Genomic DNA, 109289 nt, shown 5'->3' with positions numbered 1-109289 from the left:
CCTCCGGCGGCGCGCTCACCAGCAACCCGATGTTCTCCGCCGGAGGCATCCGGGTCGGCGAGGCCGCCTCGCGGATCTGGTCCGGCGAGGTGTCCAAGGCGGTCGCGCACGCGACGTCAGGGCCGGCCCTGCAACAGAACCTGCTCTGCGTCCTGGACGCGACGACCGAAGGAGCGAGCAACTGATGGGCAAGCAGCCAGCGGCCGTGGTCGGGGTCGGCCAGACCCACCACCGCGCCAAGCGCGAGGACGTCTCGATGGCCGGCCTGTGCCGCGAGGCCATCGACCGGGCCCTGCTCGACGCGAACATGACGCTCGACGACATCGACGCGATCGTCGTCGGCAAGGCGCCCGACCTGTTCGAGGGCGTGATGATGCCCGAGCTGTTCCTGGCCGAGGCTCTCGGTGCCGCCGGCAAGCCGCTGCTGCGGGTGCACACGGCGGGATCGGTCGGCGGGTCGACCGCGATCGTGGCCTCCTCGCTCGTGCAGGCCGGCGTGCACAAGCGGGTGCTCACCGTCGCCTACGAGAAGCAGTCGGAGTCGAACGCGATGTGGGCACTCTCGGTGCCGCTGCCGTTCAACATGCCGGTGCACGCCGGCGCCGGCGGCTACTTCGCTCCCCACGTGCGCTCCTACATCCGCCGTTCGGAGGCGCCCAACCACATCGGCGCGATCGTCGCCGCCAAGGACCGGCAGAACGCGCTCAAGAACCCCTACGCCCACCTGCGCAACCCCGACACCACCGTCGAGTCCGTGCTGGCGTCGCAGATGCTGTGGGACCCGATCCGCTACGACGAGACCTGCCCGTCCTCCGACGGCGCGTGTGCTCTGGTGATCGTCTCGGAGGACGTGGCCGCCGCCTCGCCCAACCCGGCGTGGATCCACGGGACCGTGATGCGCTCCGAGGCGACCACCGCCGCGGAGCGCGACCAGGTCAACCCGCAGGCGTCCCGCGACGCCGCGGCCGCGCTCTGGAAGCAGGCCGGCATCACCAACCCGATCGAGGAGATCGACGCGGCCGAGATCTACGTGCCGTTCTCGTGGTTCGAGCCGATGTGGCTGGAGTCCCTGGGCTTCGCCGAGGCGAACGGCGGCGGCTGGCGGCTCACCGAGTCGGGCGCGACCGCGATGGACGGCAAGCTCCCGGTCAACTGCTCGGGTGGGGTGCTCTCCTCCAACCCGATCGGCGCCTCCGGCATGCTGCGCTTCGGCGAGGCCGCCCTGCAGGTGCGCGGCGCTGCCGGCGAACACCAGGTCGACGGCGCCCGCCGCGCGTTGGGGCATGCCTACGGGGGTGGCTCACAGTTCTTCGCGATGTGGGTCGTGGGGTCGGAGAAGCCCACGAACTGAGGCTCGAGAGCGGTCCGGCGTAGGCTCGGGGTGACTGACCGCGGCGGCGTCTCCACCTCGGAGCGCCGAGCCGGTCGAGAGGCGCACGTCATGCCGACGCCGAACACTCCCATGTCCACCTCGACCGGACTACGGCTCCGCATGGCGCAGCGCCCCGGCCGCGACAGCCTCGACGGAGCTTGGTGGCCGCACAGCCGCGACCTCGTGGCCGAGCTCCCGGTGCTGGTCGCGGGCTTCCCGCCGGCGCTCGGCCGGATCCAGCGCGCGGTGTATTCGCCGCCCGACTGGGAGCCGACCGCTCGCCGAGTGCCGGTCCTGCACGGCTTCGTCAAGGTCGGCTCGTTCCCGCGCGACGACACCCACCTGATCCTGCTCAAGACCTCCGACCGCGTCACGCTGCGCGTGCTCGTCGTCCCGCCCGACCTCTCGGCGGAGCAGGGCGAGGAGGCGCTGCTCGCGGCGTCCACGTCGAGGAACGCCCACACCGCGACCAGCCTGCTTCGGACGGTCACCGACCAGCCCGCCACGGACCCCGAGGAGCACTGGACGAGCGATACCTGAGTCCGGCCGAGTTCGCCCGCCGCGAACACTCGTGACGCGGCGACCCTGCGGGCCTATCGTCGGGCCATGGGTGACGTCGTCGCATTCCCGGTCCCGCCGCAACGCTCCCCCGAGCCCGAGCCCGAGCCCGAGCCGCTGTGGCGCGAGGTCGTGGGGCACGAGCTGCGCGAGGAGCGTCGTACGGCTGGCCGCACGCTCGCCGACGTGGCCGGACGCGCGGGCGTGTCGACGCAGTACCTCTCCGAGGTCGAGCGCGGCCGCAAGGAGCCGAGCTCCGAGGTGCTCGGCGCCGTCGCCGGTGCGCTGGGGCTGCGCCTGGTCGACCTGACCTCGCGGGTCAGCCGCCGGCTCACCAGCGGCTCCATCACCGGGCCGGTCTGCCTGGCCGCGTGACCGGGGTCAGTAGCCGGGAAAGACCTTCCGCAGGTCGTCCAGGGTCACGTTGCCGGTGACCTGCGTCCCCTCGGGCGTGTACTCGGGTCGGAGCCGGCCGGTGAGCAAGCGCGCCACGGCCTCCTGCGGGCCCTCGAACGTGGCGGTCGGGTCGGTCACCTCGCCCGCCACGACCACCTGGTCGGTCACCTCGAGCCCACCACCGGGGATCGCCACCCGAGTCGGCTCGGCGAGCTGGTCGGGCTTCGCGGAGAAGCCGAGCAGGAACGCCAGCGGACCGGCGTACAGCTCGACGAGGAGCCGTGCAGACTCGGGGTCGAGCCCGGCGTTCGGGTCGAGGCCCACCCGCACGTCCCAGGCGTGGGCTGCGACCTCGTTGAGCCGCATGCCGAGCGCGACCACCAGCGGTACGGGCTCGGGCAGGAACCCCAGGTCGACGGTCAACGTGGACCGCTGCTCGGGCGTCAGCGACTCGAGCAGCTCGAGCAGACGGCCGTCGTGCTCGACGAATCCGGCGGCCTGGTCGACCGGGCTCGCGGCGTCCCATCGCGCCCAGATCGCCTGGTTGTCCTCGTCACGCACCGGCACCCCTGCGGCGCGACCGAACGGCGTGTGGAAGATCTCCGCCCCGCTGCCGAGGTGCGACAGCACCTGGGCGATCGTCCACTCCGAGGCGCCGCTCGGGCCACTCAGCTGGTCGTCGGTGAGGTTCGGCAGCAGCGCCACGAGCGTGTCGTGGTTGGTGCGCAGGGACGAGATGACGCGGTCGGCCGGTTCGCTCATGACCTGCCGAACCGGCCGACCGGTCACTTTGTTCCCCCGGTCACATCACCATCACATCTTGCGGCTGGCGAGCACGGCGTCGGCGAGCCCGTAGGCCACCGCCTGCTCCGCGGAGAGAATCAGGTCGCGGTCGGTGTCCTCGCGGAGCCGTTCGACGCTCTGGCCGGTGTGCCGGGACAAGATCTCCTCCATCTCGGCGCGCAGCCGGACGATCTCCTTGGCCTGCAGGGCGAGGTCGGGCAGCGTGCCCTGCCCGCCCCCCGAGGGCTGGTGCAGGACGACCCGGGCCCTGGGGAGCACGGTCCGGCTCCCGGGCGCACCGCTGGCGAGGAGCACCGCGGCCGAGGAGGCGGCCTGACCCACGCACGTCGTACCGACCGGCGAGCGGATGAACTGCATGGTGTCGTAGATCGCGAGCATCGCGGTCACCGAGCCGCCGGGCGAGTTGAGGTAGAGACTGATCGACTGGTCGGGACTCTCGGACTCCAGGTGGAGCAGCTGGGCGATCACGACGTTCGCGACGCCGTCGTCGATCTCGGTGCCGATGTAGACGATGCGGTCGGTGAGCAGCCGGCTGTAGATGTCGACCGCGCGCTCGCCGCGGACGGTCTTCTCGACGACGCTGGGGATGGTGTAGGTGCTCATCGGCCTCACCGGAGCCCGAAGGACGGCGTCGGCCGAGCGGGTGTCACGGCTCGTACGTCGCTGAGCACCTGGTCCACGAAGCCGTAGTCGCGTGCCTCCTCGGCGGTGAACCAGCGGTCGCGCAGCGAGTCGCGCTCGATCACCTCGACGGTCTGGCCGGTGTGCTCGGCGATCAGGCCGATCATCACGTTCTTGGTGTGCTCGAGGTTCTCGGCCTGGATCTCGATGTCGATCGCCGTCCCGCCGATCCCGGCCGAGCCCTGGTGCATGAGGACCCGCGAGTGCGGGAGTGCATAGCGCTTGCCGGGCGTGCCGGCGGAGAGCAGGAACTGGCCCATGCTCGCGGCCAGCCCCATCGCCAGCGTGCTGACGTCGTTGGGGATCAGCCGCATGGTGTCGTAGATCGCGAGGCCGGCACTGACCGAGCCACCGGGTGAGTTGATGTAGAGCGCGATGTCGCGCTGCGGGTCCTCGGCCGAGAGGAGCAGCAGCTCGGCGCAGAGCTTGTTGGCGATGTCGTCATCGACCTGCTGGCCGAGCACGATGATCCGCTGGTGCAGCAACCGGTCGGCCGCGGACAGGCCGGCGAGGGAAGGTGTCTGGGTCATGTCACCGAGCCTGCGACGTACGCCGTGCAGATCCCAGCCGTTCTGCTCCGGGCGGATCTGCCCTGAGCGGATGGGACCGTCCGGGGCGGCGCTGGATAGGGTCCACTCCATGATCGAGCTCCGCACCCCTGCCCAGATCGAGCAGATGCGCCCGGCCGGCCGGTTCGTGGCCGACGTGCTCACCGCGCTCGCCGAGCGCGCCGATGTCGGCGTCAACCTCCTGGAGCTCGATGCGCTGGCGCACCAGATGATCCGGGAGCGTGGCGCGGAGTCCTGCTACATCGACTACCACCCGTCGTTCGGCGCCTCACCGTTCGGCAAGGTGCTGTGCACCTCGGTCAACGACGCCGTGCTGCACGGTCTTCCCCACGACTACCGCCTGCAAGACGGCGACCTGCTCAGCGTCGACTTCGCGGCCAACGTCGACGGCTGGGTCGCGGACTCGGCGCTCAGCGTCGTCGTCGGCACGCCGCGGCCCGAGGACCTCGAGCTGATCGACGTCGCCACCCGCGCCCTCGAGGCCGCGATCGCCGCAGCCCGGCCCGGCAACCGCCTCGGTGACATCTCCGCGGCGATCGGCGACGTCGCCCGGGCCGCCGGTCTGGGGATCAACCTGCAGTTCGGCGGGCACGGGGTCGGCCGCACCATGCACGGCGAGCCGCACGTCGCCAACGACGGACGCGCCGGACGCGGGCTCAAGCTGCGACCGGGCCTGGTGCTCGCCCTGGAGCCGTGGTTCCTGCACACCACCGACGAGATCTACACCGATGCCGACGGCTGGACACTGCGCAGCAAGGACGGGTCCCGCGGCGCCCACATGGAGCACACGGTGGCGATCACCGAGGACGGCCCGCTCGTGCTGACCGAGCGGTACGCCTGATCAGGCGTACCGGACCTGCAGGTCCTTGATGCCGTTGACCCACGAGTGCCGCAGCCGCGCAGGCTCGGCGAGCTTGGTGATGTCGGGCGCGTAGTCCGCGAGCGCGTCGAAGATCACCCGGATCTCCTGACGGGCGAGGTTGGCCCCCAGGCAGTAGTGGGCGCCGTGCCCGCCGAACCCGAGCTGCGGGTTGGGGTCGCGCAGGACGTTGAAGGTGTAGGGGTCCTCGAAGACGTCCTCGTCGAAGTTGGCGCTGGCGTAGAACAGCGCGGCCCGCTGGCCCTTCGTGAACTGCACCCCGCCGACCTCGACGTCGTTGAGCGCGGTGCGCTGGAAGACGCTGACCGGCGTCGCCCAGCGGACGACCTCGTCGACCATGGTCGCCGGGCGGTCACGCTTCCAGATCTCCCACTGCTCGGGGTTGTCCAGGAAGGCGTTCATGCCGTGCGAGATCGCGTTGCGCGTGGTCTCGTTGCCGGCGACGGCCAGCAGGATCACGAAGTAGCCGAACTCGTCGTCGTTCAGGCCTCGCTCGCCCTTGTGGGCGTTGATCAGCTTGGTGATCAGGTCGTCGCGCGGGTTGGCCTGCCGGTCCGCGGCGAGCATCATCGCGTAGCCGAGGATCTCGGCCGCGGCGACGTCGTTGTTGCCGGCATAGTCGGGGTCCTCGCCCGCGAGCATCTGGTTGGACCACTCGAAGAGCTTGTGCCGGTCCTCCTGCGGCACCCCGATCAGGTCGGCGATGGCCTGGAGCGGCAGCTCGGCGGCGATCTCCTCGACGAAGTTGCCCGTGCCCCGGCCGACCGCGTCCTTGACGATCGAGGCAGCCCGCTGGGTCATCTGGTCCTCGAGCTCGGCGATGGAGCGCGGGGTGAAGCCACGGGAGATGATCGCCCGGGTGGCGGTGTGCTCGGGCGGGTCCTGGTTGATCAGGATCACGCGCTGGAGCTCGATCTGCTCACGCATCATCTCGCCGGGGAACCGGATGATCGCGCCGTTCTCGTACGTCGACCAGTTCTTGCTGTCCTTGGAGATGGCCGACACGTCCGCGTGCCGGGTGACCGCGTAGTAGCCGGTCCCGGACTCCTCGGCGAAGCCGCTGCGGTGCTCGGCCTCCTGCTCGACCCACACGATCGGCGAGAGCTGGCGGGCGGCACGGAACTGCTCGTGCGGGATCGCCGCCTGGTTCACGTCGGGGTCGGTGAAGTCGAAACCCTCGGGGAGGACGTCGGATGCGGTCACAGGAGCTCCCTTGGCAATGTCTGACTGGAACACGTTCTAGTGACAGAGACTACATACCGAAGGTAGGTCAGGGAAGGCCCCCGGACCGAGGCCGCGGTCGACCCAGGCTTGTCGCGAACGAGAACGTGTTCTAGTTTGCTCCCATGGGCACCCCCGTGATCATCGACGCCGTCCGCACCCCCCTCGGCAAGCGCAAGGGCTGGCTGGCCGGTGTGCACCCCGCCGTTCTCCTGGGGTTCGCGCAGTCCCAGGTGCTCGCGCGCGCCGGGATCGACTCCGAGCTCGTCGAGCAGGTGGTCGGCGGCTGCGTCACCCAGGCCGGTGAGCAGTCCAACGACATGGTCCGCCGGGCCTGGCTGCACGCGGGGCTCTCCCGCCACACGGGCGCGACCGCGATCGACGCCCAGTGCGGGTCGGGCCAGCAGTCCGCACACCTGGTCCACGACATGATCGCGGCCGGCACCATCGAGGTCGGCATCGCGTGTGGCGTGGAGTCCATGTCCCGGATCCCGCTCGGCGGCAACGTGCCGCCGGGGCTCGGTGACCCGCGGCCCGACGACTGGACGATCGACCTGCCCAACCAGTTCGAGGCGGCCGACCGGATCGCCCGCAACCGCGGCCTGACCCGCGCCGACCTCGACGCGTTCGGGCTGGCGTCGCAGCAGAAGGCGCGCGTCGCCGTCGACGAGGGACGGTTCAAGCGGGAGATCGCGGCGTACGACGCCCCCGTGCTCGGCGAGGACGGGGCACCGACGGGCGAGACCCGGCTGGTCGACACCGACCAGGGCCTGCGCGAGACCACGCTCGAGGGCCTCGGCGGACTCAAGTCCGTGCTCCCCGACGGGCTGCACACGGCCGGCACGTCCTCGCAGATCTCCGACGGCGCCTCCGCCGTGCTGATCATGGACTCCGATCGCGCCGCCGCGCTCGGCCTCACCCCGCGCGCCCGCATCGTCACGCACTGCCTGGTCGGCTCCGACCCCTACTACCACCTCGACGGCCCCATCGACGCCACGCAGCGGGTGCTCGACCGCACCGGCATGGCCATCTCCGACTTCGACCTCTTCGAGGTCAACGAGGCGTTCGCCTCCGTCGTGCTCTCCTGGGCGGGTCAGCACCGCGTCGACCTGGAGAAGGTCAACGTGAATGGTGGCGCGATCGCACTCGGCCACCCGGTCGGATCGACGGGCACGCGCCTGATCACCACGGCGCTCCACGAGCTCGAGCGCCGCGACGGCACCACCGCCCTGATCTCCATGTGCGCCGGTGGCGCCATGGCCACCGGGACGGTCATCGAGCGAATCTGATGCTGGGAGGCGGTCGCAGGGCCTAGTTTGTCGGCCGTGACCCGGATCACCCTGCCGCGCGCTCGGCGTACCGCCGCCGCGCTCGTCGCGTCCGCCCTCGTCCTCACGCTCGCCCCGCACGACGCGGCGGGAGCTGTCCGGCCCGGCCGCGCGAGCGATCCGATCGTCGTCGACGCGGGTGGGGCGCGGGTGGTCATCGACCGGAGCCCGTTCCGGCTCACGATCACCGACGGCGCCGGACACGCCGTCCTGCGCGAGGTCGCGCACCCGGCCGAGGACACCCTGGCCGAGCCGTTGACCGCGGACCCGATCGGCACCGGCGCCGACAACCAGCAGACCGCGACGCTCTACTCGCCGCTGTCGTTCCTCGTGGGCACCGAGACGCTGGTCCAGCAGCCCTCGGCCGAGTGGGTCGCCAACCTCCAGTCCGGCCAGCGCCAGGGCACCTGGTACTCCGCCCAGCAGGTCGAGGAGGTCCAGCAGGCCGGCGACGAGGTCACGTTGACCCTGTCGACCAACGACCCGACCGGTCGCAAGCTCCTGGTCGTGATCGGCCCCCAGGGCTCCGCGGCGGTCCGCGTCCAGGTGCACGCCGAACCAGCCGACGGCGTCGCGATGCTCGGCGACTCGTTCGAGGCCGGCCTCAAGGACGGATTCTTCGGCTTCGGCGGCCGCCACGACCGGCTCGACCAGCGCGGCCGCGTGCTCTCGAGCTTCGTCAACCAGGAGAACCTGGCAGCGGACCCGGCCGACACCACCGCGACGGACATGTACCCGAACGGTTCGGCAGCGGCGTACTACCCGCAGGCGATGTTCTGGACGACGCACTACGGCTTCCTGCTCGCCCAGCCCGAGCTCGCGCGGTTCAAGATGGCCGCGGACCGCGACGACGCGTGGAACGTCGCCGCGTCCACGTCGCACCTCGACTACGTCGTCGCACCCGGCGGGCCCCGGCGCACCGTCGGTGCCCTGACGGCGCTGACGGGGCGCCACCGGCTGCCACCGCGCTGGGCGTTCGGTCCCATGTTCGACCGGCTGGTGAAGAACCAGGCCGAGACGTACGCCGACTACGAGGCGAGGCTCACCGAGGACGTCGCGGCCATCGACGAGCACGACCTGCCGGTCTCGGCGTACCGCATCGAGGGCTGGGGCTTCCCCGGCGGCAACCACGGCCTGGCCCTGCACACCTGGGTGCACGCCCGTCCGCAGGCAGCGATGATCCGCAAGCTCCGAGCCCGCGGCATCCATCCGCTCGCCTATGTGCGCCCCTGGCTCGAGCCCGACTCGGCGCCGGTCCAGGCCGGGTACGCCGTGCGGACCGCGGCCGGTGACCCCTACTACGTGATCGGCTCGGGCAACCGGCGCTTCGGACTCGTGGACTTCACCAACCCCGACGCCGTGGCGTGGTGGCAGCGGCAGATCAAGCAGGTCCTCGACCTCGGCTTCGACGGGTTCATGCAGGACTATGGCGAGCAGGTCATGTTCGACATGCACTTCGCCGACGGGTCCACCGGATACGACCGGCACAACGACTACCTCACGCTCTACGCGAAGGCGACCGCTCAGGCCCTCACGCACTACGAGCAGGAGCACCCCTCGCGCAAGCCGTGGTTCTTCACCCGCGCCGGCTATTCCGGACTGCCGGGAGCGGCGGCGTACGAGTACGCGAACTTCCCCGGCGACGAGACGACCGGGTGGGACCGGGCCTCCGGGCTCGCCTCGCTCACCACCGACATGCTGAGCCGAGCCGTCGGGGGCGCCTACGGGTTCGCGACCGACATCGGCGGCTACTTCGACTACACGACGCCGCCGACCACCAAGGAGCTGTTCCTCCGGTGGGCGGAGTGGGCCGCCCTGAGCCCGGTCTTCCGGTTGCACGGCAGCGGGCTCTCCGGCACCCACACCCCCTGGTCGTACGACGCAGAGACGGTGCGCATCTACCGCCAGCTGTCCCGGCTGCACCTGTTGGCCGCACCGCTGCTGAGGCGGCTCTGGCGGCAGGCGGACCACACCGGCGTACCGCCGACGCGGCCGCTGTGGCTGGCAGATCCCGACGACCGCGCGGGCTGGCACCAGGACCAGGAGTGGCTGCTCGGCGGCAACCTGCTGGTCGCGCCCGTGGTGGAGCAGGGGGCCACGTCGCGGGCGGTCTACCTGCCGAGCGGTTGCTGGCGGTTGCACGGCCGCGGCGACCGCTACAGCGGCGGGCGGAGCGTCACGGCGCGCGCCGGGCTCGGCTCCCTGCCGTGGTTCAGCCGGTGCGGGACCACGCCGCTGGGTTGATCCGGGCGGACTGCTCCCCCGCTGCTACGCGCCGTACACCGGCTCGGGTGCCGGGGCGGCGGCGAGGAGGTCCCGCAGCGCGGGACCGACCTCGGCCGCCTCCCACCGGCGGCCGAGGTCGTTCGCGGGGCCGTGTGCCCAGCCGGTCTCGACGGTGATCCTCGAGCCGTCGATCTCGATCACCCGCCCGGTCACGTCGCCGGCCTCGGCAGAGGCAAGCCAGGCCACGATCGGCGAGTTGTCCTCGGGCAGCGCCATCGCGGAGGTGTCGAACGCACCCTCGGTCATCCGGGTGCGAGCGACCGGGGCGATCGCGTTGACGGAGACGCCGTAGCGGCCCAGCTCCTGCGCGGCGACCAGCGTGAGCCCGGCGATGCCGGCCTTGGCGGCGGAGTACGTCGCCTGGCCGACCGAGCCCTGCAGCCCGGCGCCCGACGAGGTGTTGATGACGCGCGCGGCCCGCTGACGGCCCTCCTTGGCCTCGGCGCGCCAGTACGCCCCCGCGTGCCGGAGCGGCGCGAAGTGCCCCTTGAGGTGCACCCGGACCACCGCGTCCCACTCCTCCTCGGAGGTGTTGACCAGCATCCGGTCGCGCACGAACCCGGCGTTGTTGACCAGGATGTCGAGCCCGCCGTACGTCGTGATCGCCTGCTGGACCATCGCCGCGGCCTGCTCGAAGTCCGCGACGTCGGCGGTGTTGACCACGGCGTGCCCGCCGGCCGCCTCGATCTCGGCCACGACCTGCTCGGCGGGCGTCTCCCCCGTCCCCTCGCCCGAGAGCGAGACGCCGTAGTCGTTGACGACCACGGCCGCGCCGTGGCGGGCCAGCTCGAGGGCGTGCGCGCGGCCGATGCCGCGTCCCGCCCCGGTGACGATCGCGACGCGACCTTCCAGCAACGACGTCATGAGAGTCCCTTCTGCACGATGAGGAAGGCGGGCGGCTCGCCGCCGCCGTGACAGGCGACGGTCGCCCCGGAGACGTACGACGCGAGGTCGCTCGCCAAGAAGGCCGCGACGTTGCCGACCTCCGTGGGCTCGGCCATCCGGCCGAGCGGGATGGTCCGCTCGATCGCGGCCACCGATGCGTCGTCGCCGTAGTGGTCGGCGGACTGCTCGGTCCGGCACAGGCCGACGTCGATGCCGTTGACCCGCACCCGGGGTGCCCACTCCATGGCCAGCGACGCCGTCAGCGAGTCGAGTCCCGCCTTGGCGGCGGCGTACGCCGCGATCGTGGGTGCCGGCCGGCCGGCCGAGACCGAGGAGATGTTCACGATCACCCCGCCCGAGGCCTGTTGCTGCATCACGGCGTTGGCCGCCTGCGCGCACAGCAGCGGGGCGAGCAGGTTGAGGCCGACGATCTTGTCGTGGAACCGTGGCGAGGCGGTGGCGGCGTCCGCGGCCGGTGCTCCCCCGGCGTTGTTGACCAGGATGTCGAGCCGGTCGAGCGAGCCGACCAGGTCGTGCACCGCCTCGGGGTCGCGGACGTCGCAGACCCGGTGGGTCGTGCCCGCGACCGGCTCGACCTCGGAGCGCGAGCAGGTCACGACGCGCGCGCCCGCGGTGAGGAGCGCCTGGGTGATGCCCAGGCCGATGCCACGGGTCCCGCCCGTGACGAGGGCGACCCGTCCGGACAGGTCGATCGGCAGCGCCATGCTGCTACCCTACCAAGCACTTGCTTGGTTCCGACAAGCTCAACCGACCGTGAGGAATCCATGCCCATCACATCCGAGCTCCGGCCCGACGGCGTGCGGCTGGTGACGATGAACCACCCACCGGTCAACGCCCTCACCGTGCAGGGCTGGTTCGACCTCGCGGCGACGCTCGACGAGGCCGGCGCGGACCCCGACACCAAGGCCGTCGTGCTGCGCGCCGAGGGCCGAGGGTTCAACGCGGGCGTCGACATCAAGGAGATGCAGCACACGACCGGGTTCGACGCGCTGATCGGCGCCAACAAGGGCTGCTTCGCCGCGTTCAAGGCGGTCTACGAGTGCGCGGTGCCGGTGGTCGCGGCCGTCAACGGGTTCTGCCTCGGCGGCGGCGTCGGCCTGGTCGGCAACGCCGACTGCGTGGTTGCCAGCGACGACGCCTACTTCGGCGTGCCGGAGGTCAAGCAGGGCGCGCTGGGCGCCGCGACGCACATGGCGCGGTTGGTGCCGCAGCACATGATGCGCACCCTCTACTTCACCGCCCGCACGATCAAGGCGGCCGACCTGGTGCAGTTCGGCAGCGTCCTCGAGGTGGTCCCTCGCGACCGGCTCGACGACGCGGCACTGCAGGTGGCCGGCGAGATCGCCGCGCACGACACGCGGGTGATCCGGGCCGCCAAGGAGTGCCTCAACAGCATCGACCCGATCGACGTCAACAAGAGCTACCGGTTCGAGCAGGGCTTCACGATGGAGCTCAACCTCGCCGGCGTGAGCGACGAGCTGCGGGACGAGTTCGCCGGGACGGAGAAGAGCAAGCGATGACCAAGGGACCACGCGACAAGCGGATGACGATCGACCAGGTCGTCGCCGAGCTGCGCGACGGCATGACGATCGGCATCGGAGGCTGGGGCCCACGGCGCAAGCCGATGGCGCTGGTGCGCGCGATCCTGCGCAGCGACCTGAAGGACCTCACGATCGTCAGCTGGGGCGGTGCCGACGTCGGACTGCTCGCCCGTGCGGGCAAGATCCGCAAGCTGGTGTTCGCGTTCGTCAGCCTCGACTCGGTGCCGCTGGAGCCCAACTTCCAGAAGGCCCGCCAGGAGGGGACCATCCCCGAGCTCGTCGAGCTCGACGAGGGCATGTTCCAGACGGGACTGCGCGCCGCCGCCCAGCGGCTGCCGTTCCTGCCGATGCGGGCCGGGCTCGGCTCCGACGTCCTCGTGAACCAGCCGTGGATCAAGACGGTCACGAGCCCGTACGGCGGCCCCGACGGTCAGCCCGAGGAGCTCGTCGCCGTACCCGCCCTCCAGCTCGACGTCGCGCTCGTCCACCTCAACAGGGCCGACCAGCACGGCAACGCGACGTACCTGGGGCCCGATCCCTACTTCGACGACCTGTTCGCGATGGCCGCCGAGCGCACCTACCTCAGCTGCGAGCAGATCGTCGACACCGCCGGTCTCACCGTCGAGACCCCGGTCCAGCGCCTGCTGCTCAGCCGGATGATGGTCAGCGGCGTCGTCGAGACCCCCCACGGCGCGCACTTCACGACCTGCACGCCCGACTACGAGCGCGACGAGCGGTTCCAGCGGGCGTACGCCGCGGCCGCGGGCGGGTCGGACGAGGACTGGGCCGCGTTTCGTGCCCGGTTCCTGGAGGGCGACGAGGCGGCGTACCAACAGGCCGTCCGCGCGTTCGGTGAGGAGCAGGCATGAGCGCGACCAGGGCAGACGTGTGCGCGGCGGCGATCGCGGACGCGTTCAAGGACGACGGCGAGATCTTCGCCAGCCCCATGGGGATGCTGCCGATGCTCGGCGTACGCCTCGCCAAGCTGACCAGCAACCCCGACCTGGTGATCTCCGACGGCGAGTCGCTGTTCCTCGCCGGCGTGCCGCCGCTATTCGCCAAGGGCGACGTGGTCGAGGGCTGGATCCCGTTCCGCAAGGTGTTCGACGTCGTGGCCTACGGCAAGCGCCACGTGATGATGGGCGCCACCCAGGTCGACCGGCACGGCAACCAGAACATCTCCGCGATCGGCGACTGGGCGCAGCCCAAGCGGCAGCTGCTCGGCAGCCGTGGAGCCCCGGGCAACACCGTCAACAACCGCACGTCGTACTGGGTGCCCAAGCACTCCCCGCGGGTGTTCGTCGAGCGGGTCGACATCGTGTCGGGCGTCGGGCCGCAGCGCGCGAAGGAGGCCGGCCCGGCCGCCGCGCGGTACAACGACATCCACCGGATCGTCAGCAACCTCGCGGTGCTCGACGTCAACGGTGCCGACGACACCGTGCGGCTGCTGAGCGTCCACCCGGGCGTGAGCGTCGACGAGGTGCGGAGCGCCACCGGGTTCGAGCTCGAGGTGCCGGCCGAGGTCCCGACCACGCGCGAGCCGACGATGGAGGAGCAGATCCTGATCCGCGAGGTGCTCGACCCCAAGGGCCTGCGCTTCAAGGAGGTGCCCGATGGCGACTGAGCAGCTGCTGCGCACGCCGTTCACCGACCTGGTCGGCGTCCGCCACCCCGTCGTGCAGACCGGCATGGGATGGGTGTCCGGTCCGCGACTGGTGAGTGGCACCGCCAACGCCGGCGGCCTCGGCATCCTCGCCAGCGCGACGATGACGATCCAGGAGCTGGAGCGGGCGATCGTCGAGGTGAAGGGCCGCACCGACCAGCCGTTCGGGGTCAACCTCCGCGCGGACGCGGCCGACGCCCCCGACCGGTGCCGCCTGCTGATCGAGCACGGCGTGAAGGTCGCGTCGTTCGCGCTCGCGCCCAAGCCGGAGCTGATCGCCATGCTCAAGGAGCACGGCATCGTCGTGATGCCCTCGATCGGCGCGGCCAAGCACGCGGTCAAGGTCGCCTCGTGGGGCGCCGACGCCGTGATGGTGCAAGGTGGTGAGGGCGGCGGCCACACCGGTCCGGTGCCGACGACCCTGCTGCTGCCGACCGTTCTCGATGCCGTGGACATCCCGGTGGTCGCGGCCGGCGGCTTCTTCGACGGCCGCGGCCTCGCGGCCGCGCTGTCGTACGGCGCCGCCGGGGTCGGCATGGGCACGCGGTTCCTGCTCACCCAGGACAGCGCGGTGCCCGACGCGGTCAAGCGGCTCTACCTCGAGCGCGGCCTCACCGACACCGTCGTCACAGCCAAGGTCGACGGCATGCCGCACCGGATGCTGCGCACCGAGCTGGTCGAGGAGCTCGAGGAGACCAGCTCCGTGCGCCGGATCGGCCCCACGCTGCGCCGAACGCTGGAGTTCAAGCGCACGAGCGGCATGTCCTGGCCCGCGCTGCTCAAGGACGGACGGGAGATGCGCAAGGCCCAGGGCCGCACCCTGGCCCAGATGGCGCTCGCCGCGAACACCCCGATGATGCTGAAGGCCGGCCTCGTCGAGGGTGACACCTCCGCGGGCGTGCTCGCGAGCGGTCAGGTCGTCGGCGTGATCGACGACCTGCCGACCTGTGAGGAGCTCATCGACCGGATCGTCGTCCGCGCCGCGGCCGAGCTGCGCCGGGCTGCGGCGTACGTCGTCTGAGCCCGATCAGCGGCCGGGCACGAGCCCCTTCGGCGGCGCCCACTCCCCGGTGGCGCGCAGCTGCTCGTAGATCGCGTACTCGGGTGCGAAGAACTCGTCGAGGCGCGCCCGCAGGGTGCGGCTGAGCTGGGGCTCGGGGCGGACGTCGGACCGGTTGTCGGTGCGTACGTCGATGCCGCCGCCGACCTTGGCGCCGATCCAGGTCTGCCACACCTCGGGCTGCTCGAGGGCGAAGAGACGGTCGACGCCGAGGTCGAGGTCCTCGCTCATCGCGACGAACCGCGCCGGCCGGCCGCGGAGCGTGCCGGGCCGGGGGTCGTTGTCGACGTACCTGCCGACGAACTCCTCGAAGCTGACGTCGGCGGTCGACTTGGAGGCGTCCTCCTGCAGCAGCGCCGGACGCTGCCGGTAGCGCCACCAGGACTCCAGCCAGGCGGTCGGCTCACGGAACAGGGAGACCAGCTCGTAGTTCTCGCGCTCGTATCCGGCGTTGCGCAGCACCGGCACGATGAGGTTGTGGAAGGACCTGCAGTTCATGTGCTTGAGCCGCGGGTTGCCCCGCAGCAGCAGCTCGGCATGGCCCTGGAGCGAGCGCACCAGCGAGGTCGACGCGCACTTGGGCATCGACAGCAGCACGAAGCCCTGAGCCGGTAGCCCGATCAATCTGCACCCCTGTCGTGGAACGGCGGACCAGGGCAGCCTAACGGGCCGCGCTCGGCTCGGTCCGCGGTGGACACCGGGACGCCGACCCGTCGTGTTCCGCACCCGGGTCTCGGCGCGGGTGCCCTAGCCTTCCCCCGTGAACAGCCTGGGCCGAGCCGTCCTCCTCGCGATGATCCCCCTCAACCTGCTGGTGATCGCCTGGGTCGGGATGGGCCGGGTGGCGTACGGCGTCATCGGGTGGTTCTGGATCATCCTGCTCTTCACCGCCGTCCCGATCGCGCTCGTCGCGCTGCTGGTGACGACGATCCTGGCCTGGACGCAGCCCGGCCAGCCGCGGGCGCTCACTGGGCTCCAGGCCATGGGGCAGCTGGTGACCTGGGTCGGGCTCGTCGTGTTCGGGGCGTTCATGCCTGACTTCGGCGACACCGACGACAGCCAGGTCGCGCTGCTGACGCAGGCCTTCGGCTACTCCGACGACCTGTTCGACCTGAGCTTCCTGATCGCGCTGGTCGGCGGGGTGGTGGCGCTCGTCGGCTACGTCGTGCTGCTGGCCGCGCTGACCTTCGGTCGCCGCCCCAGTCCCATGGCCGCGCCTGCGTGACGGTCGTCTCGGTAAAAGGCGGGAGAATGGCCGCGTGAGCGAACAGCCAGTCAAGAAGCGGCCACGGCACCTGATGGACCCGGACAACCCCCGCCGTGAGGTCCGCAAGCCGAGCGACTCCGGCCCGATGCACCTCGAGCCGGTGCAGAAATGGGTGCTCTCGGCACTCGCGTTCACCACGGTCATCCACATGGCCGGCGGGCTGGTGATCGCCGCCATGTACGTCGACGACTCGCGCACGGACGCCCAGGTGGGCCTCAACGTCCTCGCCGCGGCGTTCGGCATCATCGCGATCGCGGTGGCCCGCGCGATCCACCAGAAGAAGTTCCTCTCCCCCTGGTTGCTGCTCGGGCTCGTGCCCGGGATCGTGGGTCTGTTCATCGTCTTCGGCTGAGCGGCGAGTGGGTGGGCCGCTGCTTTCGGGTCCGCACCTCCACCCGCCAGGTCAGAGGATGCCCTCCGCAGCGGCGGCACGGATCGTCGGCACGGTCGGCCGGAAGCCCGGCGTTCGCGCCAGGGAACCATCCATCCGGCCCGCCCACGGGTGCTCGAGGGGCGCGGCAGACGGCTCGACGGGGTCGCCGGCGAGCTCCGCCATCTCCCAGACGGTCACGGGCGCGTCGTCGGTGAGGTTGATGACCTGGCCGTCGGTGGCCCCTGTCAGTGCGAGTCGCACGATGACAGCGACGTCGCGGTGGTGGGCGACGGAGTACGTGTGGGCGGGGTGCAGCCCGAAGCGCGGGGCGAGCTTCGAGATGGAGGCGAGGTGCCCGTCGCCGTCGCCGTACACGAACGGGAGGCGCAGGACCGACCACGTCAGCCCGCTCTCGCGCAGCAGGCCCTCGGCGGCGAGCTTGCTCGCCGGGTAGGCCAGGGTCGGCGAGCAGTCGTCTGTCTCCCGGCCCGGCCTCGACGCGGCCGCGTCATAGACGTTGCCCGTGCTGGCCATCACGATCCGCGCAGTCGGGGCGTGCTCCGCGACCGCCTCGATGAGGTGACGGGTCCCGTCGAGGTTCGCCCGCCAGATCTCCTCCTCGTCGCCGGTGCGGAAGAGCGCCGCGAGGTGGACGACGGCGTCGACTCCCTGCACGGCCGGAGGCAGCGAAGAGGGGTCGCCGAGGTCGCCGCGTACGACGGTCACGCCCTCGAGCGGCGCCACGTCGCGTCGCACCAGGGCCCTGCAGTCGAAGCCGGCGCTCGCGAGTCGCGGCAGGAGCCGCGAGCCGACCAGCCCGGTGGCGCCCGTCAGGAGGAGAGTGGTCATCTAATCGTCCCGTCTAGTGATGGTCAGCCTTACTGATGATTAGCGTACTCCCTAGGATGGAGCCATGGTTGACGAGCGAGACCTCGGCCCGGCGTTGCGCGAGCGGCTGACCTACCTGCTCAAGTACGCCCTGGTGACCCTGGACGAGCTGCACGAGCAGCACCTGGGGCCGACGGGCATCAATGCGCGCGAGCTGGCCGTGCTTCTCCTGCTCGACGACCGCGAGCCGGAGTCGCAGCAGCAGGCCGCCCAGCGCCTCGGGGTCGACCGCACGACGATGGTCGGACTCGTGGACGGTCTCGAGAGCAAGGACCTGGTGGCACGTCGCCCGGACCCCATGGACCGCCGGCGCAATGTCGTCGAGCTCACCGACAGCGGGCGGAGGACACTCGCCACGGCGAGGCGAGCGAGCGACCGGGCGGAGCAGCAGCTCCTCGCGGACCTGCCGCCAGCCGACGCCACGCGCCTGCGCGAGCTGCTCGGCCGCCTCGCTACCGGCGACTAGCGTCCTAGGCTCAGCGCATGGAGCTCATCGAGGCGGCGTCCCACGAGTTCGAGAGAGCCGTACGTCTCGTCGCGCCCGACTCCTGGGGCCTGCCGACGCCCTCGGACATCTCGGTGCGCGAGCTCGTCGGGCACGTGGTCGTGGGCAACCGGTTCACCGCGATGCTCCTCGCCGGCGTGAGTCGTGACGAGGCGCGCGCCAGGCTCGCCGGCGACCAGCTCGGAGCCGATCCCGTCCTTGCGGTGGTCGAGTCAGCTCACCAACAGCAGGAGGGCTTCGCGACGACGGCGCCGGACCAGGTCCTGGACGGCCCGAAGGGCGACATCGCCGCGGAGGCGTTCCTGCGGTTCCGGCTCATCGACCTGGTCGTCCACGCCTGGGACCTGCTGCGCGCCACCGGGCAGGACGAGACCCTCGACCGGGACGTGGTGGACGGGCTGCTCGCGGCCGTCGAGCCGCACCTGAGCGAGATCCTCGCGTTCGGCGCCTACGGGGCCGGCCCGAGCGGGACGCTGCCGCCTGATGCGGACCCACAGCTGCGCCTGCTCGACATGTTCGGCCGCCGGACCTGACAGGTCAGAGGCGCTCGATGATCGTCACGTTGGCCTGCCCGCCGCCCTCGCACATCGTCTGCAGGCCGTAGCGGCCGCCGGTGCGCTCGAGCTCGTTGAGCAGGGTGGTCATCAGCCGGGTGCCGGTGGCGCCGATCGGGTGACCGAGCGCGATGCCGCCGCCGTTCACGTTGACCCGCTCGTGCGGGGCACCGGTCTCCTTCATCCACGCCAGCACCACCGAGGCGAACGCCTCGTTGCACTCGAACAGGTCGATGTCCTCGATCGCCAGGCCGCTGCGGTCCAGGGCGTGCTTGGTGGCGCGGATCGGGCCGGTGAGCATCCAGACCGGGTCGTCACCGCGCACCGAGAGGTGGTGGATGCGGGCACGCGGCGTCAGGCCGTGGTCGCGTACGGCGGTCTCGGAGGCGATCAGCATCGCCGACGACGCGTCGCAGATCTGCGAGGCGACCGCGGCCGTGATCCGGCCCCCCGGAGCCAACGGCTGCAACCCGGCCATCTTCTCCAGCGAGGTCTCGCGCGGGCACTGGTCGGTGTCGACCACGGACCCGTCGGGCAGGGTGACCGGCTCGATCTCGCCCTTGAACCGCCCCTCGGCGATCGCCGCGCGGGCGCGCTCGTGAGACGCCAGGGCGAACGACTCCATCTCCTCGCGAGAGAGGTCCCACTTCTCCGCGATCATCTCCGCGGAGCGGAACTGGCTGACCTCCTGGTCGCCGTACCGCTCCTGCCAGCCGGGCGACTCCGCGAACGGCGTCGAGAAGCCGTACTGCTGGCCGACCAGCATCGCGGCCGAGATCGGGATCGCGCTCATGTTCTGCACGCCCCCGGCGACCACGAGGTCCTGGGTGCCGGACATGACGCCCTGCGCGGCGAAGTGCACCGCCTGCTGCGAGGAGCCGCACTGCCGGTCGATCGTCACCCCCGGGACGTGGTCGGGCAGGCCGGCGACCAGCCACGCAGTACGCGCCACGTCACCGGCCTGGGAGCCGATCGTGTCGCAGCAGCCGAGGATCACGTCGTCGACGGCGCCCGGGTCGACGCCGGTACGCCGCACCAGGGCGCCGATCGAGTGCGCCGCGAGGTCGGCCGAGTGGACGCCGGCGAGTGCACCCCCGCGCTTGCCGACCGGCGTGCGGACGGCGTCGACGATGTAGGCCTCAGGAGGCATGAGCGATCCCTTCGAGCAGGATGGACAGGTACTGCGACGCGATCTCGGTGTGCGTGCGGCGGCCGCCGGGGCGGTACCAGGACACGGCGACCCAGACGGTGTCGCGGATGAAGCGGTAGGTCAGCTCGAGGTCCAGGTCGTCGCGCAGGACCCCGGCGTCGACGCCGTTCTGCAGCAACGTGACCCACACGTCGCGCGACTGGCGGTTGCGATCCGCGAGGTAGGCGAACCGGTCGAACGTGAGGAGGTGGGCCGCCTCGTTCTGGAAGATCGCGACCTCGTCGCGGTGCTTGTCGATCGCCTCGAACGACACGACGACCGCGCGCTCGAGCTTGGCCCGCGGGTTGAAGTCGCTCGCGAGGATGTCGTCGTACTGACCGAAGAGCTCCTCCTGGAACGTCCGCAGGATCTCGTCGACCATCGACTCCTTGGAGTCGAAGTGGTGGTAGAGGCTGCCCGAGAGGATGCCGGCAGCATCGGCGATGTCGCGGACCGTGGTGTTCTTGAAACCCTTCTCCGCAAAGAGCCCCGCGGCGATCCGCAGCAGCTCCGCACGTCGGGAGTTCGTCACCGGGTTCGCTGCCGGGTCGGTCGTCTGCGCCATGGCCCTATGCTCGCTGGCTGCTCACGGAGACGACCTCCCCGGTCAGGTACGACGAGTAGTCGCTCGCCAGGAACACCATCACGTTCGCGACCTCCCACGGCTCGGCGGCGCGGCCGAACGCCTCGCGCTGCTTGAGCTCCGCGAGCAGCTCGTCGGAGGTGACCTTGGCCAGGAACGGGTGCATGGCCAGGCTCGGCGAGACCGCGTTGACGCGGATGCCGTGCGGCGCGAGGTCGAGGGCCGCGCAGCGGGTCAGCGCCATCACGCCCGCCTTCGCAGCGGCGTAGTGCGCCTGGCCCTCCTGTGCGCGCCAGCCGATCACCGAGGCGTTGTTGACGATCACGCCGGCCCGACCGGCATCGACCATCCGCTGCCCCGCGGCCCGCACGCACCGGAACGTCCCGGTCAGCGTGATGTCGAGGACCCGCGACCACTGCTCGTCGGTCATCTCCAGCACGCTCGCGGTCCCGCCCAGTCCGGCGTTGTTGACCATCACATCCACGCCGCCGAGCTCGTCGGCAGCGTCGAGCAGCGCCTGCACCTGCGCGTCGTCGGTGACGTCGCAGACCAGCTGGCGCACGCGCTCGGCGCCGAACTCCCCCGCCAGCGCCTCCTCCGCCTCGGCGAGCCGGCGCTCGTGGGTGTCGCTGAACACCACGGCCTTCGCGCCCTCCTCGAGCGCGCGGCGTACGACGGCCGCACCGATGCCGGCGCCCGCCGCGGCCGTCACCACGACGACCTTGCCCTTGAGCAGGTCGTGGCCGGGCACGTAGTCGGGAGTGGGTTGCTCGGGACGTGGGGTGGTCATCAGGCTCCCTTGGGTTCGCGGGGCAGACCGAGCACACGCTCGGCGAGGATGTTGCGCTGGACCTCGTCGCTGCCGCCGTAGATCGTGTCGGAGCGGGAGAACAGGAACAGTCGTTGCCAGCGGTCGAGCTCGTACGGCGCGCCCGCGACCAGGCCGGCCGGGCCGGCGACCTCCATCGCGACCTCACCGAGCCGCTTGTGCCAGCCGGCCCAGACGAGCTTGAAGATCGAGGCCGACGCTGCCCCAGAAGTCTGTTGAGCGTCGGCGGCGAGGCCGCGCAGCGCCTGGAAGCGCATCACCTCGAGCTCGACCTTGAGACCGGCGAGCCGGTCGCGGAGCACGGGGTCGTCGATCGCGCCGTTCTGCTTGGCCAGCGCGAGGACGCCGTCGAGCTCGCGGGCGAAGCCGACCACCTGGCCCAGCACCGAGACGCCGCGCTCGAAGCCGAGCAGCGCCATCGCCACCCGCCATCCGCCGCCGGGCTCCCCCACGACGAGGTCGGCCGCGGTCCGGGCGCCGGTGAAGAAGACCTCGTTGAACTCCGACCCGCCGGTCAGCTGCTCGATCGGCCGGATCTCGACGCCGTCCTGGTCCAGCGGCACCAGCAGGAACGACAGCCCGTGGTGACGCGTCGAGCCCGGCTCGGTCCGGCACACGACGAAGGCCCACTGGCTGAGGTGGGCGTTGGACGTCCACACCTTCTGGCCGTCGATCACCCACTGGTCACCGTCGAGGCGGGCCTTGGTCTGCACGTTGGCCAGGTCGGAGCCGGCGTTGGGCTCGGAGTAGCCCTGGGCCCACAGCTCCTCGACGGCCACGATCTTCGGCAGGAACCGCGCCTTCTGCGCGGCGGTCCCGAACGCGATCAGCGTGGGCCCGAGCAGCTCCTCACCGAGATGGTTGACCCGTCCCGGCGCGTCGGCCCGGGCGTACTCCTCGTGGAAGATCACCTGCTGCCCCAGGCTCAGCCCGCGCCCGCCGTACTCCACCGGCCAGCCCAGGCAGGTCCAGCCGTGCTCGGCCAGCAGCCGGTTCCAGGCGACCCGCTCCTCGTGCGCCTCGTGGTCGCGGCCGGCGCCACCGAGCCCCTTCAGGGCAGCCCACTCGCCGGTCAGGTGCTCCTCGAGCCAGCCCCGCACCTCGTCGCGGAAGGCCTGGTCCGCCTCGGAGTAGGTCAGGTTCACGGGTGCTACCCTACCAAGCAATTGCTTGGTTGGTGAGAGAGGTGCCGATGCAGGACACGATCCCGGCGGTGCTCCGGGCTGCCGCAGAGCGGTTCGGTGACCACCCGGCGTATGTCGAAGGCGACCGGACCGTCTCGTACGCCGAGCTGCTCCACCTCGTCGAGCAGACGAGCGCGACCTACGCCGAAGCCGGGGTCGGCCGTGGCGACAGGGTGGTGATCTGGGGCCCCAACAGCATCGACTGGGCAGTGGCCGCCCTGGCCGTCTCGTACGCCGGGGCCGTGCTCGTGCCGGTCAACTCGCGCTACGTCGGGGCCGAGGTCGCCGACGTCGTGGCGCGCACCAACGCAGCGCTCGTCGTCGTCCACGACGGGTTCCTCGGGCGCGACCAGCTCGGTGAGCTCGCGAGCGCAGGGGTCTCCGCAGACGTGGCCACGACGCTGACCGGTCTGATGGAACGCGCCACCAGTGCGGCCCTGGTGGCGCGGGTGCCGCTGGAGCCCGACGACGTGGCCGACATCCTGTTCACCTCCGGCACCACGGGCCGCTCCAAGGGCGCGATGAGCGCGCACCGACAGACGATCGGGGTCGCGCGTGCCTGGGCGGAACTGGGCGGCGTCCGCCAGGACGACCGCTACCTGGTGGTCAACCCGTTCTTCCACTCCTTCGGCTACAAGATCGGCATCGTCGTCGGCCTGCTCACCGGGGCGACGCTCTACCCGCTGGCGACCTTCGACCTCGACGAGACCATGCGGCTGATCGAGTCCGAGCGGATCACGGTCCTGCCGGGCGCGCCCACGATCTACCAGTCGCTGCTGAGCGCCCCGGGCCGGGCCGAGCGGGACCTCTCCTCGTTGCGGCTGGCGGTGACCGGCGCGGCCGTCGTACCGGTCGTGCTCATCGAGCGGATGCGAGACGAGGCTCCATCAGGGCTGGGGATCGACCAGGTCGTCACGGCGTTCGGCATGACCGAGGCCGTCGTGGTGACCATGTGCCGCGAGGACGACTCCGCCGAGACCGTCGCGACCACGTGCGGCCGGGCGATCCCCGGGATGGAGATCCGCACCGACCCCGAGTCCGGCGAGCTGCTGGTCCGTGGCGACTACGTGATGCTCGGTTATCTCGACGACCCCGCGGCCACCGCCGAGGCGATCGACGCCGACGGCTGGCTGCACACCGGTGACATCGGGGTGATCGACGAGCAGGGCAACCTCTCGATCACCGACCGGCTCAAGGACATGTACATCTCCGGTGGCTTCAACGTCTATCCCGCCGAGGTCGAGCAGACGCTGGCGCGGATGGACGGGGTCGCCGACGTGGCCGTGGTGGGCGTGCCCGACGAGCGGATGGGCGAGGTCGGGAAGGCGTACGTCGTCGGCTCGGTCACCCCCGAGGACGTGGTCGCCTTCGCGAAGGAGCGGCTGGCGAACTTCAAGGTCCCGCGGCACGTCGAGGTCGTCGACGGACTGCCCCGCAACCTGTCCGGCAAGGTGCTCAAGACCCAGCTGCGCGACGGTGGTTGAGGTGCGAGCGCAGCGAGCCTCGAAACCATCCGAGAGGAACCACTGACGATGGATCTCACCCTGTCCGAGTCCGAGGTCGCGTTCCGCGACGAGGCGCGGGCGTGGCTGGCGGCGAACGTGCCGGCCGAGCCGCTGCCCTCGATGGACACCGCCGGCGGCTTCCTCGCCCACCAGGAGTGGGAGCGGCGGCTGGCCGACGCCCGGTGGGCCGTCGTCTCCTGGCCCGAGACCTACCACGGCCGCGACGCGTCGCTGGTGGAGTGGGTGGTCTTCGAGGAGGAGTACTACCGGGCGGGCGCACCCGGTCGGGTGTCGCAGAACGGCATCTTCCTGCTCGCGCCGATCATCTTCGACCACGGGACGCCCGAACAGCAGGACCGGTTCCTGCCCTCGATGGCCACCGGCGAGCAGATCTGGGCGCAGTGCTGGTCCGAGCCCGAGGCCGGCTCCGACCTGGCGTCGTTGCGATCCACCGCGCGCCGCGACGACGAGCGCGGGGGCTGGGTGCTGAACGGCCAGAAGACCTGGTCCTCACGGGCCAGCTTCGCCCACTGGGGGTTCGGACTGTTCCGTTCCGACCCCGAGGCGGAGCGGCACCACGGCCTGACGTACTTCCTGTTTCCCCTCGACGCCGACGGGATCACCGTGCGTCCGATCGCGCAGCTCGACGGCGAGGTGGGCTTCGCGGAGGTGTTCTTCGAGGACGTGTTCGTCCCGGACGCCGACGTCCTCGGCGCGCCGGGTGACGGCTGGCGGGTCGCGATGTCGACCGCCGGCAACGAGCGCGGCCTCTCGCTGCGCTCCCCCGGGCGGTTCTGCGCCGCTGCCGACCGACTGGTCGAGCTGTACCGCTCGGCCCCCGACCCGACCCACGCCGACGGTGTCGTCGACGCGTGGGTCAAGGCGCAGGCCTACCGGCTCTACACCTGGGGCACGGTCACCCGGCTCGCCGCCGGCGGTGACATGGGCGCGGCGGGGTCCGTCAACAAGGTGTTCTGGTCCGAGCTCGACATCGCCCTGCACGAGACCGCGCTCGACCTGCTCGGCCCCGAGGCGGAGCTCGAGTCGCGGTGGCTCGACGGCTACACGTTCTCGCTGTCGGGTCCCATCTACGCCGGCACCAACGAGATCCAGCGCAACATCGTGGCCGAGCGCATCCTCGGCCTCCCGCGCGAGCCCAAGGGGGTCGGCAAGTGAGGTTCTTGCTCGACGACGATCAGCGCGACTTCGCGGCCGCGCTCGACTCGCTCCTGTCCGCCGCCGACACCACCGCGGTGGCCCGGGCCTGGGCCGACGGCGTCCACGATCCCGGCCTGAGGCTCTGGTCCCGGCTGGCCGACCTCGGCGTGACATCGCTCGCCACCGACGCGACCCCGGTCGAGGTGGTCGTCGCGTTCGAGGCGCTCGGCCGCTACGCCGTGCCCGGTCCGTGGGTCGAGTCCGCGGCGTACCTCCCCGTGGCGCTCGGCCGCGAGGTCGAGGGCGTCGCCACCGTCGCGCTGCCGCCGGTGGTGCCGTACGCGCTGGACGCCGACGTCGCCGACCAGGTGTACGTCGGCACCGCGCCGGCCGGCTCGGTCGGCGAGCGGGTGGGGTCGGTCGACCGGACCCGCCGCCTCTTCGCCGTGTCGGGCACGGGCGAGGTCCACGGCGACGCCTTCGAGCTTGCCGTCCTCGCCGTCTCGGCGCAGCTGCTCGGGGCGGGCGAGCGGATCCTCGACGACACCGTCGCCTACGCCAAGCAGCGCAGGCAGTTCGGACGCGAGATCGGGTCCTACCAGGCGATCAAGCACGCGCTGGCCGACGTGCGCATCGCCTTGGACTTCGCCCGCCCGCTCGTCTACGGGGCGGCACTGGGCGAGGTGCCGGCGTCGGCGGCGAAGATCGCCTGCGCGGACGCGGCGTACCGCTCCTCACGCGCGGGCCTGCAGGTGCACGGCGCGGTGGGCTACACCCAAGAGCTGGACCTGAGCATCTGGCTGACGAAGGTGCGGGCCCTGGTCACCGCGTGGGGCACGCCGGCCTACCACCGGGCGCGGGTCCTCGACGGGCTGGCCGGCTGATGGACTTCGCGTTCTCCGAGGAACAGCAGGAGCTGGCCTCCACCGTGCGCTCGCTGCTCGCCAAGCGCGCCGACCCGCGGGTGCCGACCTACGACGAGGCGCTGTGGCAGACCCTCTGCGAGCAGATCGGGGTCGCCGCGCTCGGCATTCCCGAGGAGTACGGCGGGGCCGGGTTCTCGCTGTTCGAGTCGCTCGTGGCGCTCGAGGAGGTCGGCCGGTCGCTGGCCCCCTCTCCCCTGTTGTCCTCGCTGGTCACCTCGCAGGCGCTGTTGGCCGGCGCCGACGACGCGGCGAAGGAGCGGCTGCTCCCGCGGATCGCGGCCGGCGAGGTCGCGGCGTTCGCCGACGGCGACGCTCCCATCCTCGACGGCGACCTGGCCACGGTCCTCGTGGTCGCCACCGACGACGGGCTCTTCGAGGCCGACGCGCGGGCGACCGAGCGGACCTGGACCCCCTCGATGGACCAGACGATCCGGTTGGCGGACGTCCACATCGACACCGCGACCGCGACCCGGATCGGCGACGGGCCCGCCGCCCGCGACCGGGCCCGGATCGTCGGCGCGGTCGGCTGTGCCGCCCTGGCCGTCGGCTGTGCCGCCCGGGCCCTCGACATGACGGTGAGCTACTCCAAGGAGCGGGTGCAGTTCGGCCGGCCGATCGGTTCGTTCCAGGCGCTCAAGCACCGGATGGCCGACATGCTGGTGCAGCTGGAGATGGCCCGCTCGGCGTCCTGGGCGGCGTCGTACGCCGTCGCCCACCGCACCGGCGACGCGGAGCAGCTCGCCCACGTCGCCAAGGCCTACTGCGGCGACGCGCTCGCCCACATCGCCGGGGAGACCGTCCAGCTGCACGGCGGCATCGCGATCACCTGGGAGCACGACGCGCACCTGGTGTTCAAGCGCGCGCACGCGCTCGGTCAGCTCTTCGGCACGCCGCGCGCGCACCGGGCGGCGCTGACCCTCTGAGCGAGCCGGCCGTCAGCCCTGGAGCACGGCGCACAGGGTCTGCCGGGCCGAGTCGAGCTCGGCCTCGAGCCGGTCGATCAGCGCCGGATCGGGGGCGTCCTCGGCGGATGCCTCGATCTGTCGGGCCAGGTCGGCGACCCGCACCGCGCCGAGGTTGGCTGCGCTGCCCGCCAGCTTGTGGGCGGCCTGGCGCAGACTCGGACCGTCCCGGCGGTGGGCGGCATCCCGCAGGGCCGTCAGCAGCAGAGGGGTCGAGGTGGTGAACACGTCGGCCACCGTCGCCAGCAGCCCGCGGCCGTCGTTGGGCCCGAGCCCCCGGAGCATCGTCAGCCGGTCGGGGTCCAGGATGCCCGGGTCCACCTGCGGCTGCGGCACGGCGGATTCGTCGGGAGACAGGGCGTCCTGCTCGGCATGCGCGAACTCGTCGAGGACCGCCTCCAGCTCGGCTCCGTCGAGGGGCTTGGCCAAGAAGCCGTCCATGCCGACGGCCTGGCAGCGGGCCCGCTCGTCGGGCGTCGACGCCGCGGTCAACGCGACGATCGGCACCCGGGCGCCGCCGGCCTCGCGCCGACGGATCTCCGCGGTCGCCGCAAAGCCGTCCATCACCGGCATGTGGCAGTCCATGAGCACGAGGTCGTACGTCGTCGCCGCAACCGCCTCGACCGCCTCGACTCCGCTCTGGACCAGGTCGACCCGGTAGCCGAGCTGGGTGAGCACGCCCTCCGCCACCACCTGGCTGAGCCCGTCGTCCTCGACCACCAGCACGCGTCCACGGCCCTCGCCCTCGACAGCCGGTCGCGCCGGGCGGCTCCGCGGCAGGACCGGCTCGGGAACGGCGGGCAGGAGGTCGAGAAGCGTCTCGAGGAGCGCCGGGCTGCGGACCGGCTTGGCCAGCGCCCGGTCGATGCCGGCAGCCCGCAGGGCCCCGGGGCCGAGCTCGGGGCCGGAGCTGAGCAGCACCAGCCGGGTCCCGGCCAGGGCGGGGTCCGCGGACACCTGGCGGGCCAGCGCGACGCCGTCGACGCCGGGCAGTCCCTGGTCGAGCACCACGGCCGCGTAGGGGCTGCCGGCCGCGCGTGCCGCGTGGAGCAGCGGCAGGACCGCCTCGGGCTGTGCCACCACGTCCGGGCGCAGCCCCCACTCGTCGAGCTGTGCCTGGAGGATGCGCCGGTGCCTCGCGCTGTCGTCGACGGCGAGCACCCGGCGACCCTCCAGCCGGCGCAGGTCGGGTCCTGGGCGCACCGGTGCCGCAGCCACCGGCAGCGGGACCTCGACCCAGAACGTGCTGCCGCGGCCCGGCGCGCTCTCGACGCCGATCGACCCGCCCATCGCCTCGGTCAGGCTCTTGCAGATGGACAGGCCGAGCCCCGTCCCGCCGTACTTGCGAGTGGTGGACGCCTCGGCCTGCGTGAACGAGTCGAACAGGGTCCGCTGGGCCTGGGCGTCGATGCCGATCCCGGTGTCGGCGACCTCGAACCGGACTCGAGCATGGCGACCCTCCCATCCCGCGACCCTCGCGGTGATGGCGATCTCGCCTCGCTCGGTGAACTTCATCGCGTTGGATCCCAGGTTGAGCAGGACCTGGCGCAGCCGCGCCTCGTCGCCCACGAGCCGGTCCGGGACGGCTGGGTCGCAGTGCGCCATCAGCTCGACGTCGGAGAGCGAGCCCGGCGACGACAAGATGGCGCCGACCCCCTCGACCAGCTGACGGGGTTCGAAGTCCCGGTGCTCGATCTCCACCATGCCTGCCTCGAGCTTGGAGAAGTCGAGGATGTCGTTGATCACCGCGAGCAACGCCTCGCCCGCGTCGGTCAGCCCTTGGGCGTAGCGCCGCTGGACCGCGTCGAGGTCGGTCGTGAGCAGCAGCCCTCCCAGCCCGATCACGCCGTTGAGCGGGGTGCGGATCTCGTGGCTCATCGTGGCCAGGAACTGCGACTTGAGGCGAGATGCCTCGATGGCCTGGTTGCGGGCGACCTCGAGCTCGGCGGTGCGGTCGCGAACCTTCGCCTCGAGCTCGGCGCGTTGCGCGGCCAGCTCCTCGGCCAGCATCTCGATCCCGACGACGACCGCCTCGAAGTCCTCATCGAGGCCGGTCCGATCACCCCGCGCCTCGTAGTCACCCCTGGCGAGCCGGGTGAGCAGGTCGATCACGGCCTCGATGCCACGGCGTCCGGTGGCCGTCACCCTGCGCTCCTGATCCAGTCGACCGCCTCGAGCTCGGAGGTGAAGATCCGCACCGGTACCGCCCCGCGCTTGAAGCCGAGGAAGAAGTTCGCCAGCATCCGAGTGGCGGGTGAGCCGGCGAGCAGAGCGACCGCCAGGTAGTGCTCGTGGAGGTTGATGAAGAAGTGCCGCGCCGCGCGGTCGATCGAGGCGTCGGGGCGCAGGTCCACCAGCAGCCGGACCTTGCCCCGTCCGAGCTCCTGGACCTCACGGTCGACGCACTCGGCGGTGGCAAGGTCACAGAAGGCCCCGGGCGTCCAGTCGAGTCGCGCGATCTGGTTCTCGGCGTCCCACGAGACGCGATAGATCTCCTCCGACGCGCTCATCCCCGGACCTTCCACACCCATCCCCCCTCGGGTGATTCTAGGCGATGGTGCCGCGCTTGGAGAATCGAACGCTCCACCTCCACGACCCGGCCAGGTGGCAGCATGGGCCCATGCGTACGACGGGCACGGTCCGCAGCTGGGACGGCCTCGAGGGCTGGGGCGTCCTCGACTCACCCGAGACTCCGGGCGGGTGCTGGGCCCACGTCTCGAGCGTGCGGATGGAGGGGTACCGGACCCTGGCGGTCGGCCAGTCGGTGGTCCTCGACTGGGAGGCCGCCGACCAGGACGGTTTCGCCTTCCGCGCCCACGCCGTCTGGCCGGCCGACAGCCCCGAGGCCGCCTCGTACATGAGCGGACTGATGGTCCGATTCGACGCCACCCCACCGCCCGTGCGCGTGTTCACCTCCGGCGACCTGGTCGCCGCCGACCCGACGCCGGGGATGGACCGCGAGCGCGCCTTCGAGCTGCCTCGTCTGTGGGCCGGGCAGGTCGAGACCGCACCCGGCGCCGTGTCGGGCTGGCACCACCACGACCTGAACGAGTCGACGCTGTACGTCGTACGCGGCGTGCTGCGCCTGGAGTCGGAAGGACACGAGGGGTACGTCGATGCCGGCCCGGGCGACTTCGTCCACGTGCCGGCGTTCACCGTGCACCGGGAGAGCAACCCGCTCGACGTACCCTCGCTCGCCGTGATCGTCCGCGCCGGCGGCGGCATCTCGACGGTCAACGTCGACCCACCGGCCTAGCAGCCTCCGAGTGCCCTCGGGAAGGCTTGTGGACGACTCGTGGACGAGACGTTACCGATCGCTCTGGACCTCATGGCCGTGATCGGCTCGAAGCCTCGCCAGTCACAGGAGTTCACTCCTACCGTGGTGGACATGACGACCTTCGCCCTGACCTCGACGGAGTCCGAGGCCCTGCTCGACCCGGCGTCCGAGGCCGGCGCCGACCTGCCCCGGTCGGTCGCGAACCCGCGGCGCACCACCTGGACCGGCTTCGGCAAGCACGAGTCCGACCGGCTGCCTGCCGGCTGAGTCAGCGGCCGTCGGTGGTGCGGTACTCACCGCGGAAGAACAGCAGCGGATCCACGGCCGAGTCGTCGGTCACAAGGTCGACGACCCGGCCGATCACGACGTAGTGGTCGCCCGCCTCGTGGACGGTGTGGATCGTGCAGTCGACCTGGGCCAGCGCTCCCTCGAGCACCGGTGAGCCGGTGGACGGGGAGGGCGTCCACTTCACGTCGGCGAACTTGTCGACGCCACGGCTGGCCATGGTGTTGGAGAGCTCGGCCTGGTCCGCACCCAGGAAGTTCACGCAGAACTTGCCGGACCGCTGGATCAGCGGCCAGGCCCGCGAGGTCTTCGCGGGGATGAACAGCACCAGAGGCGGGTCGAGCGAGACGCTGGAGAACGACTGGCAGGTCATGCCGACGGGCTCGTCGTTGCTCACGCTCGTGACCACGGTGACACCGGAGGCGAAGCGGCCCAGCACGTCGCGGAAGCGCCGCGCGGCCGCCACCGTCTCGGGGTCGTCGTGGACGGCGATGTCCTCGCCGGGACGGAACTCGAAGTCGATGTCCTGGTCTCCCAGCCAGGAGCTGATCAGCTCCGGGCTCGGCCAGGTCTCCCGGGCGTCCGGACTCATGCCCTCCGGGATCTCGCGGCTGGGCACCTGAGGAGTGGGCACCTGGGGAGTCGGCTCCGAGGTCATGAGCCCCAGTTTCTCACCCGGCCACATTCAATGCGCCCCGCCGCCGAAGTCGTGGCCCCAGTAGGACACCGCGGTCGACTCCCGGGCCACCCACCGACCGTCGTCGACGGTGAGACCGTCGGTGCCGAACTCCACGTCGAACCCGCCCGGCGACTTCACGTAGAACGAGATCATCTCGTCGTTCATGTGCCGCCCGAGCGTGGCCGAGAGCGGCGCCTTGTGCTTGCGCACCCGCTCCAGTGCCCTGCCCACGTGGTCGAGCTCGTCGACCTCGAGCATGATGTGGACGCACTTGGCGGGGTTGGGCATCGGCAGGAACGCCAGGGAGTGGTGACGGGGGTTCACGCCCAGGAACCGCAGCCACACCTTCGAGCCGGGCTCCTTGCCGACGAACTCCCCCGGCATGCTCATCGAGTCGCGCAGCCGGAAGCCGAGCACGTCGGTGTAGAACCGCAGCGCCTCGACGTCGTCGAGCACCGGCAGCACGATGTGGCCCATGCCCTGGTCGCCGGTCACGAACGTCGCGGCGTACGGCGTCACCACGGGGCGGGACTCGTAGGTGATGCCGTGGAACAGCTCGAAGACGTTGTCCCACGGGTCGCGGAACCGCACCAGCTCCTGGACCCGGCGCTCGTCGAGCTCCTCGCGCGTCCCCTCCTCGAACTCCACGCCCGCCTTGGCGAGGTGCTCGCGCGCCTCCTGGAGCGCCCGGTGGTCGGCCAGCTCCCAGCCCACGCAGGCCAGCTGGTCGACGTCGGAGGGGAACACCACGAGCCGGGCCGAGACCTGGTCGATGCGCCAGTACTGGTGGTCGGGGTTCGGTCCGCGGCCCGCGGCGAGGCCGAGCACCTTGCCGGCGAACGTCGTCCACTGGTCGAGGTCGGTGCTGGCCACGCGCACGTAGCCCATGGACTTGATGTCGATGGTCACGCGGTGTCCTTCCGAGAACGTTCGACATGGCGCGAGAGGAACGCGGTCGAGACCTCGGCGAACTCCTCGGCCGCCTCGATCTGCGCCCAGTGCCCGCAGTTGGGGAACACGTGCAGCTGGGCCTTGGGGATGAGCTTGAGCGCGGCGAACGCGCCGTCGAGCGGGTTGACGCGGTCCTCACGCCCCCAGGTCAGCAGCGTGTGCTTGCGCAGCCGGTGCGCCTCGCGCCAGAGCATGCCGTCCTCGGCGGTCTCGGGGTTCCAGAACGACATGCCCATCGAGCGCATCGCCTCCTGGGCCCCGGGGGCGGTCGCGTCAGCGAACCGCTCCTCGACCAGCTCGTCGGTCACCAGCGCCTGGTTGACGACCATCGTGGAGATGAACGCGCGCAGCTTCTCGCGCGTCGGGTCCGCACCGAAGTCCATCAGGCGCTGCACGCCTTCGGTCGGGTCGGCGTGGAACAGGTTGAGCGAGAGGCCGCCCGGCCCCATCAGGATCAGCCGGCCGACCCGGTCGGGATAGGTGAGCGCCAGCCGCATCGCCGTACCGCCGCCGAGGCTGTTGCCGAGCAGGTGCACCCGGTCGATGCCGAGCTCGTCGAGGAGCTTGACGACGTAGTCGGCCGAGTGCCGGTAGTAGTTGCCGACCACCGGCGGCTTGTCGGACCCGCCGAAGCCCGGCTGGTCGACGAGCAGGGTGCGGTACGACGCCGCGAACGTCGGCAGCGCGCTCCCGAAGTTCGACCACGCCGAGGCGCCCGGCCCGCCGCCGTGCAGCATGACCAGCGGCAGCCCGGCACCCTCCCCCGCCTCGTAGTAGCTGAGGGTGATGTCCCCGGCCTTCGCGGAGCGGTGGACGTCTTCCTTGGCGAACACTCTCAGTACATCCCCGGGTCGACCTTGTGCCCGAACTCGTGCGCGCCGTACATCTGCAGCGCCCGCTCCGGGTCGTTGGCGGCGTGCACGCGGCCGGCGTGGGCGTCGCGCCAGGCACGCTGCAGGTAGGTGCCGGTCGCGAGCGCCCGGCCGCCGGAGGCCTCGAACAGCGAGTCGATGGCGTCGATCGCGCGCTGGGTGCCGAGGACCTGGTCGCGGCGTACCTTCAATCGCAGCCCGAGCGGGATCTTCTCGCCCTTCGCGACGCAGGCCTGCTCCTCGCGGATGTTGTTGACCAGCAGCGCCCAAGCGGCGTCGATGTCGGAGGACGCCTTGGCGATGCGGACGGCGGCGAACGGGTCGAGCGACGCCTTCTCGCCGAGGTAGGCCGCGCGCACCCGCTTCTGCTGCATCTCCACGTGCTCGGCGTACGCACCCATCGCCATCCCGATGATCGGCGTCGTGATGGTGCCGGTGAAGATCGAGTGGAACGGCAGCTTGTAGAGGTCGGAGGGGTTCTGCTCCTGGCCCGGACCGAAGCAGCGGCCGGTGTCGCCCATCGAGAGCGTGAAGTCCGCAGGGACGAAGACGTCCTCGACCACGATGTCGTTGGAGCCGGTGCCCGAGAGCCCGACGACGTTCCAGACGTCGTTGATCGTGTAGTTCTCGCGCGGCACCAGGAACGTCTTGAAGTCGACGACCTGGCCCTCGTCGTTGAACACGAGTCCGCCCAGCAGCACCCAGCTGCAGTGGTCGCACCCGGAGGAGAAGCTCCACTTGCCCGAGAGCGTGTATCCGCCGTCGGTGACGGTGGCCTTGCCGGTCGGGGCGTACGACGAGCTCACCCGCGTCGTGGTGTCGCTCCCCCAGACCGCCTGCTGGGCCGCGTCGGGGAACAGCGCGATCTGCCACGGGTGCACACCGACCACGCTGGAGACCCAGCCGGTCGAGCCGCAGGCGCCCGCGATGTCACGGACGGCGGTGTAGAAGTCGACGGGATCGGCCTCGTGGCCGTCGAACCGGCGGGGCTGGAGCAGCCGGAAGAACCCGACCTCCTCCAGCTCCTTGATCGACGCCTCGGGGACGACACGAAGACGCTCGGCCTCGTCGGCCCGCTCCCGGATCCCGGGCAGCAGGTCACGGACGCCGTCGAGAACAGCCTGGGACATCGCAGCTCCTGTCGTGGTCGGACAGGAGCAATACTAGAACACGTTCTCGTTTTGGTCGAGACGGGGCGGGCGGTAGCTCGTGAAGGTTGTGTTACGGCCGTGCGGCCGGTGGATCAGGGGCGCGCGAGCCGGAAGGCGGGGTAGGTGAAGTCGGGGACGAAGATCAGCGTGCCCGCGTCGACCAGGTCCCACAGCGTGGCGATCACGTCGCAGCGGTCGGCGTGCTGGTCGGCGACGGCGACGAGGATCTCGGCGGGAGACCAGGCGCCGTTCCCGACCGCGACGATCACGGCTTCGGTGAGAGTGGCGGGGGCGACGAGCGTGGCGAGAGACATGGTGGGTCCTGGTGGACGGTGGGGATCTTTTCTCTGACATCTCCAGCATCGGCCGTCCGGCGCGGAAATGTAGCGGAGGAAGGTCCCGACCTGAGATGCCTTCGGTCCTTTCTGTGCCGAAGGCTGGTGGCCACCCGGATGATGGGCCCATGACGAGCCCGAGCGCCACTACCGCCTCCGGTGTCGACGATGGCAGCCTGCGGTCGTTGCGCGGCTGGAACCTCGGGCTCACGGTGCTGCACCTGGCCCAAGCCGTGGCGGTGCTCGCGCTGGCGACCGACTTCACGGTCACCGTGACCCGGTCGCTGCCCGAGGGCCCGCCGGGCACCCCGGCCGGATCGCCATCGCCGGCGCGAACGTCTCGATGATCCTGTTCGGCTGGCTGCAAGAGTCCGCGAACCCGCCCGGCCGGTCGACGGTGACCATGAGGCCGTTCTGGTTCGGCTGCGTCGCCGGCGCGCCCCCTGGGTGGCGATCGGCTACAACCTGGTGGCAGCCGAGGAGGTCCCGGGGTTCGTGGTCGGCATCTTCGTGTCGCTGTTCTTGTTCTTCAACAGCTTCGCGCTCAACCAGTGGCTGCAGTACCGCCAGGTCGGCCCGTGGCGCAGCTACGCGTTCGGCGAGAAGTCCTACCTGGTGCTCAGCCTGGTGGCGAAGTCGGCGCTCGCCTGGCAGATCTTCGCCGGCTCGCTGGCCTCGTAGCCGGTTCGGCGCTGCCGCTTCAACACCGGGACGTAGGCCTCTGGCCCTTGCGCGTCCGCTCCGCGGAGACTGCTGACGCGGAGGTGGTGCGGCATGGTCGAGCTGGCCGTACGACGCCCGATCGGTGTCGCCGCGCTGGGACTGGCGCTCCTCGTCGCTGGCTGCAGCGACACCGCACCGACCGCTGAGCCCGGTCCGTCCCCGACGGCCACGGTCACCTACGCCCTCGGGCTGACCGAGGACCTCTACCTGCCGGCCGAACCGGGTCGGGCGCCGCTGGTCGTGCTCGTGCCGGGCGGCTCGTGGACCACCGCGGACCCGACCGGCCTGGCCGGGCTCGCGGCCCGGCTCGCCGACGCCGGGATCGTCGCCGCCACCGCCCGGATCCGCGCGGGAGCCGACGGTGTGGTCTACCCGGTCCCCGTGGAAGACGTCGTGTGCGCGGTGGCGACCGCAGCCGCCGAGGCACGCTCGCGCGGGTTCGCCCCGACGCGGGTGGCCGTGCTCGGCCACTCCTCGGGGGCCCACCTGGCGGCCCTCGCCGTCCTCGCCTTCGCCGACTACTCCCCCACCTGCACCGCCCCGGTGGTCGAGCCGGACGCCCTCATCGGCCTCAGCGGCCCCTACGACATCAGCCGCGTGCCGGAACTCGCGACCGCGCTGCTGGGCACCGACCCGGACGACGACCCCGCGACCTGGCACGCGGCCAACCCGGTGCAGCGCGCAACCCTACGTCCCGACGTGCCGGCCCTGCTCCTGCACGGCGAGGACGACGACCTGGTGCCCGTCAGCTTCACCACGCAGTTCGCGGACGCGCTCGAGAGCGCCGGGCACCCGACCACGGTCGAGCTGGTCCCCGGCGTCGACCACCTGGGCATCTTCGCCGCCGACGTGGCAGCCGGACCGATCGCCGCCTGGCTGCGATCGTTCTAGGCTGGCGTGATGTTCGGCATCGGCCTTCCGGAACTCGTGCTCGTCGCGGCGATCATCGTGCTGGTGGTGTGGCTGCTCCGGCGGCGCGAGCGGCGCCGCTGATCTACGCCGTGCCGGCGTCGGCTCGGACCTTCTCCGCTTCCGCTTTCAGCATCAGCGCGATGTCGATGAGCTGGTCCTCCTGGCCGCCGATCAGCTTGCGACGCCCGGCCTCGAGCAGGATCTTCGCGCCCGAGACGCCGTAGCGATCGGCGGCGTTGCCGGCGTGCTTGAGGAAGCTCGAGTAGACACCGGCGTAGCCCATCATCAGCGTCATCCGATCGAGCTGGCACTCCTCGGGCATGGCCGGCTTGATGACGTCCTCCGACGCATCGACGATCTGGAGGAAGTCGACGCCGGTGGTCCAGCCGAGCTTGTCGCACACCCCGATGAACGCCTCCAGCGGCGTGTTGCCCGCGCCCGCGCCGAAGCGGCGCACCGACCCGTCGATCTGGGTCGCGCCCGCACGCGCGGCGATCACGGTGTTCGCGACACCGAGGCCGAGGTTCTCGTGGCCGTGGAAGCCCACGTCGGCCACGTCCCCGATCTCGGCGACCACCGCCGAGACCCGGTCGGCGGTCTGCTCCATGATCAGCGCGCCCGCGGAGTCCACGACGTACACGCACTGGCAGCCGGCGTCGACCATGATCCGCGCCTGCTTGGCGAGCACCTCGGGCGGCTGGGTGTGGCTCATCATCAAGAACCCGACGGTCTCCAGCCCGAGCTCGCGAGCCAGCCCGAAGTGCTGGATCGAGACGTCGGCCTCGGTGCAGTGGGTGGCGATCCGGCAGATCTGGCCGCCGTTGTCCTGCGCGGCCCGGATGTCGTCCTTGGTGCCGACGCCCGGCAGCATCAGGAAGGCGATCTTGGCGCGCTTCGCGGTCTCGGCCGCGATCTTGATCAGCTCCTGCTCCCAGGTCTTGGAGAACCCGTAGTTGAACGACGACCCGCCCAGGCCGTCGCCGTGGGTCACCTCGATCACCGGCACGCCCGAGGCGTCGAGCGCCTCGACGATGTCGTGGCACTCCTGGGCGGTGAACTGGTGCCGCTTGTGGTGCGACCCGTCGCGCAGGCAGGTGTCGGTCAGTCGCAGGTCGAGCTCGCCCCAGGGCTCCGTGCCGTGGGTGCCGGACCAGGTCCGGGTCAGCTCGTTGATGTCGTTCACAGCATGCTCCTGGCGATGTTCTGGCCGACCTGCGTGGCGGCGGCGGTCATGATGTCGAGGTTGCCGGCGTACGGCGGGAGGAAGTCGCCCGCGCCCTCGACCTCGACGAAGATCGCGACCTTCGTCTGGCCCTGCGTGGCGGGCGAGGGGTCGTCGATCTGGGGCTCCTGGAGCAGCCGGTAGCCCGGCACGTACTCCTGGACGGCCTTCTCCATCGCGAACACCGACTGCACGATCGCGTCACGGTCGGCGTCGGGTGGGACCGCGCAGAAGATCGTGTCGCGCATGATCATCGGCGGCTCGGCCGGGTTGAGGATGATGATCGCCTTGCCACGCGCCGCGCCACCGATCGTCTCGACCCCGTTGGCCGTGGTGCGGGTGAACTCGTCGATGTTCGCCCGGGTGCCCGGGCCGGCCGACATGCTGGAGACCGAGGCCACGATCTCCGCGTAGGAGACGGTGGCGGCGCGCGAGACGGCCGCGACCATCGGGATCGTCGCCTGGCCGCCGCAGGTGATCATGTTGACGTTCATCGCGTCCACGTGCGCCTCGCCGTTGACCGGCGGGATCACCGCCGGCCCGACCGCGGCCGGGGTCAGGTCGATCGCCCGGATGCCCGCCTCCTCGTAGCGCGGGGCGTACTCGCGGTGCACGTAAGCCGAGGTCGCCTCGAAGATCAGGTCCGGCAGCTCGTCCTGCTTGAGCAGCCAGTCGACGCCCTCGTGGGTGGACTCCAGCCCCTGCGCGGCGGCCAGCTTGAGGCCCTCCGAGGACGGGTCGACCCCGATCATCCAGCGTGGCTCGATGACCTCTGATCGCAGCAGCTTGTACATCAGGTCGGTGCCGATGTTGCCGGGCCCGACGATCGCGGCGGTCTTCTTTGGCACGGAACTCACTCCTCGAAAGTGACGCTGAGCGGCGCGAAGCCGCTGATGGTCGCGACGACCCGGTCTCCCGGGGCGAACGGCACGAACGGGCCCAGGGCCCCGGACAGGATCAGGTGGCCGGCGCGCAGCGGGTCGCCGAACCGGGCGGCCTGCACGGCCAGCCAGCGCAGCGCCTCGAGCGGGTCGCCCAGGCAGGCGGCACCGTTGCCGGCCGAGCGCTCCTCGCCGTCGATGGTCAGCGACATCACGACGTCGCGCGGCTCCAGGTCGTCCAGCCCACGCCCGTCGGTGCCGACCACGAACAGCCCGCTGGAGGCGTTGTCGGCGACGGTGTCGGTGAACCCGATGGCCCACTTGTCGATGCGCGAGTCGACGATCTCCAGCGCCGGGAGGGCGACGTCGACCGCAGCGCGCACGGCGTCGAGGGTGATCTCCTCCTCGGGCAGGTCCAGGTCGCCGGCCAGGACGAAGGCGACCTCCGCCTCGACCCGCGGCTGCAGGAGCGTGCGCATCGAGATCGGCTCGTCCCCGCCCGTGGGCGAGACGTCCATGTCGTCGAGCAGGTAGCCGAAGTCCGGCTGGTCGACGCCCAGCTGGTCCTGGACGGCCTTGGACGTCGCGCCGATCTTGCGGCCCACCACGCGGGCTCCCCCGGCGATGCGGGCCCGCACGAGACCCTGCTGCACGGCGTACGCCGCCTCCAGGTCGTCGGTGCCGATCAGGTCCCGGACGGGCGCGCACGGGACACGGGTCGCCTGGGCCTGCGAGAGTCGCTCGACGGCGGCCTCGATCGAGGTCGCGCGCGAGTGCTGGCCCGACTGCTGGGAGGTCACGTGACCGATAGTAGAACCTGTTACAGTTTCTGGCCATGACGACCCCCTCCCCGGCCGCTCTGCCGGACAGCGTCGACGTCATCGTGGTCGGCGCCGGCGGCGCCGGCATGACCGCCGCGCTCGCCGCCGCCGCGCGCGGCCTCGACACCGTGCTGATCGAGAAGAGCGCGTACTTCGGCGGGTCGACCGCGCGCAGCGGGGGCGGCGTCTGGATCCCGAACAACTACGCACTCCGGACCGCCGGACAGGGTGACGACCCGGAGCTGTCGCGCCTCTACCTGGACTCGATCGTGGGCGACGTCGTGCCCAAGGTGCGTCGCGACACCTACCTCGCGCGCGGGCCCGAGGTCATGGACTTCATCAAGGAGCGCACGCCGCTGCGGTTCACCTGGGTGCCGCAGTACGCCGACTACCACCCGGAGGCGCCCGGCGGCCGGGCCGCGGGCCGGTCGGCGGAGCCGATCCCGATGGACGCGCGGTTCCTCGGTGAGGAGCTCGAGCGGCTGCACCCGCAGTACACCAAGGCCCCGGCCAACATGATCGTCACCCAGGCGGACTTCCGGAAGATCAGCCTCGGCCTGCGCACGATCCGTGGCCCGCTGACGATGGCCAAGGTGCTCCTCCGGCGCCTCGTGAGCCTGGTGCGCGGCCAGAAGATGTTCGCGATGGGCAACGCGATCGCGATCGGGCTGCGCAAGGGCCTGATGGACGCCGGCGTGCCCGTCCACTACGACACCGAGCTGCGTGACCTGGTGCTCGAGGACGGCCGGGTGGCCGGCGTACGCGTGCTGCGCGACGGCGCCGAGACCGTGATCCGGGCCCGGCGCGGTGTGATCCTCGGCAGCGGCGGGTTCGAGAAGAACCTCGAGATGCGCGAGAAGTACCAGCCGCAGCCGACGTCGGTCGACTGGACGACCGGCTCGCAGTTCAACACCGGCGGCGGCGTGCTCGCCGGCATCGCCGCTGGCGCCCAGACCGACCTGATGGACGACGCGTGGTGGGGCCCGACGATCCCGCTGCCGTCCGGGCCGTGGTTCTGCCTGGCCGAGCGCAACCTGCCGGGCTCGATCATCGTCAACCAGGCCGGCCGACGGTTCATGAACGAGGCGCTGCCGTACGTCGAGGCGGTCCACGAGATCTACGCCGGCGAGGCGACCGGTGTCGGCCACGTGCCGGCCTGGATGGTGATCGACCAGCGCTACCGCAACCGCTACCTGTTCGCCGGGCTCTCGCCGCGGCAGCCGTTCCCCGGGCGCTGGTACAAGAACGGGACGGTCCGGAAGGCCGCCACGCTCGAGGCGCTCGCCGCCGAGATCGGCGTGCCGGCCGACGCACTGGTCGAGACCGTCGAGCGGTTCAACGGCTTCGCCGCGCGCGGCGTCGACGAGGACTTCCACCGTGGGGAGAGCGCCTACGACAAGTACTACTCCGACCCCCGGGTCAAGCCGAACCCCTCGCTGCACGTGATCGACCAGGCGCCGTTCTACGCCGTGAAGATCGTGCCCGGCGACCTCGGCACCAAGGGCGGCCTGGTCACCGACGAGCACGCCCGGGTGCTGCGGCCCGACGGGTCCGCGATCCCCGGTCTGTACGCCGCCGGCAACGTCTCGTCCGCCGTGATGGGCCGCACGTACGCCGGCCCCGGCGCCACCATCGGACCCGCCCTCACGTTCGGCTACCTCGCCGCCGAGGACATCGCGAAGAACGGCGGTTGAGGTGCGTCCGAAGCGAGCCTCGAAACCCCGTTCGTCGTCACAGGAGACCTGACATGCCCATCGACCCGTCCGTCGCGATCGGCGCCGAGCTCGGATCGGTCGAGTTCGACTGGACCGAGAGCGACGTGCTGCTCTACCAGCTCGCGATCGGCGCGACCGACCTGGCGTACACGCTCGAGGGACCGGCGCTACAGGTGCTGCCGTCGTTCGGCGTCGTCGTGCCGACGTTCCACATGACCGACCCGCCGCCGCTCGACCTGCCGGGGTGCGACATCAACCTCGCCCAGGTCGTGCACGGGTCGCAGTCGATCTCCGTGGCCGGGCCTCTCCCCACGTCGGGCTCGGCCACGGTCACCACCCGGATCAGCGAGATCTGGGACAAGGGCAAGGCCGCGGTCATCTGGCAGGAGGGCGTGGCGGTCTCGGCGGCCGGCGAGGAGCTGTGGACCACCCGCTCGTCGATCTTCGTCAAGGGCGAGGGCGGCTGGGGCGGCGACCGCGGCGCGGCCACTCCCGTCACGCTCCCGGAGCGCTCCCCCGACGCGGACACGACGTACGACGTCCTGCCCCAGCAGGCCCTGCTCTACCGCCTGTGCGGTGACCGCAACCCGCTGCACGCCGACCCGGACTTCGCGAAGGCCGCCGGCTTCCCCGCCCCGATCCTGCACGGGCTGTGCTCCTACGGCATCGTGCTGCGCACACTCACCGAGGAGCTGCTCGGCGGCGACGCCACGCAGGTAGCCGGCTTCGGCGTGAAGTTCGCGGGCGTGCTGTTCCCCGGCGAGACCATCCGCGTGCAGGGCTGGCGCGAGGACGACCGCATCGTCGGCTCGGCAGTCGTCGCCGGCGGCGAGCGCGACGGCGCCCCGGTGCTCAGCGACGTCGTGCTGACCACGCGCTGACACAGGCGTGGGGCTCAGCCCACCTGAGCCTCGGTGAGGACCTCGGCGATCGTCGCCGCCGCCAGCCTCGAGTGGTACGGCGAGGTGGTCTCGTAGTAGGTGAGCCCGCTGACCGCCGGCACCAGGGACCAGCCGCGCCCGCGGCGCCACGCGTCCGCGTCGAGGGCGACGGCGTCACGGTAGGCCGCGCGGCTGGCCGGATCGGTGAACCATGCCCAGCACGGCATCAGCTCGACGGCAGGGTCACCGAGGCCGAGCACGCCGAGGTCGATGACGCCGACCGTCCGCCCGTCGCGGACGATCACGTTGCCGGGCTGGATGTCACCGGCGATCCAGACGGGGTCCTGCGCCCAGGGCGGAGCCGCGAGCGCGTCCTCCCAGATCGCCAGCACCGCGCGCTGGTCGAGGCGGTCCCCCGCCTTTGCCGTCCACTCCCGCACCCAGTCGTCACACGCGGCCAGTGGCACGCCGCGTGAGCTGCCGGTCTTCAAGGGTCCGCCCATGACGTCGATGCCGCGAAGCGTGCGGACGAAGGCGCCGAGTGCTGCGGCACAGGCCGACTGATCGACGTTGTCGGCCGTGGGGTTCTCACCCTCGATCCACGGCACGATCGTCCAGGCGAACGGATAGCCGTGTGCCGGCTCCCCGAGGCCGACCGGCACCGGCACGGTCAGCGGCAGGTGCGGCGCGAGCCGCGGCAACCAGGTCCAGTCCGAGTGCGCCTGGTCGGCGGCCCAGTCGATCCTCGGGAGCCGGACGAGCAGGTCCTCGCCGAGCCGGAACAGCTGGTGGTCGGTGCCGATCGGGGGCAGCCGGCGCAGCGGAAGCCCGCGGTACGCCGGGAACTGGTCGTCGACCAGCCGTCGCGCCAGCTCGTCCGGGACGGGGACCTCGTTCTCGTGCATCGCCGCGACCCTAGGTTCCCGCGGACCCGCACCGCACCGGGTTTGTGGCCCACCACGCCGTGGTGTCGCCGCGAGGTGGGCGTCATACGGTCCGGGCGCCCCACAGGCCGAGCGAGCGCCCCAGGGCCAGGAACCCGATGAGGACGAGCGTCGCCTCCACGGCGGCGGCCTGCGCTGCCTCGCCCGCGGTGCCGTGGTCGAGGAGGTCCCAGCCGAACGCCGCGACGGCCGCGATGGCGATGCCGGACGGGAGCAGCGTGGCGGGCCGAGGCAACCACACGTCGCTCCGAGCGCCCTCGCCGCGCGGACGCCGGACCAGGGACCGAGCTCGCAGCAGGTATCCCGTCGCCACCATCGCGACCACCGGCCCCGCGAGCAGCTGCCACGCGGGCGCCTCGCCCGGCACGGCTCCGCCCGCGGCGACCAGGGTGAGCAGGGCGAACCCGAGCGCGAGGCCGTTGCGGCGGCACAGCACGGCGACGCCGGCGGCAGTCGGTGCGTCGTAGCGCGATGCGACGGGCGTGAGGACAGCCAGGACCATGGCCACCGCACAGGTCTGCGCGGCCCCGAAGAAGACCACAGCCCAGATCGGCTGGGCGGAGACACCCGGAGCGGCAGCGTTGATCAGCGCCAGCGTGGAGGCAGCAACGGCGGCGACGCCGACGGCCGTGACGACCGTGGCGTGGACCGCGCGCCGGGCGCCCACCTCGAGGTCGAGGGCGCGCGCCAGCTCCGCCGCGTCGCCGAAGCGGCGCACCGCCTCGTCGTCGCCGCGCTCTGCGCTGCAGTCGACCAGGTGCTCGCGGCACTCGGCCAGGAAGCGCCGTCGGGCTCGTCCTCGCACCCGCAACGTCGACTCGAGCTCCCCGAGGTAACGCTCGACCGCGCTCATGCCAGTCCCCCGATCACCTGGTCGACGGCCGCCGAGAACGCTCGCCACTCCCGAGCCGAGGCACCCGCCTGCCGTCGACCCACCGCCGTGAGCGCGTAGATCCGCCGGCGACGACCCTCCTCGGTGCCCCAGGAGCTCGTCACCAGCCCGAGTCGCTCGAGCCGTTGCAGTGCCGGGTAGAGCGAACCCTCCGGCACCGAGAGCTCGCCGCCGCTGCGCGCGGCGATGCGTTGGCACAGCCCGTAGCCGTGCGCCGGCTCCTCGGCGAGCAGAGCGAGGACCATGCCTTCGAGGTGACCGCGGATGAGGTTGCTGCCCATGCCGACCACCATACCCAGACAATCTAGGCAACGGTAGAACGGATCAGGCCGGCTTGCGGCCGATGACGTACAGGCGCTCCGTGGTCTCGCCCCGACCGGGGTGCGGACCTCGGTGGTACCACTCGACATCGACGAGGCCGGCCCGCTCGACCGCGGCGACGACGTACGCCCGGTCCTGCAGCACGAAGTCGAGGTCGACCTCGGCATCGAACCACTCGTCGACATGCCTGATCTCCGCGCCCGCGTGCAGCGCGAGCACCAGCCACCCGCCCGCGTCCAGCGGCCGGGCCAGCGCACCGACGGCCCCCGGCAGCTCGGAGGCGCCGAGGTGGATCAGCGAGTACCACGCCAGCACCGCCGCCCAGCCCGGTGCGGTCGTGGGTCGGATCAGCCGGCGCAGGTCGCCGACCTCGTAGGTCCCGTCGGGGTAGCGCCGCCGAGCCTCCGCGACCATGCCCGGCGACAGGTCGATGCCGGTCGCGTCGGCGCCCGCGTCGGCGAGGTACGCCGTCACGTGGCCGGGTCCGCAGCCGACCTCGACCACGGGGCCACCGGCTCGGTCATCAACAGCGTGCGCGGCGACCCGGTCCAGCAGCCAGCTCTCGAACGGCAGGTCGGTCAGCTCGTTGAACAAGTGCTCGGAGTACGAGCTCGCGACCGCGTCGTACGCCGCCCGCACCCGAGCATCGCGCGCCTCGGGCCCGTCCGCGAGCACGGCATCCCGGTCGACGACCGGTGCCGCCGCGATCGCCGGCGCGACCGCCGGCTCACCCAGCAGGTGCACCCAGCGCAGGTCGTGCTGACCCGGCTGGCGAGGCAGCTCGCGGACCAGGCCCTCCTCGGCCATCCGCGCGAGGACCTGCTCGACGGCCGCGCGGTCGGCGAAGGGATGGAGCCGCTCCGTGCGGGTCTTGAGCTCTCCGGGCGCCTGCGGACCACGGAGCAGCAGCACGGTGAGCAGCGCGCGCTCGTCCTCGGCGAGGCCGAGCGCCTCATCGAGCGTCTGGTGGTACTTCAGCGTGCGGCGGCCCTTGTCGGACCACACGATGCGCACCAGGCCGCGCTCCTTGAGCCGCTTGGCGGTGTGCTCGACGGTCTGCTCGTCGTAGTCGACGACCGGGTCGCGACTGCTGGACTGGTTGCAGGCGGTGCGCAGGGAGTTGAGCGTCAGCGGGTAGGAGTCGGGCACGGTGCGCTGCTTCTCGAGCAGGCTGCCCAGCACCCGCTGCTCCTCGGCGTCGAGCTCGGGGAGGCCAGGACGATCGGTCACGTGTCAGACGGTACCGATGCCTTCACCAGCGGGAGGAAGACCTCGTCCACGATCTCGACCAGGACGTCGTCGGGCACCGGCCCGAGCCGCATCAGCGCCTCGTGACGGAACAGGTCGAACGCCACGTTGACCACGCGGCGCGGCAGCCCTGCGGGCATCTCGCCGCGGTCGACGGCCTCCTGCATGACCACGTCGAGGACGGTGGGCGCGTCGTCGTCGATCACCAGCCGGCGCAGGTCGTACGGCGTGGTCCCGGTCTCCTGGAAGTAGCCGCCGAGGAAGGCGGTCATCAGGGCGGTCAGCCCGATGCGCTTCTCGTTCGAGAAGCGCATCACCGCCAACGCGTCCTCGCGCAGGCTGCCGGTGTGCGGCGGCCGGGCGGGGTGCCGTCGGCCGACGAACGAGATCGTGGCCTCGACCAGCTCGGGCTTGGTCGCCCACCGCCGGTAGACCACGGTCCGGCTGGTGCCGGCTCGCTGGGCGACGGCGTCGAAGGTCAGCGCGCCGTACCCGTGCTCGGCCAGCTCGGCCCAGGTCGCCTCCAGCAGCGCCGCCTCCAGCTCGGCCCCGCGGCGCCGACGGCCCTTCTCAAGATCCATTTGCGTATCTTATCAATCCGGCCTACCGTGGTGCCACAAGAGACAGTCATGTATCTAATCTGGAAGGTGCCGCGATGGCCCAGGACACCACTTCGCTCGAGGGCGCCCCGCCCGAGACGGCACTCGACCCCGAGCTCAAGCGGATCGCGATCGCGGTGATCTCGGGCGCGATCGCGGTCATCCTCGACACGACGATCGTCAGCGTCGCACTGCACGAGCTCGGGACCTCGCTCCACGCGTCGGTGTCGACGATCCAGTGGGTCAGCACGGCGTACCTCCTCGCGATGTTCGTGAGCATCCCGGCGACCGGGTGGGCACAGAGCCGACTCGGCGGGAAACGGCTGTGGATCCTCTCGCTGGTGACGTTCCTGGCGGGGTCCGTGCTGTGCGCGTGCGCGTGGAACGTCGAGAGCCTGATCGCCTTCCGCGCGCTGCAGGGTCTCGGCGGCGGGGTGATGCTGCCGCTGATGACCACGCTCCTCATGCAGGCGGCCCACGGTCGTAACCTCGGCCGGCTGATGGCCGCGGTCAGCCTGCCTGCCGCGCTCGGCCCGATCCTCGGCCCGGTGGTCGGCGGACTGATCCTCGGCAGCCTGCCGTGGGAGTGGCTGTTCCTGGTCAACGTCCCGCTGTGCCTGGTCGGCCTCGTGCTCGCCGTACGGATGCTGCCCGCCGACGAGCCGGGCCGACGGGTGGTCCGCCTCGACGTCACCGGCCTGCTGCTCGTCAGCCCGGGTGTGATCGGGGTGATCTACGGCCTGACCCAGGTCGGCGGTGAGGGCGGCTTCGGCAGCGCCGACGTACTGGTGCCGCTGCTCGCGGGACTGGCGTTCCTCGCCGCGTTCACCGCCTGGGCGCTCCGCGCCGGCGACCGGGCGCTGATCGACCTGCGACTGCTGCGCCACCGGCCGCTGGCCACCTCGACGCTGCTGCTGTTCCTGACCGGAGCGGTGCTGTACGGCGCGATGCTGCTGCTCCCCCTGTACTGGCAGGTGGTCCGCGGCGAGGACGCGCTCGGCGCGGGTCTGCTGCTGATCCCGCAGGGGGTCGGTGCCCTGGCGTCGCGGAGCCTGGCCGGCCGGCTCACCGACACGATGGGCGGCCGCTGGGTCGCGGTGGCCGGCTTCGCGGTGCTCGCCCTGGCGACCGTGCCGTTCGCGTTCGCCGACGCGACCACGCCGACGTGGTGGCTGATGCTCGCACTGCTGGTGCGCGGCCTCGGCCTCGGGGCGGTCGTCATTCCCCTGATGACACTGGCCTACGACGGACTGGCGCGCGAGGAGATGCCCGACGCGAGCATCGTGACCCGGGTCGCCCAGCAGCTCGGCGGATCCTTCGGGGTCGCGGTCCTCGCCGTCGTGCTCGCCGGGTCGGGCGGCTTCGACGGGGCGTTCTGGTGGTCGATCGGCTTCACCGCGGTGGCGGTGGCGTTGGCCTTCCTGGTGCCGGCCAAGGCCGCCGTGGCCGTCAGCGCGCCTGCGCGAGCGTCGTGACCTGACCGCGCTCGGGGTCCCAGCGGCGCAGCTCGGTGAGTGTCAGCACCACGTCGTCGTGGCCGAGCACGTCGAGGGCCCGCTGGACGTCGGCACGCTCGACCCGCCGCGCCAGCGTGACGTGCGGCAGCCACCCCACGTGCTGGCGCTCGGGCACCTGCACGCGCACGGCCAGCACCCGGCGTACGACGTCGTCGTCGATGTCCACCGCCCGCGCGATCGTGACGCGCTCGCCGCCGAGCAGCAGGAGCCCGGCGGCGCGCGCCCGCACCGGCAGCAGCGAGCCGAGCCGGACCTGGGCCACGTCGAGGGCCGCATCGGGGAGCAGCGGCGCCGAGACGACCGTGAGGTGCGGCGAGTTCGTGCGGCCCGGATGGTCGAGCTGGCTGGGCAGGCCGGCGTCGCGCAGCCGCTGCCAGTCGCTGCGGACGGCCTCGATGCCGTCGTCGTCGGGGACGAGCTCGAGGGCGTGCAGCTTCGGCATGCGGTCCATACTCCCTGCCATGACACAGCAGGGCATGACCCGACCCCGAGCACGCCGCGGTCTCTTCGTCGCGCCCTTCGACGCCCTGGCCGACCCGCGCGTGATCGGCGACCTGGCGGCCAGCGCCGAGGCCGCGGGCTGGGAAGGCTTCTTCCTGTGGGACCACCTCCAGTACGGCGAGCGCGTGCAGGCGATCGCGGACGCGTGGGTGTGCTGCGCGGCGGTCGCGATGCGCACCAGCAGGCTCGTCCTCGGCCCGATGGTGACGCCGTTGGCCCGTCGCCGGCCCCAGGTCCTGGCCCGGCAGGCGGCGAGCCTGGCGGTCCTCTCCGGTGGCCGGTTCGTGCTCGGGCTCGGCCTGGGCGACGACTGGGTCGGCGAGTTCAGCGCGTACGACGACGAGCCCGACCCCCGCGCCCGCGGCCGGATGCTCGACGAGGGGCTGGCAGTGGTGACCGGCCTGCTCGCCGGCGAGCATCTCGACCATGACGGCGAGCACTACGCGGCGCGTGGCGTGCGCTACCTGCCTGCCCCGCGGGTGCCGGTGTGGCTGGGCGGGCGGTTCGGCAACGCCGTACCCGTGCGCAGAGCAGCCCGCCACGACGGGTTCTTCGTGATCGGCCTGAGCGCTCCGGGCGACGTCGCCACCGTCGTCGCGAGCCTCGCTGAGGCCGGCGCGCCGACCGGGGTCGACGTCGTCGTGGACCTCCAGCCCGAGCAGGATCCCGCGCCCTGGATGGACTCCGGCGCGACCTGGGTGCTGACCCGGGTCGGCCCCTTCGACCTCGACCTGGACAGCGTCCGGCGACTCGTCGAGGCAGGTCCCCTGACGGGACCCGGCGAGCGTGACTAGGGTCGAAGCATGGCGAAGTCCAAGAGGCGGCTGAGCGACGCGCAGTACGAGGCGGAGCTGTTCCGCCTGCAGGCCGAGATGGTCAAGGTCCAGGAGTGGGTCCGCACCGAGGGCAAGCGCCTGGTCGTGGTGTTCGAGGGCCGTGACGCGGCCGGCAAGGGCGGCGCGATCAAGCGGATCACGCAGTACCTCAACCCCCGCGTAGCGCGCATCGCCGCCCTCCCCGCGCCGAGCGAGCGGCAGCGCGGGCAGTGGTACTTCCAGCGGTACGTCGAGCACCTGCCGAGCCCCGGGGAGATCGTGCTCTTCGACCGGTCCTGGTACAACCGCGCCGGCGTCGAGCACGTGATGGGCTTCTGCACGCCGGTGGAGCACCGGCGGTTCCTGCACCAGTGCCCGATCTTCGAGCGGCTGCTGGTCGAGGACGGCATCCTGCTGCGCAAGTACTGGTTCTCGGTCAGCGACGAGGAGCAGCACCGCAGGTTCAAGGCCCGCGTCGAGGACCCGATGCGGCGGTGGAAGCTCTCCACGATGGACCTGGAGTCGATCACCCGCTGGGAGGACTACTCCCGCGCGAAGGACGACATGATGGTCCACACCGACATCCCCGAGGCCCCCTGGTACGTCGTCGAGGGCGACGTGAAGAAGGAGGCGCGGCTGAACATGATGGCCCACCTGCTCTCGACGCTGGACTACCGCGAGGTGCCGCTGCCGGAGATCGACGTGCCCGAGCGGCCGGCCTCCACCGGCTACGTCCGGCCGCCGCGCGACCACACGAACTACGTGCCCGACCACGTGGAGGGGCTTCGCTGACCTCGGGCTCGGGGTCCGATCAGGACGACCCGATCCACAGGCTGCTCGCGGATCCGCCTGAGCTGCCCGTGCGGGACGGTCTCGCCGAGATCGTCGCCGCCTTGCGGTCCACCGGGACCGCCGTCGTCCAGGCACCACCGGGGTCCGGCAAGACCACGCTGGTGCCGCCCGCCGTGGCCGGGATGCTCGACGGACGGGTGGTCGTGACCCAGCCCCGCCGGATCGCCGCCCGCGCGGCGGCCCGCCGGCTCGCCCATCTGCTCGACGAGCCGGTCGGTCGGACCGTCGGCTACTCCGTGCGTGGCGACCGCCAGGTCGGCTCCGGCACCCGGGTCGAGTTCGTCACCACCGGCGTCCTGCTGCGTCGCCTCCAGCGCGATGCCGGGCTCCCCGGTGTCGCAGCCGTCGTGCTCGACGAGGTCCACGAGCGCCAGCTCGACTCCGACCTCACCCTCGCGATGCTCCTCGAGGTGCGCGCCCACCTGCGCCCGGACCTCCCGCTCGTCGCGATGTCCGCCACGATCGAGGCCGAGCGCACCGCGGCCGTCCTCGGGGGAACGTCGCCGGCTCCGGTCGTCGCCGTCCCCGCCGCGCTCCACCCGGTCACCGAGATCTGGTGCCCGCTGCCGTCCGGCGTGCGGCGAGCCGACGACCGAGGCCTCACGCCCCGGTTCCTCGACCACGTCGCGGCGTGCGTCCGCCGCGCGCTCGCCGAGCAGGACGGCGATGTTCTGGCGTTCCTGCCGGGGGCCGCTGAGGTCGCGGGCGTCGTTTCCCGGCTGGCCGGCGCGGACGCGGACATCAGGCCCCTGCACGGGCGGCTGCCCCCTCGGGAGCAGGACCTGGCGCTCGCCCCCGGCCCGCGCCGCCGGGTCGTGGTCTCGACCGCCGTGGCAGAGTCGTCGCTGACCGTCCCGGGGGTGCGAGCCGTCGTCGATGCCGGACTGTCGCGCCAGCCCCGCATCGACCACCGTCGCGGCCTGGCCGGCCTGGTCACGGTGTCCGCCAGCCGGGCGGCAGCCGAGCAACGAGCCGGGCGAGCCGGGCGCGAGGCGCCCGGCTCGGTCTACCGCTGCTGGTCTCCGGCCGAGCACGCACACCTGCCTGCCCATCCCACGCCGGAGATCGCGACCGCGGATCTCACGTCGTTCGCGCTCGAGATCGCGACCTGGGGCAGCCCCGATCCTGCGGGGCTCGCGCTCCTGGACCAGCCACCGGAGAGCGCGATGGTCGTGGCACGGGCGACGCTCGTCGGCCTCGGGGCGATCACCGAGGACGGATCGGCCACCGACCGCGGTCGCCGGATCGCTGAGCTCGGCACCGATCCGCGGCTCGCTCGCGCGTTGCTCGACGGGGCCGGCGTCGTCGGTGCGCGGCGTACGGCGGAGATCGTGGCGCTGTTGTCCGAGGACCTGCGCGCCCCCGGCGCCGACCTCGTGGCCGCGCTGCGGGCGGTCCGTCGCGGCGGGCCCGACCGGACCGCGTGGGCCGCGTCGGCCCAGCGCTTCGAGGCGGCGGTGACCGGCATCGAGCATCGCGCCGCGCCCACCGACGGCCTCACCGATGACCTGGCCGTCGGGCTGGTGGTCGCCCTGGCCCACCCCGACCGGATCGCCCGACTCCGGCCGGGCGGCACGGCGTACCTGATGATGTCGGGCACCGGCGCCGTCGTACCCGCCGGATCGCCGCTCGCGGGACTGCCGTGGCTGGCGATCGCGGACGCGGACCGTCGGCCCGGCGCCCGCGACGCCACCGTCCGCTCGGCCGCCCCGCTTACCGAGGACCTCGCGCTGGAGGCGGCGTCGGCGTCCTGGCAGGAGGTCGAGGAGGTCGCGTGGTCCGAGGACCGGGTCGTCGCCCGCCGGGTGGTCTCCCTGGGGGCCATCGAGCTGTCATCGGCCACGATCGGCGACCCACCTCCCGCGCTGGTGGCGGCCGCGGTCCGGGAGCGGTTGCGCGAGCAGGGCGTGAACGCCCTGCCCTGGAGCGAAGCCGCGACCACGCTGCGGGCTCGACTCGCGTTCCTCCACCGGGCTCTCGGCGCGCCCTGGCCGGACGTGTCCGACGAGGCGCTCTCCGACGCCGTCGAGACGTGGCTAGGCCCCGAGCTCGCCCGGATCCGGGGCGGCCGCGACCTGCGCCGCATCGACGTGCTCGCCGCGCTGCGTCGCCTGCTGCCGTGGCCCGAGGCCGGGCGGCTGGACGAGCTCGCGCCCGAGCGGGTCGAGGTGCCGAGCGGCTCGAGCGTGCGCGTGGACTACGACGCTGAGCAGCCGGTGCTGGCGGTGCGCCTCCAAGAGGTCTTCGGCTGGGCGGCCACGCCACGCCTCGCCGACGGCCGGGTCCCGCTGCTGCTCCACCTGCTCACCCCCGCCCGGCGGCCGGCGGCGGTGACCGCCGACCTGACGTCGTTCTGGGCGAACGGCTACCCGCAGGTGCGCGCCGAGTTCCGCGGCCGCTACCCCAAGCACGCCTGGCCCGAGGACCCGATGACGGCGCCGCCGACGCGCGGCGTACGGCGTCCGCAGCGTTGATCGCCATACTGTGCCGGCATGACCCTCCTCGACAGCTGGACGCACGGCGAGCACACGGCCGACGGGACGACCCATCCGACGTACCGCAAGGGCACCGGTCCCGGGGTGATCGTGATCCACGAGATCCCCGGCCTGACGCCGAAGGTGATCGGGTACGCCGAGGAGCTGGTCGCGGCCGGTTACACCGTGGTGCTGCCGCACCTGTTCGGCACGCCCGAGGCGCCGATGAGCGTCGGCGCGATCGCGAAGGTGCTGCCCCGGGTGTGCGTGAGCAAGGAGTTCACGACGATGGCGACCGGGCAGACCTCACCGATCGCGGTGTGGCTGCGCGACCTCGCCCGCACCCTGCACGACGAGCTCGGCGGTCCCGGCGTCGGGGCACTCGGTATGTGCTTCACCGGCGGGTTCGCCCTGGCGATGATGGTCGATCCGTCCGTGGCTGCGCCCGTCCTCGCCCAGCCCTCGTTGCCGTTCCCCGTCGGCAGGTCCCGAGCCGCGGACCTCAACCTCTCCCCCGCCGACCTGGCTGCCGTCAAGGAGCGGGCCGCCGGTGGTTGCGAGGTGCTCGGCCTGCGCTACGCCGGGGACCGGGCCGTCGGCACCCGGTTCGAGACCCTCTCCCGGGAGCTGGGCGACGCGTTCCTCCGCGTCGACCTCGACGGCAAGGGCCACTCCACCCTCACCGAGCAGCGCTCCGAGGAGGCCGTCGCCCGGGTGCTGACGTTCTTCGGCGACAAGCTCCGGGCTCGACGCGCTGAGCCCGAGGCCGACTAGTCTCGGCGACCGTGGAGCTGAGCCGGCGCGAGGACGTCAACCGCCGCATGCTGCGCGCGCGTGACGAGATGGACCGGCGCTACGCCGAGCCGCTCGACATCCCCACGCTGGCGGCGATCGCCCATCTGTCGGCGTCGCAGTTCGGCCGGGTCTTCAAGCAGGTGTACGGCGAGACGCCGCACCGCTACCTGCAGCGCCGTCGGATCGAGCGCGCGATGACGCTGCTGCGCCAGACCGACCGTCCGATCACGGAGATCGCGTGGGACACGGGGTTCGCCAGCCTCGGGACCTTCAGCGCCACGTTCAGCAGGATCGTCGGCCACTCCCCGACCCGGTTCCGCGAACGCCATGCGCCGGTCGCCGTGCCCTCGTGCTTCATCGCGACCTGGACCCGCCCGCGCGACCCCGCGTAGTCGAGACAGTCGTTTTGGAGAAGCAGGTGCCCGCCCTCGGCACCTAGCGTCGTGGTCATGACCAACAACCACATCACCAGCCTGAACATCCGCTCCCTGCCCGTCCTCGACCAGGACGAGGCACTCGACTTCTACACGACCCATCTCGGGTTCGAGGTCCGCGACGACATCGACCTCGGCTTCATGCGCTGGCTCACCATCGGCGTGCCGGGCCAGGACACCGCACTGTTGCTGGAGCTCGTCGGCGGTCCGCAGCACGACGAGGCCACGGCCGCCCAGGTGCGCGAGCTCGTCACCAAGGGCGCGCTCGGCGGGCTGTTCCTGCTCACCGACGACGTGCACGCGACGTACGCCGCGCTCTCCGGCGCCGGCGTCGAGGTCACTCAGGAGCCCGTCGAGCAGCCCTACGGCACGGACTTCGGCATCCGCGACCCGTTCGGCAACCACGTGCGCATCTCCCAGCCCAACGCCGCGTCGCCGGCCGAGGTCAAGGACGCCTACGAGAACGTCTGACGGTCACGCGGAGAGGATGAGTCCGCTGGTGGGGACACCCGTGCCGGCGGTGACGACCAGGTGGTCGACACCGTCGACCGGGTTGACCGAGGTGCCGCGGACCTGCCGGACAGCCTCGGCGATGCCGTTCATCCCGTGGATGTAGGCCTCGCCGAGCTGTCCGCCGTGGGTGTTGAGCGGGAACTTCCCGTCCACCTCGATCGCTCCGTCGGCGATGAACCCCGGGGCCTCTCCCCTGCCGCAGAAGCCGAGCTCCTCCAGCTGCATCAGCACGTACGGCGTGAAGTGGTCGTAGAGGATGCCCATCCGCATGTCGTCGGGCCCCAGGCCCGACTGTCGCCACAGCTCGCGGCCCACCACACCCATCTCGGGGATGCCGATGTCGTCGCGGTAGTAGGACGTCATCACGAACTGGTCGGCGCCGCTGCCTTGCGCGGCCGCCGCGATGTACGCCGGCTTCTGCCGCAGGTCGCGTGCCCGCTCCGCCGATGTCACCACGAGGGCGACCGCGCCGTCGGACTCCTGGCAGCAGTCGAGCAGGTGCAGCGGGTCGACGATCATCCGCGAGGCCTGGTGGTCCTCGAGCGTGATCGGCTTGCCGAAGAAGAACGCCGCCGGGTTGGTCGCCGCGTGCCGGCGGTCGGCGACGGCCACCCGGCCGAAGTCCTCCGAGGTCGCGGCGTACTCGTGCATGTAGCGGCGCGCCTGCATCGCCACCGTGGCCGCCGGCGTGCCGAGGCCCATCGGGTAGGTCCAGGCGTTGTCGAGTCCGTTGGTGTTGACCTGGGTGGCCGCCGCGACGGAGAACTGTCCGAACCGGCTCTCCGAGCGCTCGTTGAAGCCGCGGTAGCAGACCACCACGTCCGCGACGCCGGTCGCGACCGCCATCGCGGCCTGCTGGACGGTCGCGCAGGCCGCCCCGCCGCCGTAGTTGATGCGGCTGAAGAACCGGAGCTCGGGGATGCCCAGCTCGCGCGCCACCGCGATCTCCGAGGAGGTGTCCATCGTGAACGTCGTCAGCCCGTCGACGTCGGCGGGCGTCAGCCCGCAGTCGGCGAGCGCGTGCTGGACGGCCTCCACCGAGAGCTGCAGCTCGGAGCGGCCGGACTCCTTGGAGAACTCCGTGGCGCCGATGCCGGCGATCGCGGCCTTGCCGCCCAGGCCCAGGGACGGGGTCGTCACCGAGCCACCACCTTCACGGTCCCGGTGACGTGGTCGCCCAGCGAGACCGAGCCGACGACCGCGATCGTGGCGACGCCGTCCTCGACGCCGGTGACCTCGCCGCGGAACGTCAGCGTGTCGTAGGGGTACGCCGGGGCGCCGAGCCGGATCGCGATCCCCTTGAGCTCGGTGTCGTGGCCGAGGGCGTCGACGACGTATCGCTCCACCAGCCCGTTGCTGGTCAGGATGTTCATGAAGATGTCCTTCGACCCGGCCGCCTGGGCGACGTCGCGGTCGTGGTGGACGTCCTGCCAGTCCCGGGTCGCGATCGCGGTGCTCACGATCGTGGTCGGGGTCAGCGGCAGCGACCACTCGGGAAGGGTGTCGCCTTGCTTCATGCGCGCCTCCAGATCGGCAGGGTCAGCTCGTCGTCGATGCGGTTGAAGTCCACCCGCAGCCGCATCCCGATCTCGATCTCCTCCGGTGCGACGTCCAGCACCTCGCCGACCATCCGGACCCCCTCGTCGAGGTCGATCAGCGCGAGCACGATCGGCAGCTCCTTGCCGGGGACCGGCGGGTGCCGGTGCACGACGTAGGAGAACACCGTGCCGGTGCCGGCCGCGACGACGTGACCGCGGTCGAACGCGCCGCACGACGGGCACGCCGGCCCCGGCGGGAAGCGCAGCACTCCGCAGGCGTTGCACTTCTGGACGCGCAGCTCGCCGAGCGCCGTGCCCTCCCAGAAGAACCGCGAGTCCCGCCCGATCATCGGGCGGACGACCGGTGGTTTCGAGGCTCCGTCCGCTCGCACCTCAACCACCGTTGGCCTCCTTCGGGATGAACTTCAGGACGCGGAACAACATGGTCGCCACGACCTCGTCTCCGGAGTACCAGGTGTTGCGGGACGTGACGAAGTAGCCCTCGCCCATCGCGGTGTTCTTCGGCCCCACCACCGAGTCGAGCGCGCTGGTGACCCGCAGCTGCTCGCCGACGCGCAGGTAGCGCTCGTACGTCTGCTCGCAGTTGGTGCCGAGCACCGCGGTGTAGCCCTCGTCGGTCAGGATCTCCGTCATCCGGCTCAGCGGGTCCTCCGGCGGCCGCTTGCGACCCAGGCCGGGCATCGTCCAGACCTGGGCCATCGACGGCGGCGCCTCCCCGGAGCGGAACCGGTCGTTGTCGTAGCCCATCGCGTCGAGCCAGGTGCCGATCGTCGGCTGGTTGACGGGGTACGGCGCGGCCGACTCCGAGGCCTCGCCGAGTGCCTTGATCGCCTCGGCCTGGGCCATGATCCGGTCGTGGCGCTCGTCAGCGATCATCGTGGCACCCGCGGCAGACCGAGACCGAACATCGCGATCAGCTCGCGCTGCACCTCCTGCACGCCACCGCCGAACGTGAGCACGAGGTTGCGCTTGGCCTGGCCGTCCAGGTAGCGCATCAGGTACGCCGTCTCCTCGTCCGAGGGATCGCCGTACCGGTGCACGATCTCGACGAGGTCGGCCGCGAGGTGCTGCACCTCGTCGGCGGCGAACACCTTCGACGACGACGCGTCGCCGACCGAGATCTCACCCACGGCCGCGGCGCGGGCGACCTCCCAGTTGAGCAGCTCGTTGACGCGGAACACCGCGGTCACCTCGCCCATCGTGCGCCGCACGTCGGGCCGGTCGATGACGCCCGCCTTGGTCGCCCAGTCCGCGACCCGGTCGCGCAACCCCTCGAGCCGTCCGGCCGGACCGAGCATCACCCGCTCGTGGTTGAGCTGGGTGGTGATCAGCTTCCAGCCCTGGTTCTCCTCGCCGACCAGCATGTCGACCGGGACACGCACGTCGTTGAAGTACGTCGCGTTGACGTGGTGGGAGCCGTCGGCGGTGATGATCGGCGTCCAGGAGTAGCCCGGGTCGGTGGTGTCGACGATCAGGATCGAGATGCCCTTGTGCTTGGGCGCGTCGGGGTCGGTGCGGCACGCGAGCCAGATGTAGTCGGCCTGGTGACCGCCCGTGGTCCAGAGCTTCTGCCCGTTGACGACGTAGTGGTCGCCGTCGCGTCGCGCGGTGGTGCGCAGCGACGCGAGGTCGGTGCCGGCGTCGGGCTCGCTGTAGCCGATCGCGAAGTGCACGTCACCCTTCAGGATCCGCCCGAGGAACAGGTCCTTCTGCCGCTCGGTGCCGTACCTGATCAGCGTGGGCCCGACCGTCTGCAAGGTGACCGCGGGCAGGTGCACGTCGGCGCGCTGCGCCTCGTTGGCGAAGATCGTCTGCTCGATCTCGCCGAGCCCGTGCCCGCCGTACTCCTGCGGCCAGCCGATGCCCATCCAGCCGTCGGCGCCCATCTGGCGGATCACCCGCTGGTAGGTCTCGCCGTGGCGGTCGACCCCCATCTCCTCGTGCTCCTCGCGCCCGGCCAGACCCGTGAAGTAGTCCCGGAGCTCGGCCTTGAGGGTCCGCTGCGAGGCGGTGAGCTCGAGGTTCTTGGTCGTCGGGTCCTCGAGGGTCACGTCGTCGGGCTGGGCGCCGAGGGCGTGGGTGAGGTCGGTGATCCAGGAGAAGTAGCGGTGCATCGGGTAGGTGACGTCGACGCCCATCCCACCGTGGAGGTGGTGGCAGGTGCGCATCGCGGCCGGCGCCTCCCGGCAGACCCAGTACGCCGCGACCGCGAGGTCGTCGGTCACGTCGAGTCCGGAGCCGATCCGCCACGCGGCGTTCTGCGCGGCCAGGTCGAGCGTGCGTGAGGAGATGTAGACGTCGGCGGCCTGCATGGCGACCGCCTGGAACTCGGCGAGCGCTCGGCCGAACTGCGTGCGGCCCTTGATGTACGCAGCGGTCAGGTCGCGTGCCCCGGCCACGACCCCGGCGGCGGTGAGGCAGAGGCCGGCGATCGCGAGCTCGCGCAGCGTGCGGGCCGCGTCCGCGCCCTCGAGCAGCTCCGCCGGCGCGCCGTCGAGGACGACGGTGTGCTGCGGGGAGCGCATCGAGGACGGCGACTCCAACAGCTGGACGCCAGGACCCTGCGGGTCGACCAGCGCGACGACCGCACGGTCGCCGTCGGTGCAGGACACCAGCAGCCGCGCGGCCCGGTCGGCGTACGTCACCCCGATCTTGCGACCGGTGACGGTGCCGGCTCCGTCAACGAGGGAGTACGTCGTCGTGGGCCGCTCCGGGATGCCTGCGCCGACCTCGCGCAGTGCGGGCGTCAGCAGCTTCTCGCCCGAGGCCACTCCGGGCAGCAGGACCTGGCACTGCTCGGCGGATCCGGCCGCGGCGAGGGTGAGGGCACCGCAGCACAGCGTCTCCCACACCGGCAGCTGGATCGCGCGGGCACCGGTCTCGCGCAGCAGCACGGCGACCTCGGCGAGGCCGAGTCCCTCGCCGCCCTGCTCCTCGGGGACGGCGAGCGCGAGCAGGCCCGCCGAGGCGAGCGCCTGCCAGGTGGCGCCGGCCCCCTCGTCGGACAGGGCATCGCCGGCCCGCGCGAGCGCCTCCGTGACGACCGAGCGCACCGCCTCGGCCGACTCCGCAGCCTCGGCGCCGCCGGCGTCTACCTCGGTGTAACCGTCCTGACCCACGCGCATCTCCTGCCGGTCCTGGGGGTACCTGACGTGCAAAACTGTAACCTGTTCTACTCTAGAACGGTTACGTCCGTCGAGAGGGAGGTCGAGGGTGCACCCACTCTCGCCCGGCGCCCTGGTGCGCCGCCGCTACTACGTACCGCGAGCCCGGATCCCCGCAGGCTCGGTGGTCGAGCTGCCCGGCCGCGGGTCGACGTACGTCACCGACACCCCGGGTCCCAGCCCGGACTCCCCCACGGTGCTGCTGCTGCACGCAGTCGGCTGCACCGGGCTGCTGACCTGGTTCCCCTCGATCGAGCCGCTCTCCCGGCGCTACCGCGTGGTGACGATGGACCAGCGCTGGCACGGGCGCGGCATCCAGTCCCCGGAGTTCTCGATCCACGACTGCGCCGACGACGTCGCCGCCCTGATCGAGACCCTCGACCTGCGCCACGTGATCGTCGCCGGCTTCTCGATGGGCTCGATCATCGCCCAGCGGGTCTGGCGCCAGCACGGCGACGAGATCGACGGACTTGTGCTGTGCGCGACCACCGACCGGTTCCGCTCCTCGGTGGCCGAACGGCTCTTCCACCAGAGCCTGGAGGTCGCGATGGCCGGCGCCCGCGGCGTCTCCCGGTCGCGTACGGCGGTGCGAGCCGCGCGGCAGACCGCGCGGGCGCTCGATCTCGACCCCGAGGACATGCACGACTGGGTGCTCAGCGAGTTCCGGCAGACCAGCCCCTGGGCGGTCGGTCAGGCGGTCGCCGCGCTCGGGCGCCACCACTCACGTCCGTGGCTGGGCCGCATCGACGTGCCCACCGCGGTCGTGGTGACGCTGCGCGACAAGGTGCTGCCGCCGAGCAACCAGATCGCGTTGGCCCGGCGCATCCCCGGCGCCACCATCCACGACATCGACGCCGGCCACGCCTCGTGCGTCTTGGAGTCGGAGCGGTTCGTGCCGGCCCTGATGGAGGCGGTCGACACCGTCAACGCCCGCCGGCGCGACTTCCAGCAGCACAAGACGTTGACCCGCCCGAAACTTTCGGGCGGGTCAACGTGATGTCGCGCGCTTGCGGGGCTTCTTGATCGGAGCGGGGTTCTGGGACGCCGCCACGGCTGCCTCGAGCGCGGCCAGCTCCGCCGGGAACCTCCGCACGAGGTCGTCCACGTCGGGCATCGACTTGCGACACGCGATGATCCCGACGTGCATCCGGCCGTTGTTGGACATCACGGTGATGTTCAGGCCCGCGCCGTGGAAGACCGGACCGAGCGGGTGGAGCGCGAGGATCTGGGCGCCCATGAAGTAGAGCGGGACCGGGGGCCCAGGGACGTTCGAGATCACCAGGTTGTGCACGACCGGGTGCCGCTCGGGAAGCCGGAGCCCGGCGTACGCCCGCACGGCGAGCCCGAACGTGCGGGGCGCGGCGAACTCCGCCCAGTCCTGGAGCGAGTCGGCGCTGATCGCGGAGTGGTGCTCCTTGGCGAACTTGTTGCGCTCGGCCATGTCGCGCAGGCGCTCGAGGGGGTCCTCGGTGTCGGTGCCCAGCTTGGCGAACAGCGCGGAGACCTTGTTGGCCCCGCCCTCGTGCTTGGACTGCTCGCGCACCGAGACGGGCACCGTGGCCAGGAGCGAGGACGACGGCAGCTCGCCCCGGTCCTCGAGGTAGCTGCGCAGGGCGCCCCCGGCGACCGCGAGCACGACGTCGTTGACGGTGGTGCCGGTGGCGTTCTTGACCTGGCGGATCACGTCGAGGTCCAGGTCGGCCAGCCCGATCGCGCGGCTGCTGGTGATCGTGCCGTTGAAGGAGGTCCGCGGCGCGGAGAAGGGCGCCGCCATCGCCGTGCCCTCCCGGGCCCGGCTGATCGTCCTGGTCACCAGCTGCACCGACGGCGCCACCAGGCGTACGGCGTTCAGTGGCCGGGTGACGTTGCTGATCAACGCCCGCCCGAACAGCTCGGTCTGGCTCGGGTCACGCCCGGCCCCGCCGACGTCGCCGGGCGAGAGCATGTCCGCCCCGGGCTCGAGGCTGCACAGGTGAGAGATCAGGTTGGAGCCGGAGACGCCGTCGACGGTCGCGTGGTGCATCTTCGAGAACACCACCACCCGCTCGACTCCCTCGGCGTCGCGGTAGCCCTCGATCACCCACATCTCCCAGAGCGGCCGGGAGCGGTCCAGGGGCAGTCCGGCCAGGTGGCCGGTCAGCTCGGTGAGCTCCTCGTAGCCACCGGGCGAGGGCAGCGCGAGCCGGTGCACGTGCCGGTCGATGTCGAAGTGCCGGTCCTGCACCCAGATCGGGTGGTCGAGCCCCATCGGGACCTTGCGCAGCTTGCGGGTGAAGGCCGGCACGTCGCGCACTCGGGCGTCGATGCCGTCGCGGATGGCGGCGTACTCATAGCCTCCGGGCATCGTCCCCGGGTCGAGCACGATCACGCCGCAGACGTGCATCAGCTGGGCAGGGGTCTCGAGGTAGAGGAAGCTCGCGTCGAGCCCCGACAGCCGCTCCATGTGCCCTCCGCCTTCGACTAGAACTCGTTCTCGCCCCTAACGAGGGACTCACCGTACGCGGCACGGGTGACGGACGTCACGCGATCCACCGCGACCGAGGCCACCGGCAACAGGTTCTACATTTGTCGCATGTCGTTCCTGCGCCGCCAGATCGTGACCGCCGTCATGACCGCGAACGCGATCCGGCCGGTACCGGGCTTCCGGGTCGCGATCCCGTCGTTCATGGCTGGCTGGTTGACCTCCGAGCTCGCCCCGCACCTGATGGCGCTCACCGCGGCCGACACGGTGGCCCACACACGCCGCCGCCGGCGCAGCCGTGCCGGTCTGGTGCTGGCGGCCGCCAACCTCGCCGGACAGGCGTACCTGGTCGACCAGGCGCGGCGGGTCCGCACCGAGGCCGAGGACGCCCTCGTCGAGGGCCTCGGCGCCGACTACGTCGAGCAGCTCGACGCGAAACCGACCCCGGCCGAGCTCGCCGTACCGTGGCGGCGCCTGGTCAACCCGTTCCGGATGCGCGACCTGGCGGTCCGCGTCGACAAGAACATCGCCTACGCGCCCGACCACGGCAAGCGCGGACTGCTGGACGTCTACCGGCCCGCCGAGGGCGACATCACCGGCGCCCCGGTGCTGCTGCAGGTGCACGGCGGCGGCTGGACGATCGGCAACAAGGACCAGCAGGGCCTCCCGCTCATGCACCACCTGGCCGCCAAGGGCTGGGTGTGCGTGGCGATCAACTACCGCCTCGCACCACGCGACCCGTTCCCGGCCCAGATCGTCGACGTCAAGCGCGCGATCGCCTGGGTGCGCGAGCACATCGAGGAGTACGGCGGGGACCCCGACTACATCGCGATCACCGGCGGCTCGGCCGGCGGCCACCTGACCGCGCTGGCGGCCGTGACCGCCAACGACCCGGCGTACCAGCCCGGCTTCGAGGACGCCGACACCAGCGTCGCGGTCGCGATCCCCCACTACGGTGTCTACGACTTCGCCGGCTGCACCGGCCTGCGCAGCGCGGAGCTGATGCGCGACAAGTTCCTCGCGCCCCGGGTGGTCAAGCGCAGCTGGGCCGAGGACCCGGAGGTCTTCGAGGCGGGCACGCCACTGCTGCGGGTCGGCAAGGAGGCGCCGGACTTCTTCGTGCTCCACGGGGCCCACGACTCGCTGGTCTCCGTCGAGCAGGCGCGCCTGTTCGTTCAGCGCCTGCGCGAGGTCTCCGGCGCCACGGTCGTGTACGCCGAGCTCCCCGGCGCGCAACACGCGTTCGACGTGTTCCCCTCGATCCGCAGCCAGCACATCGTGCGGGCGGTCGACCGCTACCTGCACTGGCACTGGAACGGCTGGCGCCGCGAGCGGCAGCCCGCGGGGATCGCCTGACCCGAGCGGAGCTACGAGCGCGGAGCGGAGCTACGAGCGCGGAGCACTGTCGGTGAGGAGCGCTTGCGCCTCGGCCGGTAGCACCACCTGGGTCACCTCGATGTCTTGGTAGTACGGCCGGTAGGGGTCGAACTTCCGCGCGAACTCGGCCTCGTCGGTGGTCTCCCAGAGGCTGTATCCGACGGCTGGATCGTCCTGCCGGCAGTACGTCCATCTCGTGCTGCTGTTGTCGAACTCGTGGTCGGCGATCTTCGTGCCGAACTCGGCCAGCTTGGTCAGGTCCACGCGGACCTTCACCAGATAGAGCATCCCCGATCCCTCCGCAAGCGGCTGCGTTCGAACGGATCCTGATCCGCCAAGCGGGAAGACGCCAGTGACGAAGGTCCTCGAGGCCCGGCCCAGGCGCTCGGACCAGTGGTAGAGCTAGCGCCCATTCTCCGGCGCGGCCGGAGCCTCGACCGGGGTCTCCGATAGGTAGGCGTCCTCGCCGATCGCCAGCAGCACCGGCGCCGCGTCGGCCGGGTCGTCGGCTCCCGGGAGCCGGACCGTCACGGTGACCTCGGTGCCGGCCAGGCCGGCGAGCTCGTCGGCGTTGGTCTCGACGGCCCCGTCGGCGTCGAAGTCCGCGAGGGCGGGGGCCGCGAGCAGGTCGGCGTCACCGACGTCGATCACGAGGTCGTCGAGGCACCAGACCTGCTGCTGGGCGGACGCCTCCTCCGTGTGGCAGACCGCAAGCGTGCCGGTGCGCTCCTCCGAGGCCGGGTCCGGGGTGGGGTCCGGGGTGGGGTCCGGCGTCGGATCCGGCGTCGGATCCGGCGTCGGGTCGGGCGTGGGATGGACGGGCTCGGTGACGGGGTGGGTGACCTGCTCGGCCTCCGGGTGACCGTGCCGCACGGGCTGGACCTGCGGGCCCGCCGCTCCCTGACCACCGGTGACGACCGCTCGCACGTTGACCGGGCCCTCGCCGTACGTCGGCAGCGTGGGCACCTCGTAGTGGCCGGTGCGGTAGGCGCGCTCGACGGCGAGCACCGCCCGGGCGTACGCCGCGGAGGGGTTGTAGCGGAGCACGGCGGCCTGCCGGCCGGCCCAGGTGCCGAGGTCTCCCGGTGCGGCGCACAGGAAGACCGCCGCACCCAGGGCGGCGTCGTCGAGGTCGTCGGCCGAGCGGACGCCGTCGCCGTCGGCGTCCACACCCACCGCGGCCCAGGTGCTCGGCAGGAACTGCATCGGGCCCACGGCCCGGTCCCAGCGCTTGTCCCCGTCGACCAGGCCGGCGTCGGTGTCCCCGACGCGTGCGACCGGGCCTGCACCGTCGAGGGCCACGCCGCGGATCAGCGGCGTCGAGACCCCGTCGGAGCCCAGGACCGCACCGTCGTAGCGCCCGTGGTCCGACTCGACCCGGCCGATGGCGGCCAGGAGCGTCCAGGTGAGCCCGCAGCCGGCGTCGACCTGGCGCATCACCGTGGCCGCGGAGCGGTACGCACCGACGGCGGCGATCGGGAGGTCGAGGTCGGTGACGGCCGAGGCGGTCATCGAGGCCCCGTGGCGCGTCTCGTGGGCGACCTGCCTGGCGTCGGTGGCGGTCGGTGTGACCACCGGGTCGTCGGAGGCGTCCGGCGCGGAGTCGACGGTGATCACCACGTCGCGCACCGGCGGCCGAGGGTTGTTCCCGGGAGCGGACGCAGCAACCACGGCGACCGTGGCCAAGGTCGCGGTGACGCCGAGCACGAGTCGGACACGCCGGTGGAGATGCATGGGTGAGTGGTCGTCCTCAGCTCTGGATGGGTGATCGAGACCAGTCTGTGCCCGACCATCGCCGAGAGTCACCCCCCGGAAGGAGGAGATCTCGACATCCGGCGATCCGGAGCGTGAACGACGGGGGAACAGCGGGGACACCGGGACTCACCGCCGCCGGTGGATCGCGCGGTAGGCCTCGTCGACGCCCCACACGACCAGCGGGAACGTCGCCAGGTAGGCAAGCTCTCCGATCCCGAGGGGCCGGGTGCCGAGGAGGTCCTGGAGGGCCGGCAGGTAGATGACGGTGGCGGCCAGTGCCACCTCGAAGACGATGCCGGCGAGCAGCAGCCGGTTGCTGAGCACGCCGATCGAGAGCAGCGAGACCCGGTCGGTCCGTGCCGCCATCGCGGTCCCGATCTGGCAGGCGACGATCCCGGCGAACGTCATCGTCGTCGCGGTGAGGTAGTCGTCGTGCAGCGGCGTCCCGGTGCCCGTGGCGTCGCCGGGTCGCCAGCCGGCCGTCCACAGGACACCCAGGAACCCGCTGGTCACCAGCAGCGCCGACACGACCCCGAGGACTCCCCATGCCCGGAGGAGCATCTCGCGGTTGATCAGGTTCTCGTGCCGCCTGCGGGGCGGGCGCGACATCAACCCGGGCTCCGCGGCCTCGCGGCCCAGGGCGAGCGCCGGCAGCGTCTCGGTGCCGAGGTCGATCAGCAGGATCTGGGTGACCGTGAGTCCGAGTGGGATCGCGCCTCCGGACAGCGCGAACAGCAGGAACGGGACGATCTCGGGGACCGCGTGGGCGAAGATGTAGAGGATGAACTTGCGGACGTTGTCGTAGACGCGCCGGCCGGCCTCGATGGCTCGCACGATCGTCGCGAAGTCGTCGTCGGTCAGCACCATCGTGGCCGCCTCGCGCGCGACGTCGGTCCCGCTGACGCCCATCGCGACCCCGATGTCGGCCTGGCGCAGGGCAGGAGCGTCGTTGACGCCGTCACCGGTCATCGCCACCACGTGACCCGCCGCCTGCAGCCGGCTCGCGATCCGGAGCTTGTCCTCGGGCGAGCTGCGGGCGAACACGATCTCCTCGCCGCGTGCGAGCAGCGTGTCGAGCTCCCGGTCGGGCATCGCATCGAGCTCGGCGCCGGCGACGACCGTGGCCGGGTCGCCGCCGATCCCCGCCGAGCGCGCGATGGCCGCGGCGGTCGCACCGTTGTCACCGGTGATCACGTGCACGCGCAGGCCGGCGTCGTGCGCCTGTCCCACCGCGGCGGGTACGGCGTCGCGGATCGGGTCGGCGAGCGCCACGAAACCGACGAGCACCAGGTCACGCTCGACGTCCTCACGGCTCGTCGACGCGAGCACGCCGAGATCCCGGGTCGCGCACCCCAGCAGCCGCAGGCCGCGGCCGGCCAGCTCGGGCAGCCGCCGGTCGAGCGACGCCCGCACCGCGTCGGTCAGCGGCACGGTCACGCCCGGCTGGGTCAACATGGTCGCGCAGCGGGCGACGACGGCCTCGGGCGCACCCTTGGTGAGCGCCGTCCGAGTCCCGTCGGCGCCCAGCACCATCACGGACATCAGGCGTAGTCGCGGGTCGAAGTGGAACGTCGCCTCCCGCACCTCCTGGTCGGGCGTCTCCACCGACAGGTGCCGGGCCGCGCCCAGCAGGGCGAGCTCGGTGGGGTCACCGACCCCCGATTCGGGGTCGGCCGTGGTGCAGTTGGTGAGCACGCGCACCAGCGCTGTCGCGACCACCGGGTCGGGCGCACTACGAGCCGTGGCGTCCCAGACACTGTGCAGGTGCATCCGGTTCTGGGTGAGCGTGCCGGTCTTGTCGGTGCAGATCACGTCGGTCGAGCCGAGGGTCTCCACGGCGCTGAGTCGTTTGACCAGGCCCCCGCGCTTCGCCAGGTCGGCCACCCCGACGGCGAGCGCCAGCGTGATCGTCGGCAGCAGCCCCTCCGGGACGTTCGCGACCAGCAGGCCGATCGCGAACACCGCGGCCTCGGTGAAGCTCAGGCCCGCGAGCATGCCCAGTGGCAGGAACGCGACGCCCACACCGACCGCGACGCCGGCGATCATCCAGGCGACCCGGCGTACCTGCCGCTCCAACGGACTCGACTCGTGCCCGGCGCGGCTGCTCAACCCCGCGATCCGGCCGAGCTCGGTGTCCATGCCGGTGTGCACGACCACGGCCAGGCCCTCGCCCGAGATGCAGGTGGTGCCCGACAGCACGATGTTGCGGGCCTCCACCAGCCGGGAGGTGCCGTTGAGCCCAGCCTCACCGGCCGCCCGGAGCGCCGGCTGGGACTCGCCGTTCATCGCCGAGAGGTCGACCTCGAGCGCACCCTCGACGAGACGGGCGTCCGCGCAGATCGACTCGCCCTCCTCGACGACGACCCGGTCGCCGGGGACGATGTCGCGGGCATCGACCTGGATGCGGTGCCCGCCGCGGACGACCAGCGCCTGCTGGGGCAGGTAGGCGCTCAACGCGGCCACGGCGTGCTCGGCGTGCCGCTCCTGCACGAGTGCGAACACCGCGTTGAGCGCTATCACCGCGATGATCGCGACACCCAGCGTGAGCCCCTGCGTCGTCAGCGCCAGCGCGGCGGCCACCCACAGCAGCAACGCCAGCGGGTGGACGAGCTGGCGCAGCAGGGCCGCGAGGAGCGAGGTGCCCCCGGTCGCGCTCAGCAGGTTGGGGCCCACCTCCGCGAGGCGCCGTGCGGCCTCTTCGGGGGTGAGCCCCTGTCCATCGGTCTCGAGCCGGGCGAGCAGGTCAGGCAGCGGGTCCAGCAACGGGTCGGTCGTCACGACGCCCATGACCCCCAGGCTGCTCTCCCCTGGCGTCGAACCCCAGGGTCCTAGGGCCCGAGGACCCTGGGTCAGCGCGGCAGGCCGAGGATCCGCTCGCCGGCGACGTTGCGCAGGATCTGGGTCGTGCCGCCCGCGATCGACAGGCAGCGGGTGTTGAGCATCTCCCACACGTCCGCGCGCACCGCCTCGTCGTCACCGAGCACCACCCGGGCGCCGTGCAGCGACACGACGAGCTCGGCGCCGTCCTGCCGGTTGCGTACGCCGAGCAGCTTGGCGACGCTCGACTCCGCACCCGGCCCCTGGCCGGCCAGCGAGCGCAGCGTGGAGCGCACGCCCAGCAGCGAGCAGACGGTGGCCAGCGCGATCGAGTGGCCGACCGCGACCCGTTGGGCGCCGCTGACCCCCGCCGTGGCGAGCTCGATGGCCCGTTCGGTGCTGGTGCTGAGCCGGCTGGTCGCCATCGCGACCCGCTCGTTGGCAAGCGTCGTCCGGGCCAGCCGCCACCCGTCGTCGACCTCGCCGACCACCATCTCGTCGGGCACGAACACCTCGTCGAGGAACACCTCGTTGAACAGCGCCTTGCCGGTGATCTCGCGCAGCGGCCGCACGTCGATGCCCTCGCTGTTCCTCATGTCGACGAGGAAGTAGGTGATGCCCTTGTGCTTGGGGACGTCGGGGTTGGTGCGCGCCAGGCAGATGCCCCAGTCGGCGCGCTCGGCCACGGAGGTCCAGACCTTCTGTCCGGTCAGCTTCCAGCCGCCGTCGACCTTCTCGGCGCGGGTGCGCAGCGAGGCGAGGTCGGAGCCGGCGCCGGGTTCGGAGAACAGCTGGCACCAGACCAGCTCACCGCGCAGCGAGGGCTCCACGAACCGCTCGCGCTGCGCGTCGGTGCCGTGCTCGAGGATCGTCGGTACCGCCCAGCCGGCGATCACGATGTCAGGGCGGGTGACCCCGTTGCGCGCCAGCTCCTGGTCGATGACGACCTGGGTGACGGCGTCGGCGCCGAGCCCGTACGGCGCGGGCCAGTGCGGGGTGAGGTAGCCGGTCTCGACGAAGTCCGCCCGCTGCCCCTCCGCCGGCAGCGCGGCGATCCGCTCGACGTTCGCGCGGACCTCGGCGCGGATCGCCTCGTCGCGCCCCTCCAGATCGAGCTGCACGCGCCGGCGTACGCCCGCCACCGCGGCGGCGGTGAGCCGCTCGGCCGCGTCGTCGCTGCCGCCCAGCAGCGCGCGCAGGGTCAGGGCGCGGCGCAGGTAGAGATGGGCGTCGTGCTCGAAGGTGAACCCGATGCCGCCGAGCACCTGGATGCAGGACTTCGCGACCTCGACCGCACCGTCGAAGCACACCGCCGCGGCGACGTCGGCGGCGAATGCCCACTGCCCGTCCTCGTCGCTCGCCGCGGAGGCCACGTCCCAGGCGGCCGCGGTCACGGACTCCGCGGTCTCGAGCATCTCCGCGCACAGGTGCTTGATCGCCTGGAAGCTGCCGATCCGCTGCCCGAACTGCTCGCGGACCTTCGCGTAGTCGACCGCGGTCGCAAGGCACCAGCGCGCGACGCCCGCGGCCTCGGCGGCCGCCAGCGTCACGGCGGTACGCCGGACCAGGTCGGTCGTGACGTCCACCGAGGTCCCGGCGTCGGCGGCGCGCACCTCGAGCCGGCCGAACCGCCTGGTCAGGTCGAGCCCGGTGGCCTCGGTCACCTCGACGGCCTCGCGCGGCAGCAGCCGCCACCCGGCGCCGGTCTCGGTGAGCACGTGGGTGGCCGACGGCGCGTCCCAGAGCAGGTCGCCGAGCGCGAGTCCCACGACGCCATCGGCGGGGAGCCCCCCGAGCACGCCGGCGGCCACGGCAGGCCCGAGCAGCGGACCCGGCACCAGCTCGTGAGCACAGGCCTCGAGCGCCACCGCGATGTCGAGCGTGGTCCCGCCGCCGCCGCCGGCCGCCTCGGGCAGCCCGATCGTGGGGACGCCCATCTCGACCAGCGCGCTCCAGGCCGCGTCGAACCTCGCGGCCGGGTCCTCCTCCGCGGCGCGGGCCAACTCCCGGCCCCGCAGGTCCGCGGCCCACTTGCGCAGGCTCGAGGCCAGCTCGACGTGCTCGTCGGAGATCCCGATGGACATCCCCACCTCTTCCTGACGTTGACCCGCCCGAAACTTTCGGGCGGGTCAACGTGCGACCGGGCCCGAACTAGAACGTGTTCCAATCCTACTAGAGTGGACCGGTGACCGACGACTGGCTGAGCCACGCCCTGGCAGCGAAGGGCTTCATGCCCGAGGACGAGGGGATGCTGCTGCACCGGGTGGCGCTCGAGCGTCTCCCCCACGGCCCCGCGCTGGAGGTGGGCACCTACTGCGGCAAGTCCGCGATCTACCTCGGTGCCGCTGCCCGTCAGGTCGGCGGCCCCCAGGCAGTCGTGTTCACCGTGGACCACCACCGCGGGTCGGAGGAGAACCAGGCCGGCTGGGAGCACCACGACGCCTCGCTCGTCGACCCCGAGACCGGGCTGATGGACACCCTGCCGGTGTTCCGGCGCACGATCGCCCGCGCCGGCCTGGAGGACCAGGTCGTCGCCGTCATCGGCCGCAGCACGACCGTGAGCGCTCACTGGCGCACGCCGCTGTCGATGCTGTTCATCGACGGCGGCCACGCCGAGGAGCACGCGCAGAACGACTACACCGGCTGGGCGCACTGGATCATGCGCGACGGCCTACTGGTGATCCACGACGTGTTCCCGGACCCGGCCGACGGCGGGCAGCCGCCGTACCACGTCTTCCTGCGCGCGCTCGAGAGTGGCGCCTTCACCGAGGTGGAGGCGCTGGGCTCGATGCGGGTGCTGCGGCGGACGTCCGGTCAGGCGGGCGAGGTCGTCGGCTGAGGGCAGCCGCACTCGAGCGCGAGCTCGGCGAAGTGCGGCGCCAGCGAGGTGCCGCGATAGATGCCGGACCCGGACGTGCCGTGCCCGCGCACCTCGCCGAGCGCGTCGACGGCGAGGATGACCGCTGCGGCGGTGTACGTCGTGTGCTCGACCGGCCAGTAGACGTTGCGCGGCTCCCCCTCGGGCGCGCTGGCCGGGTCACCGTAGACCCATCCCGTCCAGTAGCGCCCGTCGCTCTCGCGCAGGTGCTGCATGTCGGCCAGCAGCGTGAGTGCCCGTCGGTGGTCGCCGAGCCCGTCGAGCGCCATCGCCAGCTCGCAGGTCTCGGCGCCGGTGACCCACGGGTTGGAGTCGACGCAGTGGATGCCCATGCCGGGGACGACGAACTCGTCCCATCGGCTCTCGAGCAGCTCGAAGGCGTCGCGACCGCGCACCGCGCCGCCGAGCACCGGGTAGTACCAATCCATGGAGTACGTCGACTTGTCCTCGAACAGGTCGCGGTGCTCGCGCAGCGCGTGGCCCAGGCGGCCACCGGCGAGCTCCCACTCCGGCTGCGGGTCGTCGAGCAGGTCGGCGAGCGCGACCCCCGCGCGCAGCGAGTGGTAGATGCTCGAGCACCCGGCAAGCAGCGCGAACGACTCGGTCGGCGTCCAGTTGATGCCCCCGAACGGCAGCTGCTGGGAGACGACCCAGTCGAGTGCGGCGCGGACGCTGGGCCAGTACTGCTGGACGAACCCGATGTCGCGGCGCACCAGCCAGTGGTGCCACACGCCGACCGCGAGGTAGGCGCTCATGTTGACCTCGCCGCGGTCGTCGTCGACGACACCGCCCACGATCTTCATCGGAACCGAGCCGTCGGCACGCTGGATCGTCGGGACCCACGCGTAGGCCCGCTCGGCGGCCTCGACCTGACCGCCGACGAGCATCGCCATGGCGGCCTCGACGTGGTTCCAGACGTCGGTGTGCTCGCCGGTGGTCCACGGCACCGAGCCGCAGTTCTCCTGCATCGCCGCGATCGTCGCCGCGGTCTCGGCGACCTGCTCGGCCGTGATGATGCCCTCAACGTACGGGACGCGCGCCAGCGGCTCAGCCATGGACCGGCTTGCGGAAGTAGAGCACCATGCTCTTGCCGATCAGCGGGTCGAGCACCTTGCCGGCGAGCTGGAGCGCCTTGGGCTGCTTCATGATCTCCCAGACCAGCAGCTTGTGATAGGTCCGCGCGAGGACGTGCTCGTCGTTGGTGACACCGACGGCGCACTTGATCCACCAGTACGGCGCGTGCAGGCCGTGGGCGTAGTCCTTGCCCTCGAAGACCATCGCGTCGCCGGGCTCGCCGTCGTTGAACTTGCCGGCCTTGGTGACCTTGTCGATGAGCTCGTGGTCGGTGTAGATGCGGATGTGCCCGCCCTCGGCGTTGTGGTAGTCGTCGGACAGCCGCCAGTTGATGACCTCGGGGAGCCAGCGCGGCACGGAGATCGCCAACGTGCCACCGGGGCGCAGCACCCGGACGAGCTCCTTGATGGCGTCGACGTCGCGGTGGATGTGCTCGAGCACCTCGGCGGCGACGATGCGGTCGAACTCACCGTCCGCGAACGGCAGCTCGAGGGCGTCGCCCTGCTTGATGTCGGCGCTGGCACCCTCGGGCACCTCGCCGTTCTCCTTCATCGCACCGAAGATCTCCAGCACGCCGGCGAGCTCGTCGGCGTCCATGTCGAACGCGACCACGTCAGCACCGCGGCGATACATCTCGAAGGCATGCCGGCCACCGCCGGCGCCCATGTCGAGCACCCGCTCCCCGGGACGCAGCCCGAGCCGGTCGAAGTCAACGGTCAGCACGCGTGGTCTCCTTCTGCTTCTCGGACCGGTAGTCCTCGATCACTTCCTCGTACGCCGCCGCGACCTTCTGGGCGACGGCCCGCCAGCTGAACAGCTCCTCGACGCGCTTGCGGCCCGCGGCGCCGTACCGTGCCCGCCGCTCGGGGTCGTCGAGCAGCGCGGCGATCGCGTTGGTCAGCTCGCCGACGTCACCGGGGGTGACGAGGTCGGAGCAGAGGCCGTCCGGGCCGACGACCTCGGGGATCGCGCCGGCGCGCGAGACGACCAGCGGGGTCGCGCAGGCCATCAGCTCGGCGGTGGGCAGCGAGAACCCCTCGTAGAGCGAGGGCACGCAGGCGATCTCGGCCGAGCCCATCAGCTCGACGAGCTCGGCGTCGCTGACGCCGTGCACGAAGCGCACCGCGTCGCCGATCGAGAGCTTGTCGATGAGGCGCTCGGTGCGACCGCCCGGCGTGGGCTTGGTGACGAGCAGCAGCTCCAGATCACGCTCGGTGCGCAGCTTGGCGAACGCCTCCAGCAGGGTGGCGATGCCCTTCATCGGCGCGTCCGCGCTCGCCATCGCGAGGATCCGGCCCGGGACGCGCGGCTTGGTGGGCGGCACGAACCCGTCGTCGACGCCGAGCAGGATGACCTGCATGCGGTCGGGGTCGACGCCGAAGTCCTTGACGATGTCGCGCTTGGAGGTCTCCGAGGGGGTCATGATCTTGCGCGCCTGGCGGGCGACGCGACCCTGCATCCTCAAGAAGCCGTACCAGCGGCTGAGCGTGAACTTGCGCCACGGGTTGCGGGTCGCTCCGATGTCGATGCGGCGGTCGAACGTGATCGGGTGGTGGAGCGTGGTGATCAGCGGCAGCCCCATCTTCTCGATCTCGAGCAGGCCGTAGCCGAGCACCTGGTTGTCGTGCACGATGTCGAAGTCCTCGACCCGCTCGCGCAGCGCCCGGGCCGCGCGCAGGCTGAACGTCTTGGGCTCGGGGAACCCCGCCGCGCACATCGTGGCGAACTCCTCGACATCGATGCGGTCGCGGAACTCCTTGAGCTTGGGCACCCGGAACGGGTCGGGCTCGCGGTAGAGATCTAGGCTCGGGAGCTTCGTGAGCGTCACGCCCTCGTCGAGCTCGGGGTAGGGCTGCCCGGAGAACACCTCGACGGAGTGCCCGAGGTTGGTGAGCTCCCGGCTCAGGTGCCGGATGTAGATGCCCTGTCCGCCGCAGTGGGGCTTGCTCCGGTAGGACAACAGTGCAACCCGCATCCGCACCCTCTCTCTCGTCCCCCGGGATACGGGGGGATGGCCGGATGCGTGGGACACGCCGTGCCGGACTAACTGGAACGTGTTCCTATTTTATCCTACGCATTGGTAGCGTAGCCGCCGATATGCATGGGGCAGTCGCCAGTCCCTAAACTCGAGCGGACCGGGGTCGTCCCGATTCACTATCAACCCGTCAGGGGGTCCGTGTGAGCAGCGCCAACTCGCTGGCCGTCGAGGACCTGGGCTCCGCCGCCCAGCGCGACCGTCGCAAGCGCATCCTCGACGCGACCATCGCCCTGGCCTCGCAGGGCGGCTTCGACGCCGTCCAGATGCGCGCGGTCGCCGAGCAGGCCGACGTCGCCCTCGGGACGCTCTACCGCTACTTCCCCTCCAAGATCCACCTGCTCGTCTCGGCCCTCCAGCGGGAGTTCGAGCGCACCGAGTCCGCGCTGCGCGACCGGCCCGTGGACGGCGACACCACCGCCGAGCGAGTCATCACGGTGCTCAAGCGCACCACCCGCGGCATGCAGAGCGACCCCAAGCTCACTGAGGCGCTGACCCGGGCGTTCATGTTCGCCGACGCCTCCGTGCAGGCCGAGATCCACCAGGTCGGCATGCTGCTCACCTCGATGCTGACTCGCGTGATGCGTCCCGACGCCCACGACGAGCTCACCGAGGAGGACGTCGCGATCGCCAAGGTGATCGGCGACGTGTGGCTCTCCGCGCTGGTCGGCTGGGTCACCGGTCGCAACTCCGCCGCCGAGACCGGTCAGCAGATCGAGGTCGCGGTCAAGCTCCTCCTGCGCGACTGATCCTCCCGCCCGGTGGGTACCCGTCGGGCATGTCTACCGACGCCATCGTCATGCTCAAGGACGACCACAAGGAGATCCTGCGCGCCTTCCGCGACTTCGAGTCGGCGGGCGAGGACGCCGTGAAGACCAAGGGCAAGCTCGTCGACAAGATCATCGAGCTGCTCACGGTGCACACCTACATCGAGAACGAGGTCATGTACCCGCGGGTGCGTGAGCTGGTGCCCGACCTCGAGGACGACGTGCTGGAGTCCTACGAGGAGCACCACGTCGCCGACGTCCTGGTCATGGAGCTCGCCGCGATGAAGCCCGACGACGAGCGCTTCACCGCCAAGACGACGGTGCTCATCGAGAACGTCCGCCACCACATCGAGGAGGAGGACGAGTGGTTCCCGCAGGTGCGCGAGGCGCTCGGCCGCAAGACCCTCCAGGAGATCGGTGCGGAGATGGAGCAGGCGCGAGCCAAGGCGCCCCGGCGGCCCTCGCAGCCCAGCGCACTGAAGAAGACGATCGACGCAGTCATCGCCTGATCGAGCCTCGACCTGCGATACTGGGGTCGATGACTACTTCAGCAGGGGCACGGCGACACCTGGCCAGCAGCCCGTTCCGACCCGACCCCGTCCCGACGATCGAGACCTACGCCGTGGGTGACCTGGTCTCCCACGACTCCTACGGGATGGGACGCGTCACCCACGTGGACTCCGCGGCGGTGATGGTCGACTTCGGGCAGCAGACGGTGCGCGTGACCAGCCCCTTCGCCAAGATGGGCAAGCTCTAGCCCTGACGGACCTCGACGACCCGGTCGGAGCGTCCCTGCGTGGCCCCCACGGTCACCTGGCGCGCCGGCAGGGCCGAGTGCGGGCGTACGCCGGTGACGTGGCCACGTTCGTCGCCGTCCCGCCCGACCCGGCTCCCGAAGACTGGGACGACCTGGCCTGGCTGCTGGGCCCGGGTGGGTTCGCGGACCTCTTCAGCTCCCCGGTGATGCCCCCGCCGCACTGGCCGCCCGTCTTCTCGATGGCCGGCGTGCAGATGGTCGGCCCGACGAGCCCGCTCGGGGGCGCAGATCCGCTCGCCGAGGTCGTCGAGCTCGGGCCGATCGACGTGCCGGACATGCTGGCGCTGGCCCGCCGTACCTCTCCGGGACCGTTCTGGCCCCGCACCATCGAGATGGGCCGTTACGTCGGCGTCCGTGACGGCGACGCCCTCGTGGCCATGGCCGGCGAGCGCCTCCACCCACCGGGCTGGACCGAGATCAGCGCCGTGTGCACCGCGCCCGAGGCGCGCGGACGCGGCCACGCCGCGGCGCTGGTCCGCGAGCTCACCGCCGGCATCGCCGACCGGGGTGAGCGTGCCTTCCTCCATGTCGTCTCCGACAACACGGCCGCGCGCGGCCTCTACGAGCGCCTCGGCTTCGAGGTGCGGCGCGAGGTCGTCTTCCACGGCTCGCGCGTTCCCGGCTGAGCCGCCTCCTGCGCCCGACCCGGCCTGGGTCAGCTGCCGCCGGCCGGCAGCGCCTCGAGCATGATCTCGGGGTTGTCGCGGGCGGTGACCATCGCCCGCCACTGGTCGACGAACAGCGCCATCCGGGTGCCGTCGCTGCGCTCGAGGACCTCGACGCCCCGCATGCCGGAGAGCGCCGCGGCGCCCGCCGCGTCGGTACGCCGGGCCACCTGGTAGTCGAGCCGGGAGAACCGGATGGGCGAGTTGAACTCGTTGGTCATCCGGTCCTCGACGACCTCGAACTGCATCGGTCCGACGGCTGCGAGGACGGGGTTCTGGTCCCCACGCAGGTCCGAGCGCAGCACCTGGACCACGCCTTCCTGGTCGAGCTGCTCGATGCCGCGACGGAACTGCTTGAAGCGGCCGATGTCCCCGGCGCTGGCGGTCACGAAGTGCTCCGGGGCGAAGCTCGGCACGGGCGGGTACGCGATGGGCTCCCTGACGTACACCGTGTCGCCGACCCGGAGCGCCTGGGCGTTGACGAACCCGATGATGTCGCCGGCCTCGGCGGTCTCGACAGCGGTGGTCTCGCGCCCGAAGACGGACTGGGCGAACTTCGTGGTGAACGGCTTGCCGGTGCCGGCGTGGGTGACCACCATGCCGCGCTCGAAGGTTCCCGACACCACGCGGGCGTAGGCCAGGCGGTCGCGGTGGGCGGCGTTCATGCCGGACTGCACCTTGAACACGAACGCGCTGAAGTCGTCGTCGACCTGCCGGACCGTGCCGTCGACGCTCTCGGTCGCGCTCGGGCCAGGCGCGAGGTCGAGGAGCAGGTCCAAGAGCTGCGCGACACCGAAGTTCTGGAGCGCGGAGGCGAACATCACCGGGGTGGTCTCACCCGCCAAGAAGCGCAACTGGTCGTGGTCGGCCTCGTCGAGGGCGAGCAGCTCGTGCTCCTCGACCGCCTCCGCCCAGGTACGCCGGTCGTCCTCCGGCACCTGGTCGGAGGAGAGCCGCTGCTCGGGGGCCCGGGTGGCGCCACCGGCGGTGCGGGTGTACTTGACGTACTCCCCCGTGCGCCGGTCCAGGACGCCCCGGAAGTCGCCCGCCTCCCCCACCGGCCAGGTGAGCGGCGTGGGCCGGAGCTTGATCTTCTCCTGGATCAGGTCCATGAGCTCGAGCGCCGAGAGTCCGGGCCGGTCCCACTTGTTGATCACCGTGATCACCGGGATGCCGCGCAGCGCGCACACCTTGAAGAGCTTGAGCGTCTGCGGCTCCAGGCCCTTGCCCGCGTCGACCAGCATCACCGCGGAGTCGACCGCCGACAGCACGCGGTAGGTGTCCTCGGAGAAGTCACTGTGCCCGGGGGTGTCGACGAGGTTGACCACGTGGTCCCGGTAGACGAACTGCAGCGCGGCCGAGGTGATCGAGATGCCGCGCGCCTTCTCCATCGCCATCCAGTCCGACACGGTGGCGCGCCGGTCGCCCTTGCCGTGGACGGCACCCGCCTCGGTGATCACCCGCGCGTGCAGCGCCAGCGCCTCGGTGAGCGTCGACTTGCCCGCGTCGGGGTGGCTGATGACGGCGAACGTACGGCGGGGGCGAGTGTCGGACACTGCGCGAAATCTACCGGCTCGACCGACAGAGCCTCTCTTCGCCGACCTCCGATCACACCGAGCAGCCAGCGCGCGGACCGAGTAGACGTACTCAGGCCGCGAGCGCCGACGACTCTGACACTGGACTCATGGTTCGCGCCTCCGCCGTTCGCAACACGCCTTCTCGTCTGCTGACCATCGGCCTCTGGACCTCAGCCGGCATCGGTCTGCTCGTCGTCGCACTCGGCCTGGGAGCCATCGTGCAGGACCGGCGCATCCAGGGCGAGGACTGGGACGGAGTCGGCCAGATCCTCGGCGCCATCGCGGTGACCGGCGGCCTGGTGTGGGCGACCCCCCACGTGATCCTGGCGCTCTGGTTGGCCCGGGCTCGACGACATGCCCAATCCCTGACACCGATCGCTGCCGCGGGCCTCGCCCTGGACGGGGGGCTGCTGTTCCTGCTGCTCTCCTACGAGGCGGCCGGCGGAGCCGCGCTGACCACCCTGATCGTGCCCATCGGTGCATGCGCCCTGGTCCTGATGGCGGGAGCCCTCGTGCTGTGCGGGTCGGACGTGCCCAGGGGTCCCTGAGCGCGACGGGAGACTCGCACTCGCCTCAGCCCGCGAGGTGACCCCAGGCGGAGCCGATCTCGCTCCAGGGGCCGGCGGCGGCGACGGTGCCGTCGACGAGGACGACAACCCGGTCGGCGCGGGCGAGGGCGGACCGCTTGGCGGACGCGCCGACGACGGTCGTACGCCGTTCGCGCAGCGCGTCCCACAGCTCGATCTCGGTGGCGGCGTCGAGCGCGCTGGAGACGTCGTCGGCGAGCAGCAGCTCCGCGTCGGCCGCCAGCGCCCGCGCGAGCGCGAGGCGCTGGACCTGACCTCCGGAGAGCCGCACGCCGCGGTGCCCGACCAGGGCGTCCTTGCCGCCGGCCTCCTCGATGTCGCGATCGAGCCGGGCGGCGGCGACGGGGTCGTCGAAGGCCCGCCGGTGGCTGAGCAGGACGTTGTCGGAGAAGCTCCCGGACAGCACCCGCGGCACCTGGGCGACGTGGGCGACCTGGGCGGGCCGCAGGAAGCCCTGGGGGTCGGTGACCTCCTGGCCGTTCCAGCGCAGCCCGCCGGAGTGCTCGATCAGGCCCGCGAGCGCCGAGAGCAGGCTGGACTTGCCCGACCCGACCTGGCCGACCAGCAGCACCAGCTCGCCGGCCTCCACGGTGAGGTCGATGCCGGTGACACCGATCGTGCCGTCGTCGTGGATCGCGGAGAAGCCCGACAGCTCCAACCGCTCCAGCGGCACGCGCTGCACCGGCGCAGGCTCGGGCGCCTCGCCGCGGACGAGGTCGACCCCCGGCGGCAGGTCCATGAGGTCGGCGCCGGCGGCGAACCGGCTGGTCTCCTTCTGCCAGGCGCGGGTGCCGGGGGCCTCGGTGACGACCATCCCGGCCACCCGGCCGAACCAGTCGAAGCCGCCGACCGCGTTGGCCACGAGCAGCGCGATCGCGAGGCTCCACCCGTCGGCGAAGTAGATCGCCCACGCCGTCACCACGCCGCTCTGGACCATCACCATGGGGACGCCGTCGAGCACGGCCTGCACCCGGTGCTCCTTGACCGCGGCCGCGACGCGGCCCGAGTCGACGCGACGGAGGTGGGCGTGCACCTCGGGGATCGCCGCCGCGAGCTTGACGGTGCGCACCGAGTCGAGCGCCGAGACCAGGGCGCGCCCGAAGCCCGCCCGTGCGGTCGAGGAGGCGGCCGCCGAACGGCCCGCGATCGGCCGTCCCACCGTCGAGGCCAGCGCCGAGGTGAGCATCACGGCCAGCAGGACCGCCCCGGCCATCCAGGTGCCGGCCAGCACCGCGGTCACACTCGCGATGATCAGGCCGTTGGTGAAGTCGACCCACCGGTCGGCGTACCGCGCGAAGCGGTCGGCGTCCATCGACCGGGCCACCACCTCACCGGGTGGGGTGCGCGCGAGCCGCCGCTCCTGGGTCTGGCCGTGGAGCACGGCCATCCGCGCACGCAGCATGACCTCGATCCACCAGCGCGGGTAGCGGTAGAAGGCGTTGGCCAGCAAGACCGGCGCGGCGAGCAGGCTGAGCACGACGGCGCCGGTGAGCCACGTGGGGCTGCCGCCCTGGCGCAGGTCCTCGACGACGCGTCCCCACAGCAGGCCCGTGACGGCGCCCTGGGCCCCGGTGACAGCGGAGAGCAGGAACAGTACGGCGCCGAGCACGCCCCACGCCGGCCGCACCGCGAGCGCGTGGGCGATCCCGCGCGCCAGCGACGGCCCGGTGCCGACCTCGTCGACCTCGGGCGGCGGACCGGAGCGCCGGCGCACGCCCACACCGCTCGCCTCGGCCTCGGAGAGCTCGGCAGCGGCGCTCCCCCGGGCGTCGACGCCCTCCCCGGCGGGCAGGTCGCCGCCGGGCTCGGTGCGGCTGGCGTCGAGGAGGTCACGGAACCGCCCGGCGACCCCGGCCAGCTCGACGCGCGGGCCCGCCTGGACCACGCGACCTCGGTCGAGGACCGCGACGAGCGGCGCCCGCTCGATCGTGGAGAGCCGGTGCGCGACGAGGATGCCGGTCCGGTCGGCCAGCAGCCGGTCGGCCGCCGCGACCACCCGGAGCTCGGTGAGCGGGTCCATGCGCGCGGTGGCCTCGTCGAGGACGACGACCCGCACGTCGCGCACCAGCAGCCGCGCGAACGCCACGAGCTGCTCCTCCCCCGCCGACAGCGAGGTGCCGCCGGGCCCGAGCAGCGTGTCGAGGCCGCCGGGCAGGCCCGCGACCCACGCGTCGAGGCCCAGCTCGACCACGGCCGCCTGCACCGTGGCGCGCGGGACGTCCGCGAACAGCGTGATGTTCTCGGCGAGGGTGCCCGCGAGGATCTCCGTGCGCTGGGTGACCACACCGACCGCGCGGCGCAGGACCTGCAGGTCGAGGTCGCGTACGTCGGCACCGCCCAGGAACACCGTGCCGCGCGGTGGCTCCATCGCCCGCGACACGAGGGCGGCCAGCGTCGACTTGCCCGAGCCGGTGCGACCGACCAGCGCGATGGTCTGGCCCGCCGGGACCCGCAGGCGGATGTCCTGGAGCGCGAAGGCACCCTCGGCGTACGCGAAGTCCAGGCCGCGCAGCTCCAGGTCGAGCGGACCCTCGGGAAGCAGGCCGCCGCCCTCGGGCTCCGGCGGGACGGCGAGCATCTGGCGCAGCCGGATCACCGCGCCGAGCCCGGCCTGCAGGTCAGGCAGGTGGTTGGCCGCCATCGCGATCTGCCCGACGAACGTCGAGGTGACCAGGAACAGCGTGACGACCTGCGCGACCGACAGGCTGCCGGCTGAGGTGAGGGCGACGCCGGCGATGGCGATGCCGGCGAGCAGCGCGTGCAGCAGCAGACCAGCACGCCGGACCAGGCGGCTCTCGACGTCGACGACCGCGCGGAACTTGGTGTGGACGTCGGCGGACAGCCGCGCGACGCGGCGCAGCACATGGGCCTGGCCCAGGCTGGTGCGCAGGTCATCGCGCCCGGCGATGCCCTCCTCGAGCACGGCGGCGTGGTCGGTCCACGCCATCTCCTCGACGACCTTGCGCCGCGAGATCTCACCGAGCAAGGAGCGGATCGCCAGCCAGGTGACGCCCGCCAGCAACGGGAAGAGGACGAACGACGGCCACCAGGTGAGGCCGGCGACGATCCACATCGGCAGGGCGCCGAACAAGGTGCGGGCGAGCATCCAGATCTGCCAGCGGACGAGGTTGCCGACCTCGTGGGTGTCGTCGTCGATCCGGTCGAGGACCTCGCCGACCGCCTGCTCGCTGAGCGCGGACAACGGCTGGCTCAACGCCGCGCGCAGCAGGTCCTCGCGGAGCAGGCCCTCCGCGCGGTCCGAGCAGCCCACCCACGCGACCTTGCCGACGGTGTCGACGACGGCCGCGCCGACCAGACAGAGCGCCAGCAGCCAGACCAGGCCCCGGGTCGGGTCCTCGGCGAGACGCCCCGCCACGACCGTGCCCAGGGTCATCCCGACCGCGGCCACCGCCGAGGCGCCGAGCGCGGCCATCGCGACCGGGCTCTTCAACCGCCGCGGGCCGATCCTGCGGGACGGGTCCACCACTGCGGTCGTCGGGAGCTGGTCCGGCGGGCTGGCGACAGGAGCGGTGAGGGTCATGGTCCGACCACGCTATGCCGCACCGCCGACAGATCGCGCCCGGTTTTCCGGGACGCCCGCTGCTAGAGGTTGAGCGCGGTCTCGACCAGGGCTGCCAGGTCCAGTGACCGGCTCTGCGGCGCCCAGGCGAGGAGGGTGCTGACCGGTGGCGCGTCGGCGATCGGACGCGTGGTGACGCCGCCGCCGAGCTGGCCCTGCACGGACTCGGGGGCGACCAGATAGGTGCGGCCGAGCGAGATCAGCTGGAGCAGCTGAGCCGTGTCCCGGACCGCCGGGCCCGGGCCGTCGGCGTACTCGCCGTGATGGTCGGGCCACCGTGGCGCGGGCAGGTCGAGACCGTCGAGGTCGCGCTGGTCGAGCTGCTCGCGGGCCGTGATCGGATGCCCGGCGGGCAGGATCACGACCTGTCGCTCGGTGAGGAGCACCTCGGTGTCGAACCCCGCCACGTCGTCGTACGGCTGGTGCAGGATCGCGACGTCGGCTCGGCCCTCGCGGAGCATCCGCGCCTGCTCCCCCGGACCGCACAGCAGCACCTCGACCGGCGCCGGGTCCGGCTCGGCGGCGTACCTGTCGAGCAGCTTGGCGACCAGCTCGTTGGCGGCACCGGCCTTGGACGCCAGCACGAGCGGCGTGCGTCCGCTCGGGACCTCACCGGCACGGCGAGTACGCCGCTCCGCCGCCGCGACCGCGTCCAGCGCCGCCCGCCCCTCGCGGAGCAGCACCGCGCCCGCCTCGGTGAGGGCGACCGAGCGACTGCTGCGCTCCAGCAGCGTCGTGCCGAGGCGTCGCTCGAGCTGGCTGATCGCCCGCGACAGGGGCGGCTGCGCGATCCCGAGACGCTCCGCCGCCCGGCCGAAGTGCAGCTCCTCCGCGACCGCGACGAAGTAGCGCAGCTCCCGGGTCTCCATACCCTCAGGGTATCGCTGCCCACCCAGGTGGTGTTGGAGCCGACCGGTCCCCGCAGCAACCATCGAGGACATGACTGAGACCACCCTCGCCACGGATCAGGATGGGGCGGCGCTGGTCACCGGGGGTCATGACTGGCGGCCCGCCTACCGCCACGCCGGACACCGTGAGTACCCCGTGGTACGACCGACGCACCGCTTGTCCTCAAGGCCAATCCCATACGCGTACCTATAGAGCTGAGGGTCGTCACGCCTCAGAGCCCACGCTCAAATACAAGAAGCACAATGTGTCGATGTTGGGGTTTGATCGGAAACCGAGAGCCCGCACCGCTACTCCACTCTCCCGAGCGTTCGCAACAGTGCGGGCAGAACCGATTCGATCGCTCCTGCTATTTTCAGGACGTCTGTTGCCGGGGGTTCCGGTGAGTACGTACCCACACCACTACAAGGTTGATAGCGCAGACCACGGCTGCGATGATCCAGTAGCCTGAGCCAGCGTGAATCAGGAGACCGAGGGTCACCATAAGAACCGGGACGAACAGCCAGTCGAACAACTGTCTTGCGAGACCCACTTCCACCTCCTCAATAGCAGCGCTCGACGGAAAAATTGTCCTGGTTTCGGACCGGAGCGATCGGGCCGATCGGCACGAATGACCTAAACTGCAAGCAGCCATGCGTATCGCTTGCTGCCGATTCGAGCGAGTCGACCAAGTCGTAATAGTGATATCCAGCGATTCCGCACGCAGCACCAATCGCCTTCGAGGCAACTGCTGCGGACCCGCACAACGAAGCGATCAACTTGTCCTTCGTGTCGTGCGGCGCCCTCTCGTAGAGGCTCATGGTGGTCGAGCGGCTGAACAACAACGTGCCGTACACCCCACCTCCCCATGTCCAATGGAAACTGATATGGCGGGTTGAGTTGTCGGGTGGGCTAAAAGCGTTCAGGCCCTGATACAGACGCCGCACGGCCGCGCTGGGATACGCCGGGTTGTAGTAACCGCTCATGAGCTCGTACTTATAGCGCGCCATGGTGGCAGTATTGTTCCAGCAGTCGATGCGGTCCTGGTTAGTAGGTTCAGCCGCACACCCACGCGTAGCGTTCTGGTAGCGCCTGCTACAGCGGCTTCCGTGGGCCTCACACCAATCGGCCAACCGTGAGTTCTTACGATAGGCATGGTAGAAAGCACGAGCGCGATACCGGTTCATCACGAGTTCGGTGGTCTTCTTGCGCGCTGATTGCATGCGCACGCACACACGCTCGCGCTTCCCCGAGTAATGGACTCGACACCGGTTCATCGCGGCGTCCATCTGATTTGCCGTTACGTGGTAGTCGTATCTAGTCCTTGCTGGGCTCGGTCGAGCCGTCTCGGCAGATGCACTGGAGGGCCAGGTCGCTAGCGCCACCATCGTGACTACGACCGCCATCACCTTCTGTAAGGTCCCCGACAAACGCAACATCCAAGGTCTCCCTTCCCGAGAGGATGCAAACTGGAGATTGAACCCACAGTGGTTGTCGCAGACATACTATGACTCCGTTCCTCGTGATGTGGTTCTGCTCGCTGGCGCAAGCGCTGGGCAACCTCGCCCCTGAGAAGGGGTCAGCCTCGCGCGATGCCCGGTCACACCCAGCCGCACGAAGGACAGATCGAGGACAGGCCCCGCCAGCGCAGGGATCGAAGACGACCACGATGCGCGCCCGAAAGCGAGTTGGTCGAAGTCCCGCTGTCACGCGCGGAGGGGCTTCCAGATGTAGCGGGCGTCCAGCGACTCGGGCGAGACGTCGCGAGCGGGCAGATGGACCGTGGAGTCTGTGGCCTCGTCCTCCGTTGGAAACTCGACGAGAGTGCTCGTTCAGCAGAGAGGCCTCGGCCTGAACCACGAGTGCGGACATCTGCGAAGCCGCCTGGATCTCATCGTCGTGCTGCCGCGCGCGTTCATCTGAGGGAAGGTGACGGCGTTGAGAACAGCCAGCGGCACCGCGGCCACTACCGCGCCAAGCAAGATGTCGCTCACGATCACGGGGGTGCTGCAGGGCGACAGCGGTGGGGAAGCTGCCCCAGTTCGTGTCGATCCGCGAGGGTGGAGGACGGACGCGTCTCCATACCCTCAGGGTATCGCTGCCCACCCAGGTGGTGTTGGAGCCGACCGGTCCCCGCAGCAACCATCGAGGACATGACTGAGACCACTGACCAGACCACGGACCAGAAGAAGACCGCGCTGATCACCGGCGCCAACAAGGGCATCGGCTACGCGATCGCCGAGGGGCTGGGCTCCCAGGGCATCCGGGTGGCCGTCGGCGCCCGCGACGACGTACGCCGCGAGGATGCCGTGGCCAAGCTCCGGGCGAACGGCGTCGACGCGTTCGGCGTGCCGCTCGACGTCACGTCCGACGAGAGCGTGGCGGCTGCGGCCGCACTCGTCGAGGAGTACGCCGGCGGCCTCGACATCCTGGTCAACAACGCCGCCATCACGGGCGTGATGCCACAGGAGCCCACGCGGGTCGACCTCGACAACGTCCGCACGGTGCTCGAGACCAACGTCCTCGGAGTCATGCGCGTCACCAACGCGATGCTGCCGATGCTGCGTCGCGCACCGTCCCCGCGGATCGTGAACGTCTCCAGCGGCGTCGGATCGCTGACCCGGCAGGCCGCTGCGGCCGGCGAGGACTCGGTGGGGCCGATCTCGGCGGCGTACTCGGTGTCGAAGACGTTCCTCAACGCGGTGATGCTGCAGTACGTCCGCGAGCTGGCCGGCACCGACATCCTCGTCAACGCCGCGTGCCCCGGCTACGTCGCGACCGACCTCAACGGGTTCCGCGGCGTGCGCTCCGTCGAGGAGGGTGCGGCCACGCCCATCCGTCTCGCGACCCTGCCCGACGGCGGATCCACCGGCGGGTTCTTCGAGGACGCCGGCGTCGTCCCCTGGTGACGGCGTCCGTGAGCTGGAGATCGCGGTCGTTCGGGTCGGCGCGGGTCCGCGGCGGCGCGCGCCGATCTGGGTCGTCACCGCCGGCGGCGCGGACTACGTCCGACCTGGTACCGCCGTGACACCGGCTCGTACGGCGCCGCCCTGCGCTCCCGCCGGGCGGCGGTCCACGTTCCCGGCGTGGAGGGGGTCGACGTGACCGCCCTGGTGGACGCGTCCTACCCCAGCAAGTACGGCGCGGGCGCCGAGTCGATGGTCACGCCTACCGCTGCCGCGAGCACGATGCGGCTGGTGCGGGCACAGCAGCCGACACGCTGCCTGGCGGTCGTCATCTTGTCCGTGCAGTGAACCGAACCGATGCGGGGGTGGAGAGATCAGGTGAGCCAGGTGCTACAGCATCCCGCCGCCAATGACTGACCAAACTGATCCCCCGACGAGATCGGTCAGGCGGCGCCGGGATAGTCCTCGGCGATCTCGATGTCGAACGGGGTGTGCCAGAGCTCGAAGACGGGCCGACTGGGCGTGCTGGGGATCCGGCGGGTGCCGGTGTGGTCGACGAGGTAGAAGGCACCGTGGGGGTCGCGCCAGACGAAGATACCGGGGAAGGGTTGCTGGACCTGCCAGCGGCCATGGGTCTTGATCCGGTGATGACCCAGCGTCATCGGCCCATAGTTCCCTATCCCGCTGACCCCACCATCGGCGTGCGGGACGGTGTGGTCGGTCTGCATCGACCTTGAGGTCGAGGAGGCGAAGGGGAAGATGTCGGCCGGCGTCATCAGATGCACGGCCCGCCTATGTCGATCCGGGATCTCCCAGGCATCCACCGGCGCCTGCCCCGCCAGATCCAACACCGGCCGGATCGTGAACCGTGCGCGGGGACCCAGGGTCTGGCGGACCCAGTCGGTGGTGACCGGGCCGTGCCTCTCGACTCGCGCGATGTCCTCGGCGTCGGGGCCGGCGTAGTAGTGCACGAACACCGTCACGTCCGGCAACAGCTCCGTGGTCTCGGTGTCGTCGGGAGCGCCGGTGACCAGCAGCAGGAACGCGTGCACCCGGCGCTGGTCCTCCGTCTGGAGGTGCGGGGCGTCGGGCTGCTCCTGGGCGAGCCGGGCGGCCCGCCCGGTGACCACCGCCTCGATCGCCTCGATGGTGGCCAGGTCGGCGCGGACCAGGAACGACCCCATCCCATGCGCCTCGTCCGGGGCAGAGCCGCGGAGCTTCTTCGCGAACGTCGCCCGCGCCGCGCGCTCCTCCTTCTCCCGGGCCAGCGCCGGGGCGGCCTGGGCGACCTTGGCCGCGACCAGCGCCTCGAACCGGGTCCACGGGATCCGCCCGTCCGCGGACTCCACCACGCCTGCGTCGACGTAGGCGGCCTCCTCGGGCTGCAGGTCTCGGGTCCGCGAGGTGACGTGCCGGGCGTAGGAGGCCCGGACCTCACCGGACTGGACCCGCGCCCACAGCTGCGGGTGCCGATGACGCAGGTCCTGGGCATCCGCTATCAGCTGCGCCGCGGCGTACGTCGTGCGCCCGATCCGGGCCCCGAACTCCGCAGCCGCGAACTCCGACACCGACGGGACACCCGGCCCACCCAGCTGCCGCGCCCGCTCCCGGCCCGGCAACCACGACTCAGCAGGGTCCAGCCGGTCCGCGGAGTGCAGCACCGCCCACTGATACGCCGCCCGCAGCAGATCCACCTCCGCCCGCCGGACGGCCTCCGCGCAGGCGTCGGCGAAGTCGAGGACCTCGTCCTCCGACATCTCCACCAACGCCCGAGATTCGCGCATGAGACCAGTGAAACAGGGACCACCGACATTGCTGGGAGGTCAGCCGAGGCACCTGACTCCAGGCGCCGATCCGCCTCGATCACTAGCATCTGTGGCATGTCCACCAAGGCCGAACGGCGGGCAGCGCGAGAGGCCGTTGCCGCCTATCACGAGTCACAACTCGCCGCGCGCATCATCGGTGACGACCCGCCGAACGACTGGTGGGAGCGCGGGGAGCCGCGGCGGCGCTGACGCCTCATGCTGCGACGCGGGTCGGGCCCGGGTCAGGCGCGCGTCCAGATGTACGGCGTCGTGGTGGTCACCGGGACCATCCCGCTGCGCTCCAGGATCGGTCGCGACATGTCAGTGCAGTCGCTGTGCAGGTACACGGCGCCCCTGGCCAGGGCCGCACGGGCCCGCGCCGCCACCACCGCGCGGTAGATGCCGCGGCCCCGCCACGGTGCCAACGTGCCGCCACCCCACAAGCCGGCGAACTCCGTGCCGGGCACCACCTCCAACCGGCCGGTGCAGACCACGGTGCCGTCGGCGTCCTCGGCAAGCCACAGGCCGCTCAGGTCGGGCGCGGTCGCCATCTTCTCGGCGAGCTCGACAGCATCGGGGCCGGGACCCGGGCCGAGGACGTCGACCTGCATCCGGAGCGCGTTCTCCACGTCACCCAGCAGGTCGCCGCCGTCGCCTGCTCGACGCACCACGATGCCGTCCGGCAGGTCGACGGCCTGATCGAGGAGCTCGGCGCGACCGATCATCACGGTCTCGGCCGGGTCGGCCTCGAGGCCATGGGCCAACAGGCGCTCGGGAAGGTCGGCAGGCCGGTCGTGCCCCCGCGTCTTCCACTCGAACGACGCCACGTCGGTCTCGTCGCGGAACCACGCGATCGTGTCGGCGATCAGTCGGTCGACCTCGTCGCTCTGGAGGCCGTCCAGGTCGCGATAGGACACGAACCCGCCATCGGTGAAGACGCCACGCACGAGCGGGCCGTGCCGGTGCCAGGGGCGGGCACCGACCATCTCCGCCTCCAGCCGCAGCTGGGAGTCATAAGCGGCGAGCAGGTCGGTGGTGGCAGTCACGGCCGAAGGCTAGGCCCGCCGCGGCCGCGGCGGCGACCGGTTATCGAGACCCCGCGTCCGTGCTCACCGCGGATCCGCCGGCGGACGCGGCGACCAACGCTGCCATCGCTGCCATCGCGGTCTCGGCGATGCCCAGGAGGTCCTCGAGGGTGCCTCCGTCGCGGGCACAGCCGGACATGCCGCGCATGACGGCCACGAGGAACGCCGCGAGGTGCCCGGTGTTCACCGTGTCGGGGAGATCGCCGTCCCGCACGCCTTCGTCGAGCCGCTCCGCGAGTCGCTGACGGAGCGCCGCACGCTGCTCACCGAGCCGCGGCTCGGTCAACATCAGGCACCCCGGCGGCGTCCCCGCGGCGGTATGGGCGTGCGCGGTGTCGTCCAGCATCCGGGCGACGGCGTCCCGCGCCGTCGGCAGCGCGACGGCGCTGTCGACCGCCTGGCACGTGCGCTCGAAGTACACCGCCGATGCTTCCTCGAACAGCCGCTGCTTGTCGCCGAACGCCGCGTAGAGGCTCGGCGGAGTCACGCCCATGGCCGAGGTCAGCATCGCGACGGACGTCTCCTCGAAGCCCGCACGCCAGAACAGCTCGACAGCCGCTGCCAGTGCGGTGTCGCGGTCGAAGCTGCGTGGTCGGCCCGCCATGGCGACGACCATACCGTATCGATCACTACGGAATGTGCTACCGTCCTGAACGCAATTACTAGCGATCACTACAGAATGGATGGCCATGGACCTCAAGGACGCCGTCGTGCTCGTCACCGGAGCGAATCGGGGCATCGGCGCCGAGTTTGTCGAGCAGCTGAAGAAGCGCGGGGCGGCCAAGATCTACGCCGGCGCTCGCGACGCCGCCACCATCGACACCGACGGCGTGCACCCGCTGGAGCTCGACGTCACCGACGCCCGGCAGATCGCCGCAGCGGCTGCGGCCGCGGGCGATGTCCAGGTGCTCATCAACAACGCAGGCATCTCCACCGGCAGTCCGCTCGTGACCGGGGACGAGGCGATGATCCGGCGCGAGATGGACACCAACTTCTATGGCCCGCTGCTGATGACCCGTGCGTTCGCCCCCATCCTGGGAGCCAACGGTGGTGGCGCGATCCTCAACGTCATCTCGGCGCTGTCGTGGTTCACCGCTCCCGGCGTCGGCGCGTACGCCGCGTCCAAGGCCGCGGCGTGGATGTTGACGGACAGCACGCGACTCGAGCTTGCTCCCCAGGGCACCCACGTCGTGGCCGTCCACATGGGACTGGTCGACACCGACATGGCCGCGGGCATGGCGGCGCCGAAGATCGCACCGTCGGACCTGGCGAACGCCGGTCTCGACGCCATCGAGTCGGGTGCCCCCGAGGTGTTGGCCGACGACTGGGCGAGGTTCATCAAGTCCGGGCTCACCCTCGAACCGAAGGCGCGCTACGAGCAGATCTTCGCCACCATGGGGGGCTGAGCGCTCACTCCAGGAACGCCGCCGTGGTCCCGCCGAGCTCCATGGCCGGCAGCCCGAGCTTGCGGTGGTCCCAGGAGCGGGTGCGCTGCGCGTCGAGCCGGACGACCACCCGGTTGTGGGCCATGAACTCCACGAACGGCTTCATGTCCTCGGAGTACGGGCCGTTGTAGCGCTCGAAGATGTTCACGCACACGTCCCAGACGACCGACTCGTCCTCGATCACCTCGGCGGTGCCCTCGATCGCGACGCCGCGGAGCTGGTCGTAGGTGTGGCCGGCCTCGACGAGGAAGCTGCAGCGCGGGTCGCGGCGCAGGTTCACGGTCTTCTGCGCCTTGCGCTTGGTCTCGAACCAGATGGCGTCGTCGCGCACGGCGTACCACATGCCGACGAGGTGGATCTGGCCCTGCGGCCCGAACGTGCCGAGCGTGCACGAGCGCTGCTGGTGGAGGAACTCGGCCTGCTCCTCGGGGGTCATCGTGACCTGGGCGCGCTGGTTGGCCATGTCGGGGACCCTACCGATCCCGGGTCAGCCGCCGAAGGCGTGCGTCGCGGTGACGCCGCCGTCGATCGAGATCTCGGCGCCGTTGATGTACGACGACTCGTCGCTGGCCAGGAACACGTACAGCGGCGCGACGTCCTCGGGATGACCGACCCTGCGCAGCGGCACCTTGGACGCGCCGTACTCCATCGCGGCGTCGCCGCCGTGCACGCGGGTCATCGGGGTGTCGATCATGCCCGGGTGGACGGAGTTGACCCGGATGCCCTTGGGCCCGAGCTCCATCGCCCCGCACTTCGTCATCCCGCGGATCGCCCACTTGGTCGCGGCGTACGCCGTGCAGCCGGCCATCCCCGCCAACCCCTCGACCGAGGAGGCGTTGATGATCGAGCCGCCGCCGTTCTTGCGCATCGTGTAGGTGACGGCGTTCATGCCGAGGAAGCAGCCGAGCTGGTTGACCCGCCACAGCAGCTCGACCTCGTCGAGCGCCATCTTCTCGATCTCGCCGAACCTCAGGATGCCGGCGTTGTTGGCGAGCACGTTGACCGGGCCGAAGCGCTGGTTGGTGTCCTCGACCAGCGCCGCCCAGGAGGCCTGGTCGCTCACGTCGTGGCGCGCGAAGTGCGCCGTCTCCCCCAAGGAGTCGGCCAGCGACTGCCCGGCGTCCTCGGCGACGTCGGCGATGACCACCCGTGCCCCCTCGGCCACGAACGCCCGGCTGATGCCCGCGCCCTGACCCATGGCGCCGCCGGTCACGATCGCGACCTTCCCGTCGAGTCTCGCCATGGTCTACACCGTCAGCTTCATGATCGAGTCGGCCGCGAAGCCGACGGCGGGGTCGCGGTCCTCGAAGTAGCCGCCGAGCTGCTTGTCGAGGTCGTCGAGGGTCCACAGCGTCCCGGACTTGTCGAAGCGCTGCTCGACGACGGGCGCCGCGACGAGAGCCACCATCCCGCCGTAGACCACGAAGACCTGCCCGGTGATGTTGGCCGCCGCCGGCGAGGCGAGGTAGGCGACGACCGGCGCGACGTGCTCGGGTGAGTACGGATCGACCTCGAGACCGGACTGGTCCTCGCCGAAGACCTGCGCGGTCATCGCGGTGCGGGCCCGGGGGCAGATCGCGTTGGCGCGCACGCCGCTGCTGCCCATCGCGCGCGCGGTCGAGACGGTCAGCGCGGCGATGCCGGCCTTGGCGGCACCGTAGTTGGCCTGTCCCGGCGGCCCGGAGAGGAACGCCTCGGAGGCGGTGTTGACGACGCTGGCGCCCACCGGAGCCCCGGTCTCCTTGGCCTTCGCGCGCCAGTACGCAGCGGCGTTGCGGGAGAGCAGGAAGTGGCCGCGCAGGTGGATGTGGATCACCTGGTCCCACTCCTCGTCGGACATGTTGAACAGCATCCGGTCGCGGGTGATGCCGGCGTTGTTGACCACGATGTCGAGACCGCCGAAGCCGTCGACGGCGGCGGCGACCATGGCGTCCGCGGTCGCCCGCTCCCCCACGTCGCCCGCGACGATCCTCGCCTCACCACCACGGGCGCGGATCTCCTCGGCTGCTTCGTCGGCACCGCCGGGCAGGTCGTTGAGCACGACCCGCGCACCGGCGTCGGCCAGCGCGAGCGCCTCGGCGCGGCCGAGTCCCGCCCCTGCGCCGGTGACGATGGCGACCTTGCCGTCCAGGGACGTCTCGAGAGAGGTCACGCTCAGTCCTCCAGGGAGATCGCCGCGCGGGGGCAGGCCGCGACCGCGCGCTTGACCGCGTCGATGTTCTCGGGCGTGGTCTCCTCGGTCTTGAGCTGGAGGAAGTCGTCGTCGTCCAGCTCGAACACCTCGGGGGCCAGGGCCTCGCACAGGGCGTTGGACTCGCAGAGGTCGAAGTCGACCTTGATCTTCATGGGTGTCTCAGCTTCCTTCGCTCGAGTGGCCGGGGAACACATGGGCGCTGGGGTCGATCACGACCGCGGCGTTGTTGACGGCCGTGGCCGCCTCGCCGAAGCCGACCGCGATCAGGCGGACCTTGCCGGGGTACTCGGTGATGTCGCCTGCGGCGAAGACCCGCGGCAGGTTGGTGCGCATCGACGGGTCGACGACCAGGTGCCGCTTCTCCACCTCGAGGCCCCACTGCTGCAGCGGGCCGAGGTCGGCGACGAACCCGAGGGCGGCGACCAGCGCCTGCGCGGGCCGCGTCGTCGTCTCGCCGTCGACGGTGATGTCGACCTCCTCGAGCACGCCGTCGCCGCGCAGGGCGGAGACCTCGGCACGGGTGATGATCTCGACCGACGATGCCTGGACGGCCTCGACCGTGCGCTGGTGGGCACGGAACGCGTCGCGCCGGTGGACGAGCGCCACCGACCGGGCCACCGGCTCGAGGTGCAGCGCCCAGTCGAACGCGCTGTCACCGCCGCCGACGATGACGACGTCCTTGCCGACGTACGGCGCGAAGCTCGGCACGAAGAACTCCATCCCGCGCCCGACCCAGCCGTCGCCTGCGGGCAGCGGCCGCGGGCTGAACTTGCCGATGCCCGCGGTGACCAGCACGGCTTTCGCGCTCACCTGGGTGCCGTCGTCGAGACCCACCACCACGCAGTCCTCGTCGTGCTGGAGCGTCATCGCCGTCCGGTCGAGGAAGTACGTCGGGTGCGCGGTGGACGCCTGGGCGACCAGGCCCTCGACCAGGTCGCGGCCCTTCACCGAGGGGAACCCGGCGACGTCGAGGATCTGCTTCTCGGGGTACATCGCGGTGATCTGGCCGCCGAGCTCGGGCAGCGAGTCGACGACCCCGACCCGGAAGCCGCGGAAGCCGGCGTAGTAGGTGGCGAAGAGGCCGGTCGGGCCGGCCCCGATCACGAGGAGGTCGACGTCGGCTGCGGAGTCTGTGGACACGCGGCGATCCTTCTCCTCTCGGGGGCGCGGCTCAACTATAACCTGTTCTAGTTTTGCGGAACCCTACTGCGTCTCGATGTTCGACACCAGCCACCCCTGGTCGGTGTGGACCACGGTCACCAGGGCGCGGTACTGCCGGTAGTCGGTGCGCGGCTGGCCGTTCTCGGTCTTCTCGACGTACTGGTCGAGGAACAGGAGCGCCTTCACCTGCGCCGGCGAGGCCTGCACGACGCCCTGGGCGATCGCCTTCACCTGGAGCCGGGTCTTCTGCGCCACGAACCGCTCGCGGATGCCGTCGGACGTCTCGCGATACTCCTTGGCGAAGGCGTCGGTCATCTTCGCCGTCGCCTGGTCGACCTGCTCGTCGTAGTTCTCGTAGCTGGTGGAGAGGATCTCCTCCGTCGAGCGCGCCGCGGCCTCGACGGCCGCCCGATGGGTGAGCTCACCGGTCACGACCGGCCGGCTCGCCGAGACGGTCGGCGTGTGGTCGCGGACCAGGTAGACGATCTCGCCCGCACCGACCAGCACGAGGACGACGACGGTCACGGCCAGGACGATCGTCGTTCGGCGGCCGCCGAGTGCCGGCCGTCGCCGTGGGTTCGTCGGCGGGTCCTCGACAGGCTCGATCACCAGCACCGGCGTGGGCTCGACGACCGGGGGCGCCGGCTCGACCACCGTGGACGGGATCTTGCGGGGGCGGCCGGTGGGGTTGCGGGAGCCGACGACCGGGCGGCGGGGCTTGCCAGGGCTGGCGGGAGTGTCCGGCATCAGGTCACGAACTCCAGGTCGGCGGTCTTCCAGTCACCCTTGACGAGCTCGAGGTCGAGCTTGATCCGGAAGTAGCGGGCGATCGGCTTGTCGTCCGTGGAGACGTTCGCGACGGTCCCGGTGGTCGCGACGATCACGGTGGCGCTGTCGGGATCAAGGGTCGCGACGCCGGCCCACACCACAGACCCGTCCATCACCGACTTGTTGCGCCGCAAGGTGTCGATCACCTTCGAGGTCAAGGTGTCGTACTGCGTGGCGAACTTGCCGGTGGCACCGGCAGCGACGGCCTCGATGCTCTCTTGGGCCTGGCGGTAGTCGACGTTGATGAGCGCCTTGACCTCCGCGCGCGCCGCAGCCAGGACGTCGCCGTACCGCTCCTGCTCCTCGGCGGCTCTCCCGCGGTCGCGGTGCTCCTGGACCACCAGCACGCCGCCGAACACCGTGGCGCAGGCCAGCAGCAGCGCGAGCACGTACAGGCCGATGTTCAGGCGAGCCCGAGTGTCCCCACCGGCGACAGCCTCCTGGGAGGTCACCGGTCGGTCACCGGTCCCACCAGCAGCCACTTCCACGCGTCCCCTCCCAGGATGGACAGGTTGCCTTGATCGACGAAGCGTACGGGGTTGCCGTCCGCATCGACCGCACCCGACACGAAACCCGTGACCGGGTCGTACGACGAGCGGTAGAGCCGGCCGGGCGACGGGTTGCCCTGCGAGCCGGGCGAGTACTTCGGGCCGCGCATGACGTACGGCGGTCCGCTGGTGCACTGCGCCGGGTAGATCGCGCTGTCGGTCAGGTCGCTCGGCGGACGCCACTCGTTGCGCGGCTTGTAGCCCTGCGTGCAGGGCGGGACCGAGCTGTCGAGCTGCAGGTTGACGTGGCCGTACCCGTCGCCCGGGGTGCCGGTGAACCCGGCCGAGATCGTGCGCGGGTAGGTGACGAGCAGCTGCTCGATGCCGGCGAGGTGAGCGACCATGACCTGGTTGACGCTCACCGCGTTGGCCAGCAGCACGGGCAGCGTGGGCTCGAGGTCCTTGAGCAGGTTGTCGACCTCACGAGCGGTGCCGGGCGTGCCGGTGAGGACGTGCTGGAGGTCGTCGTCGCTGGATGCGAGCGCGTCGGTGATGCTGCGCAGGTCGGTGGCCAGCGAGCGGATGTTCTCGCTCTGCCCCTGCTGGGTGCTCAGCACCCGCTTGCCGCGATCGAGCAGCCGGATGGTGTCGGCGGTGTGGGCGGAGGCCTCGCGCACGAACGCGCTGCCGTTGTCGAGCAGCTTCTGCAGCGGCACGCCAGTGTCGGTGAACATCGTGCCGAGCTCGTGGACGACGACCTGGAGGTTGTCCTTGTCCACCGAGCTCACGAACCGGTTGAGCTCGACCAGCAGGTCGCCCTCGTCGACCGGCAGCGAGTCGGCGTTGCCGTGGAGGGTGTCGCCCTGCTGGACGTAGGGGCCCTTGTCGTCGGGCGGCTCGAAGTCGAGGTACTGCTCCCCCACCGCGGAGAGGTTGTGGACGTACATCGGGGAGTCCGCCGGCAGCTCGGTGCCGTCCTGGAGCGCGAGGTCGAGGGTCACGCCGTGAGCGGTGGCGTTCATCGCGCTGACCTTGCCGATCTTGACGCCTCGGTAGGTGACCTCGCTGCCCTCGAAGAGGCCGCCGGAGGTCGGCAGGGTCGCGTGCACGGTGATGCCGCGACCCAGGACCCGGTCGACGAGGCCGAGGTAGGAGCCCGCGACGTAGACGATGCCCACCGCGCTGAGCACCAGGAACCCCGCGATCCGGACCTTCACCCCACGCGTCATCATGATGCGCCTCCGTAGAGTGCGGCCGGGCTCGGCGGCGGGCTGGGGTCACCACTGCTGAGTGCCTCGCCGAACACCCGGTTGCCGAGCAGCCCGCCGAGGACGCCGCCGAGACCACCGGGCAGGTCGGGCAGTCCGGGGAGCCCGCCGCCGCCGCCGGGCAGGGCCTCGATGATCGTGCACACCGGGTTGCCGTCGAACTTCTTCTTCTTGCAGTCCTTGACCAGGTTCGCGAGCAGGTTGGCCGACTGCAGCACCTTCTGGCACGGCTTGCTGGTGAGGTCGCCGCTCAGGAGGCACTTCTCGACCGCGGTGAGGAGCTGACCCGGGTCGGGGATGCCGGGGATGCCCCCGCCCGGCGCGCCCGGCAGGAGGTTCTCGAGGTTGATGTCCGCGCGGATCGAGGTGTTGGCGTAGTCGCCCTTGACGATCTCGGAGGCCTCCTTGGGGAACGGGAAGCTCACCAAGAGGTTGAGGCCGGGCGCCAGGTCGTCGCCGGCCTGGTTGAGGCGCTGGAGGATCGGCTGGAGGTGGTCGAGGGAGCGCAGGATGTTCTGCTTGCTCTGCCCGATCACCCGGGTGCCGACCTTGCCGAGCCGGTTGAGCGAGCTGAGCATCGCGATCAGCTCGTCGTGCTGTGCCGCGAGCACCTGCACCGCGGGACCGGCGACGTCGAGCGCGCCGGTGATCGACTTCTTCTCGGCGTTCAGGGTGCCGGTCAGGTGGTCGAGCGACTCCATCGCGTGGATGATGTCGGCCTTCTGGTCGTCGAGCGTGCCCACGACGTTGTCGAGCGAGCCGAGCAGGTGGCGCAGTCGTCCGGTGCGTCCGTCCATGACCTGGTTGAGCTCGTGGGTGATCGTCCCGAGCTGGCCGACGCCGCCGCCGCTGAGCAGGAACGACAGCGCGCCGAGGACCTCCTCGACCTCCGGGTTGCGCCCGGTGTCGGCGAGCGGGATGTTGTCGCCGTCGGAGAGCCGGCCGGTGGCGGGTACGCCGGTGGGCGCCTCGAGCGCGACGTACTTCTCCCCGAGCAGGCTGACCTGGCGGATGTCGGCGATCGCGTTGTCGGGAAGCTCGACGTCGTCGCGGATGCGCAGCGTGACCTCGGCGTGCCAGCCGACCCGCTCCACGTCGGTGACCTCGCCGACCGTGACGTCGTCGACCATCACCGGCGACTTCGGGACCACGTTGAGGATGTCGGTGAACTCCGCGGTCACGTCGTAGGAGTGGTCGGCGTCCACCGGCGACCCCGGCAGCGGCAGGTCGTAGGCGCCGTCGAACTTGCAGCCCGACGCGGCGACCGCGAGCGTGGCCGTGATCGCGGCGGCGCGGAGCAGGCGGCGCATCACGACCCACCTGCCATCAGCTCGTCGAGCGATCCGCCACCGGTGGCGGCGTACTGCCGCTGCACCCGTCGAGCCTGGTCGGCGTCCGACGGCGTCTGCTGACGGCCGCCGGACCCCGGCGGGATCGTCGGCAGCTGGCCCTCGACCGGCTCGAGCAGCTGCTTGAACAGCGTGCAGGCCAGGTCCTTGCTCACCCGCGGGAGGCTCGACTGCTGGACGACGGCGCAGAGGAACCCGTCGGCGTCCCACACGTTGCCGCTGATGCCGATCCGCGAGCCGATCGTCCCGGACTTGCTGTTGTAGGCCAGGCTCAGGTTGCCGATCGCGACGGGCGCGACGTCCAGGGCAGTGTTGAGGCTGTCCTTCTCCGACGCGATCGTCTTCATCACCCGGGTCAGCCGGTCGACGTCGGTCACCAGAGCCTGGCGGTTGTCGTGCACGAACGTCTTGACCGTGCCCACGGCGTCGGCGACCGCGGCCAGCGCGCCGTGGATCTCGGTGCGCTCACCGGCCAGCTGCGACGAGACACCGGCCAGGTCCTTGATGAACGCGCGCACGAACTTGTCGTTCTGGGCGAGCGTGGTGGTGAACTCCGCGAGCTGGCTGACCGTGTCGAACAGCGGCCCGGAGCCCTCGCCGAAGGTCTGCGCCGCGGCGGCCAGCTGGGTGAGCATCTGGTTGCCGAGCTGCCCCTTGCCCTTCAGCGCGTGCGCCCCGGCCGCGAGCACGTGGTCGAGGGTGCCGTCCTTGTTGACGCCGTTGGGCCCGAGCGCCTCGGAGAGGTCGCGGAGGCTGGCGTAGATGCGGTCGAGCTCGACGGGCACCCCGGTGTCGGGGAGCGCGATGTCGGCGCCGTCGGCCATCACCTTGTCACCGTCGGCGTACGCCGGGGTGAGCTGGACGAACCGGTCGGCCACGAGCGTCGGGGTGACGATCACGGCCTTGGCGTCGGCGGGCACCTGGTACTTCGCGTCGTACTCCATGTCGACGCGCACGGAGTTGCCCTCGGGGGTGACCGCGGTGACCCGGCCGACGTTGACGCCGAGGATGCGCACGTCGCTGCCCTGGTAGATGCTGACCGCCCGCGGGAAGTGCGCGCTGACCGTCTTCATCTTCGTGTCGTCGCGCAGCACGAGGAAGTACGTCGCGATCAGCAGCAGCACGGCCGCCGCGACGGCGATCGCGCGGCCGTTGACCCGGTCCCACACGCCGCTCATCAGCCGTCTCCCAGGGATCCGGGCACGAACTCGCCGGTGGGGATCGCGGCCAGGTTGGAGGCGTAGGCGTCGAACCACGGTCCGGTGCCGATGATGTTGCCGAGGATCGAGACGTAGGGCCCGAGTGCGGCCAGCGTCGCCTTCAGCTCCTTCTCCTTGCCGTTGAGCAGCGCGAGGAGGTTGTCGACCTCGTGCAGCGCCGGACCGATCTGGGCCTGGTTGTCCTGGGCGATGCCGCGCAGCTGCACGGCGAGGCTGCGGGCGTTCACGAGCAGCAGGTGCACGGCCTGCTTGCGCCGGCGTACCTCCTCGAAGACCAGGTCGCTGTTCTTCATCAGCCCGACGATGTCCTGGCTGCGCTCGGCCAGCACCTTGCTGACGCTGCGTGAGCTCTCCAGCAGCGACTGGATCTGCTGGTCGCGCGATGCGACGCTCTGCGAGAGCCGTGCGATGCCGCGGAAGCTGGACTGGATCTCCGGGGCCGCCTGGTTGGTGGTGTCGGCGACCACGTTCAGAGCCTTCGACAGCTGGTCGGTGTCGATCCGCTCGGTGGTCGTCGTCAGGTCGTCGAACACGCCGACGATGTCGTACGCCGACTGGGTGCGCGACTCCGGGATCACGTCGTCCTCGCCGAGCTGGCCGCCGCCCGCGGGCTGCAGGTCGAGGTACTTCTCGCCGAGCAGGTTGAGCACCTCGATCGAGGCGCGGCTCTCGGTGCCGAACTCGACCCCGTGGTCGACCTCGAACGTCACCACCACGGTGTTGCTGTTCTTGAGCGCGACGTCTTGCACCCGTCCGACCCGGATGCCGCCGACCTGCACCATGTTGCCCTGGTGCAGCCCGCTCGCGTCGGTGAACTCCGCGCGGTAGGTGCCGCCCTTGAACCCGGGGAACTGGGAGAGGTTGAAGGCGGCGGCCATCACCAGGAGCATCACCACGACGGTGATGGCGCCCATCCGCAGGACCCGCGCGTCGCTGTAGCGACCGTTCGATCGGCTCATGGCGCCGTCGCCCCGTTGCAGCGCGGTGCGGTCGAGTGGAAGTTGAGGTTGTTCAGCTGGGCCATCAGCTGCTTGAGGCCGGGCAGGTTGCCCAGGCCGGCCGGCAGGGTGATGCGGCCGCTGAACCCGCAGATGTAGTAGCTGTACCAGGAGCCGTAGGTGCCCGTGCGGGTCTGGTCGGTCATCGACTCGGGGAGCCGGTCGAGCAGCTCGGTCAGCTGGTCGCTGTTCTTCTTCTGGTTGAGCAGCGCGGCGAGCTGACGCAGCTTCGCGACGTCGGACTTCACCAGCGGCCTGCCCTGCCGCAGGAGGTCGGCGACCACGACGGTGAGTTGGGAGATGTTGTCGAGCGAGGCACCGATCGTGCCGCGGTCGCGGGCCAGGTCGGTCATCCAGTTCTTCAGCCCGACCACGAGCTCGCTGAGCTGCTGGTGCCGGCTGTCGACGGTCTTCAGCGTCTGCCCGAGGTTGTCGACGACCCGGCCGATCAGCTCGTCGCGGTCGGCGAGGGTGTTGGTGAGCGAGGCGGTCTTCTGCAACAAGCCTTGGACGGTCCCGCCCTCACCTTGCAGCACCTGCACCAGGTTCATGCTCAGGTCGTTGACCTGCTGGGGGTTCAGCGCCTGGAACAACGGCTGGAACCCGTTGAAGAGCGTGGTCAGGTCGAGCGCGGGCTTCGTCTGGCTGATCGGGATCGTGCCACCGGACTCCAGCGGCTTGGCGTCGGTGTCGGCGCCCTCCTCGAGGGCGAGGTAGCGATCGCCGACCAGGTTGAGGAACCTGATCTCGGCCCGGGACGCGGTCGTCAGCGGCACGCCGGACTGGACCCGGAAGGTCACCAGCGCCTCGGTGCGGTCGTAGTGCTCGACCTTCTTGACCTCACCCACGCTGACGCCGGCGACCCGGACGTCGTCGCCCTTCTGCAGCATCGAGGCGGTGCTGAACACGGCCCGGTACGTCGTCCCCGCGCCGAACCCGATGTTGCCCATGATCGCGGCGAGCAGCCCCGTGACGAGGATCGAGACGAGCGTGAAGATGCCGAGCTTGATGCCGGCGGTGATCGTGACGGAGTTGCGCGACATCACCGCCCACCCCCTGCAGGGGAGCTGATCACGGGGCCGTAGAGCAGGGACCCGAGGGACCCGTAGCTGTCCGCGGGCTTGCCAGTGAGCTGGGCGAGCAGGGCGTTGACGACCTGCTGCTCCCCCGCGGTGCCGGAGTAGTCCGCCCCGACCCGGCCCAAGCCCGGCATCCCCGGGAGTGGGCTGGTCGGCGGGTGCTCGTCGAGGTCACTGCCCTGGTCGAGGGCGATCGGCGGGGCGGGCACCTTCGGGTTCGGCAGCCCGAGACACCACGGCCCGTGGCCGACCTCGCCGTACACGGGCTTGTCGCTGGCGTTGTAGGCGCGGTACTGCGCGGTGCCGAACTCGATGTACTGCTTGACCTGGTTGCCCTCGAACGTGCGCGCCAGGCGCGGCGCGTAGCGGGCGGCGCCCTCGAGCAGGCAGGGCAGCTCGGGTGAGTAGACCGCGAGCAGGCGCAGCGTCGGCTCGGTGACCTGGCCGACGCGGATCAGGTTGGTGGAGTTGTCGCGCAGCACCCGCGTGGAGGTGTCGGCGAGGCCCTGGAGGTCGGCGAAGAACGTGCCGATCGCCTGCTTGTTGTCGATGATCGTCTGGCCGGTGACGGTCACGTCGCGCAGCACCGCGAGCAGGTCCGGCGCGGCCTGGTCGTAGGTGTCGGCGACGTCGGCGAGCTTGACCAGGTCCTCACGTAGCGTCGGCAGGTGGTCGTCGATCTCGCCGAGGTAGCTGTCGAGCTGGTCCATGGTCTGGCCGAGCTGCTCGCCGCGGCCGCCCAGGGCCGTCGCCAGTGCGTTGAGCGTGGCGTTCAGGTCGGCGGGCTGCACCGAGCGCAGCAGGGGGAACAGGTTGGCGAGGATCTTGCTGAGCTCGACGTTGGTCTCGACCCGGTCGGCCGGGATCACGTCGCCGTCGGACAGCGACCGGTCCGAGGGGTGGTCGGGCGGCACGAACGAGACGAACTTCTGACCGAACAGGGTGGTCGGGAGGATCTGCACCGACACGTTCTCGGGGATCTGCTTCGCCTCGTCGGGCTGGAGCGCGACCTCGATGACGGCCTCCTGGCCCTCCTGCGAGATCTTGCGGACCTGGCCGACCAGCGCGCCGTTGAGCCGGACGTCACCGAACTTCGCCAGCTGGAGCCCCGCTCGGTCGGCGTGGATCTCCACGGTGGTGACCGACACGAACACCTTCTGGTAGATCGCGATCGAGAGTGCGATGAGCAGCGCGATCACCGTCAGGAACGCCACTCCCGCGACCAGCAGCCGGCGGTGCTCCCGCGGGCTGTCGTGGTAGATGTTCACCAGCATCGCGGCGGCTACCCCGTGATCCGGACGGTCGTGGTGGAGCCCCAGATCGCGAAGCTGAGGAAGAAGTCCGCGACGACGATCGTGACGATGCTGGTGCGGATCGCGCGGCCCACGGCCATCCCGACGCCCGCCGGGCCCCCGGAGGCGGTGTAGCCGTAGTAGCAGTGGATCAGGATCACCGCGGCCGCCAGGAACAGCAGCTTGAAGAACGACCAGAGCATGTCGATCGGTGGCAGGAACTGCAGGAAGTAGTGGTCGTAGGTGCCCGGTGACTGGCCGTAGACCATCGTGGTGATCAGGCGCGGCGAGAGGTACGACGCGCTCAGGGCCACGACGTACAGCGGGATCACCGCGACGAACGCGGCCACCATGCGGGTGGTGACCAGGAACGGCAGCGACGGGATGCCCATCACCTCGAGTGCGTCGATCTCCTCCGAGATGCGCATCGCGCCCAGCCGCGCGGTGTAGCCGCACCCGACCGTGGCCGCGAGCGCGATCGAGGAGATCAGCGGCGCGACCTCGCGGGTGTTGAAGTAGGCCGAGATGAAGGCGCTGAACTTCGCGACCCCGATCTGGCTGAGCGAGGCGTAGCCCTGGATGCCGACCTCGGTGCCGGCGAAGAAGGAGAGGAACGCGATGACGCCGGCCGAGCCGGCGATCAGCGTGAGACCACCGGCGCCGAAGGTCACCTCGGCGAGGGTGTTGAGGATCTCGCGGGGGTAGCGCTTGATCGCCCGCGGGACCCAGGCCAGCGCCTTGACGTAGAACAGCAGCTGGTCGCCGTACTGCTCGAGGGAGTCGCGGCGCCCTCGGTAGAACGCGCTGCCCATCGCACCGATGCCGCTCATCAGAGCCCCGGGGGTGGGACGACTTGGAAGTAGATGGCGGTGATGACGGCGTTGATGAAGAACAGCAGCATGAACGCGATGATCACCGACTCGTTGACGGCTCGGCCGACGCCACTGGGGCCGCCGCCGGCGTTCAGGCCCTTGTAGGCACCGACGATCGCGGCCATGCCGCCGAAGATGACCGCCTTGATGACCGCGATGTATAGGTCGGGCAAGCTCGCGAGCGCGGTGAAGGACGAGAGGAAGGCGCCCGCCGACCCGCCCTGGATGATCACGGTGAAGAAGTAGCCGCCGCCGATGCCGGCGCCGATCACGATGCCGATGATCATGAACGCGACGAACATCGTGGCCAGCACGCGGGGCACGACCAGGCGGGCGATCGGGTCGACGCCGAGGACCTCCATCGCGTCGATCTCCTCGCGGATCTTGCGCGCCCCGAGGTCGGAGCAGATCGCCGAGCCGGCCGCGCCCGCGATGATCAGCGCCGCGGCGATCGGAGCCGCCTCCCGCACCACCGCCAGGACGGCGGTGGCGCCCGCGAACGACTGTGCCCCGAGCTGACCGGTCAGGTTGCCGACCTGCAGCGAGATCACCGCACCGAAGGGGATCGAGACCAGCACCGTGGGCATGAGCGTCACGCTGGTGATGAACCATGCCTGCTCGATGAACTCGCGCAGCTGGAACTTCGTCGTGAAGGCTCGCTTGACGACCTCGGTGGTCATCACGGCGATCTCACCGGGACCCCGGATCACAGACACGGCAGAGAACGCCACGTGCCCACCTCCCCGGAGCTGTCTAGACGGCCGCCACAGAATAGAACGTGTTCTCATTTAGGGCAACGTCCAGCGCTCCCCTGTCTCCCGCCGAGATCAACGACGCTCCTCCCCGCACGTAACGCCCCCGAAACGCTGGGCTGGACCGGCACGCTCGGAGACCGCCCCTACGATGTGGGCGTGGAGCAGGAGGTCTGGTCGTCGTTCACCCGCGACCCGCGGCACTCCGAGAACACCGCGCTTCGCGCCTCCGACGCCGACCGCGAGGTGGTCCGAGAGGTGCTCACCGAGGCCTACGCCGACGGGCGGCTGGACCGCGAGGAGTTCGACGCCCGCAGCTCCGCGGTGGAGACCGCCCGGACGCTGGGCGACATGCCCGCGCTCCTGGAGGGACTGGTCGCGGTTGCGACCGGTTCGCTGCAGCCGTTCGGCGGCATCGGCGAGGGGCTGCTGACCTCGGCGCAGATCGAGGAGCGTGCCGTCGCGAAGTGGCGCTCGGACCGGCGCGAGGCGGTGGTCGGCTTCGTGGTCGCCTCGGTGATCACCTGGACGATCTGGAGCGTGGTGATGCTCGGCGGGTTCCCGTGGCCGCTGTTCGTGATGCTCGGCACCGGCATCAACGCGGTCAAGACGGTCACCTCGCGCACCGAGATCGTGGCCCGCGAGCGTCGCAAGCTCGAGAAGCGTCAGCGCAAGGCGCTCGGTCAGCCGTGGAAGCCGGACGAGCGCGACGAGTGAGCCCGGCCGCCAGGCTCGTGGTCAGCCCCGTCCGCGCCGTCAGTCCTCGTCGTCGTCCTCGTCGTCGTCGAGGAGACCCTCGCGACGGGCCTCGGCGACGATGCGCCGGACGTTGTCGATCGCACCGCAGTCGGCGTCGATCTGGGCGTTGCGCTCCTGGGCGAACAGCTGGCCCAGCTCGGCGCGCACCTTCTCCCCGACCTCCTCGCGGGCCGGATTGAGGATCGTCAGCTCCTCCTCGGTGATGTGGTGGTTGACGAGCTTGGCCAGCTCCTCCACCGCGTCCTCGAACTTCTGGGTGTCGGTGCCCTTGAGCTCGAGCACCGCGAGCAACGCCTCGTTGCCCTCCGCGTGCTCCTCGACGCCGTGGTCGGCCTCGTGGTCGTCGACGGCGTCCTTGCGCTTGAGCGCCGGGTAGACGTGCTTCTCCTCGGCCTCGGCGTGCGCCACGTGCAAGGTCGCGAACGCATGGCGGACGGCGTCGCGGTCGGAGCTGCTGTCCCGCAGGTCGCGCAGCAGCGCTTCGAAGCGCCGGTGGTCGTCGAGGATCAGCTCCACCACGTCGCCTTGAACGGGTCGGCCCAGATCGATGTTCGTCATGACCGGACGTATCCGCGTCGACGGTCGCTCAAACGCTCGCCATCGGGAGACGAGCTCCGGGTCGGCCACAGCACGAGCCAGCGGGCCACCGCGAGCCAGGCTGCGGCGTAGAAGACGCTCGCCAGCTCGTCCGTGGGGTGGTGGGCGCCCTGGTAGAGACGCGCCAACGCCACCGCGAGGGGCAGCAGCAGGAGCAGCCAGACCCAGCGGCGGGCACGCGGCGCCAGCCAGCCGACCAGCAACGCGGTGCCGGCGTACACCGCGATGGCGGTGCCGACGTGCCCCGACGGAAAGCTGTCGTCCGGGACGAGGCCGGGGTCGAGGATCCGGACCGGCGGGCGCTGCCGGGTGATCAACGCGGTGGCGATGCCGTAGCAGCCGCCGACTCCCGCCAGCACCAGTGCGAAGAACACCGCGGGGCGCGGCGAGCGGGCCCAGACAGAGAGGACCGCGGCCACCACGACGGCGACCGCGACACCCACCACGGTCTCGCCGAGGAACGTGCCCGCGTCGGCCAGACCGTTCAAGCCCGAGGCGCGCTCACCGGCGAACCACCGCACGACGCGGTTGTCCCCCGGGTCCACCGACGACTCGAGCGGGCCCGTGATCAGCCAGCCCACGCCGAGCACGACCGCCACGATGAGACCCCACGCGACGACCGCGGTCACGATGTCGCGCCAACCGTTCCTGAGTGCCGACTCCCTCTCCATGCGAGGGCCGTTCCCCGAGCGCTCGAGCACCATTCGCGGCCCGGAGGCCGCCGCTCAGGAGACCAGCTGCCGTGCCGCACGAACAGCGCGGCCCGCGTCCACCAGTCCGGACCCGAACACGTCGTCGCGTCCCGGTTCACCGAGGTCGTGGGCCGTCGCGCGCAGGATGCGCTCGGCCTGCCGGCCGGTGAGCCGCGGGTCGACGGCCTTCATCAGGGCGACCACACCACTGACCATCGGCGCGGAGAACGACGTGCCGCTGTAGTGCGAGAGCGTCGCGAACGGGTCGCAGGAGAGCACGTCCTCCGCAGGCGCGACCACGTCCACGTAGTCCCCGCGGGTCGAGAGCTCGTAGTGCTCGAGCCGGGAGTCCACGCCCCCGACCGCGATCACCCCGGGGTAGGCGGCCGGGTACTGCGGCCGGTCCTTGCTCTCGCCGGTGTTGCCGGCGCCCGCGACGACGATCACTCCGTGCCGGAGGGCGCGCGCGATCGCCGCGCGCAGGCTCGGCGTGTCCCGCGCCACGAGGCTCAGGTTGAGCACGTCCACCCCCTGCGCGACCGCCCAGCGGATGCCGGCGATGACCCGGCGCTGCGATGCGACGAAGCCGTCGAAGATGCGCGCCGACTTCAGCTTCGCGCCCGGTGCGACGCCGGTGATGCCACGCAGCCGGCCGCCGTCGGGTCGGGCGGCGATGATGCACGCGACCGCCGTGCCGTGGTCCTGGCGATCGATCCTGGCCGGTGGGCGCCCGCCGGCGAGGTTCACGGCCCCCGCGACCTGTCCGTTGAGCTCCCAGGTCGGGCCGATCCCCGAGTCGACGAGCGCGACCTGCACGCCACGACCGCGCGTGACCTGCCAGGCCGAGCGGGCGTGGACCACCTTCAACGCCCATTGGGGCTGGTGCCGCATCGCGGCACGCTTGCCGATGTCGTGGTAGTAGCCGTCGGCAGAGTGCGGCTGTGCCGAGGCGGGTGTCATGGCCGCAACCGCGCCGAGGAGAACCCCGGCAGCGAGACAGCCGAGAACGCGTGGGCGCATGGGGGCGGGCTCCTCGATGACCGTGCTCGTCGGTCTTCGGAACGCGATCCGACGCTCCCCCTGAACATCGACAGCTGCCCCGCGGATCTGAGCAGTCGCCGACTCAGGCCACGGTCCGGGTGATCCCCTCGAGCTCGTCGCGGTCGACGACCAACCGGGCCCGCACCCGGTAGCGGTAGACCTGGATCAGTCCGATCGCCCACAAGACGTACTGGGCGCTCATCGCCCAGCGGAACGCCGAGGGCGTGTAGCCGGAGCCGTCACCGGGGGTCCGCCAGTCGAGGATGATGCCGATCACGATGACCAGCACCAGGCTGGCGATGAAGCCGCCCTGGTTGATGATCCCGCTCGCGCTGGCGAGCCGCTCCTGCGGGTTGGAGGTCCGCCCGACGTCGAAGCCGATCATCGAGGCCGGTCCCCCCACGCCCACGACGAGCACCAGCACCACCAACATCCAGGTCGGGGCGTGACCGGGCCAGGCGAGGACGACGGTCCACACGCTCACGATGGCGGCGACGATCGTGAGCACCATCGTCGAGCGATGCCACGGGTGCGCGCCGACCAACCACCCGAGGGTGGGTCCGGCGCCCATCACCGCCAGCACCATCAGCGTGAGCAGCAGGCCTGCCGTCGAGGACGACTGGTGCTCGCCCTTCACGAAGAACGGATAGCCCCACAGCAGGCTCAGGGACGTCGCACTGAACTGTGTCGAGAAGTGCATCCAGAAGCCCAGCCGGGTGCCCGGGTGCGCCCACGAGGACGCCAGGCTGGTGCGTACGGCGGCCAGCGACAGCGCCGGCCCGCGCAGGTTGCGGTCCGTGGGTGAGTCGTGGAGGACGACGAGAAGGGCGACCGCCAGCAGGATCCCGACCGAGGCGGCCAGCAGGTAGGCCCGGGTCCAGCCGATGTTGCTGAGCGCCCAGGTCATGGGCACCGCCGCCAGGATCGCCCCCAGCTGGCCGAGCGTGCCGGTGAGCTGGGTGATCAGCGGGATGCGCCGCACGGGGAACCAGGTGCTCACGAGCCGGAGCACGCAGATGAACGTCATCGCATCACCCATGCCCACGAACACCCGCGCTACCAGCGCCGTGCCGTAGTCGTCGGCCAGGGCGAACCCGGCCTGGGCGACGGTCAGGACCAGCGTCCCGGCCAGCAGCACGCTGCGCGACCCGAACCGGTCCACCAGCAGGCCGACCGGGATCTGCATCCCGGCGTAGACGACCAGCTGGAGCATGGTGAACGTCGCCAGCTGGGACGCCGAGATGTCGAACCGCTCGGTCGCCGCGAGGCCGGCGACGGCAAGAGACGACCGATGGAAGACCGCCACCAGGTAGACGAGCAGGCCGACCGCCCAGACCGCGTAGGGGCTGCGCAGGCTCGGCGTCACTCCCCGGATTCTATGGCCGGTCGGCCGGGTGGCCCGAATCGTCAGCGAGGGTGGTTTCGAGGCTCAGGCCTGGCGGCCTTCGCACCTCAACCACCGTGCTCCGTCGGTGGTTGAGGTGCGAGCGAAGCGAGCCGGCCTCGGTGGTTGAGGTGCGAGCGAAGCGAGCCGGCCTCGGTGGTTGAGGTGCGAGCGAAGCGAGCCTCGAAACCACCCTCAGTCGAGGCAGAACTCGTTGCCCGCGGGGTCCTGCATCACGATGTGGCCGGCACTCATCGGCGGTCCGGGCTCGTAGCGCTGGACCCGGGTGGCTCCGAGCGCGACCAGCCGCTCGCACTCGGCCTCGAGCGCGGCCATCCGCTCCCCGCCTTGGAGACCCGGGGCGGCCCGGACGTCGAGGTGGACGCGGTTCTTGACGACCTTGCCCTCCGGGACGCGCTGGAAGAACAGGCGCGGGCCGTCGCCGGTCGGGTCCTGGGAGGCCGAGGCGCTGTTGCGCAGCTCCGGAGGCAGGGTCTGCGAGAACGCGTCCCACGAGTCGAAGCCCGGCGGGGGCGGCGGCAGCTCGTAGCCGAGCACCTCGTTCCAGAACAGCGACAGGGCGCGGGGATCCGCGCAGTCGAACGTCACCTGGACCTGCTTGATCGTCGTCACTTCGCACCGGCTGACATCATCTGGCGGAGCTCCTTCTTGAGGTCATTGATCTCGTCACGGAGCCGCGCCGCCACCTCGAAGTGCAGCTCGGCGGCCGCGCCCTTCATCTGGTCGGTGAGCTCCTGGATGAGCTGGGCCAGCTCGGCGCTCGGCAGACCCGCGAGGTCGGCGCTGTGCTGGCCGGCCTCGCCGCCGGCCATGCGGGAGAGTCCGGGGACCGGTGCCTTGCGCTTCTTGGGGTCGCCCTGCTGCCAGGTCTTCAAGAGCGCCTCGGTGTCGCCCTCCTCACGGGCGAGCATCTCGGTGATGTCGGCGATCTTCTTGCGCAGCGGTTGCGGATCGACACCGGCCGCGGTGTTGTAGGCGACCTGCTTCTCGCGGCGCCGGTTGGTCTCCTCGATCGCCTTCTCCATCGAGGGGGTGATCCTGTCGGCGTACATGTGCACCTGCCCCGAGACGTTGCGCGCCGCGCGACCGATGGTCTGGATCAGCGACTTGTCGGAGCGCAGGAAGCCCTCCTTGTCGGCGTCGAGGATCGACACCAGCGACACCTCCGGCAGGTCGAGGCCCTCGCGCAGCAGGTTGATGCCGACCAGGACGTCGTACTCCCCCATCCGTAGCTCGCGGAGCAGCTCGATGCGGCGCAGGGTGTCGACCTCGGAGTGGAGGTAGCGGGTGCGGATGCCGGCGTCGAGGAGGTAGTCGGTGAGGTCCTCGGACATCTTCTTCGTCAGCGTCGTGACCAGGACCCGCTCGTCCTTCTCCGAGCGGGTGCGGATCTCGTGGATCAGGTCGTCGATCTGGCCCTTGGTCGGCTTGATGACGACCTCGGGGTCGATCAGGCCGGTCGGGCGGATGATCTGCTCGACGCATGATCCCCCGACCCTGTCGAGCTCGTAGTTGCCTGGGGTGGCGGAGAGATAGATCGTCTGGCCGATCCGGTCCAGGAACTCCTCCCAGCGCAGCGGCCGGTTGTCCATCGCGCTCGGCAGCCGGAAGCCGTGGTCGACCAGGTTGCGCTTGCGGGACATGTCGCCTTCGTACATCCCGCCGATCTGCGGCACCGCGACGTGGGACTCGTCGATCACCACGAGGTAGTCCTCGGGGAAGTAGTCGAGCAGGCAGTTGGGCGCCGAGCCGTGGGTGCGGCCGTCCATGTGCATGGAGTAGTTCTCGATGCCGGAGCAGGAGCCGACCTGGCGCATCATCTCCACGTCGTACGTCGTGCGCATCCGCAGCCGCTGCGCCTCGAGCAGCTTGCCCTCCCGCTCGAACTTCGCGAGCTGGTCCTCCAGCTCGAGCTCGATGCCGCGGATCGCCTTCTCCATCCGCTCCGGTCCGGCGACGTAGTGGGTGGCGGGGAAGACGTAGAGCTCCTGGTCCTCGGTGACCACCTCGCCGGTGAGCGGGTGCAGCGTCATCAGCCGCTCGATCTCGTCACCGAAGAACTCGATGCGGACCGCGTGCTCCTCGTAGACCGGGAAGATCTCCAGGGTGTCGCCCCGGACCCGGAAGGTCCCGCGGGTGAACGACATGTCGTTGCGGGTGTACTGGATCTCGACGAGCTGGCGCAGGATCGAGTCGCGGTCGTGCTCCTCGCCGACCTTGACCCGCAGCATCCGGTCGACGTACTCCTGCGGGGTGC

At 71.2% G+C, this 109289-nt stretch carries 114 protein-coding genes and 1 pseudogene (2 of these 115 only partly in view); 46 read left to right on the top strand and 69 right to left on the bottom strand.

Going from position 1 to position 109289, the window contains the following annotated elements:
- The 4 genes from AC3ANS_RS09995 to AC3ANS_RS09980 all read left to right on the top strand — a co-directional run.
- Positions 1 to 185, top strand: partial view of a thiolase domain-containing protein gene (locus AC3ANS_RS09995; protein ID WP_488296010.1) — the 3' end only. The gene continues 883 nt to the left of window position 1, outside the view; 185 of the gene's 1068 nt are visible here — the last part of the coding sequence; its start codon lies beyond the left edge, outside the window; it ends in the stop codon at positions 183 to 185.
- Positions 185 to 1351, top strand: a complete 1167-nt coding sequence (locus tag AC3ANS_RS09990) for a thiolase domain-containing protein (protein ID WP_488296009.1) — start codon at positions 185 to 187, stop codon at positions 1349 to 1351. The genes AC3ANS_RS09995 and AC3ANS_RS09990 overlap by 1 nt, the downstream gene beginning before the upstream one ends.
- 141 nt (positions 1352 to 1492) lie before the next feature.
- Positions 1493 to 1912 carry a DUF5994 family protein gene (locus tag AC3ANS_RS09985; protein WP_488296008.1) on the top strand — a complete coding sequence of 140 codons (420 nt, stop codon included), beginning with the start codon at positions 1493 to 1495 and terminating at the stop codon, positions 1910 to 1912.
- Between the two features lie 66 nt (positions 1913 to 1978).
- Positions 1979 to 2305, top strand: coding sequence for a helix-turn-helix domain-containing protein (locus AC3ANS_RS09980; RefSeq protein WP_488296007.1), 327 nt, complete (start codon positions 1979 to 1981; stop codon positions 2303 to 2305).
- 6 nt (positions 2306 to 2311) lie between these two features.
- Here the strand turns inward: AC3ANS_RS09980 and AC3ANS_RS09975 are convergent, their stop codons facing one another.
- Genes AC3ANS_RS09975 through AC3ANS_RS09965 form a run of 3 tightly spaced genes read right to left on the bottom strand, consistent with a single transcriptional unit; the run spans position 2312 to position 4341 of the window.
- Positions 2312 to 3088 carry a maleylpyruvate isomerase family mycothiol-dependent enzyme gene (locus tag AC3ANS_RS09975; protein ID WP_488296006.1) on the bottom strand — a complete coding sequence of 259 codons (777 nt, stop codon included), beginning with the start codon at positions 3086 to 3088 and terminating at the stop codon, positions 2312 to 2314.
- 51 nt (positions 3089 to 3139) lie between these two features.
- Positions 3140 to 3733 (bottom strand): ClpP family protease, encoded by a 594-nt coding sequence (locus AC3ANS_RS09970; protein ID WP_488296005.1) that lies wholly within the window; start codon positions 3731 to 3733, stop codon positions 3140 to 3142.
- A gap of 5 nt (positions 3734 to 3738) precedes the next feature.
- Entirely contained in the window at positions 3739 to 4341 is a 603-nt protein-coding gene (locus AC3ANS_RS09965; RefSeq protein ID WP_488296004.1) for a ClpP family protease, read from the bottom strand.
- A gap of 109 nt (positions 4342 to 4450) precedes the next feature.
- Here AC3ANS_RS09965 and map point away from each other — a divergent pair, with 109 nt between their 5' ends.
- Entirely contained in the window at positions 4451 to 5221 is a 771-nt protein-coding gene (map, locus tag AC3ANS_RS09960) for a type I methionyl aminopeptidase (protein ID WP_488296003.1), read from the top strand.
- On the opposite strand, the gene AC3ANS_RS09955 is transcribed toward map, so the two are convergent.
- Complete coding sequence (locus AC3ANS_RS09955) at positions 5222 to 6463, bottom strand: cytochrome P450 (RefSeq protein ID WP_488296002.1); 1242 nt, start codon at positions 6461 to 6463, stop codon at positions 5222 to 5224.
- A gap of 143 nt (positions 6464 to 6606) precedes the next feature.
- Between AC3ANS_RS09955 and AC3ANS_RS09950 the strand changes: the two genes are divergently transcribed.
- On the top strand, positions 6607 to 7770 hold the full coding sequence (locus AC3ANS_RS09950; protein WP_488296001.1) for a steroid 3-ketoacyl-CoA thiolase: 1164 nt from the start codon (positions 6607 to 6609) through the stop codon (positions 7768 to 7770).
- A 36-nt stretch (positions 7771 to 7806) separates the two neighbouring features.
- Positions 7807 to 10053, top strand: a complete 2247-nt coding sequence (locus AC3ANS_RS09945) for a TIM-barrel domain-containing protein (RefSeq protein ID WP_488296000.1) — start codon at positions 7807 to 7809, stop codon at positions 10051 to 10053.
- Between the two features lie 24 nt (positions 10054 to 10077).
- Here AC3ANS_RS09945 and AC3ANS_RS09940 read toward each other — a convergent pair whose 3' ends face one another.
- Complete coding sequence (locus tag AC3ANS_RS09940; RefSeq protein ID WP_488295999.1) at positions 10078 to 10959, bottom strand: SDR family oxidoreductase; 882 nt, start codon at positions 10957 to 10959, stop codon at positions 10078 to 10080.
- Entirely contained in the window at positions 10956 to 11705 is a 750-nt protein-coding gene (locus tag AC3ANS_RS09935; RefSeq protein ID WP_488295998.1) for an SDR family oxidoreductase, read from the bottom strand. The genes AC3ANS_RS09940 and AC3ANS_RS09935 overlap by 4 nt, the downstream gene beginning before the upstream one ends.
- A 60-nt stretch (positions 11706 to 11765) precedes the next feature.
- Here AC3ANS_RS09935 and AC3ANS_RS09930 point away from each other — a divergent pair, with 60 nt between their 5' ends.
- Genes AC3ANS_RS09930 through AC3ANS_RS09915 form a run of 4 tightly spaced genes read left to right on the top strand, consistent with a single transcriptional unit; the run spans position 11766 to position 15226 of the window.
- Positions 11766 to 12521, top strand: a complete 756-nt coding sequence (locus tag AC3ANS_RS09930) for an enoyl-CoA hydratase family protein (RefSeq protein ID WP_488295997.1) — start codon at positions 11766 to 11768, stop codon at positions 12519 to 12521.
- On the top strand, positions 12518 to 13411 hold the full coding sequence (locus AC3ANS_RS09925; RefSeq protein ID WP_488295996.1) for a CoA transferase subunit A: 894 nt from the start codon (positions 12518 to 12520) through the stop codon (positions 13409 to 13411). The genes AC3ANS_RS09930 and AC3ANS_RS09925 overlap by 4 nt, the downstream gene beginning before the upstream one ends.
- Complete coding sequence (locus AC3ANS_RS09920; RefSeq protein ID WP_488295995.1) at positions 13408 to 14166, top strand: CoA-transferase subunit beta; 759 nt, start codon at positions 13408 to 13410, stop codon at positions 14164 to 14166. The genes AC3ANS_RS09925 and AC3ANS_RS09920 overlap by 4 nt, the downstream gene beginning before the upstream one ends.
- Positions 14156 to 15226, top strand: a complete 1071-nt coding sequence (locus AC3ANS_RS09915) for an NAD(P)H-dependent flavin oxidoreductase (protein WP_488295994.1) — start codon at positions 14156 to 14158, stop codon at positions 15224 to 15226. Before AC3ANS_RS09920 ends, AC3ANS_RS09915 begins: the two co-directional genes overlap by 11 nt.
- Before the next feature lie 6 nt (positions 15227 to 15232).
- Here AC3ANS_RS09915 and AC3ANS_RS09910 read toward each other — a convergent pair whose 3' ends face one another.
- Positions 15233 to 15889 (bottom strand): sulfotransferase family protein, encoded by a 657-nt coding sequence (locus AC3ANS_RS09910; protein WP_488295993.1) that lies wholly within the window; start codon positions 15887 to 15889, stop codon positions 15233 to 15235.
- 136 nt (positions 15890 to 16025) lie between these two features.
- Here AC3ANS_RS09910 and AC3ANS_RS09905 point away from each other — a divergent pair, with 136 nt between their 5' ends.
- The gene (locus AC3ANS_RS09905) at positions 16026 to 16490 is read left to right on the top strand and encodes a hypothetical protein (protein WP_488295992.1); all 465 of its coding nucleotides are present in this window, start codon (positions 16026 to 16028) and stop codon (positions 16488 to 16490) included.
- Between the two features lie 34 nt (positions 16491 to 16524).
- Positions 16525 to 16884: a hypothetical protein gene (locus AC3ANS_RS09900; protein WP_488295991.1), complete on the top strand. Its 360-nt coding sequence runs from the start codon at positions 16525 to 16527 to the stop codon at positions 16882 to 16884.
- A gap of 51 nt (positions 16885 to 16935) precedes the next feature.
- Here AC3ANS_RS09900 and AC3ANS_RS09895 read toward each other — a convergent pair whose 3' ends face one another.
- Positions 16936 to 17754: an NAD-dependent epimerase/dehydratase family protein gene (locus AC3ANS_RS09895; RefSeq protein ID WP_488295990.1), complete on the bottom strand. Its 819-nt coding sequence runs from the start codon at positions 17752 to 17754 to the stop codon at positions 16936 to 16938.
- A gap of 64 nt (positions 17755 to 17818) precedes the next feature.
- On the opposite strand from AC3ANS_RS09895, the gene AC3ANS_RS09890 reads away from it, so the two are divergent.
- Together AC3ANS_RS09890 and AC3ANS_RS09885 are read left to right on the top strand one after the other, a co-directional pair.
- A complete protein-coding gene (locus AC3ANS_RS09890) occupies positions 17819 to 18259 on the top strand; it encodes a MarR family winged helix-turn-helix transcriptional regulator (protein WP_488295989.1) in 441 nt (146 codons plus the stop codon).
- A gap of 17 nt (positions 18260 to 18276) precedes the next feature.
- Positions 18277 to 18831, top strand: a complete 555-nt coding sequence (locus AC3ANS_RS09885) for a TIGR03086 family metal-binding protein (protein WP_488295988.1) — start codon at positions 18277 to 18279, stop codon at positions 18829 to 18831.
- 4 nt (positions 18832 to 18835) lie between these two features.
- Here the strand turns inward: AC3ANS_RS09885 and AC3ANS_RS09880 are convergent, their stop codons facing one another.
- The 4 genes from AC3ANS_RS09880 to AC3ANS_RS09865 are packed head-to-tail and all read right to left on the bottom strand — an operon-like array spanning position 18836 to position 22598.
- Positions 18836 to 20002 carry an acetyl-CoA C-acetyltransferase gene (locus AC3ANS_RS09880; protein WP_488295987.1) on the bottom strand — a complete coding sequence of 389 codons (1167 nt, stop codon included), beginning with the start codon at positions 20000 to 20002 and terminating at the stop codon, positions 18836 to 18838.
- The gene (locus tag AC3ANS_RS09875) at positions 19992 to 20606 is read right to left on the bottom strand and encodes a TetR/AcrR family transcriptional regulator (RefSeq protein ID WP_488295986.1); all 615 of its coding nucleotides are present in this window, start codon (positions 20604 to 20606) and stop codon (positions 19992 to 19994) included. Before AC3ANS_RS09875 ends, AC3ANS_RS09880 begins: the two co-directional genes overlap by 11 nt.
- A 4-nt stretch (positions 20607 to 20610) precedes the next feature.
- A complete protein-coding gene (locus AC3ANS_RS09870; RefSeq protein WP_488295985.1) occupies positions 20611 to 21414 on the bottom strand; it encodes an SDR family oxidoreductase in 804 nt (267 codons plus the stop codon).
- Positions 21414 to 22598, bottom strand: coding sequence for an acyl-CoA dehydrogenase family protein (locus AC3ANS_RS09865; protein WP_488295984.1), 1185 nt, complete (start codon positions 22596 to 22598; stop codon positions 21414 to 21416). The genes AC3ANS_RS09870 and AC3ANS_RS09865 overlap by 1 nt, the downstream gene beginning before the upstream one ends.
- Positions 22599 to 22645: 47 nt before the next feature.
- Here AC3ANS_RS09865 and AC3ANS_RS09860 point away from each other — a divergent pair, with 47 nt between their 5' ends.
- From AC3ANS_RS09860 to AC3ANS_RS09845, 4 genes are read left to right on the top strand one after another with little or no spacing between them, the layout of a single operon-like run.
- Positions 22646 to 24121, top strand: a complete 1476-nt coding sequence (locus AC3ANS_RS09860; protein WP_488295983.1) for a FadD3 family acyl-CoA ligase — start codon at positions 22646 to 22648, stop codon at positions 24119 to 24121.
- Between the two features lie 48 nt (positions 24122 to 24169).
- Complete coding sequence (locus tag AC3ANS_RS09855) at positions 24170 to 25318, top strand: acyl-CoA dehydrogenase family protein (RefSeq protein ID WP_488295982.1); 1149 nt, start codon at positions 24170 to 24172, stop codon at positions 25316 to 25318.
- A complete protein-coding gene (locus AC3ANS_RS09850; RefSeq protein ID WP_488295981.1) occupies positions 25315 to 26184 on the top strand; it encodes an acyl-CoA dehydrogenase family protein in 870 nt (289 codons plus the stop codon). The genes AC3ANS_RS09855 and AC3ANS_RS09850 overlap by 4 nt, the downstream gene beginning before the upstream one ends.
- On the top strand, positions 26184 to 27149 hold the full coding sequence (locus AC3ANS_RS09845; protein ID WP_488295980.1) for an acyl-CoA dehydrogenase family protein: 966 nt from the start codon (positions 26184 to 26186) through the stop codon (positions 27147 to 27149). Before AC3ANS_RS09850 ends, AC3ANS_RS09845 begins: the two co-directional genes overlap by 1 nt.
- Before the next feature lie 12 nt (positions 27150 to 27161).
- Here AC3ANS_RS09845 and AC3ANS_RS09840 read toward each other — a convergent pair whose 3' ends face one another.
- Together AC3ANS_RS09840 and AC3ANS_RS09835 are read right to left on the bottom strand one after the other, a co-directional pair.
- The gene (locus AC3ANS_RS09840) at positions 27162 to 29333 is read right to left on the bottom strand and encodes a response regulator (RefSeq protein ID WP_488295979.1); all 2172 of its coding nucleotides are present in this window, start codon (positions 29331 to 29333) and stop codon (positions 27162 to 27164) included.
- Positions 29330 to 29698 (bottom strand): DUF7793 family protein, encoded by a 369-nt coding sequence (locus AC3ANS_RS09835; protein WP_488295978.1) that lies wholly within the window; start codon positions 29696 to 29698, stop codon positions 29330 to 29332. Before AC3ANS_RS09835 ends, AC3ANS_RS09840 begins: the two co-directional genes overlap by 4 nt.
- Positions 29699 to 29808: 110 nt before the next feature.
- On the opposite strand from AC3ANS_RS09835, the gene AC3ANS_RS09830 reads away from it, so the two are divergent.
- Together AC3ANS_RS09830 and AC3ANS_RS09825 are read left to right on the top strand one after the other, a co-directional pair.
- Positions 29809 to 30444, top strand: a complete 636-nt coding sequence (locus tag AC3ANS_RS09830; protein WP_488295977.1) for a cupin domain-containing protein — start codon at positions 29809 to 29811, stop codon at positions 30442 to 30444.
- A 132-nt stretch (positions 30445 to 30576) separates the two neighbouring features.
- Complete coding sequence (locus tag AC3ANS_RS09825; RefSeq protein WP_488295976.1) at positions 30577 to 30732, top strand: hypothetical protein; 156 nt, start codon at positions 30577 to 30579, stop codon at positions 30730 to 30732.
- 1 nt (position 30733) lies between these two features.
- Here the strand turns inward: AC3ANS_RS09825 and AC3ANS_RS09820 are convergent, their stop codons facing one another.
- The 5 genes from AC3ANS_RS09820 to AC3ANS_RS09800 form a co-directional block, all read right to left on the bottom strand.
- Complete coding sequence (locus AC3ANS_RS09820) at positions 30734 to 31408, bottom strand: flavin reductase family protein (protein WP_488295975.1); 675 nt, start codon at positions 31406 to 31408, stop codon at positions 30734 to 30736.
- A 27-nt stretch (positions 31409 to 31435) separates the two neighbouring features.
- Positions 31436 to 32332 (bottom strand): iron-dependent extradiol dioxygenase HsaC, encoded by an 897-nt coding sequence (hsaC, locus tag AC3ANS_RS09815; RefSeq protein WP_488296467.1) that lies wholly within the window; start codon positions 32330 to 32332, stop codon positions 31436 to 31438.
- Between the two features lie 2 nt (positions 32333 to 32334).
- Complete coding sequence (gene hsaD, locus AC3ANS_RS09810) at positions 32335 to 33213, bottom strand: 4,5:9,10-diseco-3-hydroxy-5,9,17-trioxoandrosta-1(10),2-diene-4-oate hydrolase (RefSeq protein WP_488295974.1); 879 nt, start codon at positions 33211 to 33213, stop codon at positions 32335 to 32337.
- Positions 33214 to 33215: 2 nt separating this feature from the next.
- Positions 33216 to 34382 (bottom strand): 3-hydroxy-9,10-secoandrosta-1,3,5(10)-triene-9,17-dione monooxygenase oxygenase subunit, encoded by a 1167-nt coding sequence (hsaA, locus tag AC3ANS_RS09805; RefSeq protein WP_488295973.1) that lies wholly within the window; start codon positions 34380 to 34382, stop codon positions 33216 to 33218.
- A gap of 113 nt (positions 34383 to 34495) precedes the next feature.
- The gene (locus AC3ANS_RS09800; protein ID WP_488295972.1) at positions 34496 to 34717 is read right to left on the bottom strand and encodes a hypothetical protein; all 222 of its coding nucleotides are present in this window, start codon (positions 34715 to 34717) and stop codon (positions 34496 to 34498) included.
- Positions 34718 to 34866: 149 nt separating this feature from the next.
- On the opposite strand from AC3ANS_RS09800, the gene AC3ANS_RS09795 reads away from it, so the two are divergent.
- The 3 genes and pseudogenes from AC3ANS_RS09795 to AC3ANS_RS09785 all read left to right on the top strand — a co-directional run bounded on the left by AC3ANS_RS09795 (position 34867) and on the right by AC3ANS_RS09785 (position 36352).
- Positions 34867 to 35085 carry a hypothetical protein gene (locus tag AC3ANS_RS09795; RefSeq protein ID WP_488295971.1) on the top strand — a complete coding sequence of 73 codons (219 nt, stop codon included), beginning with the start codon at positions 34867 to 34869 and terminating at the stop codon, positions 35083 to 35085.
- Positions 35082 to 35419 (top strand): annotated as a pseudogene (gene heR / locus AC3ANS_RS09790) (heliorhodopsin HeR). The gene AC3ANS_RS09795 and the pseudogene heR overlap by 4 nt, the downstream one beginning before the upstream one ends.
- A gap of 231 nt (positions 35420 to 35650) precedes the next feature.
- Positions 35651 to 36352, top strand: coding sequence for an alpha/beta hydrolase family protein (locus AC3ANS_RS09785; RefSeq protein ID WP_488296466.1), 702 nt, complete (start codon positions 35651 to 35653; stop codon positions 36350 to 36352).
- Between the two features lie 103 nt (positions 36353 to 36455).
- Here the strand turns inward: AC3ANS_RS09785 and dmpG are convergent, their stop codons facing one another.
- From dmpG to AC3ANS_RS09770, 3 genes are read right to left on the bottom strand one after another with little or no spacing between them, the layout of a single operon-like run.
- On the bottom strand, positions 36456 to 37547 hold the full coding sequence (dmpG, locus tag AC3ANS_RS09780) for a 4-hydroxy-2-oxovalerate aldolase (protein WP_488296465.1): 1092 nt from the start codon (positions 37545 to 37547) through the stop codon (positions 36456 to 36458).
- A 5-nt stretch (positions 37548 to 37552) separates the two neighbouring features.
- Positions 37553 to 38443, bottom strand: a complete 891-nt coding sequence (locus AC3ANS_RS09775) for an acetaldehyde dehydrogenase (acetylating) (protein WP_488295970.1) — start codon at positions 38441 to 38443, stop codon at positions 37553 to 37555.
- Positions 38444 to 38448: 5 nt separating this feature from the next.
- Positions 38449 to 39276, bottom strand: coding sequence for a 2-keto-4-pentenoate hydratase (locus AC3ANS_RS09770; protein ID WP_488295969.1), 828 nt, complete (start codon positions 39274 to 39276; stop codon positions 38449 to 38451).
- A gap of 35 nt (positions 39277 to 39311) precedes the next feature.
- On the opposite strand from AC3ANS_RS09770, the gene kstD reads away from it, so the two are divergent.
- Positions 39312 to 40991 (top strand): 3-oxosteroid 1-dehydrogenase, encoded by a 1680-nt coding sequence (gene kstD, locus AC3ANS_RS09765; protein ID WP_488295968.1) that lies wholly within the window; start codon positions 39312 to 39314, stop codon positions 40989 to 40991.
- 53 nt (positions 40992 to 41044) lie between these two features.
- Positions 41045 to 41893 (top strand): MaoC family dehydratase, encoded by an 849-nt coding sequence (locus AC3ANS_RS09760; RefSeq protein WP_488295967.1) that lies wholly within the window; start codon positions 41045 to 41047, stop codon positions 41891 to 41893.
- Between the two features lie 14 nt (positions 41894 to 41907).
- Here AC3ANS_RS09760 and AC3ANS_RS09755 read toward each other — a convergent pair whose 3' ends face one another.
- The 5 genes from AC3ANS_RS09755 to AC3ANS_RS09735 all read right to left on the bottom strand — a co-directional run bounded on the left by AC3ANS_RS09755 (position 41908) and on the right by AC3ANS_RS09735 (position 45879).
- On the bottom strand, positions 41908 to 42798 hold the full coding sequence (locus tag AC3ANS_RS09755; protein ID WP_488295966.1) for an aminoglycoside phosphotransferase family protein: 891 nt from the start codon (positions 42796 to 42798) through the stop codon (positions 41908 to 41910).
- An 82-nt stretch (positions 42799 to 42880) separates the two neighbouring features.
- A complete protein-coding gene (locus tag AC3ANS_RS09750; RefSeq protein WP_488295965.1) occupies positions 42881 to 43690 on the bottom strand; it encodes an HAAS signaling domain-containing protein in 810 nt (269 codons plus the stop codon).
- A complete protein-coding gene (locus tag AC3ANS_RS09745) occupies positions 43687 to 44010 on the bottom strand; it encodes a PadR family transcriptional regulator (protein ID WP_488295964.1) in 324 nt (107 codons plus the stop codon). Before AC3ANS_RS09745 ends, AC3ANS_RS09750 begins: the two co-directional genes overlap by 4 nt.
- Positions 44011 to 44053: 43 nt before the next feature.
- Positions 44054 to 45280: a DUF480 domain-containing protein gene (locus AC3ANS_RS09740; RefSeq protein ID WP_488295963.1), complete on the bottom strand. Its 1227-nt coding sequence runs from the start codon at positions 45278 to 45280 to the stop codon at positions 44054 to 44056.
- Positions 45277 to 45879: a TetR/AcrR family transcriptional regulator gene (locus tag AC3ANS_RS09735; protein ID WP_488295962.1), complete on the bottom strand. Its 603-nt coding sequence runs from the start codon at positions 45877 to 45879 to the stop codon at positions 45277 to 45279. The genes AC3ANS_RS09740 and AC3ANS_RS09735 overlap by 4 nt, the downstream gene beginning before the upstream one ends.
- Positions 45880 to 45953: 74 nt before the next feature.
- Here AC3ANS_RS09735 and AC3ANS_RS09730 point away from each other — a divergent pair, with 74 nt between their 5' ends.
- Positions 45954 to 47372 (top strand): MDR family MFS transporter, encoded by a 1419-nt coding sequence (locus tag AC3ANS_RS09730; protein ID WP_488295961.1) that lies wholly within the window; start codon positions 45954 to 45956, stop codon positions 47370 to 47372.
- On the opposite strand, the gene AC3ANS_RS09725 is transcribed toward AC3ANS_RS09730, so the two are convergent.
- A complete protein-coding gene (locus AC3ANS_RS09725) occupies positions 47347 to 47856 on the bottom strand; it encodes a 2'-5' RNA ligase family protein (protein WP_488295960.1) in 510 nt (169 codons plus the stop codon). The two genes, AC3ANS_RS09730 and AC3ANS_RS09725, sit on opposite strands and share 26 nt — an antisense overlap.
- 34 nt (positions 47857 to 47890) lie before the next feature.
- Between AC3ANS_RS09725 and AC3ANS_RS09720 the strand changes: the two genes are divergently transcribed.
- From AC3ANS_RS09720 to AC3ANS_RS09695, 6 genes are all read left to right on the top strand, one after another.
- Positions 47891 to 48709 (top strand): LLM class flavin-dependent oxidoreductase, encoded by an 819-nt coding sequence (locus AC3ANS_RS09720; RefSeq protein WP_488295959.1) that lies wholly within the window; start codon positions 47891 to 47893, stop codon positions 48707 to 48709.
- A 9-nt stretch (positions 48710 to 48718) separates the two neighbouring features.
- Positions 48719 to 49522 carry a polyphosphate kinase 2 gene (gene ppk2, locus AC3ANS_RS09715; RefSeq protein ID WP_488295958.1) on the top strand — a complete coding sequence of 268 codons (804 nt, stop codon included), beginning with the start codon at positions 48719 to 48721 and terminating at the stop codon, positions 49520 to 49522.
- Positions 49523 to 49590: 68 nt separating this feature from the next.
- Entirely contained in the window at positions 49591 to 52056 is a 2466-nt protein-coding gene (gene hrpB / locus AC3ANS_RS09710) for an ATP-dependent helicase HrpB (protein WP_488295957.1), read from the top strand.
- An 18-nt stretch (positions 52057 to 52074) separates the two neighbouring features.
- Positions 52075 to 52830: a dienelactone hydrolase family protein gene (locus AC3ANS_RS09705; protein ID WP_488295956.1), complete on the top strand. Its 756-nt coding sequence runs from the start codon at positions 52075 to 52077 to the stop codon at positions 52828 to 52830.
- A gap of 11 nt (positions 52831 to 52841) precedes the next feature.
- On the top strand, positions 52842 to 53243 hold the full coding sequence (locus AC3ANS_RS09700) for a helix-turn-helix domain-containing protein (RefSeq protein WP_488295955.1): 402 nt from the start codon (positions 52842 to 52844) through the stop codon (positions 53241 to 53243).
- 57 nt (positions 53244 to 53300) lie between these two features.
- Positions 53301 to 53756 (top strand): VOC family protein, encoded by a 456-nt coding sequence (locus AC3ANS_RS09695; RefSeq protein ID WP_488295954.1) that lies wholly within the window; start codon positions 53301 to 53303, stop codon positions 53754 to 53756.
- Positions 53757 to 53759: 3 nt separating this feature from the next.
- Here AC3ANS_RS09695 and AC3ANS_RS09690 read toward each other — a convergent pair whose 3' ends face one another.
- The 5 genes from AC3ANS_RS09690 to AC3ANS_RS09670 are packed head-to-tail and all read right to left on the bottom strand — an operon-like array spanning position 53760 to position 58476.
- The gene (locus AC3ANS_RS09690) at positions 53760 to 54938 is read right to left on the bottom strand and encodes a lipid-transfer protein (protein WP_488295953.1); all 1179 of its coding nucleotides are present in this window, start codon (positions 54936 to 54938) and stop codon (positions 53760 to 53762) included.
- On the bottom strand, positions 54935 to 55315 hold the full coding sequence (locus AC3ANS_RS09685; RefSeq protein WP_488295952.1) for a MaoC family dehydratase: 381 nt from the start codon (positions 55313 to 55315) through the stop codon (positions 54935 to 54937). The genes AC3ANS_RS09690 and AC3ANS_RS09685 overlap by 4 nt, the downstream gene beginning before the upstream one ends.
- Positions 55312 to 55737 (bottom strand): Zn-ribbon domain-containing OB-fold protein, encoded by a 426-nt coding sequence (locus tag AC3ANS_RS09680; RefSeq protein WP_488295951.1) that lies wholly within the window; start codon positions 55735 to 55737, stop codon positions 55312 to 55314. Before AC3ANS_RS09680 ends, AC3ANS_RS09685 begins: the two co-directional genes overlap by 4 nt.
- Positions 55730 to 56233, bottom strand: coding sequence for an FAS1-like dehydratase domain-containing protein (locus AC3ANS_RS09675; protein WP_488295950.1), 504 nt, complete (start codon positions 56231 to 56233; stop codon positions 55730 to 55732). The genes AC3ANS_RS09680 and AC3ANS_RS09675 overlap by 8 nt, the downstream gene beginning before the upstream one ends.
- The gene (locus AC3ANS_RS09670; RefSeq protein WP_488295949.1) at positions 56230 to 58476 is read right to left on the bottom strand and encodes an acyl-CoA dehydrogenase family protein; all 2247 of its coding nucleotides are present in this window, start codon (positions 58474 to 58476) and stop codon (positions 56230 to 56232) included. Before AC3ANS_RS09670 ends, AC3ANS_RS09675 begins: the two co-directional genes overlap by 4 nt.
- 94 nt (positions 58477 to 58570) lie before the next feature.
- On the opposite strand from AC3ANS_RS09670, the gene AC3ANS_RS09665 reads away from it, so the two are divergent.
- Positions 58571 to 59518: an alpha/beta fold hydrolase gene (locus tag AC3ANS_RS09665; protein WP_488295948.1), complete on the top strand. Its 948-nt coding sequence runs from the start codon at positions 58571 to 58573 to the stop codon at positions 59516 to 59518.
- Here AC3ANS_RS09665 and AC3ANS_RS09660 read toward each other — a convergent pair.
- On the bottom strand, positions 59510 to 60964 hold the full coding sequence (locus tag AC3ANS_RS09660; protein ID WP_488295947.1) for a WS/DGAT/MGAT family O-acyltransferase: 1455 nt from the start codon (positions 60962 to 60964) through the stop codon (positions 59510 to 59512). The two genes, AC3ANS_RS09665 and AC3ANS_RS09660, sit on opposite strands and share 9 nt — an antisense overlap.
- 129 nt (positions 60965 to 61093) lie before the next feature.
- Between AC3ANS_RS09660 and AC3ANS_RS09655 the strand changes: the two genes are divergently transcribed.
- On the top strand, positions 61094 to 62338 hold the full coding sequence (locus tag AC3ANS_RS09655) for an alpha/beta hydrolase fold domain-containing protein (RefSeq protein WP_488295946.1): 1245 nt from the start codon (positions 61094 to 61096) through the stop codon (positions 62336 to 62338).
- A gap of 30 nt (positions 62339 to 62368) precedes the next feature.
- Here the strand turns inward: AC3ANS_RS09655 and AC3ANS_RS09650 are convergent, their stop codons facing one another.
- The 4 genes from AC3ANS_RS09650 to AC3ANS_RS09635 all read right to left on the bottom strand — a co-directional run bounded on the left by AC3ANS_RS09650 (position 62369) and on the right by AC3ANS_RS09635 (position 69015).
- Positions 62369 to 62647, bottom strand: coding sequence for a hypothetical protein (locus AC3ANS_RS09650; protein WP_488295945.1), 279 nt, complete (start codon positions 62645 to 62647; stop codon positions 62369 to 62371).
- A 114-nt stretch (positions 62648 to 62761) separates the two neighbouring features.
- The gene (locus AC3ANS_RS09645) at positions 62762 to 64093 is read right to left on the bottom strand and encodes a lytic transglycosylase domain-containing protein (protein WP_488295944.1); all 1332 of its coding nucleotides are present in this window, start codon (positions 64091 to 64093) and stop codon (positions 62762 to 62764) included.
- A 147-nt stretch (positions 64094 to 64240) separates the two neighbouring features.
- Positions 64241 to 66901 carry a cation-translocating P-type ATPase gene (locus AC3ANS_RS09640; protein WP_488295943.1) on the bottom strand — a complete coding sequence of 887 codons (2661 nt, stop codon included), beginning with the start codon at positions 66899 to 66901 and terminating at the stop codon, positions 64241 to 64243.
- Positions 66902 to 66963: 62 nt separating this feature from the next.
- Positions 66964 to 69015: an acyl-CoA dehydrogenase family protein gene (locus tag AC3ANS_RS09635; protein ID WP_488295942.1), complete on the bottom strand. Its 2052-nt coding sequence runs from the start codon at positions 69013 to 69015 to the stop codon at positions 66964 to 66966.
- Positions 69016 to 69161: 146 nt separating this feature from the next.
- Here AC3ANS_RS09635 and AC3ANS_RS09630 point away from each other — a divergent pair, with 146 nt between their 5' ends.
- The gene (locus AC3ANS_RS09630) at positions 69162 to 69770 is read left to right on the top strand and encodes a class I SAM-dependent methyltransferase (protein WP_488296464.1); all 609 of its coding nucleotides are present in this window, start codon (positions 69162 to 69164) and stop codon (positions 69768 to 69770) included.
- Here the strand turns inward: AC3ANS_RS09630 and AC3ANS_RS09625 are convergent.
- Genes AC3ANS_RS09625 through AC3ANS_RS09615 form a run of 3 tightly spaced genes read right to left on the bottom strand, consistent with a single transcriptional unit; the run spans position 69746 to position 72858 of the window.
- Positions 69746 to 70864 (bottom strand): prenyltransferase/squalene oxidase repeat-containing protein, encoded by a 1119-nt coding sequence (locus tag AC3ANS_RS09625; RefSeq protein ID WP_488295941.1) that lies wholly within the window; start codon positions 70862 to 70864, stop codon positions 69746 to 69748. The two genes, AC3ANS_RS09630 and AC3ANS_RS09625, sit on opposite strands and share 25 nt — an antisense overlap.
- A complete protein-coding gene (locus AC3ANS_RS09620) occupies positions 70857 to 71606 on the bottom strand; it encodes a class I SAM-dependent methyltransferase (RefSeq protein ID WP_488295940.1) in 750 nt (249 codons plus the stop codon). Before AC3ANS_RS09620 ends, AC3ANS_RS09625 begins: the two co-directional genes overlap by 8 nt.
- The gene (locus tag AC3ANS_RS09615) at positions 71593 to 72858 is read right to left on the bottom strand and encodes a glycosyltransferase family 4 protein (RefSeq protein ID WP_488295939.1); all 1266 of its coding nucleotides are present in this window, start codon (positions 72856 to 72858) and stop codon (positions 71593 to 71595) included. Before AC3ANS_RS09615 ends, AC3ANS_RS09620 begins: the two co-directional genes overlap by 14 nt.
- Before the next feature lie 203 nt (positions 72859 to 73061).
- On the opposite strand from AC3ANS_RS09615, the gene AC3ANS_RS09610 reads away from it, so the two are divergent.
- The 4 genes from AC3ANS_RS09610 to AC3ANS_RS09595 all read left to right on the top strand — a co-directional run bounded on the left by AC3ANS_RS09610 (position 73062) and on the right by AC3ANS_RS09595 (position 75128).
- Positions 73062 to 73667 (top strand): TetR family transcriptional regulator, encoded by a 606-nt coding sequence (locus AC3ANS_RS09610; protein WP_488295938.1) that lies wholly within the window; start codon positions 73062 to 73064, stop codon positions 73665 to 73667.
- 29 nt (positions 73668 to 73696) lie between these two features.
- A complete protein-coding gene (locus AC3ANS_RS09605; RefSeq protein WP_488295937.1) occupies positions 73697 to 74194 on the top strand; it encodes a hemerythrin domain-containing protein in 498 nt (165 codons plus the stop codon).
- A 29-nt stretch (positions 74195 to 74223) separates the two neighbouring features.
- Entirely contained in the window at positions 74224 to 74442 is a 219-nt protein-coding gene (locus AC3ANS_RS09600) for a hypothetical protein (protein WP_488295936.1), read from the top strand.
- 98 nt (positions 74443 to 74540) lie between these two features.
- Positions 74541 to 75128, top strand: a complete 588-nt coding sequence (locus AC3ANS_RS09595; protein ID WP_488295935.1) for a GNAT family N-acetyltransferase — start codon at positions 74541 to 74543, stop codon at positions 75126 to 75128.
- Between the two features lie 29 nt (positions 75129 to 75157).
- Here the strand turns inward: AC3ANS_RS09595 and AC3ANS_RS09590 are convergent, their stop codons facing one another.
- Positions 75158 to 76723 (bottom strand): peptide chain release factor 3, encoded by a 1566-nt coding sequence (locus tag AC3ANS_RS09590; protein ID WP_488295934.1) that lies wholly within the window; start codon positions 76721 to 76723, stop codon positions 75158 to 75160.
- Positions 76724 to 76851: 128 nt separating this feature from the next.
- Between AC3ANS_RS09590 and AC3ANS_RS09585 the strand changes: the two genes are divergently transcribed.
- A complete protein-coding gene (locus AC3ANS_RS09585; protein WP_488295933.1) occupies positions 76852 to 77292 on the top strand; it encodes a hypothetical protein in 441 nt (146 codons plus the stop codon).
- A gap of 25 nt (positions 77293 to 77317) precedes the next feature.
- On the opposite strand, the gene AC3ANS_RS09580 is transcribed toward AC3ANS_RS09585, so the two are convergent.
- The 3 genes from AC3ANS_RS09580 to AC3ANS_RS09570 form a co-directional block, all read right to left on the bottom strand.
- Entirely contained in the window at positions 77318 to 80872 is a 3555-nt protein-coding gene (locus tag AC3ANS_RS09580) for an ATP-binding cassette domain-containing protein (RefSeq protein ID WP_488295932.1), read from the bottom strand.
- Between the two features lie 62 nt (positions 80873 to 80934).
- On the bottom strand, positions 80935 to 81780 hold the full coding sequence (locus AC3ANS_RS09575) for a LysR family transcriptional regulator (protein ID WP_488295931.1): 846 nt from the start codon (positions 81778 to 81780) through the stop codon (positions 80935 to 80937).
- 579 nt (positions 81781 to 82359) lie between these two features.
- On the bottom strand, positions 82360 to 82806 hold the full coding sequence (locus tag AC3ANS_RS09570; protein ID WP_488295930.1) for a hypothetical protein: 447 nt from the start codon (positions 82804 to 82806) through the stop codon (positions 82360 to 82362).
- A 1143-nt stretch (positions 82807 to 83949) separates the two neighbouring features.
- Between AC3ANS_RS09570 and AC3ANS_RS09565 the strand changes: the two genes are divergently transcribed.
- Both AC3ANS_RS09565 and AC3ANS_RS09560 read left to right on the top strand, forming a co-directional pair.
- Entirely contained in the window at positions 83950 to 84705 is a 756-nt protein-coding gene (locus tag AC3ANS_RS09565; protein WP_488295929.1) for an SDR family oxidoreductase, read from the top strand.
- 192 nt (positions 84706 to 84897) lie between these two features.
- A complete protein-coding gene (locus AC3ANS_RS09560; protein WP_488295928.1) occupies positions 84898 to 85050 on the top strand; it encodes a hypothetical protein in 153 nt (50 codons plus the stop codon).
- A 95-nt stretch (positions 85051 to 85145) separates the two neighbouring features.
- Here AC3ANS_RS09560 and AC3ANS_RS09555 read toward each other — a convergent pair whose 3' ends face one another.
- Positions 85146 to 86486 (bottom strand): hypothetical protein, encoded by a 1341-nt coding sequence (locus AC3ANS_RS09555; RefSeq protein ID WP_488295927.1) that lies wholly within the window; start codon positions 86484 to 86486, stop codon positions 85146 to 85148.
- A gap of 96 nt (positions 86487 to 86582) precedes the next feature.
- Here AC3ANS_RS09555 and AC3ANS_RS09550 point away from each other — a divergent pair, with 96 nt between their 5' ends.
- Positions 86583 to 86717: a hypothetical protein gene (locus AC3ANS_RS09550; protein ID WP_488295926.1), complete on the top strand. Its 135-nt coding sequence runs from the start codon at positions 86583 to 86585 to the stop codon at positions 86715 to 86717.
- Positions 86718 to 86749: 32 nt separating this feature from the next.
- Here AC3ANS_RS09550 and AC3ANS_RS09545 read toward each other — a convergent pair whose 3' ends face one another.
- Entirely contained in the window at positions 86750 to 87553 is an 804-nt protein-coding gene (locus tag AC3ANS_RS09545) for a hypothetical protein (RefSeq protein WP_488295925.1), read from the bottom strand.
- A gap of 40 nt (positions 87554 to 87593) precedes the next feature.
- Positions 87594 to 88196 (bottom strand): TetR/AcrR family transcriptional regulator, encoded by a 603-nt coding sequence (locus AC3ANS_RS09540; protein WP_488295924.1) that lies wholly within the window; start codon positions 88194 to 88196, stop codon positions 87594 to 87596.
- A gap of 85 nt (positions 88197 to 88281) precedes the next feature.
- On the opposite strand from AC3ANS_RS09540, the gene AC3ANS_RS09535 reads away from it, so the two are divergent.
- Positions 88282 to 88998 carry an SDR family oxidoreductase gene (locus AC3ANS_RS09535; protein ID WP_488295923.1) on the top strand — a complete coding sequence of 239 codons (717 nt, stop codon included), beginning with the start codon at positions 88282 to 88284 and terminating at the stop codon, positions 88996 to 88998.
- Positions 88999 to 89002: 4 nt separating this feature from the next.
- Here AC3ANS_RS09535 and AC3ANS_RS09530 read toward each other — a convergent pair whose 3' ends face one another.
- The 15 genes from AC3ANS_RS09530 to AC3ANS_RS09460 all read right to left on the bottom strand — a co-directional run bounded on the left by AC3ANS_RS09530 (position 89003) and on the right by AC3ANS_RS09460 (position 102574).
- Positions 89003 to 89500, bottom strand: coding sequence for a pyridoxamine 5'-phosphate oxidase family protein (locus AC3ANS_RS09530; protein WP_488295922.1), 498 nt, complete (start codon positions 89498 to 89500; stop codon positions 89003 to 89005).
- A 24-nt stretch (positions 89501 to 89524) separates the two neighbouring features.
- The gene (locus AC3ANS_RS09525; RefSeq protein WP_488295921.1) at positions 89525 to 90280 is read right to left on the bottom strand and encodes a glucose 1-dehydrogenase; all 756 of its coding nucleotides are present in this window, start codon (positions 90278 to 90280) and stop codon (positions 89525 to 89527) included.
- 3 nt (positions 90281 to 90283) lie between these two features.
- Positions 90284 to 91189 (bottom strand): 3-oxoacyl-ACP reductase, encoded by a 906-nt coding sequence (locus tag AC3ANS_RS09520; protein ID WP_488295920.1) that lies wholly within the window; start codon positions 91187 to 91189, stop codon positions 90284 to 90286.
- A gap of 2 nt (positions 91190 to 91191) precedes the next feature.
- Positions 91192 to 91383 (bottom strand): ferredoxin, encoded by a 192-nt coding sequence (locus AC3ANS_RS09515; RefSeq protein WP_488295919.1) that lies wholly within the window; start codon positions 91381 to 91383, stop codon positions 91192 to 91194.
- A 7-nt stretch (positions 91384 to 91390) separates the two neighbouring features.
- Positions 91391 to 92371: an NAD(P)/FAD-dependent oxidoreductase gene (locus AC3ANS_RS09510; RefSeq protein ID WP_488295918.1), complete on the bottom strand. Its 981-nt coding sequence runs from the start codon at positions 92369 to 92371 to the stop codon at positions 91391 to 91393.
- A 63-nt stretch (positions 92372 to 92434) separates the two neighbouring features.
- Positions 92435 to 93139: a hypothetical protein gene (locus AC3ANS_RS09505; RefSeq protein WP_488295917.1), complete on the bottom strand. Its 705-nt coding sequence runs from the start codon at positions 93137 to 93139 to the stop codon at positions 92435 to 92437.
- Positions 93139 to 93672: a hypothetical protein gene (locus AC3ANS_RS09500; RefSeq protein ID WP_488295916.1), complete on the bottom strand. Its 534-nt coding sequence runs from the start codon at positions 93670 to 93672 to the stop codon at positions 93139 to 93141. The genes AC3ANS_RS09505 and AC3ANS_RS09500 overlap by 1 nt, the downstream gene beginning before the upstream one ends.
- A complete protein-coding gene (locus AC3ANS_RS09495) occupies positions 93669 to 94937 on the bottom strand; it encodes an MCE family protein (protein ID WP_488295915.1) in 1269 nt (422 codons plus the stop codon). Before AC3ANS_RS09495 ends, AC3ANS_RS09500 begins: the two co-directional genes overlap by 4 nt.
- Complete coding sequence (locus AC3ANS_RS09490; protein ID WP_488295914.1) at positions 94937 to 96286, bottom strand: MCE family protein; 1350 nt, start codon at positions 96284 to 96286, stop codon at positions 94937 to 94939. The genes AC3ANS_RS09495 and AC3ANS_RS09490 overlap by 1 nt, the downstream gene beginning before the upstream one ends.
- The gene (locus AC3ANS_RS09485) at positions 96286 to 97503 is read right to left on the bottom strand and encodes an MCE family protein (RefSeq protein ID WP_488295913.1); all 1218 of its coding nucleotides are present in this window, start codon (positions 97501 to 97503) and stop codon (positions 96286 to 96288) included. The genes AC3ANS_RS09490 and AC3ANS_RS09485 overlap by 1 nt, the downstream gene beginning before the upstream one ends.
- Positions 97503 to 98504, bottom strand: a complete 1002-nt coding sequence (locus tag AC3ANS_RS09480; protein WP_488295912.1) for an MCE family protein — start codon at positions 98502 to 98504, stop codon at positions 97503 to 97505. Before AC3ANS_RS09480 ends, AC3ANS_RS09485 begins: the two co-directional genes overlap by 1 nt.
- Positions 98501 to 99586 (bottom strand): MCE family protein, encoded by a 1086-nt coding sequence (locus tag AC3ANS_RS09475; protein WP_488295911.1) that lies wholly within the window; start codon positions 99584 to 99586, stop codon positions 98501 to 98503. The genes AC3ANS_RS09480 and AC3ANS_RS09475 overlap by 4 nt, the downstream gene beginning before the upstream one ends.
- Positions 99586 to 100896: an MCE family protein gene (locus AC3ANS_RS09470; RefSeq protein ID WP_488295910.1), complete on the bottom strand. Its 1311-nt coding sequence runs from the start codon at positions 100894 to 100896 to the stop codon at positions 99586 to 99588. Before AC3ANS_RS09470 ends, AC3ANS_RS09475 begins: the two co-directional genes overlap by 1 nt.
- Positions 100897 to 100904: 8 nt before the next feature.
- A complete protein-coding gene (locus AC3ANS_RS09465; protein ID WP_488295909.1) occupies positions 100905 to 101744 on the bottom strand; it encodes an MlaE family ABC transporter permease in 840 nt (279 codons plus the stop codon).
- Positions 101744 to 102574, bottom strand: coding sequence for an MlaE family ABC transporter permease (locus AC3ANS_RS09460; RefSeq protein ID WP_488295908.1), 831 nt, complete (start codon positions 102572 to 102574; stop codon positions 101744 to 101746). Before AC3ANS_RS09460 ends, AC3ANS_RS09465 begins: the two co-directional genes overlap by 1 nt.
- Positions 102575 to 102697: 123 nt before the next feature.
- Between AC3ANS_RS09460 and AC3ANS_RS09455 the strand changes: the two genes are divergently transcribed.
- Positions 102698 to 103255, top strand: a complete 558-nt coding sequence (locus AC3ANS_RS09455) for a DUF1707 SHOCT-like domain-containing protein (protein ID WP_488295907.1) — start codon at positions 102698 to 102700, stop codon at positions 103253 to 103255.
- A gap of 39 nt (positions 103256 to 103294) precedes the next feature.
- Here the strand turns inward: AC3ANS_RS09455 and AC3ANS_RS09450 are convergent, their stop codons facing one another.
- The 6 genes from AC3ANS_RS09450 to uvrB all read right to left on the bottom strand — a co-directional run.
- Entirely contained in the window at positions 103295 to 103855 is a 561-nt protein-coding gene (locus AC3ANS_RS09450; protein WP_488295906.1) for a hemerythrin domain-containing protein, read from the bottom strand.
- Complete coding sequence (locus AC3ANS_RS09445) at positions 103852 to 104565, bottom strand: phosphatase PAP2 family protein (RefSeq protein ID WP_488295905.1); 714 nt, start codon at positions 104563 to 104565, stop codon at positions 103852 to 103854. Before AC3ANS_RS09445 ends, AC3ANS_RS09450 begins: the two co-directional genes overlap by 4 nt.
- 54 nt (positions 104566 to 104619) lie before the next feature.
- Complete coding sequence (locus AC3ANS_RS09440) at positions 104620 to 105546, bottom strand: S8 family peptidase (protein WP_488295904.1); 927 nt, start codon at positions 105544 to 105546, stop codon at positions 104620 to 104622.
- 163 nt (positions 105547 to 105709) lie between these two features.
- Positions 105710 to 106993 (bottom strand): MFS transporter, encoded by a 1284-nt coding sequence (locus AC3ANS_RS09435; protein ID WP_488295903.1) that lies wholly within the window; start codon positions 106991 to 106993, stop codon positions 105710 to 105712.
- A 213-nt stretch (positions 106994 to 107206) separates the two neighbouring features.
- Positions 107207 to 107644, bottom strand: a complete 438-nt coding sequence (locus tag AC3ANS_RS09430; RefSeq protein ID WP_488295902.1) for a VOC family protein — start codon at positions 107642 to 107644, stop codon at positions 107207 to 107209.
- Positions 107641 to 109289, bottom strand: partial view of an excinuclease ABC subunit UvrB gene (gene uvrB, locus AC3ANS_RS09425; RefSeq protein ID WP_488295901.1) — the 3' portion only. It continues 472 nt past the right edge of the window; 1649 of the gene's 2121 nt are visible here — the last part of the coding sequence; the start codon falls outside the window, past its right edge; its stop codon occupies positions 107641 to 107643. Before uvrB ends, AC3ANS_RS09430 begins: the two co-directional genes overlap by 4 nt.

This window comes from Nocardia sp. 149-1B, assembly GCF_057747975.1.
Note: the sequence above shows the minus strand (reverse complement) of the source record. Positions and strands in the feature narration are given on the sequence as shown.

Excerpts from the sequence above, each read along its gene's own strand:
- AC3ANS_RS09990 (WP_488296009.1), top strand. The coding sequence starts at position 185 with ATGGGCAAGCAGCCAGCGGCCGTGGTCGGGGTCGGCCAGACCCACCAC.
- AC3ANS_RS09985 (WP_488296008.1), top strand. The coding sequence starts at position 1,493 with ATGGCGCAGCGCCCCGGCCGCGACAGCCTCGACGGAGCTTGGTGGCCG.
- AC3ANS_RS09980 (WP_488296007.1), top strand. The coding sequence starts at position 1,979 with ATGGGTGACGTCGTCGCATTCCCGGTCCCGCCGCAACGCTCCCCCGAG.
- AC3ANS_RS09975 (WP_488296006.1), bottom strand. The coding sequence starts at position 3,088 with ATGAGCGAACCGGCCGACCGCGTCATCTCGTCCCTGCGCACCAACCAC.
- AC3ANS_RS09970 (WP_488296005.1), bottom strand. The coding sequence starts at position 3,733 with ATGAGCACCTACACCATCCCCAGCGTCGTCGAGAAGACCGTCCGCGGC.
- AC3ANS_RS09965 (WP_488296004.1), bottom strand. The coding sequence starts at position 4,341 with ATGACCCAGACACCTTCCCTCGCCGGCCTGTCCGCGGCCGACCGGTTG.
- map (WP_488296003.1), top strand. The coding sequence starts at position 4,451 with ATGATCGAGCTCCGCACCCCTGCCCAGATCGAGCAGATGCGCCCGGCC.
- AC3ANS_RS09950 (WP_488296001.1), top strand. The coding sequence starts at position 6,607 with ATGGGCACCCCCGTGATCATCGACGCCGTCCGCACCCCCCTCGGCAAG.
- AC3ANS_RS09940 (WP_488295999.1), bottom strand. The coding sequence starts at position 10,959 with ATGACGTCGTTGCTGGAAGGTCGCGTCGCGATCGTCACCGGGGCGGGA.
- AC3ANS_RS09935 (WP_488295998.1), bottom strand. The coding sequence starts at position 11,705 with ATGGCGCTGCCGATCGACCTGTCCGGACGGGTCGCCCTCGTCACGGGC.
- AC3ANS_RS09930 (WP_488295997.1), top strand. The coding sequence starts at position 11,766 with ATGCCCATCACATCCGAGCTCCGGCCCGACGGCGTGCGGCTGGTGACG.
- AC3ANS_RS09925 (WP_488295996.1), top strand. The coding sequence starts at position 12,518 with ATGACCAAGGGACCACGCGACAAGCGGATGACGATCGACCAGGTCGTC.
- AC3ANS_RS09920 (WP_488295995.1), top strand. The coding sequence starts at position 13,408 with ATGAGCGCGACCAGGGCAGACGTGTGCGCGGCGGCGATCGCGGACGCG.
- AC3ANS_RS09915 (WP_488295994.1), top strand. The coding sequence starts at position 14,156 with ATGGCGACTGAGCAGCTGCTGCGCACGCCGTTCACCGACCTGGTCGGC.
- AC3ANS_RS09895 (WP_488295990.1), bottom strand. The coding sequence starts at position 17,754 with ATGACCACTCTCCTCCTGACGGGCGCCACCGGGCTGGTCGGCTCGCGG.
- AC3ANS_RS09890 (WP_488295989.1), top strand. The coding sequence starts at position 17,819 with ATGGTTGACGAGCGAGACCTCGGCCCGGCGTTGCGCGAGCGGCTGACC.
- AC3ANS_RS09885 (WP_488295988.1), top strand. The coding sequence starts at position 18,277 with ATGGAGCTCATCGAGGCGGCGTCCCACGAGTTCGAGAGAGCCGTACGT.
- AC3ANS_RS09880 (WP_488295987.1), bottom strand. The coding sequence starts at position 20,002 with ATGCCTCCTGAGGCCTACATCGTCGACGCCGTCCGCACGCCGGTCGGC.
- AC3ANS_RS09875 (WP_488295986.1), bottom strand. The coding sequence starts at position 20,606 with ATGGCGCAGACGACCGACCCGGCAGCGAACCCGGTGACGAACTCCCGA.
- AC3ANS_RS09870 (WP_488295985.1), bottom strand. The coding sequence starts at position 21,414 with ATGACCACCCCACGTCCCGAGCAACCCACTCCCGACTACGTGCCCGGC.
- AC3ANS_RS09860 (WP_488295983.1), top strand. The coding sequence starts at position 22,646 with ATGCAGGACACGATCCCGGCGGTGCTCCGGGCTGCCGCAGAGCGGTTC.
- AC3ANS_RS09855 (WP_488295982.1), top strand. The coding sequence starts at position 24,170 with ATGGATCTCACCCTGTCCGAGTCCGAGGTCGCGTTCCGCGACGAGGCG.
- AC3ANS_RS09845 (WP_488295980.1), top strand. The coding sequence starts at position 26,184 with ATGGACTTCGCGTTCTCCGAGGAACAGCAGGAGCTGGCCTCCACCGTG.
- AC3ANS_RS09835 (WP_488295978.1), bottom strand. The coding sequence starts at position 29,698 with ATGAGCGCGTCGGAGGAGATCTATCGCGTCTCGTGGGACGCCGAGAAC.
- AC3ANS_RS09830 (WP_488295977.1), top strand. The coding sequence starts at position 29,809 with ATGCGTACGACGGGCACGGTCCGCAGCTGGGACGGCCTCGAGGGCTGG.
- AC3ANS_RS09825 (WP_488295976.1), top strand. The coding sequence starts at position 30,577 with ATGACGACCTTCGCCCTGACCTCGACGGAGTCCGAGGCCCTGCTCGAC.
- AC3ANS_RS09820 (WP_488295975.1), bottom strand. The coding sequence starts at position 31,408 with ATGACCTCGGAGCCGACTCCCCAGGTGCCCACTCCTCAGGTGCCCAGC.
- hsaA (WP_488295973.1), bottom strand. The coding sequence starts at position 34,382 with ATGTCCCAGGCTGTTCTCGACGGCGTCCGTGACCTGCTGCCCGGGATC.
- AC3ANS_RS09800 (WP_488295972.1), bottom strand. The coding sequence starts at position 34,717 with ATGTCTCTCGCCACGCTCGTCGCCCCCGCCACTCTCACCGAAGCCGTG.
- AC3ANS_RS09795 (WP_488295971.1), top strand. The coding sequence starts at position 34,867 with ATGACGAGCCCGAGCGCCACTACCGCCTCCGGTGTCGACGATGGCAGC.
- kstD (WP_488295968.1), top strand. The coding sequence starts at position 39,312 with ATGACGACCCCCTCCCCGGCCGCTCTGCCGGACAGCGTCGACGTCATC.
- AC3ANS_RS09760 (WP_488295967.1), top strand. The coding sequence starts at position 41,045 with ATGCCCATCGACCCGTCCGTCGCGATCGGCGCCGAGCTCGGATCGGTC.
- AC3ANS_RS09755 (WP_488295966.1), bottom strand. The coding sequence starts at position 42,798 with ATGCACGAGAACGAGGTCCCCGTCCCGGACGAGCTGGCGCGACGGCTG.
- AC3ANS_RS09750 (WP_488295965.1), bottom strand. The coding sequence starts at position 43,690 with ATGAGCGCGGTCGAGCGTTACCTCGGGGAGCTCGAGTCGACGTTGCGG.
- AC3ANS_RS09745 (WP_488295964.1), bottom strand. The coding sequence starts at position 44,010 with ATGGGCAGCAACCTCATCCGCGGTCACCTCGAAGGCATGGTCCTCGCT.
- AC3ANS_RS09735 (WP_488295962.1), bottom strand. The coding sequence starts at position 45,879 with ATGGATCTTGAGAAGGGCCGTCGGCGCCGCGGGGCCGAGCTGGAGGCG.
- AC3ANS_RS09730 (WP_488295961.1), top strand. The coding sequence starts at position 45,954 with ATGGCCCAGGACACCACTTCGCTCGAGGGCGCCCCGCCCGAGACGGCA.
- AC3ANS_RS09725 (WP_488295960.1), bottom strand. The coding sequence starts at position 47,856 with ATGCCGAAGCTGCACGCCCTCGAGCTCGTCCCCGACGACGACGGCATC.
- AC3ANS_RS09720 (WP_488295959.1), top strand. The coding sequence starts at position 47,891 with ATGACCCGACCCCGAGCACGCCGCGGTCTCTTCGTCGCGCCCTTCGAC.
- ppk2 (WP_488295958.1), top strand. The coding sequence starts at position 48,719 with ATGGCGAAGTCCAAGAGGCGGCTGAGCGACGCGCAGTACGAGGCGGAG.
- AC3ANS_RS09705 (WP_488295956.1), top strand. The coding sequence starts at position 52,075 with ATGACCCTCCTCGACAGCTGGACGCACGGCGAGCACACGGCCGACGGG.
- AC3ANS_RS09695 (WP_488295954.1), top strand. The coding sequence starts at position 53,301 with ATGACCAACAACCACATCACCAGCCTGAACATCCGCTCCCTGCCCGTC.
- AC3ANS_RS09685 (WP_488295952.1), bottom strand. The coding sequence starts at position 55,315 with ATGAAGCAAGGCGACACCCTTCCCGAGTGGTCGCTGCCGCTGACCCCG.
- AC3ANS_RS09675 (WP_488295950.1), bottom strand. The coding sequence starts at position 56,233 with ATGATCGCTGACGAGCGCCACGACCGGATCATGGCCCAGGCCGAGGCG.
- AC3ANS_RS09660 (WP_488295947.1), bottom strand. The coding sequence starts at position 60,964 with ATGGAGCGGCTGTCGGGGCTCGACGCGAGCTTCCTCTACCTCGAGACC.
- AC3ANS_RS09655 (WP_488295946.1), top strand. The coding sequence starts at position 61,094 with ATGTCGTTCCTGCGCCGCCAGATCGTGACCGCCGTCATGACCGCGAAC.
- AC3ANS_RS09650 (WP_488295945.1), bottom strand. The coding sequence starts at position 62,647 with ATGCTCTATCTGGTGAAGGTCCGCGTGGACCTGACCAAGCTGGCCGAG.
- AC3ANS_RS09645 (WP_488295944.1), bottom strand. The coding sequence starts at position 64,093 with ATGCATCTCCACCGGCGTGTCCGACTCGTGCTCGGCGTCACCGCGACC.
- AC3ANS_RS09640 (WP_488295943.1), bottom strand. The coding sequence starts at position 66,901 with ATGGGCGTCGTGACGACCGACCCGTTGCTGGACCCGCTGCCTGACCTG.
- AC3ANS_RS09635 (WP_488295942.1), bottom strand. The coding sequence starts at position 69,015 with ATGTCCATCGGGATCTCCGACGAGCACGTCGAGCTGGCCTCGAGCCTG.
- AC3ANS_RS09630 (WP_488296464.1), top strand. The coding sequence starts at position 69,162 with ATGCCCGAGGACGAGGGGATGCTGCTGCACCGGGTGGCGCTCGAGCGT.
- AC3ANS_RS09625 (WP_488295941.1), bottom strand. The coding sequence starts at position 70,864 with ATGGCTGAGCCGCTGGCGCGCGTCCCGTACGTTGAGGGCATCATCACG.
- AC3ANS_RS09615 (WP_488295939.1), bottom strand. The coding sequence starts at position 72,858 with ATGCGGGTTGCACTGTTGTCCTACCGGAGCAAGCCCCACTGCGGCGGA.
- AC3ANS_RS09605 (WP_488295937.1), top strand. The coding sequence starts at position 73,697 with ATGTCTACCGACGCCATCGTCATGCTCAAGGACGACCACAAGGAGATC.
- AC3ANS_RS09600 (WP_488295936.1), top strand. The coding sequence starts at position 74,224 with ATGACTACTTCAGCAGGGGCACGGCGACACCTGGCCAGCAGCCCGTTC.
- AC3ANS_RS09585 (WP_488295933.1), top strand. The coding sequence starts at position 76,852 with ATGGTTCGCGCCTCCGCCGTTCGCAACACGCCTTCTCGTCTGCTGACC.
- AC3ANS_RS09580 (WP_488295932.1), bottom strand. The coding sequence starts at position 80,872 with ATGACCCTCACCGCTCCTGTCGCCAGCCCGCCGGACCAGCTCCCGACG.
- AC3ANS_RS09575 (WP_488295931.1), bottom strand. The coding sequence starts at position 81,780 with ATGGAGACCCGGGAGCTGCGCTACTTCGTCGCGGTCGCGGAGGAGCTG.
- AC3ANS_RS09570 (WP_488295930.1), bottom strand. The coding sequence starts at position 82,806 with ATGGCGCGCTATAAGTACGAGCTCATGAGCGGTTACTACAACCCGGCG.
- AC3ANS_RS09565 (WP_488295929.1), top strand. The coding sequence starts at position 83,950 with ATGACTGAGACCACTGACCAGACCACGGACCAGAAGAAGACCGCGCTG.
- AC3ANS_RS09555 (WP_488295927.1), bottom strand. The coding sequence starts at position 86,486 with ATGCGCGAATCTCGGGCGTTGGTGGAGATGTCGGAGGACGAGGTCCTC.
- AC3ANS_RS09550 (WP_488295926.1), top strand. The coding sequence starts at position 86,583 with ATGTCCACCAAGGCCGAACGGCGGGCAGCGCGAGAGGCCGTTGCCGCC.
- AC3ANS_RS09540 (WP_488295924.1), bottom strand. The coding sequence starts at position 88,196 with ATGGCGGGCCGACCACGCAGCTTCGACCGCGACACCGCACTGGCAGCG.
- AC3ANS_RS09535 (WP_488295923.1), top strand. The coding sequence starts at position 88,282 with ATGGACCTCAAGGACGCCGTCGTGCTCGTCACCGGAGCGAATCGGGGC.
- AC3ANS_RS09530 (WP_488295922.1), bottom strand. The coding sequence starts at position 89,500 with ATGGCCAACCAGCGCGCCCAGGTCACGATGACCCCCGAGGAGCAGGCC.
- AC3ANS_RS09525 (WP_488295921.1), bottom strand. The coding sequence starts at position 90,280 with ATGGCGAGACTCGACGGGAAGGTCGCGATCGTGACCGGCGGCGCCATG.
- AC3ANS_RS09515 (WP_488295919.1), bottom strand. The coding sequence starts at position 91,383 with ATGAAGATCAAGGTCGACTTCGACCTCTGCGAGTCCAACGCCCTGTGC.
- AC3ANS_RS09505 (WP_488295917.1), bottom strand. The coding sequence starts at position 93,139 with ATGCCGGACACTCCCGCCAGCCCTGGCAAGCCCCGCCGCCCGGTCGTC.
- AC3ANS_RS09495 (WP_488295915.1), bottom strand. The coding sequence starts at position 94,937 with ATGACGCGTGGGGTGAAGGTCCGGATCGCGGGGTTCCTGGTGCTCAGC.
- AC3ANS_RS09490 (WP_488295914.1), bottom strand. The coding sequence starts at position 96,286 with ATGCGCCGCCTGCTCCGCGCCGCCGCGATCACGGCCACGCTCGCGGTC.
- AC3ANS_RS09485 (WP_488295913.1), bottom strand. The coding sequence starts at position 97,503 with ATGAGCGGCGTGTGGGACCGGGTCAACGGCCGCGCGATCGCCGTCGCG.
- AC3ANS_RS09480 (WP_488295912.1), bottom strand. The coding sequence starts at position 98,504 with ATGAGCCGATCGAACGGTCGCTACAGCGACGCGCGGGTCCTGCGGATG.
- AC3ANS_RS09475 (WP_488295911.1), bottom strand. The coding sequence starts at position 99,586 with ATGTCGCGCAACTCCGTCACGATCACCGCCGGCATCAAGCTCGGCATC.
- AC3ANS_RS09470 (WP_488295910.1), bottom strand. The coding sequence starts at position 100,896 with ATGCTGGTGAACATCTACCACGACAGCCCGCGGGAGCACCGCCGGCTG.
- AC3ANS_RS09465 (WP_488295909.1), bottom strand. The coding sequence starts at position 101,744 with ATGAGCGGCATCGGTGCGATGGGCAGCGCGTTCTACCGAGGGCGCCGC.
- AC3ANS_RS09460 (WP_488295908.1), bottom strand. The coding sequence starts at position 102,574 with ATGAGAACACGTTCTATTCTGTGGCGGCCGTCTAGACAGCTCCGGGGA.
- AC3ANS_RS09450 (WP_488295906.1), bottom strand. The coding sequence starts at position 103,855 with ATGACGAACATCGATCTGGGCCGACCCGTTCAAGGCGACGTGGTGGAG.
- AC3ANS_RS09445 (WP_488295905.1), bottom strand. The coding sequence starts at position 104,565 with ATGGAGAGGGAGTCGGCACTCAGGAACGGTTGGCGCGACATCGTGACC.
- AC3ANS_RS09440 (WP_488295904.1), bottom strand. The coding sequence starts at position 105,546 with ATGACACCCGCCTCGGCACAGCCGCACTCTGCCGACGGCTACTACCAC.